Source organism: Ochrobactrum sp. MYb379, from assembly GCF_037479515.1.
In the GTDB taxonomy this organism is placed as follows: domain Bacteria; phylum Pseudomonadota; class Alphaproteobacteria; order Rhizobiales; family Rhizobiaceae; genus Brucella.
Genome location: NZ_JBBGYW010000009.1, coordinates 1 through 115,343, shown reverse-complemented (window position 1 = coordinate 115,343; position 115,343 = coordinate 1). Strand labels below are relative to the sequence as shown.

Below are 115,343 nucleotides of genomic sequence, written 5' to 3'. Positions count from 1 at the left end.
GTCACTTTCTTAGCTTTTAATTTTCCGGTCAGTTTGCTTCTCACGTCGCTCGCCATTTCTCTTGATCGCCATCCCACGCGCTAAAAACAGCATTGGGAGGCAGATAAGACTTTCGGGCACCAAGCCATCGAAAGCCATACTCTGTTAAAAAAGCTTTCCCCGAATAAGGTCAAAAGCGCAAGTAAGTCATGAGACAAAACCGCCCTCATTCCACCAAAGATTGGGTTTTAGTGGTTGCGGCAATGGCGTTTGACCATCACTTACGATTAAATGAACACAAATACGATGCGATAAGAATCGCTTTGGACCGGAGTTTTGTCGGTCAGGGATAGAGCATTATGAATGATGTGATTGTAGATAAGCCCCTCACTGAAATCACGATCAGCGGCGGTGGTCCTGCCGGAATGATGGCGGCGATCGCACTTAGCGCCAAAGGTTATCGCACAGCATTGCTCGGCCCGGAAACAGACATTCACGACCGCCGTACAACAGCGCTTATGATGCCGGCCATCCGCTTTCTCGAAGAAATCGGCGTGTGGGAAGATATTGCCCCAGTCGCTGCTCCCCTCGCATCAATGCGTATCGTTGATGCCACAAAGCGGCTTATCCGCAGCCCAACTGTGACGTTCCGTGCAGGTGAAATTGATGAAGTCGCATTCGGCTATAATATCCCCAATGCTGCCCTGAACCAGAAGCTCTCTGACGCCGTTGCGAGAAATGCGAACATCACGCGGATAACGAACACGGCGATTGAATATCGTAACAACGACGATCACATAACCATCACGCTTGCAGGTGGCGATACACTGCATACGCGTTTGGTCGTGGCCGCTGATGGACGAAATTCAGCAGCGCGGGAAGCAGCAGATATTCGCACCCGTCGCTGGAGCTATCCGCAGACAGCGGTCGTGCTTTCCTTCGCACATGAGATCGAACACGAGAATATTTCGACCGAGTTTCATACCGAAGAAGGACCATTCACACAGGTTCCGCTCAAAGGTAAACGCTCAAGTCTCGTCTGGGTCGTCAACCCTGAGCGGGCAGATTATTTGCTTGCGCTAAATGAGAGCATCCTTGCTCAACATATTGAAGACATGATGCAATTCATGCTTGGCAAGATCACAATTGATGTTCAACCGCAAGCGTGGCCGCTATCAGGTATGGTGCCTTTATCATTCGCAGCCAAGCGCACAATTCTGATCGGTGAAGCAGCCCATGTCTTTCCGCCTATCGGCGCGCAAGGACTTAATCTCGGAACGCGTGATGTAGAAATGCTCGTTAAAGCCATTGCAAGCAATCCTTCTGACCCCGGTTCAGATCGTGTGATCCGCGCTTATGATCGTGGCCGCCGCCCTGATATTCTGGCACGCACTGGTTCAGTCGATGCGCTGAACCGCTCGCTATTGTCATCAATGTTGCCAGCACAGATTGCTCGCGGTGTGGGGTTGGAGATGTTGCGTTCGTTTGCACCGCTTCGTGCGTTCTTCATGCGCGAAGGTTTACGGCCCGGTAGCGGATTTTCCAGGTTTCTACCGCAGTTTCCGAAACTATCTGATCGCGGAAGCCAAGTAAAAAAGTAGCCAATCGCGTTAAAATTCGATCCTGAAATCTCCCGCAGCTTTATTTTTGTGAGCGGTGAACTACATATGTCTTATGAGTATGGCACAGATAAAACACGCTAAGTTTCAGATCGGACAGGTCGTTAAACATCGTCTGTTTCCCTTCCGCGGGATCATTTTCGACGTTGATCCTGAATTTGCGAACACGGAAGAATGGTACGAATCCATTCCAGAAGAAACGCGTCCGCACCGCGATCAGCCATTCTATCATTTGCTGGCAGAAAACTCGGAGTCCGAGTATACGGCCTATGTTTCTGAGCAAAATCTTGTGCCAGACTTTAGTGATGAACCTCTGCGTCATCCGCAAATTGGCGAAATGTTTGATAAGCTCGAAAATGGCTCTTATCGCGTCAAGCTTCACGCAAACTGAGACATATAAAAACTGACAAACCAAAAAGGGCGCTTGAAGCGCCCTTTTTTTAATTCTCGCATATAGCGCTGCTTAGTTAGCTGCGCCTTTTGCCTTGGCCTGTTCAGCCTTCATCTTTTCTTCGAATTCCTTCTGGCGCTTTGCAACAGCGTCCTGAAGTTCCTTTTGGCGTTCTTCAAGTTCAGACTGCTTAAGGCCTGGACCAGTAAGCGCTGCCGAGAAACCGGTCAATGCAACAGGAATCGGGTTCTGCTTGTTCTGGTAGTTAACCGAAGTCAGCGTAACCTTGGTGCCCTTCTTAAGAGCATTGATCAGCTCGTCCGAAAGCGGTGCTTCGGCAATGCAGCGATCTGGGAAGCAAATGCCATATTCAAGCTTCGTTGGCTTGGCATTGTCGATCTGAAGACCAACCCCCGCAGGAATCAAGCGACCGATTGGAACGGTAACCTGAAAAATCTTGCGGTTAATCTTACCCTTAATCTCGATGAGGTTGACAGCGGTCAGCAACTGGCCGGAGTCAGCAGTGATAATGTTCTGCGTGTTGCAGATGTCATTGTCTTCCTGCTTCGAGCAAACTTTGAACCAGCCCTGTGGCGGCTGCTGCTGTGCGGCTGCAGGCATCGTCGCAGAAGCAAGCAGGGCGAACGCGCCGGCAAATGCGGATGCGGCAGCGATTGTCTTCGTGCTGGTCATGATCAACAGTTTCCTTCCAAGGCTTTGATCTTCCGGTCTCTGGTTTGAGTCAGCGATAGACCGTCACTGATTTGAAAATGCGGCAACAGCGTGACCTCTGGAATTTATCATCCCAATCCGAGGGCCGTGTTACAACGACTTCACACATGAATCCAGATGGTCGTATGCAATCAAAGAGCAAAATACGACATATTTTTTGTTTTAATCTGCACTGTCACGCGCCAGACACGCTCTTAATCCGCACAAGTTCAACGTTCATGCTAATTTCGCCATACGAATCAAATGTAAGTTCTCACGCTTATTTACAATGAACCAATTAAGTTGAACGAGGACGCGAGAAAGTTGACTGAATTGTTTGCTCTTTTCCGCACCACAGCTTTGGCAAGCCTGATCGGCATTTTTACAGCGTCGGCTCCCACGCATGCAGAAACCAATTCCGCGCCAGATTATGCACTTTCAATGCATGGTGATGTGGCCCTGCCCGCTGACTTCACTCATTTCCCATACGCCAACCCCGATGCACCAAAAGGCGGGACGCTCAGAATGGGCGTTGTTGGCACTTTCGATAGCCTCAATCCATTTGTGCTGAAAAGCATGCGCACGACAGCTCGCGGCTTGTTTGGCGATCAGGACTTTGGCAATCTTGTCTATGAAACGCTTATGCAGCGATCCCGCGATGAGCCCTTCACCCTTTATGGATTACTGGCTGAAAAAGTCGCGATTGATCCGGAGCGCAAATGGGTTGAGTTTACACTAAACCCAAAAGCAAAATGGTCTGATGGCGAGCCTGTCACTGTGGATGATGTGCTCTTCACCTATGACATTCTGACTGAAAAAGGCCGCCCGCCGTTTAACAATCGCATGAGCCGCATCGACAAGATCGAAAAGACCGGTGAACGCTCGGTGCGATTTAACTTTAACGAGCAATCTGATCGTGAATTTCCGATGCTGATTGCCGGGACAATGCCAGTTCTGCCAAAGCACGCAATTGATCCGGCTACCTTTGGCAATTCCACGCTTAAGCCACCGGTTGGCAGCGGGCCGTATATTGTATCGAGCGTACAGCCCGGCCAGCGGATTATCTACAAGCAGAACCCTGACTATTGGGCCAAAGAACTACCTGTTCGTCGGGGCTTCGATAATTTTGATACATTCAGTATCGAATATTATCGCAATGAAACTGCGTTGTTTGAGTCTTTCAAAAAGGGACTTCTTGACGTTTTCATCGAAGCAAACCCAACACGCTGGGAAAAATCCTATAATTTCCCCGCAGTGACACAGGGAAAAATCGTCAAAGAAAACTTTGAAAAAGGCACACCCGCAAACATGCTGGGATTTGTTTTCAACACGCGACGCCCAGTGTTTGAAGATCCACGTGTCAGACAGGCACTCGGACTACTGTTTGATTTCGAATGGGCTAACCGAAATCTTTTTGCCGACCAGTACAAGCGTTTGCAGAGTTTCTGGGAAGGCTCTGAACTGTCGTCCATTGGAAAACCCGCCGATGCGCGAGAGCGTGAACTGCTCGCAGCTTTTCCAAAAGCGGTGCGCCAAGACGTCATGGAAGGCGCTTGGCATCCGTCTACCACCGATGGAACAGGACATGATCGGGGGCCAGCCAAACAAGCTTATGAGCTTCTAACGGAAGCTGGCTTTTCATTCGAGCACGGCAAGGCAATCGACCCATCCGGCAAGCCTTTGCAGTTTGAAATCATGACACGTTCGCCAGATGAAGAAAAAGTAGCGCTGGCCTATAAGCGCAATCTCGCGCGTCTCGGTATTGATGTCGAGATCAGGAGCGCCGACGATGCACAATACCAGCAGCGGCTGCAAACCTTCGACTATGACATGATCCTTGGGGCCTTAACCGGCTCGCTATCTCCCGGCAATGAGCAATGGCAGCGCTGGGGCTCGGCATCGCGTGATGCACAGGGAAGCTTCAACTACCCGGGCGTTGCAGATCCAGCAGTGGATACCATGATCGAAGCCATGCTTGCAGCGCGTGAGCGGGCAGATTTTGTCAGTGCCGTACGCGCACTCGACCGTATTCTGATATCCGGAAATTATTACATTCCACTGTATTATCTGCCTTATCAGTGGGTTGCGCGTTGGGACCAGATCGGTCATCCGGAAAAGACCTCACTCTACGGTTATCAATTGCCGACATGGTGGAAACTCACTCCCTGATACCGGTTGAACGCATTATAATTCACCCTACATTTTAAAAGTAAAATCTATGCAAGCGGGAGCGCTGTAATCCCGCTTGTCGAATGGAGCACCTTATGACCGGAAGAAAAATCACCATCGACGTTGTGTCTGATGTCGTCTGCCCTTGGTGTTTCGTAGGCAAGAAACGACTTGAACAGGCACTTGAATTAGCGCCCGAAGTCGATGCTGAAGTGCGCTGGCGTCCTTATCAGCTCGACCCAGCAATCCCTGCACAAGGCAAGGATCGTCAGGCCTATATGCGCGAAAAGTTTGGTACCGGTTCTAAGATTGACGATATTCACAAGCAGCTTGTGGAGCTAGGCGAAGAAAACGACATCGTTTTTGATTTTGAAGCGATTAGTCGCGCGCCCAACACGCTTGATGCGCATCGCCTAATTCATTGGGCGGCACAGGCTGGCCCAGGATTGCAAGACAAGCTCGTGGGCAGACTGTTCTCACTCTATTTCGAGCAAGGACAGGATATAGGCGATCACGATGTTCTCGTAGATGCCGCTGCAAGCATCGGCATGGAAGCGCCAATCGTTGCTCGCCTTCTGCAAAGCGATGCCGATAAAGATGCGATCCGCGAGGAAATTGACACGGCAAACCGCATCGGCGTGCGTGGCGTACCTTGCTTCATCATCGACCAGAAATATGCAGTTATGGGCGCACAATCAGCTTCGGCATTGGCCGATGCCATCAGACAGACAGCGGAAGGCTTTGAACCTGGCATTTCCGAAGATCGCTGACACCCGAATAAGCAACTAAAAAGCCCGCGCATTCATTGGGATGCGCGGGCTTTTTTCTTTAAAAATCAAGCGAATGCTTACATACTCTCATCAGACACCCGAACCAGAGTCCAGCATGGTTGCTCGGCAAATTCAAATTCCATATATTCGCCATTGTCGGTGCCTTTGATAACGACAATCTTATTGCCGTTCTCGCCATCCTTGTACTCAGCCTGCCGTTTTCTTCCAGCCAGCGTTTCCACATCTGGCATCACCGGCCATTCGACATCCGCAAGCGGAACTTCTGTGCTCACCTTCTTTGGCTCTGGATCAGCTTCCATATCCAGGCTCTCGAAGATGACGGTCTTTGCGGTATTGGCTTCCTGAATCGAAATATCATGGCTGAAAGTTTTGACAAAATTCTCAATCGTCTCAACCTTACAATTGGGCGTCGTCAAAGCGAAAGCCGATTGAGACACAAATACGAGTGCAGCAGCGGTGCAGGAAACGCGCAAAGCATTCTTTAGCATCAAAGTTCTCTCCGTTTAAACTTCAGAGCCGGGGAATGGCTCGGAACCCTCAGTGTTTAATAGCGAACTGTTTAGCTGCCGCTAGCAATCTTTGCCAGCTGTGTCATGATGACAGCCGAGCCATTCAAACGCTTTTCAGGCGTAGCCCAATCGCGAATAAAGACGATGCTCTGATCTGGCCTGATCTTGGCCATTGAGCCGTGTTCGCCGATCATCTTCACCAGTCCAACTGGATTATTGAACGTTTTATTGCGGAACTGAATAACGACGCCCTTTGGACCAGCATCGAGCTTTTCGACATTGGCGCGGCGGCACAAGGCTTTGATATAAACGATCTTGAGTAGATGCTGTACTTCTTCCGGCATTGGACCGAAACGGTCGATCAACTCCGCGCCAAATGCATCAATTTCCTGTGGTTCGGCAAGATCGGCAAGACGACGATACAGTCCCAGACGCAATTGCAGATCCGGCACATAGGCTTCCGGAATCATCACAGCCGTACCTATGGCAATCTGTGGCGACCACTGGCTATCTTCAACTTCAAATGTACCCTTGAGCGTGGCAACGGCTTCTTCCAGCATCTGCTGATAAAGCTCAAAGCCCACTTCCTTGATATGTCCGGATTGCTCCTGCCCCAGCAGATTACCCGCGCCGCGAATGTCCATATCGTGGCTTGCAAGCTGGAAACCTGCGCCAAGCGTATCAAGCGATTGCATCACTTTCAGGCGACGTTCAGCTGTCGTGGTCAGCGTGCGTCCGGCAGGCAACGTAAACAGCGCGAATGCACGCTGTTTCGAGCGACCGACGCGACCGCGAAGCTGATAAAGCTGTGATAGGCCAAACATATCAGCGCGATGCACGATCATCGTGTTGGCCGTCGGAATATCGAGCCCGGATTCCACAATCGTCGTGGACAACAACACGTCATATTGCCCGTCATAAAACGCATTCATGATGTCATCGAGCATACCCGGCGCCATCTGACCATGCGCGACAGCGACTTTCAGCTCTGGAACGTGCTGTTTAAGGAACTCTTCGATCTCGCCCAAATCAGCAACGCGCGGGCAGACATAGAAACTCTGACCACCGCGATAGCGCTCGCGCAGCAGCGTTTCGCGGATCACGAGAGGATCAAACGGAGAAATGAACGTCCGTACAGCCATGCGATCAACCGGCGGCGTAGCAATGAGCGAAAGCTCTCGAACGCCTGTCAGAGCCAGTTGCAATGTGCGCGGTATTGGCGTGGCCGAAAGTGTGAGAACGTGAATATCCGACTTCAACTCCTTGAGCCGTTCCTTATGCTTCACACCAAAATGCTGCTCTTCATCAATGATAAGCAGACCAAGATTTTTGATCTTGATCGAACTTCCAAGCAGTGCGTGGGTTCCGATGACAATATCGACAGTACCGTCTTCCAGCCCCTTTTTGGTGGCTGCAAGCTCCTTAGTGCTAACAAGCCGCGATGCGTGCGCCACATTGACCGGCAGCCCATGGAAGCGCTTGGAAAATGTCTTGAAATGCTGGCGTGACAGCAGCGTTGTTGGGACAACGACCGCCACCTGAAAGCCACTCAAGGCTGCAACAAAAGCCGCGCGCAGTGCCACTTCCGTCTTACCGAAACCAACATCACCACAAATAAGGCGATCCATCGGCTTTCCTGCGCCTAGATCATCCATAATAGCATCGATTGCTCGCTGCTGGTCTTCGGTTTCATCATAAGGGAAACGCGCAGCAAACTCTGCGTAAACTCCTTCTGGCGGAACCATAGCAGGCGCACCACGCATCTGACGTTCGGCGGCAATCTGAATCAGATGGCCAGCAATTTCAAGCAAGCGCTTCTTAAGCTTGGCCTTGCGCATCTGCCATGCGCCGCCGCCAAGCTTGTCTAAAGTTGCTTCTGAGCCTTCCGAGCCAAAGCGAGACAGGAGCTCGATATTTTCAACGGGCAGGAAAAGCCGGTCATCGCCAGCGTAGTGAATTTCAAGACAATCATGCGGAGCACCGGCTGCTGTGATGGTCTTAAGGCCAATGAAGCGTCCGATACCGTGATCGACATGAACGACAAGATCACCAGCTGAGAGCGACGCGACTTCCGAAATGAAATCCTGATCGCGCTTGCGGCGTTTCGAGCGCCGTACAAGACGGTCGCCCAAAATATCCTGCTCGGCCACAACAACCAGATCGCCCGCATCAAAGCCACTTTCAACGGCCAGCACCGCCGCCGTGATCTTGTCACGTGACAACGCCTTGACCATTGAGAGCCGGTCAACCGTCTCGATCTTCTCAAGGCCATGCTCGTCCAGCACCTGCAAAAGACGATCAAGCGAGCCTTCCGACCACGCCGCCACAAGCACTTTTTTGCCTGACGCGCGCAGATCGGCGATGTATTTTACCGCCTGTTCAAATACGTTTACATCGGTTGCAGCGCGCTCCTCAGCAAAGCTGCGGCCTTTATGAACATCCGCGTGAACAATCGTACGACCAGATACTTCAGGCACATCAAATGGCGTCAGGTCTATACGCTGACCGCGGCTTACTGCAATCGCTTCAACATCTTTTGGTGTGAGATAAAGCGCTTCCGGTTTGACTGGCTTATAAGGCACGGCATCACTGCCCGGCTCTTTACCTTCAGCCTGTCTCAACCGAGATTCATAATGGTCGACGACCATCGTGTGACGCTCAGTAAGCGCTTCATGCACCAGATGATCGAAGACCACCGGCATGTCGCCTGCATGGTCAAACACTGTTTCGAGATTGTCGTAGAACAGCGGCAACCAATGTTCCATGCCGGCAAAGCGACGGCCTTCACTGATCGCTTGATAAAGCGCGTCATCACGTTGCGGCGCACCAAACATCGCCACATAATTTTTGCGGAAACGGCTGATCATATCCGGCGAGAGCGAAATTTCGCTCATCGGCTGTAGCACGAACTCCTTGCGTGCGCCGGTAGTGCGCTGCGATGCCGGATCAAAAGCACGGATTGTCTCTAGCGTATCACCAAAGAAATCAAGCCGCAGCGGTTCTTCGGATCCCGGTGCATAAAGATCGAGAATGCCGCCACGAACCGCATATTCACCAATGTCACGCACGGTCGAAACACGTTCGAAACCATTGCGTTCCAGCCGCGCGCTCAGATCATTCATATTGAGCTGATTGCCGGGGCGCGCAGAAATCACCTGCTCGGCGATTGCGGCCTGCGGTGGCAGTTTTTGCAGAATTGCGTTTGCCGTTGTGATGATAACGGCCGGATGCGGCGACGTTTTAAGCGAAGCCAATGCACCCAGTGCAGCTAAGCGACGCGCGCTTGTATCCGCACCCGGCGAAACACGATCATAGGGCAGACAGTCCCAGGCAGGCAGATGGAGAACCGGCAAATCCGGTGAAACGAAATTCAGAACCTGCTCGAGATCGGCAATGCGCTGACCATCACGCACAATATACAAAACAGGCCCGCGTTCACCAATCTCCTCGACCAGTCGCGCAAGACAAAAGGCTTCGAAACCATCGGCAACGCCGTCGATAACGATATTCTTGCCATTTTTAACGCCTGAGCTGGCTTTAAGACCGAGTTTGCTGAATACGGGCATGGGACTTATTCTCAGAATTCTATGCGGTCACGGAATGCGATAATGTCTCGGAACAACGGCGTATCATGCTCTTCAGGCGTAGGGCTTTCGCCTGTTACCCACTTCAAGAGATCGCGATCAAGCACTTCAAGAAGCTGTTCAAACTCTTCAAGTTCAGCATCGGTGAAAGCTGGAAGATACTGATCGGCATATTGCCCAAGGATCAAATCCATCTCGCGCATACCGCGATGCCATGCGCGAAACAGAAGCTTGCGACGCCTTACATCAAGATTTCCTGCCGCAAGTGTGCTGCCAGTCATTGTTTGAGCGCTCCATTAACAAATATGTTGCCGGTATATAGCATCTCAGGCGCAAGTGGGAACCCGTTTCCGCAATAAGAACAAAAATAGTACAAAACTATTTCAAAGGCTTGCACAGAAAAGCAAAGCAGTTAATGCTCCCGCCATGCGCCCGTCTGTCCTTGATCCGTTTTTCGCTTCCGTCCGCTCGCTTTCCGGCATTGGCCCGAAGGTGTCAGCTTTGCTTAGTAAACTTTTGGGCACAGATGTACCCGGTGCTGAGCCTAAAGTGGGCCAGCTTCTGTTTTTGCCGCCGCACAGCGTGATCGACCGACGCAATCGCCCCGGCATCGCTTTTGCACAGGAAGGTGCGATTGTTACGCTCGAAGTTAAGGTCGATCAGCATCAGCCTGCACCGCGCGGGAAAGCCAATGTTCCGCATCGTGTGATCGCGCATGATGATACCGGCGAAATCGTCCTCACCTTTTTCCATGCGCAATTGCCATGGCTTGAAAAGACGTTGCCAGAAGGTGAAACCGTCATCGTTTCAGGCAAGGTCGAATGGTTTAACGGACGCGCTTCAATGGTGCATCCCGATTATATTGCGAGCCTTGAAGATGCAGCCAATCTACCAATGGTCGAGCCGGTCTATCCACTGACGGCCGGGCTTTCTTCCAAAACACTTGGTCGCGCGATGAAAGAAGCGCTGAGCCGCGTTCCGGTTCTGCCTGAATGGATTGATGGGCCGTTGATTGCGCGGGAGCGGTTTTCGCCATTCAAAGATGCTCTCGATACGATGCATCTGCCGGAAGACCCAAGCGATATAGCGCTCGAAAGCATTACGCGCCGCAGACTGGCCTATGACGAGTTTCTGGCAGGCCAACTCGCATTAGCAATGGTGCGCTCCAAAACACGCCGACTTTCCGGCCGTCCGCTGGAAGGCAACGGGCGCATAGCGGCAGAAATTATGCGCCACCTGCCCTATAAGCTGACGAAAGGTCAGGATCAGGCGGTTCGCGAGATCATCACCGACCTCAAATCACCAGAGCGTATGTTGCGGCTTTTGCAAGGCGATGTGGGTTCCGGTAAAACGGTGGTTGGCCTTTTATCAATGGCACATGCCGCAGAGTCCGGCGGGCAATCTGCCCTGATGGCTCCCACAGAAGTTCTGGCACGACAGCATTTTGCAACGATTGCCCCGTTGGCTGAAAAGGTTGGTTTGAAAGTAGCCCTGCTTACTGGTCGCGATAAGGGCAAAGAACGCACTGCCACACTTGAAGGTCTGAAAAGCGGTGAGATAAATATTATCATCGGCACACATGCGCTTTTTCAGGAGAAAGTCGAATATCACGATCTGGTCTTCGTTATCATCGATGAGCAGCATCGCTTTGGTGTGCATCAGCGTTTGATGCTGACAGCTAAAGGCACCGCGCCTGATATGCTGGTTATGACGGCAACGCCGATCCCGCGTACACTTGTTCTGACGGCCTTTGGCGATATGGATGTATCCAAGCTTACAGAAAAGCCCGCCGGGCGTCAGCCGATCACCACCGCAATTCTGCCAATGGAGCGGATGAACGAACTGGTTGAACGTATTCGAAAAGCAATACATGAAGGGCAGAAAATCTACTGGATTTGCCCACTTGTGGAAGAATCCGAACTTGTCGAACTGACTTCTGCCGAAGAACGTTTTGAATCACTGAAGCCCGTCTTCGGTAACAAGATTGGCCTCATTCATGGCCGGATGAGTGGTGCTGAGAAAGACGAAGCTATGCGTGCTTTCAAGCAGGGCGAAACACGCCTTCTTGTTGCTACGACTGTTATTGAGGTTGGCGTCGACGTGCCCGATGCAACCATTATCGTCATCGAACATGCGGAACGCTTCGGCCTCTCGCAATTGCATCAGTTGCGCGGACGTGTCGGGCGTGGCGACAAGCCATCCACATGTCTGCTGCTTTATAAAGGCCCGCTTGGTGAAATCGGACAGGCACGTCTCAAGGTGATGCGCGAAACCGAAGATGGCTTCCGCATTGCTGAAGAAGACCTGAAACTGCGCGGCGAAGGCGAATTGCTCGGCACCCGTCAATCAGGCACTCCAGGCTTCCGGCTTGCTTCGATTGAAGCGCATGGTGACCTTCTGGAAATTTCGCGAAAAGATGCGCGTTATATTCTGGCGAGCGATCCTGATCTTGAAAGCGAACGCGGTCAGGCTTTGCGGGTGCTGCTCTATCTCTTCGGACGCGATGAGGCGATCCGTCTGCTCCGGGCAGGATAACATAATGGCCGCATCGCTGCGGCCATTTTCATTTTACTCTACAGTCACCGATTTCGCTAGATTGCGTGGCTGATCGACGTCAGTCCCCATCAACAATGCTGTGTGATAGGCCAGCATCTGGATTGGCAGAGCATAAACCAGCGGCGTTATGAATTCCGGCACATCTGGCAGAACGATTGTCGCCATCGTATCGATGCTAGCAGATGCAGCACCCTTCTTATCGGTGATGAGAATGATACGACCACCGCGTGCAGCCACTTCCTGCATATTGGAAACGGTCTTCTCATAAAGACGATCAGAAGGTGCAATGACAATAACCGGCATGGTCTCGTCAATGAGCGCAATCGGGCCGTGCTTGAGTTCACCAGCCGCATAGCCTTCAGCGTGGATATAGGAAATTTCCTTGAGCTTCAGCGCGCCTTCCATAGCCAGCGGGAAGGATGTTCCGCGACCAAGATAAAGCACATGATTAACCTTGGAAAGTTCATGGCAGACTGCTGCAATCTGGTCTTCAAGCTTAAGAACCTGATTGATGAAACGCGGAGCTTCAGAAAGCTGACGCACCAGTTCCTGCTCACGCTTGTCATCAATCGCACCGCGTGCTTTTGCAGCAGCAATAACAAGCGATGCCATCGTGGAAAGCTGGCAGGTGAATGCCTTGGTCGATGCAACACCAATTTCAGGGCCAGCAAGCGTTGGGAAAACGGCATCCGATTCACGCGCAATAGTCGAGCCCGTGACATTGACCACAGAAGCAATCTTCAGGCCCTGTGACTTACAATAACGCAGCGAAGCAAGCGTATCAGCCGTTTCACCAGACTGCGAAACGAACATTGCGAGCGAGTCTTTTGAAAGCGGCATTTCGCGATAGCGGAATTCCGAAGCGATATCGCTGTCGACTGGCAAACGTGCGATCTGCTCAAACCAGTATTTTCCAACCGAAGCTGCATAAAACGCTGTGCCGCAGGCAGAAATCGTCAAACGATCAATCTTGCTGAAATCAATACTGACTGCTTCCTGACGCACTTTGCCAGTGGTGAAGTCGAGATAATTGGCGAGCGTATGCGAAATAACTTCCGGCTGCTCGAACATCTCTTTCTGCATGAAGTGGCGATGGTTGCCCTTCGAGACCAGCATATTGGCCGTCTGCGACTTCTGGATTGCGCGCTCAACCTCCACATTGTTCTCGTCATAGACGGTCACGCCCTTGCGGGTCAGCACGGCCCAATCGCCATCTTCGAGATAGGCAATGGTGTCGGTGAACGGCGAGAGCGCGATAGCGTCAGAGCCAAGGAACATTTCGCCGTCGCCATAGCCAACGGCCAATGGTGGTCCCTGACGCGCACCAATCAGGGTTTCTTCGTCGCCTTCAAACAGGAAAGCGAGCGCAAAAGCGCCCTGTAACAAAGGCAGGCAATCGCGCACAGCTTCAACCGGCGATTTGCCCTTATTCAGTTCGCGCGTCACGAGATGCGCAACTGCCTCAGTATCGGTTTCTGTCTCGAACTTGTAACCTTCAGCAGAAAGCATAGCCCGCAGTTCAGCAAAGTTTTCAATGATACCGTTGTGCACAACGGCCAGACGTGACGTGATATGAGGATGCGCATTACGCTCAACCGGTTTACCGTGTGTGGCCCAACGCGTATGGCCGATGCCAATCACGCCAGGAAGCGGCTCACCTGCAAGGCGCTTTTCCAGATTGACCAGTTTGCCTTCCGCGCGACGGCGATCAAGCTTTCCATCCAGCAGCGTAGCAATACCAGCGGAATCATAGCCGCGATATTCAAGCCGCTTCAGCGCATCAACCAGACGCGGTGCAACTTCGTCATTGCCGATGATGCCGATAATTCCACACATAGAGTGCTCCAAATCCAAGATTCACGCATATAGCTGCGATTTAAAACTTATAAAGCAGAACGGCAACCCAAAGGATTGCCGCTATTGTCATCCAATAGTCTTTTATTTCTTCGCCGTTTTAGCCGCTTTGATGGCAGCGTACTTCTCACGCAGCAGCTTTCCACGACCTTCTTTCGTTTCCTGGCGCGCACGACCAAAAGCCAAAGCGTCGGCAGGAACGTCATCTGTGATCGTGCTACCCGAAGCAATATAAGCATTGTTGCCAATTGATACCGGCGCAACAAGCGAGCTATTTGAACCGATAAACGCGTTTTCACCGATCACGGTCTTGTATTTGTTATAGCCATCGTAATTGCAGGTAATCGTGCCTGCACCGATATTGCTCGACGCACCAACCATCGCATCACCAATATAGGTAAGATGGTTGATCTTGGCGCCCTTGCCGACTTCTGCGTTTTTCACTTCGCAGAAATTGCCGACTTTTGACTTTTCACCAAGATTTGCACCCGGACGCAAACGCGCAAACGGCCCAATCTCAGCATTCAAACCGATCTTTGCGCCTTCAATATGCGAAAAAGCATGGATCATCGCGCCCGATGCGACATGAACTTTCGGGCCGAAAAACACATTCGGTTCGATAACAACATCTGCTTCGACCAGCGTGTCATGCGAGAAAAAGACAGTTTCAGGCGCAATCAGCGTCACACCTGCCAGCATCATCTCCTGACGCTTGCGGTTCTGCCAGATGTTTTCCGCAACAGAAAGCTCTGCGCGATTGTTGATGCCAATCACATTATCGACCGGCACTTCAATCGCCACGACGTTCAAACCTTTGCCATGTGCAAGGCCAACGATGTCAGTGAGATAATATTCGCCCTTGGCGTTTTTGTTATCAACCGCATCGAGCAATGCAAGCGCATGATCGCCGCGAACGGCCATCAGTCCGCCATTGCAGAAGCCAATTTTCTTCTGCTCGTCGGTCGCTTCTTTTTCCTCGATGATTGCGGTGAGCTTGCCGCCTTCTTCGATCAAGCGACCATAGCCATGCGAGCTTTCAGGGCGGAATCCGATAACGACAACATCTGCGCCGTCCACAAGCTTATTGCGTGCGGCCTGCAAAGAATGCGCTTCAATCAGCGGCGTATCGCCAAAGACAATCAGCAAATCATCATACCCGCGTTCAATCGCTTCGCGGGCCGCCAGAACAGCGTGCGCCGTACCAAGCCGTTCTTTCTGCTCGAACGCAGAAACAGCATCGGCAACTTTTTCGACAGCTCCGCGCACTTCATCCGCTCCGCGTCCGACAACCAGCGCTACGTCGCTCTTACCGGTTCCCTGCACGGCTTTGACCACATGAGAGACCAGCGGCAGGCCTGCCACCTGATGCAGAACTTTTGGCAGGTTCGACTTCATGCGTGTGCCTTCGCCAGCGGCAAGCACGATGGAAAGGCAGGTACGGTCTGTCATGGTATCGTCCAGAATGATTGATGGCTTCTCTGCTCAATAGCATCAAAGCGTATATGGAAGCTTACAGCGCGTTATCCAAGTCTGCCCAATGCGGGGAAGGTTTCAAGCAGCCAGAACGAGAAAGACTGCATTCCGCCTGTTAAGAAAAGGACACCAGCCGCGATTAAAAGAACGCCCATCGCTTTCTCGACTTTGCCAAGATGCACACGGAAGCGCGACAAAAACCGCATGAATGCGCCAGAAAAAAGAGCGGCAATCAAAAACGGAATACCAAGGCCGAGTGAGTAGACTGCCAGCAGTGCTGCGCCCTCGCCGACGGTACTACTGCCACCTGCTAGAGTGAGGATCGGGCCTAGTACCGGACCGATGCATGGTGTCCAGCCAAAGGCAAAGGCCAGACCCATAACGTATGCGCCCAGCGGCGTTGCAGGTGCGCTGCGTGCCTGAAAGCGCGCTTCTCGCGACAGGAATGAAAAGCGAAGAACACCGAGGAAGTTAAGGCCCATCAGTATAATGACAACGCCTGCAACCATTGCGATTTCCTGCTGCCACATGCGCAGGAATGCACCAATCGATGATGCACCAGCACCAAGCGCAACAAAAACAGTGGTGAAGCCGAGAACAAAGCAAATGGCAGCAAACGCAAGCGAGCGGCGCTGGCTCGGGGCCGCGGCGGCTCGCGCTTCTTTTTCAGCGCGAAAATCTTCAACGCTCACCCCTGCCATATAACAAAGATATGGCGGAACCAGCGGCAAAACACAGGGCGAAAGAAATGACAGTGCACCTGCCCCGGCCGCCGTTAAATAAGAAACACTAAGCACTAAAACCTCTTTATATCAGACCGGATGTTTGTTATCTCAAACATACAAACAGCTCTAGTCATTTGTTTTTGAACAAAGTCCGGCAGGGTTTATAAAAATCTCTCAATTTATCTAAAAACTTTTGTACTCACGCTAATTCATTCAGCCCTATAGACCAACTTCGGCATTAGTTTGAATATTTTCAATGCGGCATCTCGTTCGAACACAAGTTCGCCCTAAATCAGGATCATTTGCCAGATTTTAGATTGCTCCAGACTGGACAACGCTCCGATGAGCTTAATTGACGATGAAGAACCTTCTTTAACACCGCCACCCGCCAAAAGATCTTTCGCGTGGCTAAGACGTTACCAACACTTTCTGTTTCCGATAGCTGGCATCGCAATCGCGCTGCTCGCAATCTATGTTCTTGGTAATCTGCTTCAGAACACGTCGCGTAAAGAAACACTTGATGCATTCCATGAAATGCCATGGACCATCATCGGCCTCGCGGTCCTGTTTACGATGCTCAGCTATGCAGCAGTCGCCCTTTACGACGTCGTTGCAGTGGACACCATTGCCCCAAATCAGATTCCGCGCCGCATTGCTGCCGTCGCGGGTGCTGCAGGCTATGCGATATCTAATGCTATCGGCTTTTCGCTGCTGACGGGCGGTGCACTTCGTTACCGTATTTATGCAGCCGAAGGTATTAGCCTTGCTGACATTGGCAAGATCGTTGGCACTTCATGGTTTGCAATCTGGTTTGCGCTCATCATCATGGTGGGCGCAGCCCTCCTGATTGATCCGCAGGATGTTCCGTGGATTTCGACCATTGATGCCCGTATTGATATCGTCGCGGGAGTTATTATTCTCGCTGGCATCGCCTGGCTGATCTACTGGCTTTCCCATGGACAACGTACGTTGCGCATCGGATCGCTTAGTCTGCGCTTGCCAAATTCAAAGGGCGCGATCACACAAATCCTTGCTGGCCTTGTCGACGTTGGTGCAGCAGCCGCAACGCTTTACGTTCTGATGCCACAGGACGCCGTGCCAAGCTTTGCAGTCTTCTCACTCGTCTATGTGATTGCGATTGTTCTTGGTATTGCGAGCCATGCTCCGGGTGGCCTTGGTGCCTTTGAAGCGACCATCATCGCCGGTTTGGGCATTGGCGATAATCCGCAGGCGATTGCCGGTTTGCTGGCCTATCGGGTCATCTACACGGTCATGCCGCTTGTGGTCTCGACAATTGGCCTGCTCATCTGGGAAGCTATGCGCCGCAGGCAAATGCTTGGGCGGCAAGCCAAGTTTGCCAAGCGCCTTGTCGAGCCGCTGATACCGGGGCTTTCCGCCAGCATCATCTTCCTTGGCGGCATTATACTGCTTGTTTCGGGCGCAACACCCGATATGCGCTATCGCGTCAAAATCTTGTCAGGCGTTGTTCCAGAGTTTTTTGTCGAGACTTCTCACCTTGCGGCAAGTCTTGTTGGCGTCGCTCTGCTCATCGTCGCGCGTGGCTTGTTCAAACGGCTGGAGCGCGCATGGATTGCGGCCATCGTCCTTCTGCTGTTTGGTGCCGTTTTCTCAATTGCAAAAGGTCTCGACTGGGAAGAAGCAAGCATTCTTTGTGTCTTCGCACTTGCTCTATGGGGGTTCCGGGATTCCTTCTATCGGCGTCCGATTTCCGGTCCCTTTGAACTGAGCTGGAGTTGGGTTGCCTCGGTCGGAACGACAGTGATCGTCTCGACATGGCTCGGCTTTTTTGTTTATCGCCATGTCGAATATTCCAACAATCTATGGTGGGATTTCGCGTGGAACGATAACGCGCCGCGCTTTTTGCGCGCAACGGTTCTGGTCTTCGCGGTTGTCGCAGCATTTGGTCTGCACTCCATCATCAACCGTCATAGCCAACGTAAGCGCAAACGCGATTATTCAATCCCCGACGCCGTTCCAACGCTCGTTGCGCAATGCCCGCACACCGATGCGGCACTCGCTATGTTGGGTGACAAGCAATTTTTGTTGGCACCAGATGACAGCGCCTTCATCATGTATGCACAATCCGGTGGAAGTCTGATTGCCTTGGGCGAACCGATAGGCACAGCGCAAAGCGGCAAAGACCTCGCATGGGCATTCCATAGTCTTGCCGACAAAATGGCGCTTCGCACAGTGTTTTACGGAGTTGGTCCGCAAAGCCTACCGCTATTTCTTGATATGGGGCTTGTCGCCCTGAAGCTTGGCGAAGTTGCACGTGTGAACCTTGCAGACTTTTCTCTGGAAGGTCCACGCAGGCAACCTTTCCGTTATGCGGATCGTAAGGTTGAAAAGGACGGCCTGACTTTTGAAGTCATCGACGTAAAAGATGTACCGCCACTTGTGCCACGCCTGCGCGAAATCTCTGACGCATGGCTGGACCATAAGTCTGGCAGCGAAAAAGGTTTCTCGCTAGGCTATTTCGACGATGATTATATGCAGCGTTTCGATGTTGCCGTTATCAAAAAAGACGGTGAAATTGTCGCCTTTGCCAATCTTTGGCGCGGAGCCGACAAATACGAAATCACCGTCGATCTCATGCGTTACATGCCGAACGTGCATAAGTTGCTGATGGACGCACTTTTTGCCAAACTGCTCATGTATAGCAAAGATCAGGGCTACAAATGGTTTAATCTGGGTGCTGCACCACTCTCGGGCCTAAACCGCAGCAGACTGGCGTCACGGTGGAACCGCTTCGGCTCGTTCATCTACCGGCGCGGCGCTGATCTTTATCACTTTGATGGCCTGAAAGCATTCAAGGAAAAATTCGATCCCGTCTGGACACCACATTATATGGTCTGTCCCGGCGGACTTGAAACACCGCGTGCGCTTATCGATGCAACAACCCTGATTAACGGCAGCCCTCTGGAGTTTATCCGCAAATGAAGAAGCGACGCATTCTTTTGACAGTCTTCGGATTGGCGCTGCTTGGTGCAGCAGGTGCTTATGCTGCGATGCATTCGGGCAAGATCGCTCGTTATTGGGCACAGTTCTTCAATGCTGACGAGCCGGTCATCCATGCCAGTGCCGAGCGGCTTTCAAACATTCCTGTCTACATGCCGAAAGGCGATCCAGTTGGGCTTTCGATTTTGCTGAGCGACGAAAACGGCATCGGTGATAATGAACGCAGCTATATGGATGCAATGCTTGCACGCAATATCATCGTGCTTCCGGTCGAACTCGGCCCGTGGCGGGCGGCACTCGATAAGGAAGACGGCGAGTGCAATTATCTCGACTCTGACTTTGAAGCCATTGCCAAAGAAGCCCTACGCGGACTGGATCTGGATGTCTATTTCCATCCAGTCGTAACCGGCATTGGACAGGGCGCTACAATCGCTTATGCCGCTGCATCCGACTCTCCAGATGCAACGATTGCTGGGGCAATTGCTCTCGACCCAACGCCAGCAAAAACCCGTCTGCCTTCTTGCACGGAAGAAGCTCATGCTGTCAAAGCACCGGGCGGTGGCTTCACTTATGAATATGATGCGAAAATGCCTGCATCCACACTTGTGATTGGTCCAGCAGGCTCGCCAGTCAACAATCCGTTGGAAGCACGACAGAAGAAAGTAGCCGTGTTGCAATCCGGGCCAGACTTCGCATCTCGTATGAAAATGGCCGTCGACAATGTGGTTGCCATGGCTGATCAGGATGCCAAAAACGAAGCTTTGCCCATTGTTGACTTGCCAGCGAAAGGCGGAAAAGCTGACATGGTTGCCGTATTTTACTCAGGCGATGGCGGCTGGCGCGATCTCGACAAATCCATTGGTGAATGGCTGCAAGCGAATGGCGTTCACGTTATCGGCGTCGATTCACTCCGCTACTTCTGGTCAGAACGAACGCCCGAAGAAATCGCGTGTGATACAACCGCAATGATCCAGAAAGCCGATCCAACAAATAAACTGCCGGTCACAGTTTTAGGTTATTCGTTTGGTGCGGATACATTCCCCTTCGCTTGGAAATATTTGGATCCAGCCATACAGGACCGCACGAAGATGATTGGCCTTTTAGGCGTCGAAACGACAACGACGTTTCAGGTTTCAATCGAAGGCTGGCTTGGAATGGATGGTGACAAAGATGTTGTACCAGCCATCTCAACCATCCCGCTTGATCGTGTCGTCTGTGTCTATGGTGAGGAAGAAGACGATACAGCTTGCACCGCACCAGAACTTAAAGGCGCAGATCTCATGAAACTCGCTGGCGGCCATCACTTCGATGAAAACTATGAACCAATTGCCGCTGCTCTTTATCAAAAAATGCGATCACATGCGGGCCTGCCACCACGTCCTGCAAGTTAAATAATGGGATCCGAGGTCTGACGATTCTTGTTGGGACTTACAGGGAAGATACTGTCGCTTCTCTAAAAGCTCGGCATCGTTTGGCTTCGGATAACCTCCATACCGTTTTATAGAACGCTATCCCGCATTTGTGCCGTTTGCTCCTGAACGCCTCGATATATTGAGGCGAGACGGACGAGCACTTATTAAAGCTAAGGAATCCATAAAATTAGAGTGAATGGAATTACCTACCTTCTCTAAAATAAAATTGCATTCTTCCTGGTTGGATGCATGATTTTAACTGTAATATTTTTGCTCAATCGAGCCTTAGTACGTGATTCAAAACCCCATTATCGGGCTTTCGCAGTTCACCCAAGAGCCTCTGACAGGCTTCCGTCAACGTGTACGTATTTAATTTTCACCTCGGGTTAGACGAAGCTTACATGCAATTTATTGGCGTATTTTAGCCACCACCACAATCAATTTTAATGTTTTTTGCAAAATTATTGCAAATGATTTGCAAAAGCGATTGAAATTAGGCTATTCGTACTTTATGCAAATGATAATTATTCGCATCTGAAACAAGGGCGCATCAAAACCACAACTCTCGCGCGCCACTTACGATCAATCATTTACAGGCTTGGCAATTTCCCCGAGGAGAAGGTAATGAACCGTCACTTAAACCGCAGCTTTCTTTCTATAATATCCATCAGCTTAGGTTTGCTTTTCACATCGGGGGCCGCGTTGGCGGCGGATAAATTCAAAGCCGTTACAACCTTCACAGTCATTGCTGATATAGCTCGGAATGTTGCTGGCGATGCCGCGACGGTTGAATCGATCACGAAGCCGGGCGCTGAAATCCACGAATATCAACCAACCCCCGGCGACCTCATCAAAGCACAAGGTGCTGACCTCATCCTTTGGAATGGGCTTAATCTCGAGCTCTGGTTTGAAAAATTCTTCTCACGCCTCAAGAAGGTTCCAAGTGTGGTGGTGAGCGACGGCGTTGTGCCGATGGGTATTACGGAAGGCCCTTACAGCGGTAAACCGAACCCACATGCGTGGATGTCTCCCACATCCGCCCTCATCTATGTTGACAATATCCGTGATGCATTCATCAAATACGACCCGGACAATGCTGAAACCTACAAAGCCAACGCCGAGAAATACAAAGCCGAAATCACTGCGACCATTGATCCAATCAAAGCCGAGTTCACAACTATTCCGGCCGACAAGCGCTGGCTTGTGACGAGTGAAGGCGCATTCTCCTACCTCGCCCGCGATTTTGATCTGAAAGAGCTTTATCTCTGGCCGATCAATGCCGACCAGCAGGGCACACCACAGCAGGTACGCAAAGTGATTGACGCCGTTCGCGCCAATAACATCACTGCCGTTTTCTCGGAAAGCACGGTTTCCGCCGCCCCTGCTGAACAGGTCGCAAGGGAAACTGGCGCGAAATATGGTGGTGTTCTCTATGTCGATTCACTTTCTGAAGCGGACGGTCCAGTTCCGACCTATATTGATCTTCTGAAAGTCACTTCGGACACGATCGCCAAAGGCCTCAAACAATGAATGTTCCAATAAATCATCACATTGAGGAACAGGCCGCGCTTAATCAAAGCGCGGCTCTGGGCTTGAGCGTAAAAAATGCGACTGTCACATATCGCAACGGTCATACAGCGCTGCGCAATGCCAGCTTTGAAATACCAACCGGGACGATCACTGCGCTTGTAGGTGTAAACGGCTCTGGAAAATCGACCATTTTTAAGGCCATTATGGGCTTTGTCCGTCTCGCGAAGGGCGACATTTCGATTCTCGGCCAGCCTGTTAAGCAGGCATTGAAAAAAAATCTGGTCGCTTATGTGCCGCAAAGCGAAGAGGTCGACTGGAATTTCCCTGTTTTGGTCGAAGATGTCGTCATGATGGGGCGTTACGGGCATATGGGCATGATGCGCATTGCACGTCGTGCCGATCACGAAGCGGTCGAAAAGGCCTTAAGCCGCGTCAACATGATTGATTTTCGCAAGCGGCAAATCGGTGAACTCTCTGGCGGGCAGAAGAAGCGCGTTTTTCTCGCTCGCGCGCTTGCTCAGGATGCGAAAGTCATCCTCCTTGATGAGCCTTTTACCGGGGTGGATGTTAAGACCGAGGAAGCAATCGTAACCCTTCTGCGCGGCCTTCGCGATGAAGGTCGGGTGATGTTGGTTTCGACGCATAATCTCGGCAGCGTACCTGAGTTCTGCGACCGCACCGTTCTCGTAAAGAATACCGTGCTTGCCTATGGCCCTACAGAAGAGATTTTCACGCAAGCGAACCTCGAAAAGGCTTTCGGAGGCGTCCTGCGCCACCTCATTCTTGATGAAAAGACCAGTCAGAATCGATCAGCTATTGGCGTGATAACAGACGATGAGCGCCCATTTGTGCTTTATGAGCATAAACAGGAAGGACAGAATTAATGTCCGTGCTGCTCGAACCGTTTTCTTATGGATATATGCTCAATGCCATGTGGGTTTCCGCCCTCGTCGGTGGAGTTTGTGCATTTCTGTCAGCCTATCTGATGCTTAAGGGTTGGTCGCTCATTGGTGACGCCCTCTCCCACTCCATCGTACCGGGAGTTGCTGGTGCTTATATGCTGGGTCTGCCATTTTCTATCGGGGCGTTCTTTTCCGGCGGACTTGCTGCAGCTGCAATGCTGTTTCTCAATCAGCGCACGAAGCTCAAAGAAGACGCGATTATCGGGCTGATCTTCACGGCCTTCTTCGGCCTTGGTCTGTTCATGATTTCGCTGCGGCCAACCTCAATCAGCATTCAGACAATCGTGCTGGGCAACATTCTGGCGATCACGCCCGGCGATATTCTGCAATTGGCCATCATTGGCTTTGTGTCGCTCGCGCTGCTTTTGCTGAAATGGAAAGACCTGATGGTGGTGTTTTTTGATGAAAGCCATGCACGGTCCATTGGGTTGAAACCAACAGCGCTGAAAATCATGTTCTTCACACTGCTTTCGGCCTCAACCGTTGCTGCAATGCAGACCGTGGGCGCATTTCTCGTCATCTGCATGGTCGTAACGCCGGGCGCGACTGCGTACTTGCTCACAGACCGCTTTTCACGGCTTTTGTGGATTGCTGTACTCATTGGCGCATCGACGAGCTTCATCGGTGCATACATCAGCTACTTCATGGACGGTGCCACAGGCGGCATCATTGTTGTGTTGCAAACGCTAGTGTTTCTTACCGTGTTTTTTCTCGCACCCAAGCATGGCATGCTCGCGGCCCGAAGACGTGCGGCCGAAGCATTGCAGGAGGTTGAGCTATGAGCTTTCCTGAAATGCTTTTGATGCCATTTCAATTTGATTTCATGGCCTATGCGCTGATTGCTTCGGTGCTTATCGCCATTCCAACCGCCCTGCTCTCCTGCTTTCTAGTGCTCAAGGGTTGGTCGCTAATGGGCGATGCCATCAGCCATGCAGTGCTGCCGGGCGTTGTGATTGCCTATATGATTGGGCTACCGTTTGGAATTGGAGCCTTTGTTGCCGGTATGGTTTGTGCACTGGCTACAGGTTTTCTCAAAGAAAACAGCCGCATCAAGCAAGATACTGTCATGGGAATCGTCTTCTCAGGCATGTTTGGGCTTGGGCTTGTGCTTTATGTTTCTGTGCGCGCAGAAGTTCATCTGGATCACATCCTGTTTGGAGACATTCTGGGCATCAACACAGGCGATCTTATCGAGACCGCAATCATCGCCGCTTTGACTGCCGGTATTTTGATAGTCAAATGGCGCGACTTTCTGCTTCATGCATTTGATCCGGCGCAAGCACGTGCAGTTGGTTTGCCGGTACGACTTCTGCATTATGGATTGCTCTGCCTGATTTCGCTCACCATTGTCGGTGTGCTGAAAGCCGTTGGAATCATCCTCGCAATCGCCATGCTGATCGCGCCGGGAGCAATTGCATTCCTGCTCACGCGCCGGTTCAGCAGCATGATGATTGTTGCTGTTATTGTTGCGGTGTTCTCGTCGTTCATGGGCGTTTATCTGTCATTCTTCATCGACAGTGCACCAGCACCAACAATCGTTCTGCTCATGACAGCGATCTTCATCGCTGCCTTTCTGTTTTCATCATGGCGCACAGCAAAAGCAGAAGCACTGCATGAGACTGAAAGTGCTTGATTAATTTACCAAGTAAGCTGTCCTTTCGTGTCGGATCAGCTTGCGTGCAGCGTGGGCAGCTTTGCAAAGCTGTCCACGTTTTTGCACAGCTGCGCAGCATCAGTCATATGGCTGTTATAAATCCTCGATAGATAACGACGTCAACAGGCAGCACATAAAAACTGCTCCCGAATTTTCAGCGCATTAAAATTGTTGCTTGTCGAGGTAAAATAAAAATGCTTCAATCCCAATTGCACGGCTGTGCAGAAAAAATAAAACCGGCCGTCGATCCTGGGGAGGATACGCAAATGCCTGCGTTTTTGGAGGTAGCGGATGCGCGCGTTCGCTATGGCAACAATGAGATTCTTAAAGGTGTAGACCTTTCGGTCAAGAAGGGTGAGTTCGTCGCACTGCTCGGATCATCGGGCTGTGGCAAGACCACTTTGCTGCGTGCAATTGCCGGCTTTAATACACCAAGCGAAGGCGCAATCCGCGTCGGCGGTAAAGATGTCACTCGCCTGCCACCTGATAAGCGCGGCATGGCCTTGGTGTTCCAGTCCTATGCGCTCTGGCCACATATGACAGTCGCGCAAAACATCGGATACGGACTGCGCATTCGCGGCACAGCGAAAGATACAATCCGCAGCAAAACTCAGGAAGTTGCTCGCCTTCTAGGGCTTGATGCACTGCTTGATCGTAAGCCAACCGCCCTGTCCGGTGGCCAGCGCCAGCGCGTCGCCCTTGGACGTGCGCTTGCAATTGAACCGGATATATTGCTGCTGGATGAACCGCTATCCAATCTTGATGCACGCATTCGCTTGTCCGTTCGTCACGAAATCAGTGCGTTGCAGCGCCGCTTGGGTATCACTGCTGTGCATGTGACCCATGACCGAGAAGAAGCCATGGTCATGGCTGATCGCATCGTGATCCTCAACAATGGTGAAGTTGCTCAGGCGGGAGCACCTGAAGAAGTCTATAATCATCCAGCATCTGATTTTGTTGCGGCATTTATGGGTGCTGAAAACAACGTTGAATTGCCAATAAGCGTCACGGCTGATCGAATTGAAATTGCAGCCGGACCGCACAACAAAGCAAGCACGATACCAGCCGGTCGTCGCAATCTTTCAGACGGTATCGCCACTGCCCGCTTTCGTAGCGAAGCTGCCAAACTGACCAATCCTGGATCACCCAATTCTGGCACGACACCTGAACTCATTCTGACAGGAACAGTCGATCAAACCAGCTATCCCGGCGGTCTTTGGCGTCACATGGTGAATGTCGGCGGCAAACATCTCTTGGTCGATACGCACGAAAGCCACCAGCCCGGATCTCAGGTTGAAATACGCATTCCAGAGCAGTCACTTTTCCTGTTCGACAAGTGATCTGACCGATAAAAATGGCCTCATATTTTGATGCACACCTGTGCATTTGAATACAAGCCATTCGTAGCTGTCATACCAGATCAACACAGAATTGCGGGCCGTAAAACGCCCGCAACCGCTCAAAAATTCCCGATCACGCATCAACTGATACACAACATTTAACCGGCGAAACCTTCCGCTAAGCGGATAAAATGCAGGATTTATTCGATGAAAACGATCCTTAAAACAGCTCTCATTCTTGGCCTCACGGCGTCACCAGCGGCAGCGCAAGAACTGACCGTTCTAACCGCTGGCGATCAAAACATGGTCGATTATGTAAACGAATATCTCGGTCCATTGTTCGAAAAAGAAAATCCGGGCACAACGGTTCGTGTTGTCGGCACAGGTCCGGGCGATGCTGGTTCACAGAAGATTCTCGAACGCTTCGAAGCACAGTCCAAAGCTGGCGTAGATAAGTGGGACGCTGACGTTGCAGTCGTTCATGAGAAATTCGCTGGCCCAATGGTCGAAAAGAAGTTTCTTGAAAACTATCGTGGCAAGATCGACAGCGGCAAGCTGGTAACCCGAGACAATGCCAAAATGGCGCTCGGCACCAATGTTGACGGCTATGTTATGCCAATGTTCAACAGCCAGACGGCACTTGCCTACAACCCGGCTCTCGTTGCCAACCCGCCAAAGAGCTATGACGAGCTGGTCACGTGGGCCAAGGAAAATCCGAAGCAGTTCGGCTATAACGGCATCAAGGGCGGCGCATCAGGTGTGAGCTTCGTTATGGGCTGGATCTATGCTTACGGCGGCGATTCCGAAAAGCTGATGAAAGGCCCGTTTGAAGAAGGTGAAGCGAAGAGTTGGGACAAGGCTTTCGCCTCGCTCAAGGATTTCACCACCAATGCAACTTTGACGCCGGGCAATGCTGGAACACTCGACATGCTAAGCCGTGGCGAAATCGCCATGGGCCCGGTCTGGGTTGATATGTTCTATTCTTGGAAGGCTAACGGCCAGCTCCCACCAGAAATGAAGCTCATTCTGCCTTCGCCGGGCATGCCTGGCCAGCCGATGCATTATGTCATTCCTGAAAAGAGCGCCAATAAGGAACTCGCTGAGAAGTTTGTAGCGCTTGCAACCAGCCCAAAAGTTCAGGCTGAAGGCATCGTAGAACGCTTCAACTGGTATCCGGGCATCGATGCCGACCACGTCAAGGCAGAACTCAATGCTGATACGTGGAACAAGCTCTTCACCGATATTTCACCAGAAGAACTAGCCAACTACGGCAAGCCTTTCCCTATCGCTCCATACAACAAGGCGATCCTGGAAGCTTACGAGCGTCAGGTCGGCAACTAACATAGGATTAAGCCGGGTGCGTCAGCGCGCACCCGGTCCCCTCACCTGAATTAAGGAATATCTATGTCGCAGAGAATGACGGGTTTTCTGCTGGTCGCACCCGCACTGGCAATCGTGTTGTTTCTGTTCATCGTGCCGCTGTTTGGCGCGATAACTGGTGCATTTCACGTTGGCGAAGATTGGGGCTTCGGCAATTTCACCAAAGCTTTCGAGCTTTATTCCAGCGACATGCTATTCACGCTTGTAATCGTCACACTTTCCTCAGCACTCATTGCGCTGTTCGCAATCGCGATCGGTGGCTATCTGACACTCGGGTCTAATCAGCGCGCAGTCACTGTGCTTCGCTGGCTTTATCGTTGGCCGCTGTTCATTCCTTTCATTGTTGTTGGCCAGATATTGCGCACTTTTCTTGCAAAAAACGGCCTTATGAATAGCCTTTTGATCGAGAGCGGTGTTCTCACACCCCTTCAAGCGATGAGCTTTCTCGACTGGCGCGGCATTGTCATTGCGTTTGTCTGGAAACAGACCCCGTTCGTTACGTTATTGCTTGCTGGCGCAATGGCATCGATTGATCGCAGCACGATTGAATCAGCACGCAATCTTGGTGCTGGGCGGCTGCGCATCCTCATTGAAATCGTGCTTCCACAAGTACGTCCGACGTTGCTTGTTGGTCTGATACTGAGCTTCGTCACAATGATGTCAGTGCTTTCTGTGCCGCTGATGATAAATGCCCAATCGCCAACCATGATCACCGCAAATATGGCGTTCCGCATCAATGCCTATGGCGATTACGGCGTTGCCAATGCGCTTGGCACGATCTCGCTCCTGATGACCAGTCTGGTTGCATGGGTTTATCTGCGCCAAACCATGAAGGAGCATGGCTAATGAGCAACATCTTTGACTGGCGCTGGATACCGCGCGGCATCGTGCTTGGTTTGCTGGCGTTTGCAATCTTTGGACCACTGGCGAACCTTCTTCTCTGGGCTGTGGCTGAACGCTGGTATTTCCCGCATACGCTGCCCATTCAATATGGTTTTTCTTTCTGGGCGAATGTATTTTCACCGCGTGGAAACGCGCTGTCTTCGCTTGCCACAAGCGTTATCATCGCAAGCCTGACGGTGGTTGTTTCGCTCGGCCTTGCCATTCCTGCTGGCTATGCACTGGCACGCCTGAAACTGCCATTTCGTGGGCTGGTGTTGCTTATCCTGCTTATCCCGCAGGCATTTCCGAACCTCCCAATCTACGTCAATATCGCGCAGATGTTCTATTCACTACGTTTGAACGGCACGATTACGGGCGTTGTTTTGGTGCATGTAACACATGGTCTGGTCTATGCAGTGTGGATCGCAACAGCCGCTTTCTCCGCGATTGATCGCGAACTGGAAGAGGCCGCACGCTCTATGGGCGCTTCTGCCATTAAGACCTTCATCCACATCACATTGCCAATCGCAGCACCGGGCCTGCTTGCAAGCGCAATCTTTGTGTTCCTTGAATCACTGGATGAATTTACCGGCACCTATTTTGTGGGCGCACCTGACATTACAACATTGCCGCTGATGCTCTATACAGCAAGCTCAGGTGGCAACTATCAGATCGCGTCGATCAGTGCATTGATCCTGCTGGTGCCGTCCATTGTGTTCATGTTTGTTGTCGAGCGCTTCTTGCGTGCAGACGTCCTCTCGAAAGTGGGTCGATAATTATGGCCGACAAAGATCGTTTTCAGGAAGAGCTTCCCGAAAACCAACCGCGCTTTATCAGTGCGCACGAAGTTGCTGTAGAGGCTGGCGTATCTCGCTCGGCGGTTTCGCGCACGTTCACTCCCGGCGCAAGCGTTTCGCCCAATACTCGCGAAAAAGTGCTGAAAGCAGCGGAAAAGCTCGGCTATCAGGTCAACGACCTTGCACGGGGATTGCTTGCCAACCGTAGCCGCATTGTCGGCATGATCGCAGCAGATCCAGCAAGCCCCTTCCGCTCGCGGCAGATCGCTGCTCTGTCTCGCCGTTTAACGGCACGTGGTAGCGTTCCCGTTCTTATCCCGACCGGACAACATGGTGAAAACCTCTCTGCTGCACACCAGACTTTGCTGCGCTATCGAGCCGAAGCAACTGTCGTTCTCTCTGGTATGCCTTCATCTTCCTTCGTTGAACTGGCACAGCGCAACGGGCAAACTCTGATCGTCGTCGGACGTAACGAAGACGGTCCAGACCACATTCGCATCAACAATAAACAGGCAGCCGAAACAGCGGTCGATGTTTTTGCCGCTCGCGGCATGAAACGGCTGGGACTTGTGACGTCGAATGTGCGCAGTCCCAATCTATTGGAACGCGAAGAGGCCTATATAGCGCGGGCCAAAAGCTTTGGCCTTGATGTCAGCGTACAACGTGGCGAACTCACGGACTATGATGGCGGCTTTGCTGCTGCTTCTCTTTTGCTGAGCGAGCGGGATCGTGTTGAAGCGGTGTTCTGCGTCAATGATCTGATGGCTTTTGGGCTGATCGATTGCGCGCGCGATGTCTTCAATCTCTCGATACCTGACGATCTGTCCGTCATCGGCTTTGATAATGTCACCGAAGCGCGCTGGGGTGCTTACCGCCTCACAACATTTGATCAGAATGCCGAGCGTCTCTCCGCGGAAATTATCCGAATGCTCGATGAGCGGCAAAGCGCGCCCAATGCACCACCGCAGATGGTGATGATCGACACGCCCTTAATTTTGCGTGGAAGCGTTCGCCCACTAAAAACTGAGAACCCAACGAACGGAAGCAAGTTCTGAATGTCCGATCATTCTATCTGGCTGCGGCCTGCTCATGACGATCTTATTTTTCTTGATAGCATCGTCAGTGATTTGGGTGGACGCTTTAATTCGCCGATATTTGAGCCGCATGCAACGCTGGTGCCAGATATGAAGCGGTCAGCAGAAGACCTTCTGCCACAAGTGTTGAGTCTCGCAATAACCCGCAAACCGCTTGAACTACTGATCGAAGACGTCACGGGAAGCGACGCTTATTTTCGCTCTCTCTATGCTGCACTTGAAAAAGCACATGCACTAATGCGCCTGAAGCAGGATTCTCTTGAAATCTCCAGCGAAGCCAGCTTGCAGAGCTTTATGCCGCATGTCTCGCTGGCTTATGGCGTTGAGGAAACAACCCTCAAACAAATGGAAATCGATCGGCTTAAAAAAGAGCTGTCCGGTCGAAAGCTTCGGTTCGACCGGCTTGTAATCGTAAGCTCCTCTAGTGATACGCCAATCGATCAATGGCATGTCAAACACGAGGTTTATCTAAAAGGCTAAGCCAGCCGCACATATAATATGCGGCTGGCTCTTAATCATCAAAGAGGGCGCGGGTAAGAGCGATAGACTTTTTCGATGTCTGCCAGAACGTCATCTGAAAGTGTTAGTTCACTCGAAGCAATGTCAATCTTGAGCTGCTCAACAGATGTTGCGCCAATAATCACGGACGCCATAAATGGCCGTGATACAGAGAAGGCAATTGCCATCTGTGCAATATCAAGACCATGCTTTTTAGCAACATCGATATAAGCGCGGATTGCCGGCTCAGAATAAGAGTTATCCCGCCACATGCCGCCATCCATCACAGATGCGCGTGAACCTTCAGGGACTTTTCCGTCAAGGTACTTGCCAGTCAGCACACCTGCTGCAAGCGTGGAATACGCAAGCAAACCAACATCTTCGAAAAGCGATACTTCTGCCATGTCGTGATCAAATTCACGCTGCAAAAGACCATACTCATTCTGGATCGATGCCATACGCGGCAGATTATGTTGTTCAGCAATCTTGAGCCACTGCATCGTGCCCCAAGCCGTTTCGTTGGAAAGGCCAACGTGACGGATTTTGCCTGCACGCACCGCATCTTCAAGACCAAGCAGAACATCATGGATTTGTTCACGTTCGGCTTTCGGATCAACATTGGATGGATTGAAATCCCAGCCCTGACCAAAGTGATAATGCGGGCGGGATGGCCAATGGATCTGATAAAGGTCGATATAGTCAGTCTGCAAACGCTTCAGGCTGTCATTAACGGCTTCAGCGACACTGGCACGGCTCGGCTTCGCGCCGCCGCGAATCCATTCCTGCCGGCCACCACCTGCAATTTTGCTGGCAAGGATAACGCGATCACGTTTGCCTGACTTTTTGAACCAGCTACCGATGTAGTTTTCCGTCTTGCCGTAGCTTTCCGGGCTCATCGGAATGGCATAGCCTTCAGCAGTATCGATAAAATTGACACCCGCATCGACAGCAAAATCAAGCTGCTCATGCGCGTCGTTTTCAGTATTCTGAACGCCCCAAGTCATGGTGCCGAGGCAGATATCAGTAACATTAAGGCCTGTGCGGCCCAAAGGTTTCATTTTCACGAGATTTTTCCGGATCGATTTGCCCGCAGAGCGCGGATGTGATGGGGGACAATTGATAACCCCGCTTTGTCACACCTGACAAGACCGCTCCTTAAAAATTGAAGATGATTATAGAAACCGATTTGCTGAATAAGGCGCTGGATCAGTAAATGTTTTCTCGCCTGTCATCATCTCAGCCAAAAGACGCCCAGTTGCCGGACCAAGCGTCAAACCATGATGCGCATGTCCAAAATCAAACCAGAGACCCTTATGGCGCGGCGCAGGACCAATCACCGGACGCATATCTGGCAGACATGGCCGCAAGCCAAGCCACGGCTTTGTTTCGACAGGCGCACCGAGCTGCGGCAGAAGGCGGCGCGCAACCTTCTCAGCACGTTTGAGTTGAATGAAATTAGCCGGAGCATCAGGCGAAGCAAATTCGATGCCTGTCGAAAGACGAACGCCCTGCACCATAGGCGCAAGCACATAGCCCGCCTCTTCATCAACCACGGTATGACCAAGCCGCTCGCCGTCCTGCATCTCAAAATGCATATGATGACCACGCTTAATACCAAGCGGAATTGCATAACCAAATTTCTGGAAAATCAGGCCCGATTGCGGACCAAGAGCTACTACCACTTCACGCGCAAAAGTGGGACCTTCCTCGGTCGTTACTTGCCACCCATTCGTGCTTTCCGAAAGTGTTGCCGCATCGCCATGAACAAACCGGCCACCATTTGATCGAAACAAATCCGCATAGGCCTGAACCAAACCGCCCGGATTGACGATGGTTTTGGGATCAAGCCAATGGATACCACCTGCAACATCACCCAACGTTGTTTCGCGCTGTTTCAGCGCCGGTGCATCAAGAACATCATAGGCCAGATTAAAGCGTTGCAACTGCGGCAAACGCTGAACTGCCGCCTGAAAAGCAATCTCACTGCGGAAAACTTCGATCCAGCCTTGCGAGCGCACGAGCCGTTCACAACCCGCCTGTGTAATCAGCGCATCATGCTCACGCACGCTCGCTTCAACCAGTGGCAACATCGCATCGGTTGCTATCTTGAGGCGCTCTGTTGATGATTCACGCCAATATTGGAACAGCCAGCGCGCAATGCGTGACACATAAAACGGATCGTAGCGCACATCGGAACGGCGGTTCATGCCATAACGCAGCAGCGTGCCAAATCCTTGCGGAAACGAATAAGGAATAACGCTGGAGCGCTCAATAAGCCCTGCATTTCCAAAGCTTGTGCCTTGTCCCGGCTCACCACGATCAATCAGCGTGACTGAACGGCCTCGCGCTTGCAAATGAAGTGCTGCCGAAACACCGACGATACCTGCGCCCAGAACGATGACATCTTGTTGCAGCATGGTATCCCCAACCCATTGCATGAAATGAAAGCGCGCACCGACTGTTTGTCAGTGCGCGCATTCATACATCAAACTAGCGTAACTTTTACAAGTCACTTATCTTCGATCAATAAATATCAAAGTCGAAATATTTCTTCACGATCGTTGCATAGGTGCCGTCGTCGCGAATTTTCTTGATGGCCACATTGAACTGCTCGCGCAGATCATTGTCACCCTGACGCACCGCAATAGCCGTGTCTGTCTGCGTACCGGGCACATCCCCAATCAGCTTGCAGCAATCCGCGCCATCAGCCTTGATCCAGTCAGAAATCGGAAACTTATCCGAAATCACTGCATCAAGGCGACCGCTTTTAAGATCGGCATTGGCTTCATCAGCAGTCGGATAGAGTTTAACGTCCGCACCAGCTTTGCCATAAACGTCTTCGGCATAAGTGCCCTGCGTGGTCGATCCCTGTGCGCCGATGCTCTTCCCCTTGAAAGCTTCTGCATCAAGCGACGTGATCGTGCTATCTTTTGGAACTGCCACGGAAAGCGGTGTGGAATAATATTTGTCGGTGAAGGAAACCTGCTTCTGGCGCTCTTCCGTCACACTCATTGATGCAATAACAGCATCAAACTTGTTGGTCTGGAGGCCCGGAATCATGCCGTCCCAGTCATTAGCGACAATCGTGCATTTCGCATCCATCGCCTTGCAAAGCGCATTGGCAATCTCAACGTCCAGCCCTTGCAATGTTCCATCAGCTGCAACGAAGTTGAATGGCGGATAAGCACCTTCCGTTGCAATCTTGATCTCCTTCCATTCCTTAGCCTGCGCTGGAAGTGCGGCTATAATGGAAGCAAAGCCTGCGAACAGGATAGATTTCAACATAATATTCCCCTTGACCGTTGTTATGGTTCTGTTTTGCAGGTTTCCCGCCCACAATATTATGGATCGAATGAAGCACTGAGCGCCGCCAGTTTCAAGTTAAACATTTGGCGACGCTCATAAATTCTATCAATAAATATCGAAGTCGAAATATTTCTGCCGGATCGTCTCGTAAGTACCGTTGTCACGGATCTTTTTAATCGCCGCATTGAACTGTTCACGCAGATCATCGTCGCCTTGACGCAGAGCGACCGAAATCTTGGTTTCCGAGCCCGGAATATCGCCAAGGAACTTGCAGCAATCAGCGCCCTGCTTTTTCAACCAATCTGCAGCCAAAAACTTATCAGCCGCAATCGCATCGACACGGCCGTTCTCAAGATCGGCATTGGCTTCGTCGGCAGTTGGGTAAAGCTTCACATCCGCGCCGGCCTTGCCATAGACATCATCGGCATAATTGCCCTGTGTCGTGCCAGCCTGAGCCCCGACTGTCTTGCCGTCAAATGCTGACGGTTCAAGCGAGGTAATGTCGGTGTCTTTCGGAACCACAACGGCCAGTGGCGTTGTGTAATAGCGTTCGGAGAAAGCAACCTGCTTTTCGCGCTCTGGCGTAATCGCCATCGAGGCAATAACGGCATCGAACTTGTTGGCCTGAAGACCCGGAATCATGCCGTCCCAATCATTGGCGACGATTTCACACTTGGCTTCCATTGCTTCGCAAAGCGCATTGGCAATATCGATGTCAAAGCCAATCAGCTTGCCGTCAGGCGACATGTAGTTGAAAGGCGGATAGGCGCCCTCACTGGCAATACGAATTTCTTTCCATTCCTTTGCCTGCACAGGCATGGCTAGAACAACGGAGGCCAGACCGGCCAGCAAAATTGTTTTAAACATCGCTTCCCTATTCCACTTTTAGTTTCGGGCCATTTGATTTCTCAGTCCGGATTGCCCGCAAAGCCGAACAAATTCAATTGCAACTTTGGTCATATTCAAACGCAAAATGACCCGCTGCGTGTAAAACGCAACGGGTCTTGATATGGCCTTAACGGTGCTTTCAGGCAACAAGACGCGTTGCGTGATCTTCCTGAGCATAGGCTTTGCCGAAGCGGTTTGCGAGGAATGCATCAAGCGTGATGTCTTCCTGACGAACAAAGCCCTTCTGCGCAATTTCACCCTTAGCAAGCATATCGAGCACAGCACAGATTGCCGAAGCAGTTGTGATCTGGATGCCAGAGCGAACGATCTTGCCAACCTGATTGGCGTAAACCTTGTTCGCATAGGTTTCCTGAACCAGACGGCCGTTCTTCATTCCCGAAACAGTAACGAAGATCACGATAACGTCCTGCAATGTGCTTGGCAGAGCATTCTCAAAAATGTCCTTGAGCACTTCACGACGATGACGCAGGCCAAGATCGTTCAGCAGCGCCTTCATAAGCGCTACGTGACCTGGGTAACGGATCGTGCGGTAGTTAAGCGTGCGGACCTTGCCTTCAAGCGTATCACAAAGCGTGCCTAGACCACCCGAAGTGTTGAAAGCCTCGTAGGTTACGCCGTCGAGCGAGAACTCTTCGCGCTCTTCAAGAGCCGGAACCTTGGTCAGCTGGCCGTTGACGATAGCTTCACATGGTTCGATATATTCGTTGATCAGGCCGTCGGTGCTCCATGTGAGATTGTAGTTAAGAGCATTCGATGGGAATTCTGGCAGAGCGCCAACGCGCATACGGACGTTTTCCAGTGTGTCAAAGCGCTTTGCGAGATCGTAAGCAACGATCGAAATAAAGCCTGGAGCCAGACCGCACTGTGGAATGAATGCAGTGTTTGCATCCTTCGCCAGTTCCATGACGCGCTTGGTGCTTGCAACGTCTTCGGTCAGATCAAGGTAATGCACGCCAGTCTTGGCTGCAGCTTCTGCGATCAGCGTGGTGAGCTGGAATGGAGCCGCGCTGAGAACTGCGAACTTACCGGCCAGAACAGCTTCAAGCGCCTTGGCGTCTGCAATGTCGAGCGCCTTCGTCTTAACTTCTGCACCAGTGTCCAGCGCATCAAGCTGTGCCTGCGAACGATCGATAACCGTTACAGCATAATCACCAGTCGAAGCCAGAAGATCGGCAATGGTCGCGCCAATTTTGCCCGCGCCTACAACAACGATCTCTTTCATGTTTATTCCCCTATAGGTCTGTTTGGGTAATGCAATTTCGATAGACAAAGAATCTCATATTTTTCGGCGAAAAGAAGCGTATAAACTGACGATTTCACGTTGTTTGTTTGTGCAATATGACGTACTTAATATGCATTATGACGACAAATGCCGACCTTGCCCTTATCGCACTGCTACGTGAAAACGCACGTGCATCCACTGCCGACCTCGCACGGAAGCTCAGTGTGTCACGCACGACCGTACAAAGCAGGCTGGAAAAGCTGGAAAAGCGGGGCGTAATTGAAGGCTATACCGTTCGAATCGCTCCAGAATTTGAGCGCGATCTGGTGCGCGCGCATGTGCTTGTAACGGCGCTACCGAAGTTTGCACCAAAGGTGGAAACGGCACTGCGCGGCATCATGGCTGTGCGTACATTGCATTCTGTCAGCGGTCATTTCGACATGATTGTGGTGGTTGAAGCGCCGTCGATTCAGGAATTGGATATTGTTCTCGACAAAATCGGTGCGCTCGAAGGCGTCGAACGCACCATGTCTTCGATCATTCTATCGACACGGATTGATCGCTAATCAGTCTTTCGAACTGCCTTCCCAACCGGCATAAAATACGCCCGGATGCCTTTCCATGAACTGCGTAACAGCATCAATTTCTTCCGGGTCAATCGACGTACTCACAAGGGTCGCGAGAATTTCGACCGTCTCAGCATTGCGATCAGAAATCTCCACATCGCCAACCGGATATTTCGCCTCTTCCAGCTTCTCAACGAGCAGCTCGCGCATTTCTTCCATCGCTTTGTGAGAAGCGATAACGCGAACTTCATAAGTTTGCTCAAGTGCCTGTTGATCGACCGGTATGCGATTGATGAGATTGACCAGCGGGCGAAGCAGCGTATTTCCCAGCAGAACAAAGACCGTCAAAAGAGCTGCTTCGGCCAGCATATCAGTGCCAGCACATGCGCCAACGGCTGCGGAACACCAGAGCGTCGCAGCCGTGTTAAGGCCGCGAACATTCATGCCCTCTTTCATGATGACACCGGCACCGAGGAACCCGACGCCCGAAACCACATAGGCGATAACCCGTAAAGCTTCCGCGTTGCCTGCAAGACGCGCTGCCAGATCAACAAAAGCAGCAGCGCCAAGTGCGACCAGCGCATTGGTTCGCAAGCCCGCCGTTCGCTGACGATACTGACGCTCAGCTCCGATCAATGTACCAAAAATGAAAGCGGCAGTGTAACTCACTGCCGTATCGAGAAACGGGAAAAAGTCGAAAGTATTCAAAAACTGCATATCAAAAACCCAATTTCTGCCAATGCGTTAGCAAATTAGATTAATGCAATTATGACGGTGAAGTCAGTCCACTCAGTTGCCAACAAATTCAAACTTATCGACATCGACCAAACCACGATCTGTGATCTTCAGATGCGGAATAACCGGCAAAGCAATGAAAGCCAATTGAAGAAACGGCTCTTCCAGCACGGATCCGAGTTCTTCCGCTGCATGACGCAGCGTGCGCAATTGTTCGCGTACTGTTTCATATGGCTCAGCACTCATCAATCCGGCTATTGGCAAAGGCATTTCGGCAAGAACTTTCCCATCGCGCACAACAACAAATCCGCCCTCGATTTCACCAAGACGATTTGCAGCAACAGCAATATCTTCGTCGGAAACGCCGACCACGCAGATGTTATGGCTATCGTGACTGACGGTTGACGCAATAGCTCCGGCTTTCAGGCCAAAACCATGCACAAAGCCCGTTGCGATATTGCCATTTTTGCCGTGGCGCTCGACGACTGCAATTTTCACGACATCGCGTTCAAGATCGGGTTCAACGCCATGCGGACCAACTTTAAGATCGAATTCTAAGCTTTCGGTGATGATCTTGCCGGGAATAATACCGATGGCACGGGTCTTGCCGCTGTTAGATTGCGACCGGAAATTCGTTGCACTGACCCTTTGCGCCTTAACGCTGTTACGACCAACTGCGGCAACCGTTTTGCGGGTTGCGAACAACTCTTCCGAAACCACCCTGCCCGCAGAAAGCACGATTTCTGCATGACAGCCTTCAAGACTATCAACGATCACGAGATCGGCGCGCTGCCCCGGCGCCACTAGGCCACGATCATGCATCCCAAACGCGCGCGCTGCCGAAACACTTGCCGCGCGATAAATCGCTAGCGGCTCAACGCCTCCAGCAATGGCTGTGCGGATCAGATAATCAAGATGGCCCTGATCTGCGATATCGAGCGGATTGCGATCATCGGTGCATAATGACAAGAATTGCGAATGTCGTTCAGTGATGATCGGCATTAGCGCATGCAGGTCTTTCGAGACCGATCCCTCACGCACGAGCACATGCATGCCTTTACGCATTTTCTCTAATGCTTCTTCGGCACTTGTCGCTTCATGCTCTGTACGAATACCCGCTGAAATATAGCCATTCAGGTCAAGCCCGCGCAGAAGAGGTGCGTGACCATCGATATGACGTCCCTGAAAGGCTTTGAGCTTCGCCATGCATGCAGGGTCTTTCGAAAGAACGCCGGGGAAATTCATAAACTCAGCGAGGCCAATTACCTTTGGATGATCGGCAAACGGCAAAAGATCGTCGATCAGAAGCTCCGCGCCCGATGTCTCCATATGCGTAGCTGGTACGCAGCTCGAAAGTTGCACACGAATATCCATGATCGTCTCAAGCGAGCTATCAAGGAAATATTTTAAACCTTCGGCGCCCAGCACATTGGCGATCTCATGCGGATCGCAAACGACAGTTGTAACACCCTGCGGGAGCACGCAACGATCAAACTCATGCGGTGTAATGTGTGATGATTCAATATGGAGATGCGTATCGATAAACCCCGGAACGACAATACGCCCGCTGATATCGATTTCCTGCTTGCCCTGATATGTACCGAACGTACCAACAATGCGATCACCGCAGATTGCAATATCGCTTTCAACCAGTTCACCAGTTACGAGATCGAAGAAGCGGCCACCTTTCAACACGATGTCTGCGGGTTCGCGACCGGCGCCCTGATCAATCATCTGTTCCAACATTGGCTCACTCCATTCAAATCATTTTCGGAATCAATTTCCCGAAAATAACACAATGAAGCAACTTCAACGCTGATATTCGATGACCCGGCTTCGGTTAAGAACCAATTCAAGCCTGTTTTCGTCCAGAAGATGCATGCAGATGCGTTTGCTCCAAGGCCCATCCTGCAGCGTAAACAAAGCCCGCCCATTACCCAAATCTTCAAGCGGCATGACCTGACGCGCCGGTCCTATACCCATAATAATGTGACCATTATCCACGGTGAGCGACGCGCCATAAAGCGATGCATTCCATTGTCCGTCAAATTCTTGACCGGCTGGTTTTGGATGTACTGGTCGGAATTCGCGCCTCACATGACCAATTTCACCTTGCAGAACATCACCACCCCACCGCAATTTCATCGGCGATGATGGAGATAAGGAAGAAGCCCAATCTTGCCCCACATCATAAAGCCTATCTTCCGCGCCAAGATAATTTGCTACGCCTTCACGCATTTCGAGCCAAAATGGTCCAGTGTCAGTGACGTACAATCCATCAGGGATGGCAGACGTCTTTTCGGGCAATGAAAGACCGTTCAGAGCCGCCATGCAATCACGTGCGATTGTATATGTATCGGCATCTTCGCGATTACAGACAACGACTATGCCGGTTTTATCAACCGGATCGAGCAAGAAATAGCTTTTATAGCCCGGATGCGAGCCGCCATGACCAATAAACCGCTTCCCGTCGATGTCATTCCAACGCAAACCAAGGCCATATCCTGTCGGACGACCGTCATTTAGAAAATGCTCAGCAGACAACGTCGAAAGCAATCCATTCAAAGCGCCATGACCGGCCAAAAGTGCCTGCGCCCATTTTGTGAGCGCCATGCCGCTACCAGCCACACTGCCAGATGCGGAAAGATGCAATCCCGCACTGCTTTGCTGCCATTTTCCGTTTGCTTTAAAGTAACCCGGAACAAGACCTTTCACAGGATCGGCCCACTCATTGGGGGCTTCCATACAGATATTAAGCGGGTGGCTTAATTCTGATCGCACAAAGTCTTTGAAAAAAATTCCCTTACGTTCGAATGCCGCTTCAATCAGTCTATAGCCTGTATTGGAATAAGATATTTCCGCACCAGCCGGAAAGTTAAGCCGCTCCAAACTGGCAAGGAACTCAATCAGGCTTGCTGCATTCGTATGCGAATATACGGATAGTCCCAACAGCGTCAGGCACTCGCGCGCATCCGGTAAACCACCCGTCATATCCAGCGCACGCGCGACGGTAACGTCAGCAAGCGGGCACTGCAATTCCGGCAAGTGGTCGCCGATCCGATCATTAAGACCAATCAAGTCGGAATGGCGCAACAGCATCGCGCAGAAAATATGCTTGGTGATCGAAGCATAGCGAACAACGGTATTCGCTGTAAAAGGAGTGCCCGTCGAAAGGCTCTCCAGCCCTCCGGCATAAGCGAATTTCACACCCTCAAGATCAAAACCAATGATGACGCCACCCGGCTCATCCTTGCTCCATGTCCTGGAATAATGCTTTGCAGACAACGAGGCTGCATTCCAGTCGGAATGGATGGGCATAAAAACTCCGTCAGGCATTCTCGGACGATGGACTGCCCGCATGTGAAAATTAGTGTTTATTTAAAGCCGCCGAGAAATGAGCCTAACATTACATTAGCAGCTTTGAAGAAAGCCACATAATTGGGATTCGACTGGTGGTGCAAGTCCATGAGTTTGCTGAATTTTTAATTGGGCTTTATAAGAGTGATAAATATTTTTGCTAAGACCTCAAAAACGGGTAGCTGATCCCAAAACCGAAATTGCAAACTCTATTGATGATCGGTTCGGACCACTATCCACATCTTCTGCACATAATTATCGTTTCTTTTTCGTTTTTTTTCCTTTCGCCAATTAACATTTTCGGTTTTATTCTATTAAGGGAGAGAAAAGTTGCCCTATAGCGAATTTGCAGTCATATAAGTGTAATAACCATAATGCAGGTATCGGAACCTTAAGAGTGGAACGAATCCGTTCTTGAAGTTCACGAAACCTCATTTCCGAGGAGGAAATATGCTTACCCGTCTGATCACAACTTCAGCGCTGACTGGCGCCCTTGCCCTAACCCTTGGTTCACAGGCTTTCGCACAGACAGAGCTAAGCTGGTGGCACGGCATGACCGGCGCAAACAACGAAATGGTCAATGAGCTTTCCAAAGAGTTCAACGAAAGCCAGAGCGAATACAAAATCGTTCCAGTCTATAAAGGCAGCTACCCAGAAACGTTGAATGCAGGCATTGCCGCGTTCCGTTCCAAGCAGCCACCGGCAATCATTCAGGTTTTTGATGCTGGTAGCGGTGTGATGATGGCTGCTGAAGGCGCCATGGTGCCGGCAGCGGAAGTGCTCGAAAAAGGTGGCTATAAGTTCGACAAGTCGCAATATCTGCCGGGCATTGTTGCATATTATTCAAAGCCAGACGGCACCATGCTGTCGTTCCCTTACAATTCCTCTTCGCCAATCCTTTATTACAACAAGGACGCTTTCAAGAAAGCTGGCCTTGACGAAAACAACCCACCAAAGACATGGCCGGAAGTTTTCGACGCTGCCAAAAAGATCAAGGCAAGCGGCGCTTCCCCTTGCGGCTTTACCTCGACATGGCTGACATGGATTCAGACTGAAAACTTCTCCGCATGGAACAATGTTTCCTACGGAACCAATGAAAATGGTCTCGGCGGCACCAATGTTGAGCTTAAAATCAACGAACCGCTTTTTGTTGAACATTTTCAGGCTATTGCTGACCTCGCTAAAGACGGTACCTTCCGTTATGGCGGTCGTACTTCGGAAGCCAAGCAGCTCTTCACCTCTGGCGAATGCGCGATCCTGACTGAATCGTCAGGCGGTCTTGGCGACATCATCAAGTCTGGCATGAATTACGGTATCGGCCAGCTTCCTTATTACGAAGGTCATGGCCCACAGAACACCATTCCAGGCGGCGCAAGCCTCTGGGTGTTTGCTGGCCTCAGCGATGACCAGTACAAGGGTATTGCACAGTTCTTCAACTTCCTTTCGCAGACCAACATCCAGCAGAAGCTGCATGAAAAGTCAGGCTATCTGCCTGTGACGATGGCTGCTTATGAAGCAACGAAGAACTCGGACTTCTATGAAAAGAACCCGGGCCGTGAAACGCCAATCCTTCAGATGATGGGCAAAGCGCCAACCGAAAACTCAAAGGGCGTTCGCCTCGTCAACCTGCCGCAAGTTCGTGATATTCTGAACGAAGAATATGAAGCGATGCTTGGCGGTAAGCAGGATGCAAAAACTGCTCTCGACAATGCTGTTAAGCGTGCAAACGACGCGATTGCAGCCGCACAATAATCTGATGAACTAGAGCGTGCCGCCTGACCTCAAAGGGTTTGGCGGCATTGCTATCCGCAAGGAAACTCCCCGTGCAAAATGTTACGTTTCCAAACAAAATCTTACCCTATTTGCTGCTGGCCCCGCAGATCATATTGACTGTGATCTTCTTTTTCTGGCCAGCAAGTCAGGCTATTTATCAGTCCTTCATGCGTGAAGACGCTTTTGGATTGAAATCGACATTTGTTGGATTAGCCAATTTTACCAATGTTCTGTCTGATCCGAATTACCTTCATTCTGTTCAGGTGACGATTGTTTTCAATCTCCTGACGGCATTTGTCGCGATGGGCGCAGCCTTGTTGCTTGCAACCGCCGCCGATAAAGTTATTCGCGGCAAGACATTTTATCGCACACTGCTAATCTGGCCTTATGCTGTAGCGCCTGCCGTCGCCGGTATGCTCTGGCTGTTCATGTTCAACCCTGCCATGGGTACACTGGCTTATATGCTGCGTAGCGCAGGTTTCGCATGGGACCCGCTGCTAAATGGCAATCAGGCAATGGCGATGATTGTGGGTGCTGCCGCATGGAAGCAGATTTCCTATAATTTCCTGTTCTTTGTTGCGGGCCTTCAGGCAATCCCAAAATCGCTGATTGAAGCTGCGGCCATTGATGGCGCACGTGGTGCACGGCGTTTCTGGTCGATTGTTTTCCCGCTTTTGGCACCGACGACCTTCTTCCTGTTGGTGGTCAACACGGTTTACGCCTTCTTCGACACATTCGGCATCATTCATGCTGTAACCGGCGGCGGCCCAGCCAAAGCCACCGAAACCCTGGTCTACAAGGTTTATAACGACGGCTTCGTCAATCTTAACCTCGGCTCCTCCTCGGCGCAGTCGGTTATTCTGATGATTATCGTAATCGCCCTGACCGCATTCCAGTTCCGCTTCATTGAGAAGCGCGTGCATTATTCGTGAGTGAGGCGAACATGATAGAAAAACGCCCAGTCTCAAATCTGTTAGGTCATCTGATCCTGATCATCGGGATCATCGTTGTCGCCTTTCCGATTTATTACACCTTCGTCGCTTCGACGCTGACTTCAGGCGACATTATTCGCCCACCAATTCAGCTTGTTCCCGGTGGGCATATGCTGGAAAACTACAATGAAGCCATTTTCGGTGGCGTCGAGCGTGTGGTTGGTGTCAGCTTAGAGCGTCTTCTCTGGAACTCATTTGTGGTGGCAATGCTCATCGCAGTTGGCAAAATCATCATCTCGTTCATGTCGGCATTCGCGATTGTATTCTTTCGCTTTCCATTCCGCATGTTTTTCTTCTGGATGATCTTCGTCACGCTGATGCTGCCAGTCGAAGTGCGTATTCTGCCGACCTATAAGGTCATTGTGGATCTTGGCATGATCGACACCTACGCGGGTCTGACACTGCCACTTATGGCGTCTGCAACGGCAACGTTCCTGTTCCGTCAATTCTTCCTCACAATTCCCGGCGAATTGGTGGAAGCCGCACGCATTGATAATGCAGGACCGTTCCGCTTTATGCGTGATATTCTGCTGCCACTGTCGAAGACAAACATTGCTGCCCTCTTCGTCATTCTCTTCATTTATGGCTGGACCCAGTATCTATGGCCCCTGCTCGTCACCAATGATGCGAAAATGAACACGATCATTATCGGCCTGCGCCGTATGGTCGATTTCGCCGATGCTTCCACGCCGTGGAATTACGTCATGGTTACGGCCATTCTGGCTATTATACCGCCGATCCTTGTTGTTGTTCTCATGCAGCGTTGGTTCGTCAAAGGTCTCGTGGAAACGGAAAAATAATGAGCAAGATCATTCTTGATAATGTCCGCAAGAGCTATGGCGGCGGTGTTGAAGTCATCAAAGGCGTTTCGCTGGATATTCAGGACGGTGAATTCGTCGTTCTCGTCGGCCCATCGGGCTGCGGTAAATCCACACTTTTGCGTATGATTGCAGGCCTTGAAGGCATCAGCGGTGGCACGATCTCCATCGGTGACCGCGTTGTCAACGATGTGGAACCAGCCGAACGCGACATCGCAATGGTGTTTCAGAACTATGCGCTTTATCCGCATATGTCCGTACGCGATAACCTCGCCTACGGCCTGAAAAATCGCAAAACACCGAAGGACGAAATCGAACGCCGCATTGCAAAGGCAGCGAAGGCGCTCGAAATTGAGCAGTTCCTTGATCGCAAGCCACGTCAGCTTTCCGGCGGTCAACGTCAGCGTGTTGCTATGGGTCGCGCGATTGTTCGTGAACCATCCGCATTCCTTTTCGATGAACCGTTATCGAACCTCGACGCAAAATTGCGCGTGCAGATGCGCGTTGAAATTAAACGCCTGCAGCGTTCGCTAGGAACAACCAGCGTTTATGTGACACACGACCAGATGGAAGCCATGACCATGGCAGATCGTCTTGTGGTGTTGAACGCCGGTAATATCGAGCAAGTCGGCACACCAATCGAGCTTTACGAAAAGCCAGCTTCGACCTTCGTTGCGACCTTCATCGGTTCACCATCGATGAACCTGCTGGAAAGCGGAGAGAACAATGTCTGGCAGCCGGGCAAGGCTGTGACGCTACCGTCAGACAAATATACCTTCGGTGTGCGTCCGGAAGACATTCGCATCATCGAGAATGGTGAAGCGGAAGCTGATGGTTTCAATACCGAAGTTCGTATTGAGGCCATCGAGCTGGTTGGTGCAGAAAGCTATATCCATAGCTCGCTCACTGATGGCAAGCCGTTGATCTTCCGCGTTCCCGGCCGCTCCGAGCATTCGGTGGATGAAGTAGTGAAAATCGGCGCATCAGCAAAAAATATACATATTTTTGGTGCTGACGGTCGCCGCGTAAGCAACTAATTTCAATGCCGGGCGTTCAGGAAACTGAGCGCCCGAAACATAATAAATCCCTTTTATTAGCCGTTTTCGTTTTGGATTTTATGCGCTACACAGCAGTAGAATATTTTTCTCTTTTTGAGGAATGCGCATAGAATGACCCACCAGCAGATACTGTCCTTCGCAGTGATTATTCTCATGATGGGGGCATTTATCTGGGGCAAGTTTCGCTACGATATTGTCGCTCTGTGTTCGCTGCTTTTGGCTGTCGCTGTCGGCGTCGTCCCATTTGATCAGGCCTTTACAGGTTTCAGCGATGATATTGTCATCATTGTCGGTAGCGCGCTAATCGTAAGCGCTGGTGTGGCGCGTTCCGGCCTAATGCAAGAGGCAGTTCAGCGTTTTCTCCCCGACCTGAACAGTGTGCGATTACAGCTTGCAGTGCTTGTGGCAATCGTCACAGTGTTATCCGCCTTTGTTAAAAATGTTGGCGCACTCGCCATCATGATCCCGGTCGCTTTTCAGTTCGCGCGGCGTTCAAATGTGTCGCCTTCTACCTTTCTGATGCCGATGGCATTTGGTGCGCTGCTTGGCGGATTAATGACGCAGGTGGGCACTTCACCCAACATCGTTGTGTCGCGCATTCGTGGCGAAATGGTTGGCGAACCTTTCACCATGTTTGACTTCACCCCGGTTGGTGCAGTTCTGGCAGTTGTGGGCCTTATTTATCTGGTCTCGTTCTATTGGCTTGTGCCGCAGCGCACGCGCGAAAGCGTATCACTGGATGATGCCATCAAGATCAAAAACTACGCCTCGGAAGCAAGCGTTGCCGCAAATTCTTCGGTCTTGGGAAAGCGCATCAGCGACCTCATAAAGCCCGCCGAAGGCGAGGCTATGGTGACGTCGATCATTCGCAAGAACAGCCGCATCACTCCGCTGCCCGATACGATGCTTGCCGAAAATGATATCGTGCTCCTAGAAGGCGATCCGAAGGCACTGGATACTGTTGTCAGCTCTGGCAAACTCACGCTGTCCAAAAACCGCAATCCATCGGACACAAGCGGTTCGACTGAGATTGAAACTGTTGAAGCCGTTATCGGAACCAATTCCCGCCTCGTTGGCCTTAATGCGCAACAGCTTGATCTTTATGCACGTTATGAAATCAACCTACTGGCTGTCAGTCGTCCCGGCCAGCGCATTTCAGAGAGGCTGAGCGAAGTGCGATTAAGCTTTGGCGATGTCGTTGTTCTGCAAGGCAGACAAGCCAATCTCTCAAACTTCCTGACCGAATATGAACTGTTGCCGCTCGCACGTCGCAAGCTCATGCTCGGCAGTGTCAGACGCGCACTTATTCCGCTTTGCATTCTGATCGCAGCAATTGGAGCGACCGCTTTCAGCCTTGTGCCGGTGGCAATAGCGTTCTTCGCGGCGGCGGTCGCCATGCTGCTATTTAAAGTTATTCCTATCAACGAGGTCTATGACGAAATCGATGGGCCAATTCTGGTCATGCTTGCAGCGCTGATACCCGTGTCAGACGCGCTGCGCACCACCGGCGGAACCGAACTCATTGCACAATGGCTTTCCAGCATCGGTCATGAATTGCCACCATATGGTGCCCTGGCGCTTATTCTCGTCACAGCCATGATGGTAACGCCATTTCTCAACAATGCTGCAACCGTGCTTGTCATGGCACCTATTGCCACAAGCTTTGCCTCCGGACTTGGCTTCAAACCGGAAGCCTTCTTGATGGCTGTCGCAATTGGTGCGGGTTGCGATTTCCTCACACCAATCGGCCATCAATGCAATACGCTTGTCATGGGGCCAGGAGGCTATAAGTTCAGCGACTATCCAAGGCTTGGGTTGCCCTTATCGATCATCATCGCACTGGTGACTGTACCAGCACTGATGTTCTTCTGGCCTCTACGATAGCTCGTCCTTTAGAGAACGAACCCAGTCGAGACTTTCCATAACGATTTTCTCGATTGGGTCAGCAACATCCACACGGAAAACCAGCGCTTCACCAACGGGGCTTTCAAGTGTCGCAAGCTGGCTTTCCAGCATTTTAACCGGCATGAAGTGGCCAGACCTTTGCCCCATATGCTGATGTAAAACGTCAAAACTACCATCAAGAAAGACAAACATCAGCGAACCGCCAGAAGCCGCACGCATTCGGTCGCGATAGCTCTTTTTCAACGATGAGCAAGATACCACAATACCGTTATGGGCAGCGGCGAGCCGATCACCAATCTGATCCAGCCAAGGCCAGCGGTCTTCATCCTGCAACGGAATTCCAGCCACCATCTTATCGACATTGGATTGTGGATGCAGGCTATCGCCCTCCAGAAAAGGCAAATTGAGCGCCTCTGCGAGTTTTTCGCCAACCGTTGACTTTCCAGAACCAGAAACACCCATCACAACAATATGCACGTTCAAGATCCTTAAAATGTTTCGAGCTGAAGATTAACGCGGTTTGCAGCTCCAACAACATGGAGGCGCATAACGTCACGCGCTTTCAGCGGATCACGCGCAGCAATCGCATCACGAATGGCAACATGCTCAGCGATGGTGATCTCGACAATTTCCTCCAGAACTGCACGCGCTCGCGCTGCGCGGATGGCCTGACTGATACGTTCCGCAATAAAGCCTAGCACCAGAGGGAAATATTCATTGTGTGTAGCGCTCGCAAGCGCACGATGGAATGTGAGGTCAGCGGCGATCCCATCATCGGACCATTTTTCACCGCCGGTCATCTCAGCTAAGGCTTCATCCAACTTGCGCAAATCGTCTGCGGTGTGATGCACCGCAGCAAGCCCCGCAGCCTCAATTTCCAGCGCCATACGCAACTGAAAGAGACTGCGGAAATGATCACGGTCGGCCAATGTTTCAGGCTCAATGCGAATAGCATGGCGGCGATCGGGCTCGGTCACGAAGGCACCGACACCCTGCCGGGTTTCAATAAGCCCTTCGTTACGCAATTGGGCAATCGCCTCCCGGATGACGGAACGACTAACACCAAAGCTTTGGGCGAGACTATGCTCCGTGGGCAATTTATGCCCCGGCAACCAACTGCCTTCACTTATCTGGCGGACAATTTCAGAAGCAATACGAGCGGGAAGCTGTTCGTTACGTCTGATTTCACCGAACATCGTATGCTGCTCCCCTGTATCCTCTGCCATTGATTTGTAGTGAGTTTTTTATCAAGTCAAGCGAAAGCTGACAGCCAGATTTTTATAACCAGGTTCTGCGCTAAATTGCGGGAACGCATCTCCAAAAATCGCCATGTTTCAAACAAGCTACGCATAAAAGTAGTTTTCAAATGCCGATTATACAGTTATCAGACAACCCAACAATATAATTTGGAGGAGTTAAATTGTGATGCCGTTTGCAGGGCCGAAAGCCCATAAGATACGAAACTTGGCGTCGTTCGACCTCCGCACCCAATTTAAATTCGCATTTTGAACTGAACACACCGGGAGGAATATCCGTGCAAGACAAGCATACTTTGAACTCGTCCATCATTCTGCCAGAAGACAGCGCTTCCGCAGTGCTTATCGGACGCGTATGGTCCAAGGCCGAAAACGGCCCCTGCCCTGTACTCGTCGCCAACGGTCATGTTCATGATCTATCCAGCATTTCGGCAACCGTTTCAGGGCTTCTGGAGCGCAAAGATCTGGTAGCCGAGTTGAAAGACGTAAGCCGCTTTGCTGATCTTGGCGCACTTGATGATTATCTTTCCGGCGAAAAAGGCGAGTTGCTTGCACCGATTGATCTCCAGTCGATCAAGGCAGCGGGCGTAACCTTTGCCGACAGTATGCTTGAACGTGTAATCGAAGAACAGGCAAAGGGAGACCCGACCCGTGCGTTGGAAGTACGCAAGCGTCTGGCGCCTGTTATCGGCGACAGTCTGCGCGGCGTCGCTGCTGGCTCTGAAAAAGCCGCACAGGTTAAAGCTCTTCTTCAGGATATGGGCCTCTGGTCGCAATATCTCGAAGTCGGCATTGGACCGGATGCGGAAATTTTCACAAAATCGCAGCCAATGTCTTCGATGGGTTGTGGTGCAACAGTCGGCATTCTGCCAATCTCGCAGTGGAACAACCCAGAGCCAGAAGTTGTGCTTGCTGTTGCCTCCGATGGCCGCATTGTCGGCGCAACGCTTGGCAATGACGTTAATCTGCGTGATGTTGAAGGTCGCTCGGCGCTTCTGCTCGGCAAAGCCAAGGACAACAATGCATCCTGCGCCATTGGCCCGTTCATCCGTCTCTTCGACGGTGAGTTCACCATGGATGTTCTGCGCAAGCTTAAGCTTTCGTTACATGTTACCGGAACTGATGGCTTTGAAATGACCGGTGAAAGCCCGATGGAAGCGATCAGCCGCGATCCGGAAAACCTTGCTGGCCAGATGATGAACCGTAATCACCAATACCCGGATGGTGCAGTTCTTTTCCTCGGCACGATGTTTGCACCAGTGAAAGACCGTCGCGGCGCAGGCCAAGGCTTCACGCACGAAATCGGCGACAAGGTTGAAATTTCAACGCCCAAGCTCGGACGTCTCGTCAACTGGGTTGATCGTACTGATAATTGTGCCGAATGGACTTTTGGCATTCGAGCGCTGATCCAAAACTTGCAAAAGCGCAATCTGCTCGACAAGATTTAAAACTGAAAGGCCGCATATTATAAGATATACGGCCTTTTATATTAATTCAGTGGAATAGCATTTCCATCTTTGGAACTCTGATAAGCATTCGACATCTTATCATATTTGGCTCGGATGGCATCAAGCCGCTTTTCGAGACGAGCCCGATCTGGCTCCGAAAGCGATGCCACCATTTTCGGAATGGAATGGCTGTGCCAAAAACTATTGTCGTGGTTGTAGCCACCCGGCTCAAGCGTGAAAACTTCCTTGAGAATCTTCAGATCATGCGGGATCGAAAACGCATCGCGTGAATCTTCATGGCTGAACAAATAATAGAAATTATCAAAACCACTCCACGTGATTGCCGAAAGGCACATTGAGCACGGCTCATGTGTGGAGAGGAAAATCATGTCCTTGGTTTCAGGACGCCCTTTTTCAGACATCTCGTAGAAACGCTTGATGGTGTGAACTTCACCATGCCAGAGCGGATTCTCTGTCTCGTTATTGGTTTCAGCAAGCACCAGCGATAAATCGGACTTGTTGAGCAAAGCCGCACCAAAAACCTTGTTGCCGTCAGCAACGCCCTGCTCAGTTAAAGGTATGATGTCGTTTTCAATGACTTCAATCAGTTTCTCAAGCAGCTTCAATTCATCCGATGACATAACTCGACTCCTTTAGTGCAAAAGAAAAACGCCGGGGTGTTGCCCCGGCGTTAAAATTTTATTCTGGGAAGAATGCGAAGCGGATCACGAAGAGCGCCGCGACGATCCATGTCGCCAAGTGAACCTCACGAACCTTACCGGTTACCGTCTTCAAAACGACATAGCTGATGAAACCAAAAGCCAGACCGTTAGCAATCGAATAGGTGAGCGGAATTGCAAGCGCTGTGAGTGCAGCAGGTGCAGCTTCGGTGATTTCGTCCCACTTGATTTCGGACAGTTCGCGCATCATCAGACACGCGACATAGACCAGCGCTGGTGCTGTTGCGACAGCAGGCACGGAGCCCGCCAAAGGCGAAATGAAGAGCGCTGCAAGAAACAGCAGAGCGACAACAAGTGCCGTCAGGCCCGTACGACCGCCAGCCTGAACGCCAGAAGCACTTTCAACATAGGCTGTTGTTGAAGACGTGCCGAGCAGCGAGCCACCAAGAATTGCGGTGCTGTCTGCAAACAAAGCTTTACCAAGACGATTTGGCTTGCCTGGTTCGATAAGACCACCACGCTTGGCAACGCCAATCAGTGTGCCAGTCGCGTCGAACACTTCAACAAGTACGAACACCAGAATGACGTGCAGAATGCCCGTATGCAGCGCACCCATGATATCGAGCTGCATAAATGTTGGCATCAAGCTTGGAGGTGCAGAAAACACACCATTAAACTGTGTGATGCCGAGCGAGATCGATGCAACGGTAACAACGAGAATACCGATAAGGATCGCACCGCGAACCTTAAGTGCATCCAGAGCCGCGATGATGAAGAAGCCAGCAATTGCCAAAAGAGGACCAGCTTCACGCAGATCACCAAGGCCGACGAGCGTTGCTGGATTATCGACAACGATTCCTGCAGTCTTGAGGCCAATAAGCGCCAAGAACATACCAATACCCGCAGCAATAGCGCTTCTAAGCGAATGCGGAATACCTTCAATCAACCAGCGCCGAATACCTGTGACAGTCAAAAACAGGAAGATAATGCCGGAGATAAACACCGCACCGAGCGCCTGCTGCCATGAAAAGCCCATAGCGCCAACAACGGTGAAGGCGAAGAAGGCGTTCAGGCCCATGCCCGGAGCCATACCAATTGGCCAATTGGCAACGAGTGCCATAACGATTGAACCGAGTGCCGCCGCAAGACAGGTTGCGACGAAAACCGCGTTTCGATCCATGCCCGTGCTGGACAGAATATCAGGATTGACGAAGATGATGTAAGACATAGTCAGGAAGGTTGTCAGACCAGCGATCACTTCCGTTCTCACCGATGTTCCGTGTTCCTGCAATTTGAACAGCTTTTCCAGCATGATCCCTCCAGGGCAAAAAGCGCGCGTTCAAAGGCACCCATAAACCGCCAAAGGCAATTGCTTGCGATTGGACGTTGAAAATCGGTGCAATCTATTGCGATTGCCGTATTTGTTAGCCGCAGCCGCTTATTAGCGAGCGGATTTGTTCCCCATACACCCAAGTCGACAAAAAACACAGTTCTGCCGCAAGAATGTCTGTTTATTAACGTGATTTAGTTTGGTCTGACTTAATCAATAACGCTAGTCAGCTATTCAGCGGTATATTTTTGAAAGTGCTTCAAAAAACGGCAATAGGCTAACTTCGGGCCTCTGCAGCTAACATAATGATTAATATACGTTTCTAATTAAAACGCCCGTACCATACAAACCGAACGCAAAAAATGTATGCGCGACAAGGTTGAGTACGCGAACGTTCGCAGCGTTCGGTAAACGCGAAGCTGCCCACCCGATTCCCAATCCAGGCTGTAACAAAAACCATCCTGCAGCCACGGTCATTATGCCAAATATCCAAGCCGGAAGAAAAATGGGATTCGCAAACCACGCCGAACCACCATAAAGCGCGAAAACCACGCCATAAAGAATGCCGACAACATAATGACCAATCCAGCCTAATACGACTTCATGTCGATAAGGTTTGGTTGCAGCAATATCCTCGTGAAATATTTGACCATGGCGCAAATGCCAGAACCAGCGCCCAACAAGGCCCCAATCCGGGCGCGACTGGCCGGGAAACTGAGCAAGAATCAATGCCCATAGGTCCATCAAGATTGTCGCGCCAACTCCAATCACGGTTCCTTTAATGACAAGCTCAAGCATTTCATGATCCCAAAAGTATTGGGTAGTCACATACCCCTGTGGCTACCCAATAAGCAAGATCTAATAGTCTATCGGGCAAATGCCCCGCAATATATTAATTGCTCGATCACTAAATATAGCATGAGAAGAACATATTTACGGAATGAAATCAGCAATCTGGCGGCGACGAAAATTGCACATCAAGTCGGATATCCGGATGACCATCTATTTGTCACGGGCACTGAAAGGTAAATAATACAAGACGGCGTAAATCTTACAACCGCGACACGTCTCAAAAATACACGCGAAATGTCTCAACACTAAGCGAAAACAATGATTACGCAATCAGCAGAAATCAATGAAAAATAATAAAACATGTTACTATCGGTATTTAAAATTAAATTTATAAAACAAAAGCGCCGGGACTGGAGCACCGACGCTTTGTTATATTACTTCTGTTTCACTTACGGGGCGATCATCTATCAGCCGCACCATCAGTGATTACTTACCGAACACTGCGCTCTGGATCTGCGAACGCGATACGCCGATATCGGCAAGAAGATGATCGTCCATTGCACCGAGTTCACGGATAGCGCGGCGACGGGAAACATACTGGTTAAATTTCTGACGAATGTTCATTTCTTTTCTCCTCGTTGGATGCCCTATATTTAATCTTTTGCACAAAATTCCACCACGGATATGATTGCAAATGAGGCATGCGTTTTCGCTAGAGCTCGCGCTCTTGAAAATGCCGCAATCGCCTACCCCATAGGGGATAGAGGAAGTTCATTTTTTTGATTTTTAGGGCATTTGCCTTTTGCCAAACGGGTCTTAATCGATTAATCCGGTCGGCGGAGGAGTTTATCTCTAGCCTTTTGCGGAAACCACTATGCTTTACGGTATTTTCCTCGCGTTTGCGTCCTATGCTGCATTCGCCATCAGCGATGCGTGCGTCAAGTTTCTTGACGGCACATTATCCCCCTATGAGATCGCATTTTTTGGTGCCGTGCTCGGTATTCTTGCCATCCCATTCACGAAGAAGCCGGAAGATCAGTGGCTCGATATGTTTCGAACCACAAATATAAAACTCTGGTTACTTCGGACACTTACCGCCGCGATGGGTGTGATTGGTAGTGTTGTCGCCTTCACGCATCTATCAATGGCTGAAGCATTTGCGCTGATATTCCTGCTTCCGGCATTTGTGACGATCCTTTCCGTGCTGTTCCTCAAAGAGCAAGTCGGCTGGCGTCGGTGGTCGGCAGTTATCATCGGCTTTATTGGCGTGCTTGTTGTGCTGCGCCCCGGCTTTCGTGAATTATCGATCGGTCACCTTGGCGCACTTGGCGGCGGCCTTGGCGGTGCATTCAGTATCGTGATCTTTCGCGCAATGGGTAAAAAAGAAAAGCGTATCTCGCTTTACACTGCGGGGCTTATTGGCCCAATCCTCATCTGCGGTGCCTTGATGATTCCGAGCTATCAGACACCTTCCGCTCTGCAATGGGGTTACCTTGCGGGTTACGGTCTGCTTGCAGCTCTTGCTAACATTCTTCTCATGCTTGCAGCGCAGCGTGCGCCCGCGAGTGCCATCGCTTCCCCACAATATAGCCAGATGATCTGGGCTATTCTGTTCGGATATTTCGTTTTCCATGATCATATTGATCTTCCGATGCTTATCGGCATCGTTCTGATCACGATTTCTGGACTATTCACTTTCGTGCGTGAGCGCCAACGCGGCGTTCCGGGACCAGCAGCTGTGGCAACATCCGATCCGTCACCGGCTTTGGCTGAAGAAAAGTAGACCAGTTCTCGCGTAAGCTTGATCACTATAAGGATATATCAAACCCGAAACTGGTTTCCAGTTTCGGGTTTGATGCTATAAAAGCCAATAATCATATCCCGCCGCAGCTCTTTCCAGCAATTCTATTTAAAACTGAAAGCGCTTCGCGCGGGGTTTGGCACGTAACGTAATTGATCAAGGATGAAGACGATGGCTGAGAAGCGAGCAACTTGGACCTATTACAAAGGCGAATGGCATCAGGGCGATGTGCGCATTCTTGGTGCAGCTTCGCACGCAACCTGGCTTGGTTCTCTCGTGTTCGACGGCGCACGTCTCTTTGAGGGTGTAACACCTGACCTTGATCGGCATTCTGCACGAGCAAACGACTCTGCACGCGCGCTTGGACTGGCGCCTATGCTGAGCGGCAACGATATTGAAACTTTGGCCCGCGAAGGTTTGAAGAAGTTCGCGCCGGGAACAGATGTTTATATTCGCCCGATGTATTGGGCCGAAGACGGCGATAGCACCACTGTTGCGGCAGCACCGGAATCAACGGACTTCGCACTTTGCCTTGAAGAAATCCCGATGGTCGAGCCAAAGGGCTTTACCGTTACGACAACATCGTTCCATCGCCCTTACCTGCAGGTCATGCCTGTTAATGCCAAGGCTGCATGTCTTTATCCAAACAATGGTCGCATGCTGCGAGAAGCCAAAGCTAAGGGCTTTCATAACGCTCTGGTGACAGACGTTCTGGGCAATGTTGCAGAAACTGCAACCTCGAATGTGTTCATGGTTCGTGGTGGCGAAGTTTATACTCCAGTTCCAAACGGTACATTCCTCAACGGCATCACACGCCAACGCGTTATCGGTCTGTTGCGCCAGGCCGGTGTCAGCGTCCATGAAACGACGCTTACGCTTCAGGATTTCCGCGAAGCAGACGAGATTTTCTCTACGGGCAATATCAGCAAGGTTGTTCCGATCATTGGCTTCGATGAGCGTACACTCGAATATGGCGCCATCACCAAGCGTGCGCGCTCGCTCTACTGGGAATGGGCGCATAGCTGAGAACTCGGCTATAAACCATTGTTTCAATGATATAACGGTTACTTTTGAATGCTTGAACATACCCCGCTGTTTATGACAGTAGCCGTTATTGCAGCCTTTTTGGTCGGCCTATCCAAAGGTGGCCTACCGTCCGTCGGAACGCTTTCAGTGCCGTTAATGGCATTGGTGATCTCCCCTGTAACGGCGGCAGCGCTACTGCTGCCGATCTATGTCGTCAGCGATATGTTTGGGCTTTACCTCTATCGCCACCACTTCTCGGCCAGAAATCTAGCAATTCTTACGCCGGCTGCCATTGTCGGGATTGGATTAGGCTGGTTTTTCAGCTCGCATCTTTCCAGCACATTCATCGGAATGATGGTCGGACTTGTGGGATTATTCTTTTGCTTCAACGTCTGGGTTGGTGCAAAATACCGCCGTGCGGCGCGCAAGGCGGATATCGCGGGCGGAACCTTTTGGGGCATTATCACCGGCCTCACCAGCTTTGTTTCACACTCCGGCGCACCACCATTCCAGATGTATGTGCTACCGCAGCATTTGGAAAAGCTCGTATTTGCAGGCACATCGACCATTCTGTTTGCAATCGTCAATGCGGTTAAGCTGATCCCTTATTGGCAATTGCAGCAGTTTTCCAACCTTGACTGGTCGCTTGGTCTTTGGCTTCTGCCTGCCGCGATCATCGGTACGTTTGTTGGTGCCAAGCTCACCCGTATCATGCCGGATGGTCCGTTCTTCCTGCTCGTTCAGCTCACGCTCTTTGGCCTGTCAATCAAACTCATAGCAGATTGGGTCATCCCGTTTTTGGCGCACTAACTTTCGAAAAACCGAGACCAATCCAAAATCAATATTTCGCAACAAGCCTAATAAACCTTCGTGATGGCCCTATATCTTTTATGAAGTCGCAGTAGGCAAGTTCTGGCAAGCCGATTTAAAGGAACCAGAGACCGCGAACTGCGTTCGTTAAACAGTGACGTTACGGAGGCAAAAGAATGGTCGAGTTGGTCAACAATATTGAAAACATCGAGTTCATCATCGCCAAGGCGCGTGAATATGATGTTCAGGTTCCCGCAGTGGACGAAGATTCCGGCTCCAATGCTTCCGATGATGGTGATGTTGACATTCTTGATGCTTCCATAACCAATCCAACACGCAAGGAACTTGTCGCTGCAATTCGCTCTCTGAACGAAGACGAGAAGATTGAATTGCTGGCCTTAGTCTGGGTCGGTCGTGGAGACTTCAGCGCGGAAGAATGGGATGACGCCCTTGCCACCGCAAGTGATCGCCACAATGGGCGTGAAGCGAAATACCTTCTCGGAATACCACTGTTGGGCGATTACATCGAAGAAGGCTTGGAAACGCTCGGCGTAGAATTCGAAGCCTACGATAACGAATAAGAAAAATTGATGTTTCCATTGATCGTTCTGTTTTGACGCCGTCACAGCTGGCGAGTAGTCTGCGCATCGACAAGGGAAACGAAAAGCAAAGCATTGGAGGATTTCATCATGCTTCAAAAAAATCTGGATCAGAAAACAGATTTCTATATCGACGGCGCATGGCACGCACCACTCGAAGCTAAGACGATTGAAGTCATCAATCCAGCCAATGAAAAGCCATATGCAGTGATTTCTGCTGGCTCGGCTGCTGATATTGATCTCGCTGTCGCTGCGGCGAAAAAGGCATTTCCCTCATGGAGCGAAACGCCTGCCGAAGAACGCATTGGCTATCTTCGTCGTATAGTTGAAATCTATGAGCGCCGTCTTGAAGAAATGGCACAGGCTATTTCGAAGGAAATGGGTGCGCCAATCAAGCTCGCGCGTGAATCTCAGGCCGCGGCTGGCATTTCGCACACCAAAGCTTTTATCGCGGCTTTCGAGAATTTCGAGTTCGATGAAATTCTTTCGCCTAAGCATTCCAATCAGGCGATTGTGCGTGAACCAATCGGTGTGTGTGGTCTCATCACACCGTGGAACTGGCCAATGAACCAGATCGCGCTCAAGGTCATCCCTGCCCTTGCTGTGGGTTGTACTGTTGTGCTCAAGCCATCCGAAATTGCTCCAATGTCGGCGATGCTGTTCGCTGAATTTGTCGATGAAGCAGGTTTGCCAAAGGGCGTATTCAACCTCGTTAACGGTGAAGGTCCAGTCGTCGGCGAAGCAATGTCGCAGCATCCTGACATCGACATGATGTCATTTACCGGGTCAACCCGCGCCGGAACTGCTGTTTCGCGTGCTGCTGCCGCGACAGTCAAACGTGTTTCGCTTGAACTTGGCGGCAAATCACCAAACATCGTGTTTGCCGACAGTGATCTCGAAAAAGCGATTGAACGTGGTGTGAACCATTGCTTTGAAAACACTGGCCAGTCGTGCAATGCCCCAACCCGTATGTTGGTTGAGCGCTCGATCTATGATCAGGCGGTTGAGTTTGCCAAGACGTCGGCATCGAAAACCACGGTCGATGATCCATCAAAAGATGGCGAACATATCGGTCCATTGTCTTCGTCGATCCAGTTCGACAAGGTGCAGACAATGATCCAGAAGGGCATCGATGAAGGTGCGCGTTTGGTTGCTGGCGGCACCGGACGTCCTGACGGTATTTCCGAGGGTGACTTTGTTAAGCCAACCATCTTTGCTGATGTGAACAACGACATGGCTATCGCACGCGAAGAAATCTTCGGCCCTGTGCTGGCAATGATCCCCTTCGATACGGAAGAAGAAGCCATCGCTATCGCCAATGATACGCCTTACGGTTTGGCCGCTTATATTCAGACTGGAAGCCCTGAACGCGCAAAGCGTGTTGCCCGAAAACTCCGCGCTGGCATGATCCAGATCAACGGAACATCACGCGCGCCGGGAAGTCCTTTTGGTGGGTACAAGCAATCCGGCAATGGCCGCGAAGGCGGCAAATGGGGCCTTGAAGACTTTATGGAAGTAAAGCTCATAAGCGGTTGATTGAAAAGCTTTAAATAAAACAGAAAACGCCGGTTATCCGGCGTTTTTTATTGCTATTTTTACCAGCTATTTTTCGTCAATTGATAGGCACATCATACTTCTGTGCCCCCGAACCTGTTCCTTGACGGAAGAAAGAAAAAGCAAACAACCGTCAAGGAATGGGTTCATTTTAATTATGGGCTGATCCCAATTTAAGGCTGGCGAATTCTGGGGAATCCAACAAATCCTGATGATGAGCACGCGCAACATCAGGATGAGAACGCAAGCGACTTTTCAGATTATTCTGTCCCACCTCGCGGAAGAGCGTATTCAATGGATCAACGCTCACACCGCGTTCCTTTGTTTTTAGCTCTTCCGGGAGATCAATCACAGGGATTGTCGCATCATACCGCGAACCAAGGAAGAACGCGACTGAGAAGCGTTCTGTGCCTGCTGGTGGAGCTACCACACCATGCACGTCAGCACGAACAAATCCATTCGTCGCCAATTCAAGCAGCTCGCCAGTATTGATTACAAATGTTCCCGGTACAGGCGGTGCGTCAATCCAGACACCATCTTCACGCTGCACACGCAAACCCGGCACAACATCCTGCAAAAGAACTGTTACAAATCCGCCGTCCTTATGTGCGCCAACACCCTGCTCACTTTCCGCAACATCTCGACCGGGATAACGAATGATCTTCAAAAGCTGCGATGGATGCGGCTCATAAATCTGCGCAAAGAAATCTTCACTCTGCCCCAGTGCTTGTGCAATTGCTTTCAATACATCAATGCCAACACGGGTAACCTCTGCCTGATAAGCGAGCAAAAGAGGCTTCAATTCAGGAAGTGCATCAGGCCACTGATTTGGGCCGATCAAGCGTTTCCATGCAGGACTATCGGGACCAATTTCAGCTGGCTCGAGTTCAGTGTTGATGTCGAGTTGCTCACGCCAATCCTGTTCGCCTCTCGTGCGCTCCAAACCGGCGCGATTATAGCCACGAAAATGCGGCGTATTAATCATCTCGATCTTGAGCTTTTCTTCGGTTGGAAGCGCAAAGAAATGCTTAGCAGTAGCAACAACATTTTCGATGAGTTTCGGATCAACACCGTGCCCAGTGAGATAGAAAAATCCATGATCATGCAGCGTATGGCGCAGCTCATCGATAAAGCTTTTTCGGTCTTCTGCTGTGCCATTGTAGCGTGAAATGTCGAGCAACGGCAGATTGAACGGGTTTGATTGGACGGTCATTAATATTTTCCTTGGAATTCCTGCACAAGCGATTGCCCGCTTATTCCCGAATGTCTGGCGAAACTTAGGGCATATGAAAGCCACAAACAAAGCAACAACTTGCTGACTCATTCGATTGACAGGAGTTAATTTCTAATAATCTGCATAAATAGAATATTTTTCTCCTATCGCTCTATGGCAATCACGAGGCTGCGTGACGTGTTCGCCAAAGCTCTTCTGCCTTTTTGTAAAACTGGCCATAGCTATCATCATCGGCGGCAAGTGCCGTCATTAATGCCATTGCTGTTGATGCAATGACTGTGAGTTCAGCGCGCTCATCGATAGCCGCACCAGACCAAACTGCGAGCCAATATTCAAACGTGCTTTGGCTGGTATGACGGTCTGTAGCGGCCTTTGATAAGGTCGGCAGATTAATGTCGGTTTTCTGCTCACCAAACCATCTGTAGACCGTATGCGCGTGATGAGGAACCAGTTCTGCAACATCTCGGCTTGTTGAAACGGCAGACACAGACTTCATATCCAACAGGGCACCTGCATCACGATGCAGTTCGCGGTAAGCAGGCTGTGTCACACCGACAAAAGATGCTGAAAGCCTCAAGGGATTAAGCAGATGGGCGAGACTATTGATTGATGAGCGCGAATTAAACAACGGATAGAGCGCCAGCAGGGAATGAACCTGCGGTGCAAATCCTGCCAGTGGCATGAAGCAAATGCCATGAGCGGTTAAAGCGCTCTTTCCAAGCGCCAGCGACGTGGCAATCGGAATATTTACGGCCTGTGCAGCAAGTTCCAGCTTTCCCGACAATTCGCCCATACCGCAGTTGCCATGTAACACCACCGGATAACCTGCGCGGGAGACGAGAATAGCTGCCAGCATAAACCAGGGCGACTGATTGGAATTGGGTGAGAGATAGGCTGGCCAGTCGAGCGCTGGCGTGCTGATATTCGTATCAAGCGCGTAATAGCGATGCGCTGCACGAGCCATCCCTGCTAACTCCGGCGCAGTTTCACCCCGATAGTGAATAAGACGCAACAAAGCACTGATTTGCATAGGGTCTGCCTCACCAGCAAAAATCGTGGTGAAAGCGTCTTCTGCCTCATGCATTTCGAGCGGACGCGTATAGCCAATCTTACGGCCAATAATCGCTATGTATTTTGCCAAGCGTAGGGACGGATCATTCTCGTCCTGAACATTGGCGAATTGCGCAGCAAGTTGTTCTGGCGTTGGGTGGTTCTCAAGCTGTATCACCTTGCGGATGCCAAGCGGTGGCGGGGCGACAATCATACTGGTTTTTTCCCAGCCCCGCTTTCTTTCGCAATGCACTTCAGCAGCATCTTTGCCGTCAAAATTCATTAGCGCTTCTGTTTCGTTTGCCAGCCTGCGAAGTCGTCCGCGCAATGCTTCCGCTTTGGGCGTCGCAAGCATGTTACGGCCTGAACGGATAAAAATCGGATCATCAAATTTTTCGCGTATCTGCCCAAGCAATCGACTCATGGCCGCCATACTCAAGCCCATTTGCCGAGCGGCCCCACCAACACTGCCTTCCACAAGAAGTGCATCGAGCGCAATCAACAAGCGAAGCTGACCCAATTTCAGGCTTTCGCCTTCAATAGCCTCCGGCTCTGTCTGTGTTTTCATGCGCTTGCCAGCCATTGCTGCGTTATCCGTTCAGTTGCGTTTTTTGGAACTTGGAATTGTTATAAAAGACGACCGTTGACGTCATCTTATTGCCATACATAAGGAGAGCCGAAAACTCAACTTAAAGGGTGAAATTTATGACCAGCTTGTTTCGGGGATCGCGCGCCACTGGCTCGCAGAACAGGCACTTGGCCAGCAAATCGCTTTTTGCAAAAGCTGTTCTTGCGGGCACATGTCTTTCCACTGCACTTATTCTGAGCGGAGCAGTTTCCTTCGCACAGACCTTAACCAAGGCAGAGGAAGAAGCTGCCAAAAAGAAACAGGCTGAAGCGCAAGCGGCTGAACAGGTGAATGCTGGGGGTGGCATTACACTTAATCAGATCGTGGTATCGGCAACTGGTTTCGAGCAAAACATCACCGATGCGCCAGCCAGTATCTCGGTCGTGCCGGGTGAAGAACTCGAAAAAGGTGCTTATCGTGATCTCGGAGATGCACTGCGTGATGTGCAAGGCGTTGCCGTAACTGGTGCCGCTGCCGAACGTGATATCTTCATCCGTGGCCTTCCCGGAACTTATACGCTCATTCTAGTTGACGGAAAGCGCCAGAGCACACGTGATGCGCGCACCAACGGTAATTCGGGCTTTGAGCAAAGCTTCCTGCCGCCAGCCAACGCTATTGAGCGCATCGAAGTCATTCGTGGTCCAATGTCGTCGCTTTATGGTTCCGACGCGATGGGCGGCGTTATAAACGTCATCACCAAAAAAGTCGCAGACAAGTGGAGCGGCTCGCTAAGCGTCGACACGACAGTCCAGCAGCATTCCAAATATGGCGATTCCTATCAGGGTTCTTACTACATAACCGGCCCGCTCGTGCCCAACCTCGTTGGCGTACAGCTTTGGGGCCGCGGTATGAAGCGTCAGGAAGACAACATTATCAGTGGTACGCCTGAGCAAAAAGACATCGACATCACAGGTCGCGTGACCATCACGCCAAATGCTGATCACGATATTGTTTTTGAAGCTGGCAAGACCCGCCTGCGCCGCGATTCAAGCGTTGGTAACACCATCAATCCAGTGGCAACCGGCAGCACAGCACCTGTTGATGCTTACAATCTGAATGACCGAAATCATTGGTCCGTCAGCCATACTGGCCGTTGGGGTCCAACGACTTCCGAATTCTCCTTCATGCAGGAAACGGCTGAAAGAACAAATTTCAGCTGGAATAATGCGCGCAGAGAATTCGTGGAAAACCTGCGTTCGCCACATATCCGCAACTCCACGCTTGATGGCAAGTTCACGACACCATTCGAGCTTTATGGCAACCATACGCTCGTAACGGGTGGCCAGTTTATTGAAGGCACGCTGACGGATCAGAATCCGGGTCGTCGCAATGGTCTTGATGAGCAGTTCACAATCAAGCAATGGGCGCTCTTTGCTGAAGACGAATGGTGGATCACACCGGACTTCGCCCTCACCGGCGGTCTGCGTATGGATCACCACGAAATCTACGGTTCACATTGGAGCCCGCGTGGATATGCCGTCTGGCATGCAACCGATCAGCTGACCATCAAGGGCGGTATTTCAACCGGCTTCCGTGCACCTGAGCTGCGCACCATCGCACCGGGCTATGCTTATACCACTGGTGGCGGCAATTGTACTTATGGTCCAACTGGAAACTGCGGCGTCATCATTGGTGACCCGGGCTTGCAGCCAGAAAAAAGCACGAGCTATGAAGCCAGTGCACTTTGGGATAATCAGCAGGGTCTGCGTCTTGGCGCAACTTACTTCTACACCGACTTCAAAGACAAGATCGCCAGCAACATTCAGTATGATCCAATCACTGGCCAACCCCTTCGCTGGGCACAGGATCCAAACTACGTTCTCTATTACAGCTATAACATTGACGATGCTGTCATTCAGGGCGTCGAGTTGACTGCAGACTGGGAAGCGACCGACACGATTAAACTTCGTGGAAGCTATACTTACACAGACTCAGAGCAGAAGACCGGCGAATATGCGGGTCTGCCTTTGGCGCGCACACCGAAGCATATGGCAAATGTCCGCGCTGACTGGGAAACACCAGTCGAAGGTTTGACCGCTTGGACTGCCGCCAATTATCATGGCGAAGAAATCAATGCCGGTCTTCGTATTGGTACTGTCGGTGAACCTTATGCCTATAACAGCCGAGGTCAGGTCATTGCCCGCAAATACAAGGGCTATGCGACAGTCGATTTCGGTGGCTCATATGAGTTCAGCGAAAACGTCACACTGAATGCGGCAGTCTACAACATCTTCGATAAGAAGGTGACCGTTGATGAAACGAACAATGTCGTCGAAGGCCGTCGTCTCTGGCTCGGTATGACTTCACGTTTCTAAGATACGCAATGACGCCAGCCGATTTTAGCTGGCGTCATTTTTATGAATTGGATGCTCTCATGAGCAAAATGAAGAACGTCATTCTAAAGGTCTGCCTCATGGTTGGAAGTATCCTTGTGAGCGCATCCGCGCATGCTGAAAAGCCACAAGTCGGTTCCTTCGACATGCAGGCAAATGGCATCGACTATCGGATTTTCGTTGCGGCTCCCGCAGAAAAAGCACCTGCTGAAGGGTTTCCTGTCGTCTATATGACGGACGGCAATCGCATGCTGCCAATCACTGCAAAGCTTATGGAAAACAACCCTAAGCTCAATGCCGTTTTTGTTGGAATCGGCTATCCAACCGAAGACCAGAACGAAATCGTGCGCCTGCGCTATTTTGATCTGACACCGCCGACGCCTGATGATCTGATCCCCGTTCAAACGAATATTCCAAAGACCGGCGGACGAGATGCTTTTTTCGCATTCCTTGATAATCAGGTAAAAGCCGAGATTGAAGGTCGTTTTCCAATCGACCCAACCAAGCAGGCATTATTCGGCCACTCGCTTGGCGGCCTCTTCACGCTTTATGCGCTGTTCAATCATAGCGATTCATTTCAAACCTATGCCTCTGCCGACCCTTCGATCTGGTGGAATGGACGCTCCATTCTCGCCGATAAGGACAAGTTCGTAGAAGCATTTAAAGCAAATCCAAAACCCATTCGCCTGTTGATTGAAAATTCTGGAAAGCGCGGCGAGCGTCCGGGTCAGACCAAAGAAGATGTCGAGCGGCTCAAAATACTACGTGGCGGACCATCGGGCGCGGACATTCAAACAGAGTTGAAGCAGCTACCCGGCTTTGATGTTGCCTATCGTCGTTTCGATGATGAAAGCCATGGATCGATGATCCCACTGACCGTGGAAGATAGTTTGAAATTCATACTGCTCAATGAAGCGCCAAATGGCCAAAACAACTGAATATTGATCTTCCCGCTTTGACGGGAAGAAAACTGGACTATAAAGTACAGGATTGACGAAAGGATCGAACGCTATGCTGAAATTCAGCCGACATTTTTCCCGTCTGTTTGGCGCGGCACTTGTTGCGACGGCACTTGCCTCCGGCGCGCACGCGGCTGATGTCGCGGTAAAACACGCGCAGGGCGAGACAAAGATTGCAACCAATCCTGAAAAAGTCGTGGTGTTTGATTTTGCGACGCTCGACAACCTTGACCGTCTTGGCGTGAAAGTTATCGGCGTCCCCGGTAGCATCGCTTACCCGGAATATCTCAAGAAATATGACGGGGCTGATTATGAAAAAGTCGGCACATTGTTTGAACCCGATTATGAAGCTGTCAATGCAGCAGAACCGGATCTCATTATTGTGGGTGGCCGTTCGGCAGCGAAATATGGCGAACTCGCAAAAATCGCACCGACTATCGATCTGACTGTTCCAGCCAAGGAATTCATTTCCGGCAGCGAAGCCAATATCGAAAAGCTTGGCCAGATTTTTGGCAAGGAAACCGAAGCGAAGGCCGAAGTTGAAAAGCTAAACAGCGAACTCGCTGCACTAAACGAAAAAACAAAGGGCAAAGGCAAGGGCCTGATGATCCTGACTTCAGGCGGCAAGATCAGCGCCTATGGTCCGGGTTCGCGTTTCGGTGTGCTGCATGACAGCTTCGGTATCGAACCAGCAGCGCCTGATCTTTCCGTCGGCAATCACGGGCAGCCAGTGAGTTCAGAATTCATTCTGGAAACCAACCCGGATTGGCTTTTCGTACTTGATCGCGATGCCGCCATTGGACGTGAAGGCACCTCTGCCAAGCAATTGCTCGACAACGAACTCGTGCGCCAAACAAATGCCTGGAAGAACAATCAGGTCGTCTATCTCAACGGCCAGAACTGGTATCTCGTGGGCGGCGGTCTTGGCGCGCTGCACAGTACCATTCAACAACTTTCAGAAGCTTTTGATAAAGCTAAGTAATATCTTCTGACCCAGTCATGTCGGGCCGCATAAGTTGTGGCCCGATTTCATGGCAAGGCAAGAGAACGGGAATTCAGCGTGAAGGCACTCGCCGCAGCTATAATTGTTGTCGTCATACTGGCTTTTATCAGCCTGTTTATCGGCGTCAGCGATGTATCGCTTAGCACGCTGTTTGGCGCAAACAGCACCGACCGCGCGACCGAAGTGCTGTTAATCAGCCGCATACCCCGCACACTTGCGATCATCCTCGCTGGCATGTCCATGGCAGTTGCCGGAATGATCATGCAGATGCTCACCCGCAATCGTTTTGTCGAGCCTTCAACCGCAGGCACTGTTGAGTCGGCAAGCCTCGGTATTCTACTGGTTATCCTATTTGCCCCCGACACTCCGGTCTTTGGCAAGATGCTTGTGGCATCCGTCACAGCCCTTGCAGGCACAGCGCTTTTTCTGCGTATCCTGCGCAGTATTCCATTGCGTTCTGTTCTGGTGGTTCCGCTCGTCGGCATAATGCTGGGCGGCGTCATTAGCGCGGTCACAACTTTCATTGCCTATCGTTATGATCTGCTGCAAGCACTCAATTCATGGACAACAGGTGACTTTTCAGGCGTGCTGCGCGGACGTTATGAGCTGCTTTGGCTCTCATTCTTCCTGACCGTTATTGCCTATATTGCAGCTGATCGTTTCACAGTTGCTGGCATGGGCGAGGACTTCACCACAAATCTCGGTCTCAACTATCGCCGCGTGGTAACGCTCGGACTTGTAATCGTTTCGATGGTCAGCGCAAGCGTGGTTGTGACGGTTGGCATGATCCCGTTTCTGGGATTGATTGTGCCGAATGTGGTCAGCATGTTCATCGGCGATAATATGCGCCGCGCTGTTCCATGGGTGGCGGTATTGGGTGCCGGACTGGTACTCGCCTGCGATATTGTCGGGCGACTGATCCGCTTCCCCTATGAAATCCCAATCGGCACAATGATGGGTGTCGTTGGCAGCGCGTTGTTCCTTTATCTGCTATTACGCAAGGGATCACGCATTGCTTAAACGTCCCGGCTTTGTCATCGCATTTCTTGCAGTCCTTACCCTTGCTTCCTGCGTTGCGTTCATGACACTAGGCGCAAAAGGCAGTTGGTCTTTCATCCTCACTTTCCGAGGCACAAAACTCGCTGCGATGATACTCGTGGCCTATTCAATCGCTGTCTCAACCGTTCTGTTTCAAACAGTCACCAACAACCGCATTCTCACGCCCTCCATCATGGGTTTTGATGCGCTTTATATTCTGATCCAGACATTCGCCGTCTTTGCCTTCGGTGCCATTCACATCAATGGAATAGGCCCAAATGCGCGTTTCTTTGCTGAAACCGCAATAATGGTGGTTTTTGCAAGTACGCTTTATGCATGGCTGTTTTCAGGTGCGGCGCGCAGCCTGCATCTTGTCATGCTCGTTGGCATTGTCTTCGGTGTTTTCTTCCGAAGCGCGTCAAACCTCATGCAGCGCATGATCGACCCGAACGAATTCGCGCTGCTACAAGATCGTTTCTTCGCAAGCTTCAATAGCGTCAACGCAGATATTCTGGTGCTGGCAGCAATCATCGTGGCGGTAGTCACGCTTTACGGCCTGCGTTTTCTCAATGTCTTCGATGTTTTATCGCTTGGACGTGATCCGGCTATCAATCTGGGTGTCGATCATAGCCGCGTTGTGCATCGCATTCTGCTGATCGTTACGATCCTTGTGTCGGTATCAACTGCGCTTGTCGGTCCCATCACTTTTTTCGGTCTGCTCGTCGCCAATCTCGCTTACATGATCGCGGGATCTTCCAAACACCGTATCGTTCTGCCCATCGCCGTTCTTTTGGCAATTTTGTGCATTGTCGGCGGACAAACTGTCCTTGAGCGTGTTTTCGCTTTCAACACCGCGCTTAGTGTCATCATCGAGTTTCTGGGCGGACTCGTCTTTATTATCCTTCTCGTCAGGGGGAACGCACGTTGATCGAAATAAGCCAAGTCAGCAAATCCTATGCAAATGCAGTCGTCGTTGATAATGTGACGCTACAATTGCCAGCACGCGGCATTACCTCAATCATTGGGCCAAATGGTGCGGGAAAATCGACGCTGCTTTCGATGGTCAGCCGTCTCTTGCCGATGGAAAAAGGCCGCGTGACTGTCGATGGGCTAGATGTTTCAACCACATCCGGCGATATTCTGGCAAAGCGCCTGTCGATCCTGCGGCAAGACAATGCGATTAATTCCCGCCTCACCGTGCGCGATCTGGTTACATTCGGCCGCTATCCGCATTCCAAAGGACGCCCAACACGCGAAGATCTCAACCATGTCGATCAGGCGATCGGCTATCTTGGTCTTGAGGAACTGGGTTCGCGCTTTCTCGATGAGCTTTCCGGTGGGCAACGCCAGCGTGCCTTTGTGGCAATGGTTCTTTGTCAGAATACGGATTATGTACTGCTGGACGAACCCCTCAACAATCTCGACATGAAACATTCAGCCTCAATGATGAAGCTGTTGCGACGCGCTGCAGATGAACTCGGCAAGACGGTCGTCCTCGTTCTGCACGACATCAATTTCGCCTCGTGCTATTCCAACCATATCGTTGCCATGCGCAAGGGTAAGGTCGTGCATCAGGGATCGCCGGAACAGCTCATTCAGCCGGACATTCTGCGCGATATTTACGAGATGGAGATTGCCGTCGAAATGATCGGCGGCAATCGTATTGGCATATATTATCTTTAATTATGCAACCGGCTCGCTCGGGAAAAGCTGCTGCAAAGCATCATAAGCCGAAAGAACAGTTTCCATCTGCGCTGTGTGGCCTTTTACAAAAGCTTCGCCGTAGATGGTTTCGTCTGGATATTCGGTAATCAATGTCAGCGGAACGGTGTGCCGATCATCAACACCAACCAGACATGGGAAGCCGTTGATAATACGGAAACCCGTTTCGCCCGCATGTTGTTCGAAAAGCTTGATCTGTGCATCGTTGTATTCAAGCAGACCATCGATCGCACCAAGATGCTTAGTCACATGATCCATAAGCTGTTCAGCTTCTTTCTCCCATGACGCGTGGTGACGTATAATCAGGAAGAAGCCCTTTGGCAGCGTCCACATCGCAAAGGAACGCGGCACATAACCCGACAGAGGGCGCGTCCATTCATGTGACGGATAACCATGCAGATTGACGTGAAGCTTCGCACTTGTAAGAGCCTCAGCCTCTACGCGGATGGCCTTTTCAAAGAGCCCTTCGCCTGTGCGATATTCCAGATCATCACCCAGAGCCGTGTAGCGAGACGCGTGATGCATATGATGTGGTTGCAAGACACACAAACGTTTGTGGATTTCATATCCGTCCGGGTTTTCCTGCGGCGAGATCGTGAAATGTCCGCCATCGCGCGCGGCAAGCCGTGTGGCTGCACGCAATGCACCAACGATACCTGTTGTTTCATTGGCGTGCTGCCCGGCGCTGATCATCATAGGCAGATCACTGCCCGAAACATAGGTCGCGCGCACGCTACGCCCCGCTCGCGTCTTGGCTTCAAAAGGCGAACCGCCAAGTTTAACAATCTCACGTCTGATCTGATCAGCGGATAGCGGAGCTTGTGCATTTTCCAGCACCTGCTCGGCAGTCAGCGCATCCGTTGTTTCAAGCGGACGCGTTTCCACTTTCACATATGGGTCGGCGTCACGGAAACGAACTTCCGGCACAATCTGCCCCGGCTGCAAACCGCGATCACCAACAGGACGACCAGACTTTTTCTGAAAGACTTCGAGCAGCGAAAAATAAATGTCTTCATGCAGAGCTTCAGTAAGGCTCAGTGCTTCTTCATCAAAAGGAAGACGACGATCTGTAATTGGCAGGCTGACCGATATGTTCAGCTCTTCAAAATAGGGCTCGCCCCTACCCCAGTCATGAGTAGCTATAGTCGAGATCGTGTCATGAAACAGCTTTTCATAAGCTGTCTCAAACCGGGCATTTTCTACTTTGTCTTTGTGCTCGACAATCAGCCAGCCGGTTGGAGAAACAAGCGTTTCGCCGATGAAATCTACATGGACGCGATTGGGTGCGAAAACCCGATGATTTTCGTTCCGACCATCGGCAAATATAAGGTCGACTTCATAGAAGAAGTCATCCTTACCCGATGCGCTAAAGCTGATTTTTGCATCAGGCAGAAGCGCAGAAAGCGGATAGGTTTCGAGCAAAAATCGGTTTTCTACGCAATTGTCATGGCGCGGATAGAGAATTGTTGCGGCTTTGAGGGCTGCACCGTCCACTTCTTCAAGGAAGAAATGCAGAAGCGGCTTATAGGCCGAACGCAGACGCGCATTAATGCCCGCCTCGCGCAATTTCGTTTCAGCCGCAAAGCGACTTGGCTGATCATCGAACAGCCATGCTTCCACTTCAGCGCCGCGCATTTCCGGCTTTGAGAAACGTTCGATCAGGACATTGATTGAACGCGGATATGTCTTTTCAAAAAGCACGCTCATCGCGATGTCCTACCGGTTGGATCGAGCGTGTCACGCAGCCAGTCACCCAGAAGATTAAGGCCAAGCACGGTGAAAAGAATAGCAAGGCCGGGGAAAAGGCTAACCCACCACGCAGTCTGGAGATATGTGCGGCCATCGGCCAGCATTCCACCCCAGCTCGGAATGGTTGAATCAATACCAAATCCAAGGAAGGTCAGGCTGGATTCAAGCAGGATATTGTTAGCGACATTCAGCGTCATCAAAACGATGACAGGACCAAGCAGATTTGGCAGCAAATGCTGCAAGATAATCCGCCAATCCTTCACGCCGATAGCACGCGCAGACAGAATAAACTCACGCTCACGCAGCGACAACACCGAGCCGCGTACCAGTCGGGCATATTGTACGCATTGCGAAACAATCAGCAGAATGATCGTATTGACCAGTCCACCGCCGAGGATGGCCATAAACGTGATCGCAAGCAAGATGAACGGCATGGCAAGCTGCACATCGACAAAGCGCATCAGCGCCATGTCCCAGAAGCCACGATAATAGCCCGCGACCAGTCCCATTGTGGTGCCGATGATGACCGAACCTACAACGGAGATGAAGCCCACAAATAGCGAAATCTTGCCGCCGATGATAACACGCGCGAGCACATCACGTCCGAGAGGATCAGTGCCAAAAATATGCGCTGGATTGACGAAAGGTGGTGTCAAACGTGCCAGTAGATCGATCTTATTTCCACCTGCTGGAAACAGGTAGCCTGAGAAAATCACCGCCAAACAAATAGTGCCAGTCAGCAGAAAGCCGACAACGAATTCCAGATTTGCAAAACGTGAAAGCGAGAGAGTTGATGTTTTAGTCGCCATTACTCTACTCCGTCCGAATGCGCGGATCGACAAGGCCATAAGCTATGTCTACCAGAAGATTGACGCCGATAATCAGCATCGACAGAATTGCGATTGTCGCCTGAAGAACAGGATAATCGCGTCCAGCAACAGCATCAAACGCCAGCGTTCCCATGCCCGGCCAGTTGAAAACGCGTTCAATTACCACAATGCCGCCGAGTAGACCACCAAACTGAAGGCCGATGAATGTAATCAGCGGAATGGCACAGTTGCGCAGTGCATGCTTGTAGAGCACTTTGTTTTCGCTCAAGCCTTTGGCGCGGGCGACCATGATATATTGCGATTGCAAGGTTTCGAGCATTGATGTGCGCACAAGACGAACATTGGTTGCCGTCAGAATGATGCCCATCGTCATGGCTGGCATAATGAAACTTGCAAAACCGCTCATGCCGCTTGGTGGTAGCCATTGCAGAGAAATACCAAACAGCAAAACAAGCATTGTGCCGAGCCAAAAGTTCGGAAAAGACAGGCCAACCAGCGAACAAATGCGAATAAGCTGATCGGCCCATTTGCCACGCGATACAGCCGCTTTAATGCCCAGCGGCACTGAAATCACGATGGATACAAACAGCGATGCAAAAGCCAGCATCAGCGTTGCAGGCAAGGCACTGCCAACCAGAACGGAAACGGGTGTCCCACCCAAAAAGCTGCGTCCAAGATTAAGCGTGAACAGGCCTTTGAGGAACTCCCAATATTGCACAAGGAAAGGCTGGTTCAGGCCCAATCCTTCGCGGATGCGCTCTAGATCGGCTTCTGTGATACTGCCCGCACCTTGCGTCAGCATCAGCGCCGGATCGCCCGTAAGCCGGATTGCATAGGATACAAGCATTGTCATGGCTATAAGCACAAACAACGCCTGCAAAATTCGTTTTATGAGAAATCCGGCCACCAGAGCGCCTCCGAAATGCGGTGGCAAGCCGATAAACGGCTTGCCACATTAGTCTTATCAATCAACAGTCACGTCGGTGAGACGCAGGCGGCTATCTGGAACCGGAACAAAGTTCTTCACGCGCTTGTTCACGCCAAAGATTGCCTTGAGGTTATAAAGCGGCATTTCCAGAGCACGGTCGGCTGCATAATGCGCGATTTCCTGAAGCAGCTTTTCGCGCTCGCTACGATCAAGAACCGAACGCTGAGCTCCGAGCATCTTGTCGAGCTTTTCGTCCTTGTCATATGGGTTCCACTTTTCGCCCGAATGATACATCGAGTAAGCCGTGTTATCGTAATCAAGCGTCCAGCCACCCCATGACTGCTGGAACATCGCGCCGGTCTTGCCCTGCGGGATGATGTCGTTGAGCAGAACATTGGTGTCATAAGGCTTGATGGTCGCATTGATGCCAACCATCTGCAGGAAGGAAGCGACAGCCTGTGCAACTTCATTGAAGGTCGCTTCATTGCCGCGAACATCGATCTGTACTTCTGCGCCCGGCTGAACGCCAGCTTCTTCAAGCAGCTTCTTCGCCTGTTCAGGATCGTAAGGCAGCGGCTTCATTTCAGGATCAAAGCCAAACGAAAGCGAACCCTGGAAGCTTGCGATCTGCTCTGCCTGACCAGCGAGGATCGACTGAATGATCGCATCACGATCAACCGCCATGATCAGTGCCTTGCGCACGCGCTCATCCTTGGTAATGCCGTCGCGCGTGTTGAAGCGAAGCGCATAAACAGTTGGACCAGCGGTCGTGACGAGTTCGAGCTTTGGATCGGCTTCAATCGTCGGGATCATGCCGATTGGAATGGTCGGCGGAATGACGAGATCAACGCGACCAGCCTGAAGTTCGGCAACGGCTGTCGAAGGTTCAGTGATAAAGCGATATTCAAGCTCTGAAAGCTTCGGTGCGCCACCCCAATGATCAGCAAAAGCTTCGAGCTTGATGTTGACCTTTGGCTCATAGGACACAAACTTGAACGGGCCAGTACCGACTGGATGCGTGTTGAAATAATCATCACCCTTTTCGGTGATGTATTTCGGCGGAACGATCATCGCGCCATAAGCGGCAAGCTTGGTGATCAGAACCGGATCAGCAGCCTTCAGATGAAAATCAACGGTCTTTTCGTCGATGATTTCAACTTTGTCGATTGCGATATAGTTCGAACGCTGCGGACCTTTTGCGCCTTCATCTCCAAGCAGACGATCAAAGGTAAACTTCACGGCTTCGGCATTAAATGGCTCGCCATCGTGGAACTTCACACCTTCACGCAGAGTGAAGCGAATGCGCTTGCCGTCATCCAGCTCTTCCCATGACGTCGCAAGGCCGGGAACGATTTTCAGATCAGGACCGCGATAAACCAGACCGTCGAAAATATTGGTGCCGACAGATGCCCAATTGACGAGGAACGTATCAATCGGATCCCAGCTTCCGGGATCCTGCGGCGACGAAACGGTAAGCTTTCCAGCGGCGAAAGCTGGAGCCGACGCAATCACAGCCGCCGACAGAGCGGAAGCCAGAAAAGCGGCTTTCAGTGCTTTCTTTATCATTATTTTCCCCTTTGGGTTCGTTGAAGCATTTCCAGCAAAAGTGTTAAGCGGTTTTGCGTTGGACCATGCGATGAAAAGATGGTGCAAGAATTCAAGCGCTTTCGGCGACGAAATGGCCTGATGAAATCTCGCGATAGTTATAGATGGTCGGCTTGTCATCGATGCGACGGGTCGTGCTTGGAATTTCGCCTTCGAGCGCTGCGCGCTCGGTACGGGCCGAAGGATCGGCGATCGGCACGGCAGACAACAGGCGCTGCGTGTAAGGATGCGATGGCGTTTCAAACACCTGCCGACGCGAGCCAAGTTCCATGATTTGGCCAAGATAAAGCACCGCAACGCGATGGCTCATCTTTTCAACCACAGCCATGTCATGGCTGATGAAGAGATAGGCTAAGCCCTGCTCCTTCTGAAGGTCCATAAACAGGTTGATCACCTGCGCCTGAATCGACACATCAAGCGCTGACAAAGCTTCATCAGCGATAATCAGTTTCGGTTTTGAAGCAAGCGCGCGTGCAATGCAGATACGCTGGCGCTGTCCACCCGAAAACTCATGCGGATAGCGCGATGCATGTTCCGGGCCAAGACCAACGCGCTCTAGCAGTTCTGCCACGCGTGCATTGATCGCCTTGTTATTGTCGAGAAGACCATGCGTGCGGATTGGCTCTGCAATGGAAAAGCCGACAGTCTTGCGCGGATCGAGTGATGCAAACGGGTCCTGGAAAATATACTGCACTTCGCGACGCATCGCGTAGCGCTCTGGAGAACTCATCTGCGAATAGGCTTTGCCATTGAAGCGAATATCGCCTGCTAATGGCGATTGAAGCTGCTGGATTGTGCGTCCAATGGTCGATTTGCCCGAACCGGATTCACCAACCAGCGCCAGCGTTTCACCCGGATAAATGTCGAAAGCGACCTTAGAGACCGCATTGCATACATGAGTGACTTTGCCAAAAATGTTCTTCTTGATCGGAAAGCGCACATACAGATCATCAACGGCAAGAAGCGGCTTTTCACCGTAACGTGCGGTATCCTGAATGCGTTCTTCACCCGTTAAAACAGGCACGCCATCGCGCATCATCATAACCGGCATCCGTTTTGGGAACGCCTCGCCCGTCATGCTGCCGAGCTTTGGAACTGCCGACAAAAGCGTTTGTGTGTAAGGGTGCTGCGGCGCTTCAAAGATACGGCCTACCGGGCCTTCTTCGACCTTTTTACCCTTCCACATCACGACAACATCGTCAGCCATTTCAGCCACCACGCCCATATCGTGCGTGATGAAAATGACCGCCATTTCAAGCTCTTTCTGCAAGTCCTTGATGATGTGCAGAATCTGTGCCTGAATTGTGACATCAAGGGCCGTTGTTGGCTCGTCAGCAATGAGTAGTTTAGGACGGCAAGCCAGTGCCATAGCAATCATCACGCGCTGGCGCATACCACCAGAAAGCTGGTGCGGATAACGCTTAAGCAGGCCTTCGGCATCCGGCAAACGCACCATTTCCAGCAGGCGTTTCCCCTCAGTCAGAGCCGCACTCTTCGACATACCTTCATGCAGCATCAGCACTTCAGAAAGCTGGTTGCCAATGGTGAAAACCGGATTGAGCGATGTCATCGGCTCCTGAAAGATCATCGCAATGTCTTTACCGCGAATACCGCGCATGGCTCTCTGATCCGCTTTCAGAAGATCGCGCTCGCCTTTAGGACCATTAAACAAAATGCGACCATTGGGGAATTTTGCGCCACTCATATCAGCAAGGCGCATAATCGAAAGCGAGGTAATCGACTTTCCTGAGCCGGATTCACCGACAACTGCCAGCGTGCGGCCAGCAGAAACAGAGAAATTCAGATCATCAACAACGCGATTGCTGCCGAATTCAACACTCAGACCCTCAACCGTCAGCAGAGGCTTGGACACAGTTCCGCTCAAACTCGTAACTCTCTTATAGTGTTATGGCAGACCGCGTGGCCTGATTGAATGCACCGGACATGAAGCGCAGCAATGCGGCAACTTCCGAAAGGGTTTCTTCTGAAGGGCGGGCATTGGCGGTCGATTCGACCAATAACCGCTCACGAATCTCGCGATAACGCGCACAAGCTTCTGCGCCCTTTTCGGTGATTTTGACCGTCTTTTCCTTGGACGCCTTACCAGTGGTCAAAAGCCCGGCTTTTTCCAACTTGCGGATGGCGTAGGTGGCGATATGCGTATCTTCGATATCAAGCACCAGACAGATATCAGCCAGCTTCTTTTCACGCCCACGATGCCGGATTGAATGAAGGATCAAAACTTCGATTGGCGAAAGCCCCGGCAAACCGGCAGCTGCCATGCAGCGAACCATCCAGCGTGAGAATGCATGGGAAGCGAGAATAAGGCCATATTCCACCTCGGAAAGACCAGGCGAACCGCCTTCTGCAAGGTGCGAAGAAGATACAATAGGGCCAAGAGATGCGACAGAACGTAAATGCTTAGGCAACGAGACTTCATCAAAGCCCAACGACTGCATATCCGCTGGCGCTTCCGCCATCAGCTCGCCATCTCTGTTATTCCCCATATAAGCTGCTCCCTTTTTCTTATTTGTTTTATGTCATCATCTTATCGACATTTTGTCAATAAAGTGGTGTCGTATTTTCTGAAATGCCGATAATTAGATAAATAGGTGATAGTTGAGAGCGCTATTCGGCCTCGATCTCAGCTGCGTCACGGCGATTTTTAGAACAGAAAATCGCAGTTTCAGGCTATTTGGATTCAGATTGCTCAAATTACAATAAAAACAAAAATATATTCCGATAAGTATCCAAAAGCGGTGATTTTCGACGCATCATTAGAAAATAATTCCTGTATTTTAATTTCATCGAATATTTTTACAGGTGACCTTACAAATGAAGTTCGCAAAAATCCTCGCTACAGTCGGCGTTCTCCAGGCAGCTCTTCTCTCGACCGCGCTTGCGGGCGATAACCTTGAAGCCATTAAATCGGCTGGCGTTCTCAAGATCGGCACTGAAGGCACCTATGCGCCATTCACCTTCCACGACAAGGACAACAAGCTCGTTGGTTTTGACGTGGAAATCGGCGAAGCCGTTGCTCAGAAGCTCGGCGTGAAGCCTGAATTCGTTGAAGGCAAGTGGGATGGTCTCATTGCTGGCCTCGATGCCAATCGTTATGATGCCGTGATCAATCAGGTCGGCATTACCGAAGAGCGCCAGAAGAAGTTCAACTTCTCAAACCCTTACATCGTTTCCAAGGTCGTTCTGATCGTCAATGACAAGAACGATACCATTAAGGACTTCGCCGACCTGAAGGGTGTAAAAGCCGCTCAGTCGCTCACCAGCAATTATGGTAAGCTTGCAACCGAAGCCGGTGCAGAACTCGTTGCAACAGACGGTTTTGATCAGTCGGTCCAGCTTGTTCTGACAGGCCGTGCTGATGCGACGCTCAATGACAGCCTTTCTTTCCTCGACTTCAAGAAACAGCAGCCGAAAGCTCCTGTAAAAGTCGTTGCAGAAAAGGAAAACGCCACGGCTTCCGGCATTATCGTGCGCAAAGGTGATGACGAGCTCGTAGCGGCTATCAACAAGGCGCTTGATGAAGTCAAAGCTGATGGAACCTATGACAAGATTTCTCAGAAATACTTCGGTCAGGACGTTTCGAAGTAAGCTCTGGATAGTGTCTTCAAAGAAAGCCGGAACCAGTTTCCGGCTTTCTTTCATTGTGTATATGTTATTTCCTGAGAATTGAGTGTTCAGGTCCTATCCCAGCTAAGGAATTTGAGACGTGCCCGATTGGCTTCAACTCATGGCGGATTCCCTGCCCACCCTACTTTGGGCCGGGCTTAAGTTCACCATCCCACTGACGATACTTTCGTTCATTTTCGGCCTATCGCTCGGATTGCTTACAGCGTTGGTGCGCTTGTTTGCGCCGGTCTGGGTATCGCTGATTGCGCGGTTCTACGTCTGGATTTTCCGCGGCACACCAATGCTGGTACAGCTGTTTGTGATCTTCTACGGTCTTCCAAGCGCAGGTATTTATCTCGACGCCTTTACGGCAGCCGTTATCGGCTTTTCGCTGAATGTTGGTGCTTATAGTTCGGAAGTTATCCGCGCCGTAATTTCTGCAGTTCCGAAAGGTCAGTGGGAAGCAGCCTATTCCATTGGCATGAGCTGGCGTCAGGCACTAACCCGCACCATCCTGCCACAGGCAACACGCACTGCCGTTCCGCCGCTGTCTAATACATTCATCTCGCTGGTGAAAGACACATCACTTGCTGCAGCAATCACCGTGCCAGAACTGTTTCAGTCGGCACAACGCATTGTTGCCACCACCTATGAACCGCTGGTGCTTTATATTGAGGCAGCGCTCATCTATCTGGCGCTCAGCACGATCCTGTCCAATCTTCAGGCACGACTGGAAAAGCGTTTCAAACGCTATGGTGGAACGCTGGAGACAAACTCATGATTGAGCTGAAAGATATCGTCAAAAGCTTCGACGAGGTTGTGATCCTCAATGGCATCAACGTGAAAATTGCCGAAGGAACAGTCACAGCACTTGTCGGCCCATCAGGCGGCGGCAAGAGTACACTGCTGCGCTGCATCAACTTGCTCGAAGTCCCAACGTCCGGCACGCTAACGCTTGGCGGTCAGAGCTTAACGTTTGATCCCGACCGCAAACCAAGCTGGCAGGCGATCCAGTCTATTCGCCGTCAAACGGGTATGGTATTTCAGAATTTTCAGCTTTTCCCGCATCAGACAGCCATTCAAAATGTTATGGAGAGTCTGATAACGGTCCTGAAATGGCCAAAGGAAAAGGCAAAAGAACGCGCCATGGAGCTGCTTGTAAAAGTAGGCATGGCACATAAGGCCGACGCCTGGCCTGCAACGCTTTCTGGCGGGCAGCAACAGCGTATTGCAATTGCACGTGCCCTAGCGCCCTCACCGCGTGTTCTGCTTTGTGATGAGCCAACATCTGCACTCGATCCAGAATTGGCATCGGAAGTTGTGGACGTGTTGAGCAAGCTTGCAAAGGAAGGTACGACGATGGTCATTGCCACGCATGACCTGCGCCTTGCTTCAAAGATTGCGCAAAATGTCGTGTTCTTGGAAGCCGGCAATATTGTCGAAACTGGCACTGCGCATGATGTGTTCGTCACGCCAGCGCGCGAACGGACCAAGCAGTTCGTGGCGACAATCAATGCCGCGCACAGCTACGACATTTGAGACCTGAAAGTCATTTCTGATTCTGATAATGGGGCTTTTGCAGACAGCAGGAGCCCCTATTCATATTAGCCCTATCAGATTCATGCGTCCTTTTATCAATTTTCCCACGACTGGTCCCTGCCTGCCCCTTGGTAAATGCCCAAAGCGCTGCTACATTAAGGGCAACGTAAAAATTGAAGCGCATTGCTTGCGTCCTTTACAGGTTCGCGCGGCGCCATAAGGATAAGAACCTTGAAAAACCCCGAGGAGCGCCCCGCAGCAACGGCGCAACAAGGGGCGTCCGGCGGACAAACGGGCAACCAACAGGCTCGGAATCCGTCCGAGAACGGCAAGCGCAAACCGCGCAAGCAAGCCGTTCCAGAAGTCGGCAAGGCAGCAAAAGCCCCCGATTCAGGACGCTCAGACACTGAAAACAAAGGCTCTCAAAGCCAGCGCAAGCGTGCGCGCCGTCGCAACCGTGGCAAATCCCCCGGTGGCTCTGACGTGCGTGGCCAAAAGCCAACAATTGCTGAAATACCGAATCCAGATACTAAATCCGCAGATGGAAAGCCCGGCGGTAAAATATCGAATCGCCGCAGGCGTGCCCGCAAAAAGAAGCAGGCTCGCCAGCAAGGAAGTGCGCCTGTAGCTTCAGACAATGTTACAAAGCTGCAAAATCCCACTGCCCGTTTGGAGCCAGCGGGCAACGCATCACCGCAGGTAAAACGCCATTCGACCAATACGCAAAGCGTTCGCAGCCATGCGCCGCATGAAGCACCGCTCTATGCAGCGCTCGATCTGGGGACCAATAATTGCCGCTTGTTGATTGCTTCACCAACACGCCCCGGGCAGTTTCGTGTTGTGGATGCTTTCTCGCGCATCGTGCGGCTTGGTGAAGGCCTAAGTTCAACCGGACGGTTGAGCGAGCACGCGATGCAGCGTGCTATTGAAGCTTTGAAGATTTGTCACGACAAGCTTGAATCTCGTAAAATCAAGCGTTCACGTTTGATTGCGACTGAGGCTTGCCGCTCTGCCGCGAATGGCGAAGAGTTTCTCGAGCGCGTTCGCACAGAAACCGGGCTCGAACTTGAAATCGTTGACCGTCAGACAGAAGCCCGCCTTGCTGTATCGGGCTGCGGAACGCTGGTTACACGGGAAACCGATGCGGTCGTGCTGTTTGATATTGGTGGCGGCTCATCAGAAATCGCGTTGATCGATGTGACGCAGCGCCGCTCACCGCGACTTGCTGAGCATATTATGGCTTGGACCTCCCTGCCCGTTGGCGTTGTCACGCTTGCCGAACGTTTCGGTGGCCGCAATGTCACGCAGGAAAGCTTCGATGCCATGGTTGGCCATGTCACAGACCTGCTTTCCGGTTTTGCAGAACGCAACTGTCTTGGAAACCTCACGGCAAGCTCGCGCTTCCATCTGTTAGGCACATCTGGAACAGTGACAACACTTGCTGGCATCCATCTTGGACTTGAACGCTATGATCGGCGGCGCGTCGATGGTATGTGGATGGGATCAGAGGACGTGACGCAGATGACGCAACGTCTGCTGTCATGGGATTTTGAGGCCCGCGTTGCCAATCCCTGCATTGGAGCCGATCGTGCTGATCTGGTGCTTGCAGGTTGTGCTATTCTTGATGCCATACGCAATGTGTGGCCGAGTGAAAAACTTCTCGTTGCCGATCGCGGATTGCGCGAAGGCATATTGACCGAACTCATGTCGCGTGATGGTGCCTGGCGCCACAACCGCGCGCCAACCGTCAAAGCTGGCGGCAAAACCGACTTAAGAAACAGGCACTAAGATGAGCAAAGCAGGCGGAAACAAGAGCGGCACCAAAACCGGCGGACGCGGCGGTGCAGGAACCAGCAATCTTCGCGTTCGCGTGAAGAAAAAAGCCGGAACGATCAAGGAATCGTCGCGCCGGTGGCTACTGCGCCACCTGAATGACCCCTATGTTCACCAATCGAAGAAGGATGGCTATCGTTCGCGTGCAGCTTATAAGCTAATCGAAATCAATGATCGCTATAACCTTCTAAAAAAGGGTCAGAAGATCATCGATCTGGGTGCTGCACCCGGCGGCTGGTCGCAAATCGCTGCTAAGATTGTTGGCTCAACAGACGAGAATCCGCAGATTGTCGGCATCGATTATCTGCATGTTGATCCGCTTCCCGGCGTTATTCTGCTGGAAATGGACTTTCTCGACGATGAAGCCCCTGCAAAACTGATGGAAGCGCTTGGCGACAAGCCTGATCTGGTGATTTCAGATATGGCAGCACCAACGACTGGCCATCGCCGCACGGACCACTTGCGCACCGTGCATCTTTGCGAAGTTGCGGCTGATTTTGCGGTATCAGTTCTCAAGCCCGGTGGCCACTTCCTGACAAAGACATTTCAGGGTGGCACTGAAAATGAACTGCTTGCGATGCTCAAACAGAAATTCAAATCTGTGCATCACATCAAGCCGCCCGCATCGCGTGCAGAATCCGTCGAGCTTTATTTGCTCGCACGTGACTTCAAAGGCTAAAAACGACCATCAAGGCGGCTTTCAAAGCCGCCTTTTTATTTGCCATTAGACAGACCTGCTTCTTCCAAAGCCGCAGCATCATTGCTCTTACGCTTAAACTTTGCAGAGCTTGAAAGCTCGTGGCCTGCATCCGGTGCCAGTCGTGCAAACCAGAAAATTGCCGTTGCCGATACTAACGCCACCACGAAGAATCCAATATGGAAATCTGCCAGCTGTAACGGTGCGCGCCGAACCGCCGTGCTCAATTCGAGAATGCCACCCGCCAGCGCCACACCAAGCGCGATTGAGACCTGTTGCGCGACCGCGGTAATTGGCGTCGCCTGACTTGTCTTGGCATCAGGAATTTCGGCAAAGGCCAGAGCATTCACTCCAGTGAAGAACAGCGAGCGGAAAAATCCACCGATCAGCAAGAAACCGATAATGACACCATAAGGTGTATCCGGAAAAAATAGCCCATTGGCTGCAATAAAACCGGCTGAGATCAGCGATCCATACATCAGTGTGCGGCGGAAACCGAACAGGTTGAACACCTGCCTCGCACCGAACTTCATGCTGATCGCACCAATTGCCGAAACGAACGTCATCATACCGGACTGGAACGGCGTCATGCCGAAGCCGAGCTGAAACATCAAAGGCAGCAGAAACGGAATTGCGCCAATACCCAACCGGAAAACACTGCCACCAAAAACAGCGGCGCGGAAAACCTGATTTTCGAATAGTTTCAGATTAAGCAGCGGATCAGTCACGCGTCGCGCATGAAGGATATAAAGAACAGCGCAAGTCAAGCCGAGAGCCACGACGACAATGCCAATGACTGGCGGCAGTGCGGGCAGACTAACAACCGACAAGCCAAACACGACGCCCGACATCGCAACACCGGACAGGACAAATCCCGGCCAATCAAGCGGCTTTAGAATACGCTCATCGGTATCCGGTAGAAAGCGGGTTGCAAACCAAATGCCAAGAAGACCAATCGGCACATTGATGAGGAATATCCAGTGCCACGAAAAGAAGGTGGTAATAAACCCACCGACCGGCGGGCCAACCAATGGCCCGACCATCGCGGGTATGGTTAGCCATGCCATCGCTGACACAAGTTCACTTCGAGGCGTCGAGCGGATCAACACCAAACGCCCGACGGGCGTCATCATCGCACCGCCCATACCCTGCAAGAAACGCGCAACAACAAAAGCAGTCAACGAGTTCGAAGCCGCACAAGCAACAGACCCCACCACAAACACAGCGATCGCTGCACGAAATACATTCTTGGCACCGAATCGGTCCGCCATCCAGCCGCTTACCGGAATAAAAACCGCAAGCGAGACGAGATATGCAGTCAGTGCGAGTTTTAAGGCAATCGGGCTGGTGCCAATGTCAGCGGCAATTGCAGGTAGCGATGTTGAGATGACATTGGAATCCATCTGCTCCATGAAAAGAGCAATGGCCAGCACGAGAGGAACGATGCGGTTCACGGTAAAAATCCGAATAAAAGCAGCAAATTACAATTAGCTTCAATGTCGTTATACGCCGCTCTCTATGTAACGCGCACGGATTATTTGCCAGCCCGTTTAACGTCACAATACGGTTACCAGTCGGAAACACGACCTCGATGGCCGGAATACAACGCATTTCTCACGCGACGTTACAATCGTTCACATTTGTGAGAAATGGGTTGCGCCACTCGTAACAGGCTGTTACATTTCGTTATGTTCTCGAGCTTTAGAATCCGATGCAACAGCGTCGAGGTTCAAGGAGGTAGAAAATGAATGACATTACTAGAACCGCACTCGTCTATGGAATGATGATCGTTTCACTGAACACGGCGCTGGCGATTGGTCTTCTTGGCTTAGACTTCCTGCGTTAAGTGCGAGACCCTAACAGTTTGATTTTGCCCTCCAGGCAAGCATGAAAAAGAGCGCTCCTATCTTATTGGGAGCGCTCTTTTCATTTTGTTTTCAACGAATACGTTCCTGGCTTTTTGGATCGAAAAACACAGCTTTGTCGAGATTGAAAGCAAGGCGTGAGCGTTGCCCAGCGACAATGCGTGCATCAGCACGCAAACGCGCGACGACCTGTTTACCGCCAATCCGTGTCACTGCGAATGTGTCGGATCCGGCAGGCTCCACCACATCAATCAGACAATCACCTTCGATAACAGATTGCGCATTACGATCCGCTCCATCGGGGTCGGTGAGAGCTTCGGGACGAATGCCAAAAGTAATATCCTGGCCGATATGGTCACTGAGTCCCTTCGGCGCATTAAGGAGCGGAAGTCTCAAAGCCTCGCCCTCCGCCTGCGCAAGAACGATAACAACATCTGCTCCATTCTTTTCAACGCCTGCGCTGAGAAGATTCATGGCTGGCGAACCCATAAAATCGGCCACAAACATATTGGCGGGATTGTTATAGATTTCCGCTGGGGTGCCAAATTGCTGCAAGATGCCATCTTTCAGAACAGCAATTTTTGTTGCCAGAGTCATTGCTTCAATCTGATCATGGGTCACATAAACGATTGTTGTCTTCATGCGATGATGCAGCCGTTTGATTTCAGTGCGCATATCCACACGCAACTTGGCATCAAGATTGGACAGCGGTTCGTCAAACAAAAACACCTGCGGATTGCGAACCAACGCGCGCCCCATCGCAACACGCTGACGCTGACCGCCCGAAAGTTGGCTCGGCTTGCGATCTAGAAGATGGCCGATCTGAAGAATATCAGCAACTTCCTGAATAGCCTTATCGCGCTCAGGCTTTGGCACTTTGCGAATTTCCATGCCGAAAGCGATATTTCCGCCAACTGTCATATTCGGATAAAGTGCATAGGACTGAAACACCATCGCAATATCGCGCTGCGAAGGATGCAGACCTGATACAGACCGCCCCTTAATCGAAATATCCCCGGATGTAATTGGCTCGAGTCCGGCAATGGTATTGAGCAATGTAGACTTCCCACACCCAGACGGCCCGACCAGCACCAGAAAGCCGCCCTCCTCAATCTCGATATTGATGTCTTTGAGGACCGGGACGCTGCCGTAGGATTTATAGAGATCTGTAATTTTGAGAAATGACATGTGAAGCTTATCCCTTAACGGCACCGGACATCAGACCGCGCACGAAGTAGCGCCCGGAAACGATGTAAACAATCAGCGTTGGCAACGCGGCCAGAATGGCAGCTGCGAAGTGAACATTATATTCCTTAACGCCTGTGGAAGAGGAAACGAGGTTGTTAAGCGCAACCGTCATCGGCGTTGAGTTTGCACCCGAGAAAGAAGCGCCGAAAAGGAAGTCGTTCCAGATATTTGTGAACTGCCAGATGACCGACACAACGATGATCGGGCCAGATGATGGAAGCAAAATACGGGTGAAAATCTGTAAAAAGCTTGCACCATCAATCTGTGCGGCGCGCACAAGTTCAGTCGGAAACGCTTCGTAATAATTTCGGAAATAAAGGGTCGTGAATCCGATACCATAGACAACATGCACAAGGATCAGCCCCCAGATTGTACCGGCAATGCCAAGCATACCAAGAACACGGGCCATTGGGATCAGCACGATCTGAAACGGGATAAAGCACGAAAGCAGCAACAGGCCAAAGAAGACATTCGATCCGCGAAAGCGCCACTTCGTCAGCACATATCCGTTCAACGCGCCGATAATTGTTGAGATGAAAACTGCTGGCACAACCATCAGGATCGAGTTGATAAAGAATGGCTTGAGGCCAGTTGGCTGCACGCCAATCTGTGCTGTGGACCATGCCGAAAGCCATGGCTCGATGGTCCATTGCTGTGGCAGACTGAGCATGCCGCCTTGGCGAATTTCATCCAATGGCTTGAATGAATTTACCAACATCACATAGAGCGGCAGCAGGTAATAGATCGCAAATAGCAGCAACGCAGAATAGATCAAAGCGCGTGTCAGCTTGCCGCTATTGATTGCATTTTCCTGGGTCTGAGCACTCATGAGCGCGACCCTCCGCGAATTTCCGAATAGAGATAGGGGATGATAATCGAGAATATCATGACAAGCATGATGATCGCGGAAGAGGCACCGATACCCATCTGATTGCGCGTGAAAGTGTAGGAATACATGAAGGTCGCAGGCAGTTCGGTCGCCTGCCCCGGCCCGCCGCCGGTCAAGGCAACTACAAGATCATAAGCCTTGATCGCGAGATGTGCCAATACCACAAAAGCCGACAAGAATACCGGACGCATCAAAGGAATAATGATGCGGCGGTAAATCGTGCTGGTGGAAGCACCATCGATTTGCGCCGCTTTGATGATTTCATTGTCTACGCCACGCAACCCCGCAAGGAACATCGCCATAACGAAACCAGACGACTGCCAAACAGCTGCAATGACAAGGCAATAAATTGCCATTGTGTTGCTCTTGATCCAGTTAAACGTAAATCCTTCCCAGCCCCAAACACGCATTGTATGTTCAAGGCCGATACCTGGATCGAGAAACCACTTCCACGCGGTCCCTGTCACGATGAACGAAAGCGCCATCGGATAAAGATAAATCGGGCGCAAAAAGCCTTCACCGCGGATTTTTTGGTCAAGCAAAATAGCCAGAAACAAGCCGATAACCGAACAGATGATAATGTAAAGCGATGCGAAAATCGCAAGATTGGTGACAGCGCGCCACCAATGCGGTAACGCCCAAAGCTTTTCATAATTCGAAAGCCCGACAAAGCCATATGACGGCAACATTCGGCTGTTTGTGACGGACAGAACGCCGGTGTAAATGATAAATCCATATACAAATACAAGGACAATCAAGAAGCTCGGTGCCAGAACCAGCTTAGGCACCAGTTCCTGTAGTCGGCTGTTACGCTTCATGTGTGCGTCACCCATTTCTGCACGCGCATCCGGCTGCCGTTCAATCGCGGCGCTCTTGATGCGGGCTATTGTTTTAACGGCATTGTTGTCTGCCGCTCACTGTACTGAAAATATTTATTGATAACGGCTGATGTGAGCGCCCGGAACCTCTTCCGGGCGCAAACACTCTACTTACTTCGCGCCCTCAACGGCGGTAACCAGTTCCTTAACCGCATCTTCTGACGAAAGCTGGCCATTGAACTGACGGGTCACAACGTCATAAATCGCGTTCTTGACGGAAGCTGGATTTGCATAACCATGCGCCATGGAGCCGAGCATGGTGCCCTTGTCCGCTGCTTCCTTCACATCGGCGATCGCCTTCTTACCGCAAGCGTCAAAAGCGGTATCTGGCACATCGGTACGTGCAGGAGCAGAGCCCTTGACTACGTTAAAGGCCGACTGGAATGCCGGGCTTTCGATAGCAGAAGCCATTTCAAGCTGTGCTGGCACCTTGTCATCAGCAACCTTGAACATCGCGAACATATCGGAGTTGAAGGTTACCGCTCCTTGGGTTTCCGGGTAGCGCATGCAAACGAAATCTTCGCCCGGCTTTTTACCAGCTTTCACGAATTCGCCCTTAGCCCAATCACCCATAAACTGAACGCCAGCCTTGCCTTCAATGACCATTGCTGAAGCGAGGTTCCAGTCACGACCAGAGAAGTTATCATCCACATAGGAACGCAGCTTGGTCATGCGGTCGAACGCCTGCTTCATCGTATCGCTGCCGAGCGCTTCCGGGTCGAGATCGATAAAGGCTTTTTTGTAGAAGTCCGGACCAAAGGAAAGGACGACCGCATCAAAAATCGTTGCGTCCTGCCATGGTTGACCGCCATGAGCGATTGGGGTGATGCCCTGTTCTTTGAAATTATCGAGAAGAGCAACCAGTTCATCCCAGTTGGTTGGCTCTTTGCCGCCAGCTTTGTCGAGAGCAGCCTTGTTGATCCACATCCAGTTGGTGGAGTGGATGTTTACAGGTGCGGCAATCCAGTGGCCATCATACTTGGCAAAATCCTGCAAAGGTGCTGGTATAACCTTATCCCAGCCTTCCTTGCCTGCAATCTCATCAAGATTACCGAGCGAACCCTGTTCAGACCAGTCGCGGATGTCGAAACCGAGCATCTGCACGGCGGTCGGAGCATTGCCAGCTGTAACGCGGGCGCGAAGAACAGTCATCGCTTCTGTTCCGCCACCGCCTGCAACTGGCATGTCTGTCCAGCTGATCCCCTTAGCTTCCAAGTCCTTCTTGAGAACATCAAGTGCTGCGGCCTCACCGCCAGCGGTCCACCAATGCAGAACCTCCACGTTCTGTTTGTCCTGCGCATTTGCAACAGGCGCCATTGTGGCAAGCATTGCACACGCAGCCGTACCCATGGCGGCCATTTTAAAATATTTATGCATATGTCTACCTCCCGTAGAACTCTACAAAATAAAATCTAGCCAGATGCGTAGGGCGATCTCACCCAAAGCATCCTTAAGAGCATTCAACCTGCTTTGAGACCTCCATCCCAATCATTCTACCGCAGCTCCACCTGCGATTGACAACGTTGTCTTTTTTAGTTGAAAGTCTTCACTTCAGACAAGATGTGCGCCTAGAATAGGCCGAGAAACCTGATCTGTGTCAATACGGTTAGCTCACGGACGCTCAAAGTCTGCCACGCTAAATCGAAAAATCCATCCAAAAAACAGAACAATTTGAGCATCTTAGTGCGCAAAAAAATATTTCTTGCAGCGATATATTACGGGGTAGCGGATATCTGAAAAATTCAACGCTCATCCAGTTCCAGATCAGTATAAATTTCCCGTGAAGTCACTAGACATCAGCCAAAGGAATGCCTAGTTTCCGTTCAATCGCACAATGGTGTGCGAGTTTGTTCTCGGGGCGGGGTGAAACTCCCCACCGGCGGTATGAAGAGCGATCTTCGAGCCCGCGAGCGCCTTAAATAAAAGGTCATTTCGACCGTTCATTTAAGGGTCAGCAGATCCGGTGAGATGCCGGAGCCGACGGTTAAAGTCCGGATGGAAGAGAGTGAAAGAACGTTCGGCTGTGCCTTAACGGGCGCTGGCTTTCGTTCCTTTGTGCGCCCTGATTCTAGTTTCTTGAGGAACCTATGAACCAGAGCTATCCGAACAAGACATCCTTCAAAATCGCCTTCATTCAGGCGCGCTGGCACGCAGATATTGTCGACGAAGCACGTAAGAGCTTCATTGCCGAACTGGCTGCCAAAACGGGCACAAACGTGGAAGTTGAAGTCTTCGACGTTCCCGGCGCTTATGAAATTCCGCTTCATGCCAAGACGCTCGCAAAGACAGGCCGTTATGCGGCGATCGTTGGCGCGGCTTTCGTTATTGACGGCGGCATTTATCGTCATGATTTCGTGGCTACTGCCGTTATTAACGGCATGATGCAGGTGCAGCTTGAAACCGAAGTTCCGGTGCTCAGCGTGTCACTCACGCCGCATCATTACCACGACAGCAAAGAGCATCATGACTTCTTCTTCAACCATTTCAAGGTGAAGGGCGTGGAAGCTGCACATGCTGCATTGCAGATTGTCAGCGAACGCGCACGCATTGAAGCACTTGTATAATCTTAATTTAGCTGGCCTTACATTTGTAGGGCCAGCTATTCTGTAATGATGCGTTCGGGGTGCGTATAGACGTCAAAATCGTCGCCGCGAACAAGCGCCACAAGTGTGAGATTGGCTTCTTCCGCAGTGCGGATTGCCAGAGCCGTTGGCGCAGAAATTGCGGCCAGCAATGGCGCACCAAGAATAACGGCTTTTTGTACCATCTCAACTGAAACACGGCTCGTGAGTACGACCAGACCACTGGCTGCGAGCCTGTTTTCATGCGCCAGTGCACCAATAAGTTTGTCGAACGCATTATGTCGACCAACATCTTCACGAACCATGACAAGCCCCTGATCTGGCACGTAAAAACCTGCACCATGCACCGCATGTGTCAGCGCATTCAAACGCTGCGCATTACCAAGCGCGTCCATAGCTGCTGTTATTGATGCTGCTTTAAACCGAATGTTACCTGGCCCTATCTGCGTGAGCGGGCGAATGGCCTGATCGATAGAATCGATCCCGCACAAACCACAGCCCACAGGCCCTGCCATAAACCTACGTCGGGCAACGAGCATATCGTTACGCTTCGTGACAAGCCGCATCTGAATATCGATGCCCCTTTCAAACACCTCAATATTCAGATCTTCGATTTCAGAGATATGGCTTATGATGCCTTCCGTAAGACTGAAACCTAAAGCAAAGTCTTGAAGATCAGCAGGTGTCGCCATCATAACGGCATGGGTCGTACCGTTATAACTCATAGCGATGGGTACTTCCTCCGGAACTTCGCGCGAACTCTCGTGATAACCATCGTAACGACGAGTAAGGCGAGGCAAGTTCTGGCTGGTCTCGTACGTAATCATTTATCCTGCAACTCACAGATGCATAACTAGGCTTAAGTCATAACACTTAACGATATGATTGGTATCCGTATCAAATTCAATGAAGCAAAAGATTGAATAAATATCTGGCACCAGTCAAAGGGCATAGCGCTTGCGATAAGCAATGCGAACAAGCTATATCTGAGCACAATTCAAGTTCGTAAAGACTTGGTGCCTATTCCAACAGATCGTCTTACAGGTGCAAAAATGGATATTCGTCAAATCGACGACAATTACTCAGTGACCGGACAAATCTCGCCAGACGACGTGCGCGATATCGCGGCTGAAGGCTTCCAGACGATCATATGCAATCGTCCCGATGGCGAAGAAGGGCCAGATCAGCCAAGTTTTGCTGAAGTCGCCAAGGTAGCCGAAAAGGCTGGCATCAAGACCTATTATATCCCGGTCATTGGTGGCCAGCTCACTCAGGAAAACGTTGATGAAATGGCCTCGGCAATTGCCGAAGCCGAAGGCCCTATTCTGGGCTATTGCCGCTCTGGCACACGCTCAACGAATATTTACGGTATCGTGCAGAGCCAAAAGCGCGGATAAAAAACGAGCGCAAGCTATTTGGACGGTGTTGCCGCAAAGGCATTTGAGAAGTCTTTGCAAACATAGCGATTACCGTCCAGAAGCACGCGGGCCTGAAAAGCGCGCATTCGAGAACTTTGACCGGCGAACATTATGCGCCGAATACTGGCGGTAGTAGCTCATGCCTGTGCGGACCGCTGTTGCGATCACGCCGCCAGCAATCATCGTCCAGCCAACGATCTGCGGCCAGTTGAAGCTTTCAATGCCGGTGCTCAGCGCTACGATAACAACACCAGCCCACAGAACAGCAGCCGTGCGGCGCCAGAAAACCGGGTTGAGTTCGTCAAAAACAGCCTTCCACAGTGAAAGCACAAGACAAGCAAAGAAAACGGCAGCTGCCAAACCAATGTTCAGCAACTCGACTGGGAGCCATTGTTGCGTGTTGAGCATAGATTCCATCATTCCATTCCTTCCGCGACCCTGACGACGACCTTCGTGGCCATTTACATGTCAGCTTGCGCGGTCTTGTTTCAATTGTGACCATTGAGCTTTCGCATTGTGGTAGAAGCATGGAATTGGGCTGATAATACAGTCACATATTATTGCGTTCACGCGAAATATCGTGTTGAAATCATTCAGTAATCTGCGTTCAACAAAAGGCTTTAAGCCTGTCAAAGCCCTTGATAGATCAGCATTTTTTGGATTTTCTGCACATTCGGCAACCATGCCGCGCATCGTGTTAAAGTCGCGAACCATAACGACATTGTAACAATTTGATATTGCAGAACTTCTGCGATCACCTGCGAGCGTTACTCAAACGGCGCCCGACCCGCGAAAGCAGAATGACCGGCAGAATGCCGACTGCCACAATTGCCAGCGCTGCAACCGATGCTTCCTCATAGGTTCCGCGTGCAGCCTCGCCATAAAGATGCGTAGCAAAGGTCTCAATATTGAGTGGGCGCAGCAAAAGCGTGGCCGGTAACTCTTTCACGCAATCGACAAAAACCAGAAGGCCAGCCGCAACAATAGCCGTTTTTGATAGCGGCAGATGTACTTGGCAGAAGGTAGTCGTCACCCCTCTCCCGAGTGTGCGCGAAGCGTGATCAAGCGATTGCGGAATCCGCTCCAGCCCCGCATCAATGCCGCCAGCCGAAATAGCCAGAAAGCGTGCGACATAGGCATAGATGATAGCGGCCCCCGAACCGATCATCAGCAAACCTGTCGACACGCCGAATAAGCTGCTGAGCACCTGACCGAAGAAGCGATCAACCGCTCCAGAGACGATCATAATGCCGATGGCAATAACAGTGCCGGGTGCCGCATAACCCATCGTTGAGAAGCGGTAGAACCAACGCGAGGCCGTGCCCGGAAAAAGGCGCATCGCATAGGCCACCATCATACCAAACAGCAGCACCAGAATGGTTGCCACAGATGCCAGCATGACGGTGTTGAAAGCTTCACCGGCAAGGCGCGGAGATATACCCGCAAAACGCATCCGCTTGACCGCCTCGATGACAAGATAAGTCGCAGGCAAGATAAAGCCGATAATGATTGGAGTGAGGCAGGCAGTGAACAGCCATATGCCTTTTAAACCGCTCACCTTCAGCGGCTCGAAACCACGTGAATGACGAATATTAGACGAAAATCGTTGTTTACGCCTCGCCCATCGCTCAATTGAAACGAGAGCAACAACCAGTAACAACAGTGCCAAGGCAAGCTGTGCCGCTCCCGGCAGGTCGAAACGCGTAACCCATGTCGTGTAAATCGAAACGGTCAGCGTCCGCACACCTAGAAATTCGGCAGCACCAACATCGTTAAGCGTTTCCATCAATGCAAGACTGACGCCAATAGCCACGGCAGGACGTGCAAGTGGCAGTGCAACGCGCCAGAATATGCCTCTGCGACTGACGCCCAATGTACGCGCAGCTTCAATCAAACTGGCCGACTGCGTGAGAAACATCGCACGTGTTGGAATATAGACATAGGGATAAAGTACAAAGCCGAGCAGAATGATGCAGCCCGTCATTGACCTTATATCTGGCAAGCGAAACTGGCGGGGAGTTTCGTAGCCCAACATGAAACGGATTGCGCTTTGTATCGGGCCAATTGGGTGCAAAATATCGAGATAAGCATAGGCAATAATATAGGTCGGCACCGCAAGCGGCAGCAAAAGTGCCCATTCCAGCACGCCACGCCCACGGAAATCATAAGCAGTCACAAGCCATGCCGCAGACGTACCTACAAACGCGGTGATAAACCCGACACCTACAAGCAGAATGATTGTATCTGTAAAAGCCGTCGCGAAAATCGTTGAAAAAAGATGGCTCCACAGCCCGGACGAGCCGCGAAACGCTTCAATGACGAGTGCAAAAACCGGCAGGCACACCAGCAGCGCAATTAATCCGGAAAGCCACAACCAGCCTCGCCCTGAGCGCGAGCGATAAGGCTTGGTCGATGATGCGGCTTGCACAGATTCCGGCATGCTTTCCTCATATCAAAACGCCGGCGCAAAGGTTTTGCACCGGCGTCATTTTCATAATGCTAATCAGCTTTTAATTATCAAAGCCAACTTTGTCGACCAATTCACTGGCCTGCTTACGATGCTTGACGATTTCCGAAAGTGGGACACTATCAATCTTGAGTTCACCGAAAGATTCGACAATCGGATCAACCGGAGCACCAGCTTTGACTGGGTATTCGTAGTTCGCCTGAGCGTAGAGCTTCTGCGCGTCGTCCGAAGCGAGATATTCAAGAAGCTTAACGGCTTCTTCCTTGTTCGGGGCGTTCTTGGCAACAGCTGCACCGCTGATGTTTACCTGCGTGCCGCCATTTGCAAAAGTCGGCAGGATGACTTTAATGCTGTCTGCCCATGCCTTCTGCTCATCGCCGCTTTTGCCTGAGCGCATCAGACCAACATAGTAGGAGTTTGCAACGGCAATATCGCAAATTCCGCCTGCAATATCTTTGGCTCCATCGCGATCACCACCGGCAGCCTTGCGTGCCAGATTAGCTTTCAGGCCAGTAAGCCATTCTTCGGTCTTTTCTGCACCATTATGTGCAATATAATCCGCAATCAGCGCCGTGTTGTAAGGATGCTGACCAGCGCGGATGCAGATCTTGCCCTTCCACTTCGGATCAGCCAATTCTTCATAGGTGATCTTGTCGAGTTCCAAATCCTTATCGGCATAGATGACGCGTGCGCGCATCGACAGGCCGAACCAGTTACCATCGGCATCGCGAAGCTGCTCAGGTATTGCATCCTTAAGAGCCTGCGAATCGACTTTCTGGGTCAGTCCCTTGTCTACGAGATCAACCAGATTGCCAGCATCTACCGTCATCAGGATATCGGCAGGAGACTTATCGCCCTCAGACGCAACACGTTCAGCGAGACCATCCTTCAGGAAAACTGTGTTGACGGTTGTACCCGTCTTTTCCTTATAGGCATCGAGCAAAGGCTGGATCAGGCCTGGCTCACGGGTTGTGTAGATATTCACCTCATTTGCATTTGCAGCACCTGAGAGAAAAGTCGCAGCCATGAGTGCAAGTCCAGCACGCGCGATCTTGGGCATATTACCTCCGAAAATATGGTTCATTTGGAACTATATGTAATGCAATCGGAATATATGAACTCGATTTTGCAGGGTCAATTGCACGGGCGGATAAATATGACCTATTTACTCACTTTTTTCCGAAAATCAGCGCTTTGCTCCAATCAACGTGGAGGAAAACAGATGACGCCTCCTCAGCCACGTGCTGGTCTGTCCGAACGCGCAAAGACTCTTCGCTGCCATTTAAGCGGATCAAGAGTTCTTCGGTTTCACCAAGATAGATGCGAGTTTGGATCTGTCCGCTCAAACCACTCGCTGGTACATTCGGCAGAATTTTAATATCGCGCGGTCTTACATAAACGAGAACTTCGCCTGTGATATCAAGACCCGTTGGCACATTGAAAGAACCCAGTTTTGTTTCAATTGTATTGCCACGAACAACACCTTCAATCGCATTGAAGTCGCAGAAAAAATCGGCTGCGTATCGGCTATTTGGATTATTATGCAGCTCGCGAGGGGAACCTTGCTGCACGATTTCTCCAGCGCGCATCAAGACAACACGGTCACCCGTTGAAAGCGCTTCTTCAGCCTCATGCGTCACGATAATGACCGGCGTACCAAGAGCACGCAGCAGAGCCATCGTCTCGCTACGCACGCGCGCACGCAATCCGCGATCCAGATTGGAGAACGGCTCATCCATCAACAACAGATCAGGCTTCGGTGCCAAAGCCCGGACGAGCGCCACGCGCTGCTGTTCACCACCCGACAACATATGCGGATAACGGTCTGCCATCGAAGAGAGGCCGACAAGTTCGAGCAATTCATCGACCCGACTTACAGCGTGTTCCTTGCGAACCTTGCGCAGACCGAACAGCACATTTTCACGCACGGTCAGATGTGGAAACAACGCGTAGTCCTGAAAGACCACACCAATATTGCGTTTTTCCGGTTCAACGAAGATCGATGGCCCGACAAGCGTGCGCCCGCCCATCGTAAGCTGACCTTCGTCGGGGGCATCAATGCCAGCTATAATCCGCAAGAGTGAAGTTTTGCCACAACCTGAATGTCCGACCAGACAGATGATCTCACCGGGCTGCACATCAAGCGATATGTTATCCAGTGCACGCACATTTCCAAACTGCCGAGCGATCCCTGTTAGGGTAAGCGCAGGCGCCGTTTCATTACCGAGCTTTGTGTCTTGTAAAGTCCGTGCGTCCATAGATGAGGCCGAATGTCCTGTTATCATCAGACTGCATATAAATGCACTTGGATGCGTTTGCCAATAAAACACGACTAAACGCGTCAAGCATTTGCAAAAACGCTCCTTAAAGCGCAATAATTTGCTGCACTATCCGGTTGAATAAGCTTGCAAATCGCGCAATGTTGCTTTCATCAGCATTTGATATTCGCATTGCAGGAGTCTGATCATGGGGCCGATCACCGACAAAGTGGCAACCGCCGAGCGTTTGCCACAGGAAACGAAGGTCGCCATCATCGGCGGTGGCGTGATCGGTGTATCAACGGCGCTTTTTCTGGCCGAGCGCGGCATTCCTGTTGCTCTTTTTGAAAAGGGCGAAATCGCGGGCGAGCAATCAAGCCGTAACTGGGGCTGGTGTCGTCAAACCGGACGCGACAGCCGTGAACTTCCGCTGATCGTCGAAAGCATGCGTCTCTGGGAGGGTATGAATGAACGTGTGGGTCGCGAAACTGGCTTTCGCACCACAGGCATCGCTTACACTGCCGAAAAAGAAGAAGAAGTCGAGCGCTATGCAGAGTGGATCAAAATTGCCAGCGAACATGGCATCCAAACGCAGTTGCTTAACGGTCAACAGGCTGCAAGCCTCGCACCGGGACTGACGCGTCCACTCAAAGGTGGCATGATCACGCCGCGCGATGGTCGTGCAGAACCGCAAAAGGCAGTACCTGCTTTTGCCGCAAAGGCTCAGGAACTCGGTGCTGTCATTCTGCAAAATTGCGCCGTGCGCGGGATCGAAACCACCAATGGACATGTGTCAGCAGTGCTAACCGAAAAAGGCCGCGTGGCTTGCGAGGCAATTGTCGTTGCTGGCGGCGCCTGGTCACGACTGATCATATCGTCGTTCGATGCCCATCTACCGCAACTCAAAGTGCGCTCGTCCGTCTTTCGTACCTCGCCTATCGAGAGTGGCGTTGAACCGGCAATCGCGTTTTCGGACTTCGCACTGCGCAAGCGGCTTGATGGCGGATATACGGTTGCGAGCCTTGGCGGTTCCATTGCCGACATAGTGCCGGACAGCTTCCGCTTCTTCCGCGACTTCCTTCCGTCGCTCTCAACCGAATGGAAATCGCTCCGTTTCCGTTTCGGTGAACGCTTTTTCGAAGAAGCTTTCCAGTGGAAGCTCCGTCCGGCAGATCAGGTCTCGGTGTTTGAAAAAATCCGTACGCTTGATCCAGAGCCGCACAGGGCAGCGAATGCAGCAGTGCTGGCAAAACTGAAGGCCGCCATTCCATCCTTTGCGTCGGCAACAATAGCGCAGGAATGGGCAGGTCTCATCGATACCATGCCAGATGTCATTCCGGTTATCTCACCCCTGCCCGGCATCGACGGGCTGATCGTCGCCACAGGCTTTTCGGGCCATGGCTTTGGCATCGGTCCCGGTGCGGGACGATTGGTCGCCGATATGGTCAGCGGCGAAACGCCGGTGGTCGATCCATCGCCGTTCCATATCTCGCGCTTCTCAGACAGATCGAAAATCCGTATCGAGAACTGGGGTTAGAAAATCTAAAGTCGATTAATCGTACCTGCCGCCGCCATAATAAGTGGTGCAAAGTGACTTGAAAACGTCTCTTTGTTCCACTCGCTTAGTGATCCGCCGACGTGAATGGCTGCAACTGGGCGCCCTTCTGGACCGCGTATTGCTGCACCAATAGCGATTTCGCCTTGAAGAACTTCTTCTGAAGCAAGCGCATAGCCGTTTTCCCGCGCTTCATGGATTTTATCCCAGATTTCTTGCGGCTCAGTAATGGTGCGCGGTGTAAATTTGCGGCGTTTAGACCGCTGAATAATCTCATCCACTTCATCATCTGGAAGCTGCGCCATAACTGCGCGTCCGCCCGAAGTGCAATAAAGCGGCACGCTATTGCCGATAAGCGTTGCAAAGAAAGCCTCACGCTTACTTTGCAAACGCAGCGCATAAACCAGACGCAGATCATCCCTGACACTGAGATCGACACGCTCACTGGCGTCCCGTCGCAGCTCAAGCAGAGATGGAAGTGCGCGCACAATAACCGAATTTAATCGAAGATAATCCAGCGTATGATCAAGAATACGAATGCCGGGTACATACCCACGATCATTTGGGTCGCGTTCAATATATCCCTGCTGGCGAAGTGTGTGAACAATGCGCTGCACAGTGCTTTTTCCCATGCCGCAGATTTTTGCAATCTCGTTGAGAGTCAATGGCTTACTGGTGCCGTGAAAGGCTGACAAAACCTGCATCGCACGTGCGATTGCAGAGACAAAAAGCGGGTCTTTTTCATCCGCATCAGACACCGGACGAACACCATATTCCACTCTCTCAACGTCGCGCATAGCCCCTCCTTTAAATCCCCTTGACACATTAGCAAAATGCCAGCTATCGTCAATAACAATACTACCGTATCGCTAGACGATACTTATGTCAATCACGGGAATGATTGGCTGGTGATCTGGAGGAGGAAATAATGCGCGGAACAAGTCTTCACTTCGACGCGAGCTATAAGGTTGGATGTCAAAGCCACCAGTCAGCATCATTGCTGCCAGAAAAAACAACGGAACATCATCTGAAAATGGGAAAAGCAATGCTTCACGAAAAGAATTCACAGCCATCGCTGAAAGCTAAGGGCCGTGCAAATCGCGGCATGAGTCGCTTGCGGTCGACCGTTGCAGGCATGGCAGCCGTTTTGCTTGCCGACTCAGCATTCTGTCTGCCAGCTCAGGCGCAAACCATCACGGCCGTCATGGAAGGACTGCGCGTCCTTGATCCGGTAATCACAACCGCACACATCACGCGCAACCATGCCTATATGATTTATGATGTGCTGGTCGCCGTTGATGACAAATTTCAGCCACAGCCACAGATGGCAAGCTGGACAGTCTCCGATGACAACAAAACTTATACATTTACGCTGCGTGACGGCCTGAAATTTCACGACGGCGCACCAGTTACAGCTGCGGATGCGGTTGCTTCACTGAAGCGTTGGGGCCAGCGCGATTCCGGCGGGCAGACAATTTTCAAGCTCACGGACAGCCTTGAAGCAAAAGACGACAAGACGATTGTGTGGACGCTAAGCAAGCCATTCCCTCCGCTTCTCGATACAATTGCAAAACAATCCGCACTACCTCCTTTCATCATGCCTGCGCGCATCGCTGCAACGCCAGCAGATACAGCAATCACAGAATATATCGGTTCTGGCCCATTCAAATTTGTTACCGAAAAATTCCAGCCGGGTGTCAGTGCCACTTATGTGAAGTTTGAAGACTATGTGCCGCGCGATGAGCCACCAAGCTGGATGGCAGGCGGCAAAAAGGTCAATGTTGACGAGGTCAACTGGCTTACAATGGCGGACTCGCAGACCGCCGTTAATGCGATCATGTCGGGCGAAGTCGATTTCATCGATCAGGTGCCTGTAGATCTGCTGCCAATCCTCGAGACCAGCGATGATGTTGCTGTCGAGCTTCGCGATGATCTCGGCTATCAGGCAATTGCGCGAATGAACTTCAAGCATCCGCCGTTTGATAACAAGAAAGTTCGTCAAGCAGCGATGAAAGCGCTCAGCCAGAAGGATTTCCTCGCAAACATCGTCGGCAACCCCGACTACTATAAGGTTTGTGGTGCGATCTTTGGTTGCGGAACACCTTTGGGCGATGAAACCGGCGGCGAAACGCTGATCAATGGCGGCGATATTGAAGGTGCTAAGAAGCTCCTTGCAGAATCTGGCTATGATGACACGCCTGTTGTTATTCTTCAGGCTACCGATGTGCGTGTAACGTCATCTCAGCCGATCGTTGCAGCTCAAGCCTTACGTGCTGCAGGCTTTAATGTTGATTTGCAGCCGATGGATTGGCAGTCAATTGTCACGCGCCGGGCCAATCCGGGCAAGCCAAGCGAAGGCGGCTGGAACATGTTCTTTACGAACTGGATCGTGCCAGAAGTCGACAATCCACTGATCAGCCCTATGCTCAATGGTCGTGGTGATCAAGCATGGTTTGGTTGGCCGAAGGATGATGAAATCGAAGCTCTGCGCGAAGAATTCATCGATGCGACAACACCTGAGCAGCGCAAAGAAATCGCCAAGAAGATCCAAATCCATGCGATGGACAATGTGAGCTATGTGCCGCTTGGTCAGTTCTTCTCGCCGCATGCCCGCCGCAAGGTGCTTGAAGATATGGTTATGTCTCCGGTGCAGGTATTCTGGAACGTTAAAAAAGTCGAATAACCCTAGCCTCAATTTTGATACAGGTTGACGGCGCAACGTTCAGCGCCGTCATCACCTCCCGAACTACTCACATGAATCTGAATGCGTTTGATCTGGAAATTCATTCTTTCCGGCTCGTTCTCTTTCGTTTGAAATTTCGACAAGGACAACCCGATGTTTGGTTTTATCCTGCGTCGCATTCTTGCCGTCATCCCTGTGATGGCAATCGTTGCGATCTTTGTTTTCCTCCTTCTGCGTCTGACCCCCGGTGATCCCGCCGCGATCATTGCCGGTGATTCAGCAACGACCGAGCAGCTTGATCGCATCAGGGAGTCGTTGGGGTTGAATCTGCCGCTTCATACTCAGTTTTTCACTTGGGTCGGCCATCTGTTTCAGGGTGATCTCGGAACGTCGCTTATTTCCGGCACGTCAGTCACCACAATGATCGGCCAGCGCATGTGGCCAACCTTGAACATCGCTTTAATGACGATCTTCTTGTCCGTTGCCATTGCAGTTCCGCTGGGAATTTTGGCTGCTTGGCGTCATCGCACATGGATCGATTACGCCGTCATGACGCTCTCGGTGTTGGGCTTCTCGATACCGGTTTTCGTTATCGGCTACCTGTTCATCCAGTTTTTTGCGATTGATCTGCGCTGGTTCCCGGTGCAGGGCTATACCGCTCCGACAGAGAACTTTGGCAAGTTCCTTTCGCGCGCAGCACTCCCCTGTTTTACGCTGGCCGTGATTTATGTGGCGCTTATTGCACGCATGACACGCGCCTCCATGCTTGAAGTGTTGGGTGAGGATTATATCCGCACCGCTCGCGCTAAGGGTGTGCGCGAAAAAGTCGTTCTTTTTCATCATGCATTGCGCAATGCTGCGGTTCCTATTCTCACTGTTATAGGCACAGGCTTTGCTCTGCTGATCGGCGGCGTGGTTGTAACCGAAAGCGTGTTCAATATCCCGGGAATTGGGCGTCTGACCGTGGATGCAGTCCTCGCACGCGACTATCCGGTTATTCAGGGAATGATCCTGCTTACCAGTGCGCTTTACGTGTTCGTCAATCTACTGATTGATCTTTCCTACACGCTCTTTGACCCAAGGATACGCTACTAATGTCAGCCACACCACAACCGGCAGCACGCCTGCAATGGCTGCTGAGCGCTCTGTCCTTCTCAAAAGCAACTCGGCTTGGCATTGGTCCGATCATTGCCGCCGCCGTGCTTATCATTCTCGTCGTGATGACTCTGATCTCACCATGGATTGTCCCGCATGATCCTATGACAATGGATGCCTTGCAGCGTCTGAAGCCACCTTCAGAAACTTATGCGCTGGGTACGGACGGCTATGGTCGTGATCTCTTGTCTCGTGTTCTGATGGGTGGGCGTGTATCGCTGCTCATCGGAATTGGCGCTGCAATTGTCAGCATCTTTCTTGGGCTGATCATTGGCCTGGTTGCGGGCTTCTCCCGCGTTGCTGATGCCATCGTTATGCGTGTTATGGATAGCCTGATGGCGATACCGTCCATCTTGCTGGCCATCGCACTGATCGCGCTAAACGGTGCAAGCATTGGCTCGGTTCTGGCGGCAATCACCATTCCAGAAATTCCGCGCGTTGTCCGTCTGGTACGTTCCATTGTGCTTTCAGCGCGCGAAGAACCCTATATTGAAGCTGCCCTCTCGCTTGGGTCTTCGATGCCAAAAATCATCTGGCAGCATTTAATGCCAAACACACTGGCACCACTGACTGTGCAGGCCACCTATGTCTGTGCATCGGCTATTCTAACCGAAGCTATTCTGTCGTTCCTGGGTGCAGGCATTTCGACCGAAATCCCGACATGGGGCAACATCATGGCTGAAGGCAGATTGTATTTTCAGCTTAAGCCATCGCTGATCTTCTGGCCGGGATTGCTGCTCTCGCTGTGCATCCTTTCCATCAACCTTCTTGGCGATACGGCGCGTGATCTGCTTGATCCACGTCTCAAGAAACGCGAGGGCTGATCATGATTTTTAAGAACCGCAATTTTGATAATGCACCCACAGTGCTCGAAATATCTGATCTGACCGTAAGGCTCGCTGGCAATGCCAATGCAAAGCCGGTTCTCAATGGCATTTCACTGAAAATCAGAAAAGGTGAGACGGTTTGTCTCGTCGGTGAAAGCGGGTCGGGCAAATCCGTCACATCGCTTTCGATCATGGGGCTTTTGCCAAAAGGTGCGCTTGAACCCGCTGGGGGGCAGATCAATATGGAAGGCAAAAATCTTCTCGATCTTGGACCACAGGCAATGCGTGCCATTCGCGCCCGAAAAATATCGATGATCTTTCAGGAGCCGATGACGGCGCTTAATCCGGTTTTGCGCGTTGGCGAACAGATTGAAGAGGTGCTGCGCACGCATTTGAACCTGTCATCCAGCGAACGCAAAGCGCGTGTTCTCAACATCATGGAGCAGGTACACCTGCCCGATATTGATCGCATTTATCGCTCCTATCCGCATCAGCTTTCCGGTGGTCAGCGCCAGCGCATTATGATCGCCATGGCGCTTGTGCTTGAACCGCAATTGCTGATTGCTGATGAGCCGACGACAGCACTTGACGTCACAACGCAAAAGCAAATCCTCAGCCTGATCGCCGAATTGCAGGAAAAGCACGGCACAGCGGTTTTGTTCATTACGCATGATATGGGCGTTGTGGCGGAAATTGCTGATACCGTCCATGTGATGAAAAACGGCAATGTCGTTGAGCATGCACCGGTCGAAAAACTGCTGCGCTCCCCACAGGAAGATTACTCGAAAAAACTGCTGCAATCTGTACCAAGCCTGACGCCACGCGCAGCACGCGCGACTGCTTCTGATGAACTTGCCCTACAGGTTGAAGATCTTCAAAAGGCATACGGAACGCACAAGGTTTTCGTTAAAGGTGAGCATACATTCGCTGCAAGCGATGTAAGTTTCACAATCAAGCGCGGTCGAACACTCGGCATCGTGGGCGAAAGCGGTTCGGGAAAATCGACCGTTGCCCGATGTGTAATGCGTCTTATCGATCCTACGGCGGGCGACATTAGAGTTTCCGATTACAACATCGCCAAGCTTTCGCAACGCCAGCTTAAACCCTATCGCAAGCATATCCAGATCATCTTTCAGGACCCGTTTCGCTCACTTAATCCGCGTTGGACGATTGGCCGAAGCCTTGTTGAAGGTCCGGTCAACATGGGCGTTGATAAACGCACGGCGACAGCGCGCGCAGCGGAACTGCTGCAACTGGTTGGATTACCGGAAGATGCAATCGATCGTTATCCGCACCAGTTCTCCGGTGGCCAACGCCAGCGTATTGCCATTGCAAGAGCCGTTGCCATGGAGCCGGATGTCCTTGTGGCTGACGAGGCGGTTTCTGCACTCGACGTTTCGGTTCAGGCACAGGTGTTACAATTGCTCGATGAATTGCAGGAAAAGCTCGGCATTTCCACCCTTTTCATCACACATGATCTGCGTGTTGCCGCGCAAATTTGTGACGATGTTCTGGTTATGCAGCATGGCCGCATCGTTGAGTATGACACCGCGATCAATGTGCTTTCAGACCCCAAACACGCCTATACGCGCAGCCTGATTGATGCAGCACCTGGCAGGCAGTGGGATTTTGCCCACTTCCGTGAGCTTGGCACAACGACAATCGAAGCACCGCTGAACTGAATTTCATTTTTCCTTAGACTGGATCGAACGTAATCATGACAAAACTTAACGCACTCAGCGCTCAGGAAATGATTAACGGCTACGAAGCCGGAACTTTTTCGCCTGTTGATGTTACCAAAGCGGTTATTGAACATATTGAGCAACACGACCCGCAACTGAATGCGATGTGGTTTGTTGATGCCGAAGGCGCTCTTGAAGCAGCACGCGCATCTGAAGCACGCTGGAAAGCAGGCGATCCAATTCGTGTAAAGGGCGTATCGCTGGATGGTGTTCCCATCACACTCAAAGAAAACATTGCGACCAAAGGCGTGCCGATGCCGCTGGGCACGGCCTCTGGCGACATGACACCGAAGAGCGCAGATTCACCACCCGCCGCCCGCCTGCGCGAGGCTGGTTCAGTGTTTCTCGGACGAACCACAATGCCGGATTTCGGGATGGCATCGTCCGGTACATCAAGCTTCCACAAACTCGCCCGCAATCCTTGGAATCTGGAAAAGAACCCCGGCGGATCGAGTGCCGGTGCTGCTGCTGCCGGTGCTGCGGGCTATGGCCCCATTCATCTGGGAACGGATATCGGCGGTTCTGTTCGGCTACCGGCTGCATGGTGTGGTCTGGTCGGGCATAAGCCAAGCTTGGGACGCATTCCTATCGAGCCACCTTTTATGGGACGTGCCGCAGGTCCGATGACGCGTCGCGTTCACGATGCAGCAATGGCCATGGCTATTCTGTCCCAACCAGACAGTCGCGATCACATGAGCCTCCCAGAAGCCGACATTGATTGGCTAAATCTTGAGCGTAGCGTTCGTGGCTTAAAGATTGGCCTTCTTCTCGACCCGGGCTGCGGAATGGCTGTCGATCCGCAAGTAACCGCTGCCGTCACGGAGGCCGCCAAATTATTCGAAAGTGCCGGTGCACATGTCGAACTTTTAAAGCCTTGGATGACGCCTGAGATGCTTCGTGGTCTGGATCATTTCTGGCGCACAAGATCCGGTTTAGATGTGCAGGCCCTTCCAGAGCAAACACGTGAGAAAATCCTTCCCATCATGCGTGAATGGGCTGAATCCGGCCTTGGAAAAACAGGGGAAGAAGTCTTCCGTAACTATTTGATGACGCTGGAGATCAGGTCAAAGACTGTCGCGGCGACTGCCGATTACGATTTTGTTTTGACGCCAATTTCACCCAATGTCAGCTTTCCAGCAGAGTGGACATATCCAAACAACAACACTGTTGAGGGTGCACAATCACACATCAATTTCACGCTGTTGTTCAATATGAGCGAACAGCCTGCCATTTCTGTTAATTGTGGATATGACAGTGCTGGCGTGCCAATCGGGTTGCAGATTGCTGGGCGTCGCTTTGACGATCTGGGCGTGTTGCAAATGGCAACAGCTTTCGAACAAATGCGTGGCCCCCAGCGCGCCTGGCCTTTCTAAACATCCAGCAATATCGGGCAGTGATCATAAGTCCCTGCCCGCCTTTAAACGCCAGCTTTGTTGCCTCTTGTCAAACATCTCAACTGATACATATCCATCCTTATCTTGTGGAATATGGAGAGTAAAATGGGTGAAGCAGGTGTAGGCTGGATCGCAGCAATCATTATCGGTGGTCTTGCAGGTTGGATTGCGTCCAATTTCATGAATAGTAACACTGGCATATTCATGAATATTATTTTGGGCATTATCGGTGCGGGCATTGCCAGCTTTTTATTCGGCCTTCTGGGCGTATCGTTCGGTGGCTGGCTTGGCTACCTGATTGCTGGCTTCATCGGTGCATGCATATTGATTTGGGTCGCGCGAGCGATAACGTAACGTCAGCGACGATCTATTAAAGCCCCGCATTTTCGGGGCTTTTTCTATTTTACAGACTGAATACCGATCAACTATTCATGATTAGCTAATTTAAACTCATTTTAAATTGAAACACCCTATTTATTGCGTCTAATAAAGATGTGCTGAATGTTGACGGAGTTGTAGGGTGATACGGATACTATTTCTTCTGCTAGGTCGCGAGATTATTCAGCGACACTGGAGAACCCTTCTGGTGGTATCCGCTTTATGGATTATCGGCGGTGCGTTAATCGTTATCGATGCACTCGACGGTAAAACTCTTATCCCAACACGTATTTTTGGGTATTTTCTGCTTCCAGAGGCAGCACTGTGCCTTTTTGCAGCGTTTGCAAGCCAAGGCACGGCACGAAGAATGCGCATCGTGCAAGGCGTTGCTCTGTCAGGCGTTAGCATATTAATCCTAACCTCTACTCCAGCGAGTAACTTCGCACTCGCGGTTTTATTCGGCCTTTGCTTCTTCATTGACGGCGTTGTGCGTATCGGCAGTGCATGGGTTGTCCGTTATCCGCGCTGGAAAGTCGGCCTCATCGGTGGCGTTGTTGAAGTTCTGATAGCAATTTTCACGCTTCAACCTTGGCCGACGTGGTACGCTGGAACTGTCGGCGTCAATGTCGGCGCTGTACTTGTTTTGACTGGCATAGGCCTGCTCAACATTGCGTTCCGAATTAAACGTCTGGAAGCCGACGCATCGCTAACAAGCATTTTGAGTAGAAATCCTTTCAATTATCGCGCCGCACAGATTTATAAAAAGCGAACAGCACGCAACCGTAAAAAGCTAATAGTTCACGTCTGGACGCCAACTGGTACGGCAATGACGTCGCTGCGACAGCGTGCAATCAATCGCTACATAGCGGCAGTTGATAATAATGGTGTGATCTCGACAGGACATTCTGCACTGGAAATGTCACCCGATGTCTATATCAGTCATTATCCGGCAGCCGAAATTGACCGCAATCCGGATGAGTTCACGCGCACATTGCGCGCGACACCAGACAATAATGTTCCGGGCCGCTTTTTGCCAAGTTACGAGTTTGAATCCAACGATTGGTGTCCATCAACCGTAAAAGTGGAAATCAACAATATCGACGCAGCACGGCTGCGCCGGTTTTGGAAACACTATCGCGAAACTGACACCTATAATCTGACAAACAGAAACTGTTCAAGCGCAGTCGCAGATGCACTCGATGCCGCTCTTGAAGGTGTCTATCGCGAACACAGATGGCCAGTATTCAAAGCGCTACAAGCCCTTGTATTTCCGGAATTATGGGCAGCTGGGCTCATGCGAAAACGCGCTGAATCCATGGCGTGGACACCCGGACTTGTCCTTGACTATGCACGTGCATTATCAGCTTTGGTCGACCATTCCGAACGCCCGTCAGCAAAACAGAGCTTCCGTCTTGTGAAAAAATATTCACCACGCAAATCGAAGGCTCGTGCCGGTTAAAACACGTGTTAATGCCACATGATTTAACTTGATTATTTTACTCATATTAAATAGATTTCTCTGATCTATCATACAATAAAATGGATCAGGCCGAAGTGCATTTTATATCAGGTACTCGCGTTTTACCTTTCGGCAGAGTCGCAAAATCTTTGCTGGTGCTCGTAATTCTTTGCATCGCACCACCGACAGCATTTGCCGAAAGCGATGAAGCAAAACGCATCGTCTCACTCGGCCCTGACGTGACCGAGATCATATTCGCGCTTGGGGCTGGCGATAAAGTTATCGCAGTCGACCGCAGCAGCAAATATCCCGCTGAAACAGCGAACAAGACAAATGTAGGCTATCGCCGCAGTCTGTCGCCGGAAGGCATTCTGGCGCTTAATACCGACCTTATCATTGCTTCCGAAGATATTGGGCCACCTGAAACAACCGATGTGCTCAATCAATCGGCGGTCGAAGTGTTTTATGTGCCCGTTGACAACAGCCGCGAGGGCCTCATCAAAAAAATCGGGCTGATCGCAAAGCGGCTTGGAGTTGAGAAGCAGGGTGAAGCTCTGACACAGACGGTTATAGATGATTTCGATGCAGCCACGGCCTATGCCAAAAAGGTTTCGGCGGACAAGCAGAAAAAAGTTGTATTTTTCCACGGCCTTGCAAAGCTGAGTGGTGCCGGAAGCGACACAGCGGCAGATGCGTTTATTCGCTATGCTGGCGGGACAAACCCTTTGTCTATTTATTCTGGATATAAGCCAGTATCGGAAGAATGGCTGGTCAAGGCGGAACCAGATGTAGTTCTGATGCTATCAGATGGTGCAGGCGGGCCAACACGCGAGGATGTTTTCTCCCATAAAGCATTACAAGAGACTCCCGCTGCACGCAGTCAGTCACTGGTTGTTCTTGAAGGGCCTTACATGCTGGGATTTGGCCCACGCACAGCCGAAGCGATCCGTAAGCTGGCGGCTGCGCTCTACGAATAACTCAACAAAGAGCCCCGGAAAACCGGGGCTTCATCACTTCCGATATTCAATGATGTTTATTAAGCACTCGCAGATGCGGCCTGAGAAACACTCAGAACGCTAAGCTCGTGTGCCTTGCCATCACGTGCAGTCCAGGACATCGACTGACCGGGCGTCAAGCCAATAAGTGCTGTACCAATCGGCGTGAGAATCGAAATCTTACCCTGCGCAATATCTGCTTCACCCGGATAGACCAGTGTTACCTTCCGTTCGTGGCCATCATTGGAGCGAAACTCCACAGTCGAGCCCATGCAAACAACATCAAGCGGCAGCTTCTTCTGCGGAACGACCTTTGCGCGATCCAATTCCTGTAACAGTTCCTCAGCAACTTCTTCCAGTTTTTCGGAGACGTTACCGGCCAGAATTGTCAGGCGTTCGTTGTCGATGTCGCTTACAACGATCTTTGGCTTCTTACGGTTCTTTACGCTCATGACGTTCGCTCACTGCTGTCTAGTGATGATTGCTCTCCGCGACGATTCTCGTCCGGAATAACTGATTATTTTTTTAAGAAAGCGCTTTTAACAATTCCGCTTGCAGCCAAGCGGCAAACCGTCCCCCGGAATCCTCTGCGCTAAGCAGGACTCGAGGGTTGCTATCCCATGATCGGTTGGAACCGATGGAGTATGGATGCGAAACGGTTGTTCATGTTGCTAAACTTGGTGATATCCTTGGCAATGTCAAGTGCACAACTGACAGTGTGACCGAGTAACGATGGTATTACTGTGGTTTAATGCTATAAATCGATGTTCCTTTTATGTTCACAAAGCAGCATCCAGCTATGATCGATTCACATGCCGCAAATAATTCGGAGCAAGGTTTCTGCCGCGATTGCCTATCGCCGCAAAAGCTTGCAACGACGCGACGTTGCAATACGTGCGGCAGTCCGCGGCTTGTACGTCATGCAGAGCTTTACAAACTCTCACTGGCCCATGTCGATTGTGATGCTTTTTATGCTTCTGTTGAAAAGCGTGACAATCCAGATATTCGCGACAAACCAGTCATTATTGGCGGCGGTACGCGCGGGGTCGTCTCCACCGCCTGTTATATAGCGCGCATTCATGGTGTGCGCTCCGCCATGCCTATGTTTAAAGCGCTGGAAGCTTGCCCAGAAGCTGTGGTTGTTAAACCCAACATGGAAAAATACGCACGTGTAGGCCGTGAAGTTCGACAACTGATGCATGAACTTACGCCGCTCGTCGAACCCATCTCTATTGATGAAGCATTCCTTGATCTCGAAGGCACCGAACGCTTGCACCGCGCACCTGCAGCTTTGGTTCTTGCTCGCTTCGCCAAACGTGTCGAAGACGAAATTGGCATTACAATTTCAGTCGGGCTTTCCTATTGCAAATACCTCGCCAAGATAGCCTCTGATCTACAAAAACCACGTGGATTTTCTGTCATCGGAGAAGCCGAAGCACTGGATTTCCTGCGTGATAAGCCGGTGAGTATGATCTGGGGAGTTGGAAAGTCGTTTAATGCGAAGCTGGAAAGCGATGGCATTCGTACAATCGGCCAATTGCAGACAATGGATGAAGGCTCGCTGATGAAGGCTTACGGCACGATGGGCCAGCGCCTTTTCAGACTGTCACGCGGACAAGACAGCCGCAAAGTCGAACCAGAACACGACATGAAAAGCGTTTCCGCAGAAACCACCTTCAACAAAGATCTCTCGCAAGAGCGCGATCTCGTACCTGTCCTACGTGCATTGTCGGAAAAGGTTTCGCATCGTCTTAAAAATGCTGACATTGCTGGGCGCACTGTCATCCTTAAACTCAAGACGCAGGATTTCAAGCTACGGACCCGCAATCGCCAGCTCGCAGACCCCACACAGCTTGCTGATCGCATTTTCCGCACAGGCCTTCAGCTTTTAGAAAAAGAACTGGATGGCACCAAATTCAGACTACTGGGTATTGGTGTAGGAGAATTGTCAACCGATGATCGCGCGGATCCGCCGGATCTGGTTGATACGGCAGCCACAAAGCGTGCGGTAGCGGAAGGCGCAATTGATAGCTTACGCAACAAGTTTGGGCGCAATGCGGTGGAAACTGGCTACACCTTTTCCAAAGGCAATCTAGCGAGAACACAAACACCGTCGGATCGAGACCCAGATGAGTAATCGCAATTAAGACATTTAATTAGAAAGCCTTGGAGAAATGTCGCACAATTGTCCGTAACGGCTTGACGAAGCGTGTCTGGATCAATATTGGAACTCATCAAGAGTGGACTGACTGATTTGACAGCGCTCTTCGGAAGGCCTCATGGCGGAGTGGTTACGCAGAGGACTGCAAATCCTTGCACCCCGGTTCGATTCCGGGTGAGGCCTCCAACATTTACCCAAAATCATTATAACTGATTGAAATCACTTTGATACTTATCAAGGTGTGGCAATCGGTTCTCAACGTGTTCCGCCACACCTAAGTCGGGTGTGGCAATCGGTTCACCTTCCACCCCTTCACGCAAAATAAATTTCATCTGTGCATGCGGCGTATTGACTCTTTCTATTAGCATGAACAAAATAAGAACATCGATGGCGGTCATGTTTAACACAGATATACGGATGGCGTGTGTATCTGCTTTTTAATGGAGCAGTACAATGAATGCGGTTACGCAAGAAAATGAATACGACAATGAAATCGAGCTCGTCCTCGCCTATCACAAGGGCGACGTGCGAGCAGCGATTGAAGCGCTTTTGAAAGACCGTGATTTCCTCGTCAAAGAAATCGAGTATGCCAGCCTTGCAATGTCGATGGGCTTCGCTCGCGGCTGGAAGCCAACTGTGTTTACAAAATGAGCAGATCACGCGTCGAGCCACCAAAGATGCTGATCAACAAGGAAGTGCCAAAAGCTTGTTTTAAATTGTGGCAGGTCAATTTCTTATAGCAGGAATAACGGCTTCCATTCTCTGAGTATAAATTTCTCCACAAAGTTTACTATGGCGTGAACATTGGCGTAAAGTTTGAATATCAAGCTTTAATGAAACTTGTTCCACCAAATATCATCAATAGGTTGCGGCCATATATTTAGCCCATTAGAAAATGATACCTATAACTGCAAAAAATGGAGAAATATATGCGCCGTCTAATTATTGCAGCAGCAATTACCGGAACAACATTGACTTCCGCATTTGCTCAACAGCCAACGCCTGAACAGATGGAAATGGCTTACAATGCCGCGCGCAATCAGCTTGGCGTGCTCTCATACTGCCAAGAAAAGGGATTTATTGACGGCAGCGCAATCGAAGTTCAGGCAAAGTTGATGACGCTAGTTCCAACTCCTGCTGACGTATCTAAGGGCGATGCAGCTGAAGCCCTCGGTAAAGAAGGGAAAGTTTCCGCTATGGGCATGGAGCAGGACATTCAAACGTCAGCAAAAGCTCAGGGCATCGATGAAGCTAAGCTTTGCGAAATGATGGCTAGCACCATTAAACAAGCAGCAGCCAACTTGCCAAAGTAAAAAACAGCCCCGCTCCTATTCAGTGCAGCGGGGCTGTTTCTTATCCTGTACCAGTACAGCAAGAGCCTGATCGAGACGGGTGTTTGTACCCCTTGACGCTTCTCTGGTCTCGTCCCTCAATTCACGCACGCTATCCCGCAACTGTTTCACATGATCGTCTAAATCAACACGTCGAACATACTCATCTCGTGTTCGGTTGATCCATTCATGTAGCTGATTACTCCCTGATTGATTTTCTCAGAGAGCGATCGGAACGCAGCAACCAACGCGATGACAAATGAAACAATCATTGACGCGGATATCTACGATATGAAGCGGTACTGCACCCGCAAAAAACAAGAACAGACGACAGCAAAGCTGCTGCCATGACACTGAAGCCAAAGAGCATATCGTTCTCCTATGTTTGGACAATAAAAAAGCCGCACTAGGCGTGGCTGAAAAGTCCGGATTATCCGGTTTATGGAACACCACCTACCTAACCAGACAAGCGGTTGATTTAGTTAAATATTTCGGCCAATTACGGGAAATTCCCATGATTTAAGCACCACCATCAATACCTGTGCTTTGTGCGGAAACCTTTCGGGCATTATTCGAGTGATCGACCTCATTTTGAAAGGATCGATCCCATGCAGCGCCCTAGCTTTTCCGATATTCTCAACCTCTTACGCCTCATCCTTGACGCCGGGAAGGTATTCGGTTGGTGGTGACCAGAACGGGTCTGGCGCTACCCAGACAGTGGGAGTAAATCGTGGTGTGCGTTGCACCAACACCTTCTATACTCAGGCTGCTTGCTCACGGTGCACCGTTATCGCATCTGACCTTGCGCTTCTGCTTTCAGCGCCGCCGTTCTGATTTGGTAAACGAATTAAGATACGATATGTAGCCCGTGTCTATACTCATCTAAGGGCTAAAATCGTGAGATATATATCAAAAATCTTTGCTTCTGTTCTGGGCCTAGTCATCTCACCAGAGCCCGCTCTAACTTCAACTATTGCCGGACGGATCGCGATACACATCAAACTTGCTGATGATAATTTTGGCGCATCAGGAGAAACATTCGAACTATACTCATTCGAAGATGAACTGGAACAAGCGATGGGGGATGCTGCAAGTCTTGAAGGGCATGAGATAGGCGGTGGATATTTTAAATCCTATTTCACTGCTTCAAATATCGATATAGCCCTTAGACAATCACATGAGATGCTCAGTTCCCATGAATTCAAGTCGACTTCCTTTATTCTAATTACCTATTCAGACAACCAAACTAAGCGAATTGAATTGCCGATAACTGAGCAATGATCTTTGCGCTAGTCGGACTCTGTTGGGCGAGGCTCTCACAACGTCTTTACGCCACCATTAACCAACCATGGCTATTTTCGCTGGCCGTCAGCTACTTGCGAGGATCGGCGCTTATACGCTTGATGTGCAAAACGCCCTCGCATTCCGTTGAGGCGTCACACCTCATTCTCGAACCATCGCCGATGCATCCGGCCCATAAACTCTGTAGTTACTGAAAATCCTGAGGCATCGCCAATTACCGCGTCAATTCCACAGCGAGGGCATATGGCTGTATCGTCATCGTCAGTCCATTCGGCAACTTCATTTGGACTGTATATTTCAAGACAATAGAAACAACCGCATTTTGCGCTAACGGTTAACTCTGACCAATTGTGAATGCATCGCTTATGAGCTTCGATAATATCCACTATTGCACCAAACTTGGCTGTAAATATCTAATAAAAAAGCGTCCCGTAGGACGATTGAAAAGCACTCGGCAACTTTACGCAAATAACCACGATATAAAATATAGCGTAATTCGCTTAAGCGGGCAACTATCCATCGCGTTTTATATCCCCAATGCACAGCCAATTCTTTAAGGCCATCTTTGATATAATCGCTAAACGTTGTCTTCTCGCGCTGTGTCTTGGCAATGTCGGCAATTTCCGTACCTGGCCCGACAACCTTGATCATAATGTTGAAAGTACGTTTGCCAAGGACATACGAGCATTCGTTCAATTGCTGCGTGGCGTCGACAACACGATCTGGAAGTGGTCTATGCCCTTTTGCCGCCATCAACCTGAACGGGCCCGTAATCGATGGCGATTGCGCCTTTCGCCCCTGATTGCTCCCAATACATGCGGAATCTGCCAGCTGCTGCCCACTGTGCATCATTAATATGGCCGCGTGCATACAGCGTATCCCAGACAGACGGCAGGAAGCCTCGCAAGCCAGAGGAATGGAAAGTTCTTTTGGTGTCTGGGCATTCCGTCGCCACGAAACAGCAGGCAGAAATTGTCCCCGGACTGGAAGGTGAATTCATCAACATTTGCGAAAGCACAGCTCGCATGTCGGTTGAGCGAGCCTGTGGCAGAACGGATACAGACATTTGCAGTCAATGAAGTTAATTCACCTAAAGCAGAAAATATGCACTTTAAGGGCTTGGGCAACATTATGAAAATCAAAACAATATTATTGGCATCGACAATCACATTTCTGAGTTTGTCGGCAGCTAATGCCGCTGATGCTATACAGTATCAAGAACCGACCCCAGCTATTGCTGCCCCGTCTTTTACATGGAATGGAGCATATATTGGCGGACAAATTGGGTACGGTTGGGGCAAGTCGCATTATACCTCATTGCTCAATAGCGGCGAATTGAAGCCAAATGGCTTCCTTGGCGGTATTTATGCTGGCTACAATTTTGCGCTTGAAAACAACTTCGTCCTTGGTGCCGATATTGACGTTACATATAACGATCTGAAAAAGCATAATGCCAACCAATCAGAAGAATTCGAAACCGAATTGCGTTGGTCAGGTGCGGCGCGAGTTCGTGCGGGCTACGCAGTTGACCGCTTTTTGCCATACATCGCGGGCGGCGTAGCTTTCGGTCAGGTACAGAACAAATATAGCATTACCGGTATCAACAGAACTTATTCTGATAAGGAGACCGTTACAGGCTGGACGCTTGGTGCAGGCGTTGACTATGCGGTAACTGATAATGTGATCGTCCGCTTTGAGTACCGCTATACAGATTTTGGTCGTAAAGACTTCGATTTCGGCGGTTCGGATGGTGTACCTAATAAATTCAAAACAAACGACATCCGTCTTGGAGTTGCTTACAAGTTCTAATTTGCTTCCTAATCAATACAACAGCCGCCCTGCTCCAGCCGGGCGGCTTTTTTCATTTCTTGTCCAGTGCCAGCACTGCAAGGACTTGATCGAGACGTTTATTCGTACCCGTTGACGCTTCTCTGGTTTTGTCCCTCACTTCGCGTAGCCACATCTAAATCCGGTGTGGCAATCTGCTCAATTTGCACCCTCTACATTCATAAATAAATTTCAGGCTGCACTGCTTCGATCCGCGGTAATATCTCAATAACAAGACACATGTTACTCGTGAACTATGGCAACGCGCGGCAAGCTCTGAAGGGGAGCTGAATAGTCACGCTGCAAGCGACGCATCCAAACCATTCAAGTACTCAATCAGTTCTTCCGCATCCCGCTTTTTAAGCGAACAACAAAATTGACCGTTCAGCGACACCGGTTGATTGGTGACTGTTTCCCTGACTTCCCATAAGCCGTTTTGTTGTTCGGAGAGGTAGTAAAAATTATCAACCGAAATTGTTTGAATAGGCATTTGCGTTCCCAAAAAGCATTCAACTTGCCGCAATAACGTGGGTAGAAATCATTGGTTCCCAACCTTTGGAATAATAAATTGAACGGTCAGCTACATAGCGCTGCAAGAAAGGCTGCGAGTGATTACTAAGAGAATAATCATCTATATCGCGGCAGTTGTCGCCCTGATCATTGCCTATCAGCAAATACCGGACATTGTCATCGGAGAGAGGGCGCAAGGGAGCTATGAAGGAGGGGCAGCCTCAGACGCTGATGTATCGAAAGCGATAAGAGACGCGCAGGAAGCCGCCGACAAAGCTGGCCGCGCCAGACTACGAGAAGGGGAAGAGTGAGAAGTCCTAAAAGCAGTAGATATTGCAGAGGGTATCGAGGGCACAACCTCCTCATTTACACCCACGAGTGCGCCCCCCCGGATTTGATTGCCTTCTAATAGTGTTTTTCTTTGTCAACTTATCCCAAAGTAGGGAATGCTAATCTTTTACCGTCTGGTAAAGAACACCTGCACTTTACAGGCGGGGCTCAGCTTGGGGTGCAGCCCCGGATTGCCCGCCAGCATCTGGGGCATCTAATTTACTTAGAGTGCTCTTAAGAACATTTTGCATATTGCGTTATCTGGCCAACACCCGTTGCCAACATTGATGGCACCACCTTCGCACCTCCAGTTCCTGCCCCTCGCCGATGAGCTAATAGTGCTCAACTACAACCGTAAGCGGTGTCTCACTCACACCGGGCCGGTATAATTCCATGGTAATAGTTGGTCGATTTGGCTCTGCTTATGGCCATTGACGATTGCGGTGAGGGTAGCGGTCAGCCACTTTTGCGGATCGACTGAATTGAGT

Annotated in this window: 104 protein-coding genes, 1 tRNA gene and 1 riboswitch (1 of these 106 running past the window's edge); of the genes, 59 read left to right on the top strand and 46 right to left on the bottom strand. The window is 51.0% G+C overall.

Annotated features, from left to right (window positions below; all coding sequences use genetic code 11):
• A protein-coding gene (pcsA, locus tag WH356_RS16770) for a phosphatidylcholine synthase (RefSeq protein WP_339512806.1) crosses the window boundary here: on the bottom strand, positions 1–56 show its 5' end (the start). 760 nt of this gene lie to the left of the window's left edge; only the first 56 of its 816 coding nucleotides appear in the window; it begins with the start codon at positions 54–56; its stop codon lies off the left edge, out of view.
• Between the two features lie 282 nt (positions 57–338).
• On the opposite strand from pcsA, the gene WH356_RS16765 reads away from it, so the two are divergent.
• Both WH356_RS16765 and hspQ read left to right on the top strand, forming a co-directional pair.
• Complete coding sequence (locus WH356_RS16765) at positions 339–1,580, top strand: UbiH/UbiF family hydroxylase (protein ID WP_339512804.1); 1,242 nt, start codon at positions 339–341, stop codon at positions 1,578–1,580.
• 73 nt (positions 1,581–1,653) lie between these two features.
• Positions 1,654–1,989: a heat shock protein HspQ gene (gene hspQ / locus WH356_RS16760; protein ID WP_339512801.1), complete on the top strand. Its 336-nt coding sequence runs from the start codon at positions 1,654–1,656 to the stop codon at positions 1,987–1,989.
• A gap of 72 nt (positions 1,990–2,061) precedes the next feature.
• Here the strand turns inward: hspQ and WH356_RS16755 are convergent, their stop codons facing one another.
• On the bottom strand, positions 2,062–2,682 hold the full coding sequence (locus WH356_RS16755; protein WP_250042387.1) for an invasion associated locus B family protein: 621 nt from the start codon (positions 2,680–2,682) through the stop codon (positions 2,062–2,064).
• Positions 2,683–3,141: 459 nt separating this feature from the next.
• On the opposite strand from WH356_RS16755, the gene WH356_RS16750 reads away from it, so the two are divergent.
• Both WH356_RS16750 and WH356_RS16745 read left to right on the top strand, forming a co-directional pair.
• Positions 3,142–4,869, top strand: a complete 1,728-nt coding sequence (locus tag WH356_RS16750; RefSeq protein ID WP_339512874.1) for an extracellular solute-binding protein — start codon at positions 3,142–3,144, stop codon at positions 4,867–4,869.
• 95 nt (positions 4,870–4,964) lie between these two features.
• The gene (locus WH356_RS16745; RefSeq protein WP_339512799.1) at positions 4,965–5,639 is read left to right on the top strand and encodes a DsbA family oxidoreductase; all 675 of its coding nucleotides are present in this window, start codon (positions 4,965–4,967) and stop codon (positions 5,637–5,639) included.
• A 77-nt stretch (positions 5,640–5,716) separates the two neighbouring features.
• Here WH356_RS16745 and WH356_RS16740 read toward each other — a convergent pair whose 3' ends face one another.
• From WH356_RS16740 to WH356_RS16730, 3 genes are all read right to left on the bottom strand, one after another.
• Positions 5,717–6,148 (bottom strand): hypothetical protein, encoded by a 432-nt coding sequence (locus WH356_RS16740; RefSeq protein WP_339512797.1) that lies wholly within the window; start codon positions 6,146–6,148, stop codon positions 5,717–5,719.
• 71 nt (positions 6,149–6,219) lie between these two features.
• On the bottom strand, positions 6,220–9,735 hold the full coding sequence (gene mfd, locus WH356_RS16735; protein WP_339512795.1) for a transcription-repair coupling factor: 3,516 nt from the start codon (positions 9,733–9,735) through the stop codon (positions 6,220–6,222).
• An 11-nt stretch (positions 9,736–9,746) separates the two neighbouring features.
• Positions 9,747–10,034: an FAD assembly factor SdhE gene (locus WH356_RS16730; RefSeq protein WP_339512793.1), complete on the bottom strand. Its 288-nt coding sequence runs from the start codon at positions 10,032–10,034 to the stop codon at positions 9,747–9,749.
• Positions 10,035–10,179: 145 nt separating this feature from the next.
• Between WH356_RS16730 and recG the strand changes: the two genes are divergently transcribed.
• On the top strand, positions 10,180–12,288 hold the full coding sequence (recG, locus tag WH356_RS16725; protein ID WP_421565961.1) for an ATP-dependent DNA helicase RecG: 2,109 nt from the start codon (positions 10,180–10,182) through the stop codon (positions 12,286–12,288).
• A 33-nt stretch (positions 12,289–12,321) separates the two neighbouring features.
• Here the strand turns inward: recG and glmS are convergent, their stop codons facing one another.
• The 3 genes from glmS to WH356_RS16710 all read right to left on the bottom strand — a co-directional run bounded on the left by glmS (position 12,322) and on the right by WH356_RS16710 (position 16,433).
• Positions 12,322–14,145, bottom strand: coding sequence for a glutamine--fructose-6-phosphate transaminase (isomerizing) (glmS, locus tag WH356_RS16720; RefSeq protein ID WP_339512789.1), 1,824 nt, complete (start codon positions 14,143–14,145; stop codon positions 12,322–12,324).
• A gap of 102 nt (positions 14,146–14,247) precedes the next feature.
• Positions 14,248–15,612, bottom strand: a complete 1,365-nt coding sequence (gene glmU, locus WH356_RS16715; RefSeq protein WP_339512787.1) for a bifunctional UDP-N-acetylglucosamine diphosphorylase/glucosamine-1-phosphate N-acetyltransferase GlmU — start codon at positions 15,610–15,612, stop codon at positions 14,248–14,250.
• A 71-nt stretch (positions 15,613–15,683) separates the two neighbouring features.
• Positions 15,684–16,433 (bottom strand): cytochrome c biogenesis CcdA family protein, encoded by a 750-nt coding sequence (locus tag WH356_RS16710; protein ID WP_339512785.1) that lies wholly within the window; start codon positions 16,431–16,433, stop codon positions 15,684–15,686.
• A gap of 270 nt (positions 16,434–16,703) precedes the next feature.
• Between WH356_RS16710 and mprF the strand changes: the two genes are divergently transcribed.
• The 12 genes from mprF (at position 16,704) to WH356_RS16650 (ending at position 30,871) form a co-directional block, all read left to right on the top strand.
• Positions 16,704–19,322 (top strand): bifunctional lysylphosphatidylglycerol flippase/synthetase MprF, encoded by a 2,619-nt coding sequence (mprF, locus tag WH356_RS16705; protein WP_339512783.1) that lies wholly within the window; start codon positions 16,704–16,706, stop codon positions 19,320–19,322.
• The gene (locus tag WH356_RS16700; protein WP_339512781.1) at positions 19,319–20,731 is read left to right on the top strand and encodes a virulence factor family protein; all 1,413 of its coding nucleotides are present in this window, start codon (positions 19,319–19,321) and stop codon (positions 20,729–20,731) included. The genes mprF and WH356_RS16700 overlap by 4 nt, the downstream gene beginning before the upstream one ends.
• 645 nt (positions 20,732–21,376) lie before the next feature.
• The gene (locus WH356_RS16695; RefSeq protein WP_339512779.1) at positions 21,377–22,282 is read left to right on the top strand and encodes a metal ABC transporter substrate-binding protein; all 906 of its coding nucleotides are present in this window, start codon (positions 21,377–21,379) and stop codon (positions 22,280–22,282) included.
• Positions 22,279–23,166 carry a manganese/iron ABC transporter ATP-binding protein gene (locus tag WH356_RS16690; RefSeq protein WP_339512777.1) on the top strand — a complete coding sequence of 296 codons (888 nt, stop codon included), beginning with the start codon at positions 22,279–22,281 and terminating at the stop codon, positions 23,164–23,166. The genes WH356_RS16695 and WH356_RS16690 overlap by 4 nt, the downstream gene beginning before the upstream one ends.
• Positions 23,166–24,026 (top strand): metal ABC transporter permease, encoded by an 861-nt coding sequence (locus WH356_RS16685; RefSeq protein ID WP_339512775.1) that lies wholly within the window; start codon positions 23,166–23,168, stop codon positions 24,024–24,026. The genes WH356_RS16690 and WH356_RS16685 overlap by 1 nt, the downstream gene beginning before the upstream one ends.
• Positions 24,023–24,877 carry a metal ABC transporter permease gene (locus WH356_RS16680; protein ID WP_339512773.1) on the top strand — a complete coding sequence of 285 codons (855 nt, stop codon included), beginning with the start codon at positions 24,023–24,025 and terminating at the stop codon, positions 24,875–24,877. The genes WH356_RS16685 and WH356_RS16680 overlap by 4 nt, the downstream gene beginning before the upstream one ends.
• A gap of 287 nt (positions 24,878–25,164) precedes the next feature.
• Positions 25,165–26,238, top strand: a complete 1,074-nt coding sequence (locus WH356_RS16675) for an ABC transporter ATP-binding protein (RefSeq protein ID WP_339512771.1) — start codon at positions 25,165–25,167, stop codon at positions 26,236–26,238.
• Positions 26,239–26,445: 207 nt separating this feature from the next.
• Entirely contained in the window at positions 26,446–27,579 is a 1,134-nt protein-coding gene (locus WH356_RS16670) for an ABC transporter substrate-binding protein (RefSeq protein ID WP_339512769.1), read from the top strand.
• A gap of 63 nt (positions 27,580–27,642) precedes the next feature.
• Positions 27,643–28,464 carry an ABC transporter permease gene (locus WH356_RS16665; protein WP_339512767.1) on the top strand — a complete coding sequence of 274 codons (822 nt, stop codon included), beginning with the start codon at positions 27,643–27,645 and terminating at the stop codon, positions 28,462–28,464.
• Positions 28,464–29,276 (top strand): ABC transporter permease, encoded by an 813-nt coding sequence (locus WH356_RS16660; protein WP_339512766.1) that lies wholly within the window; start codon positions 28,464–28,466, stop codon positions 29,274–29,276. Before WH356_RS16665 ends, WH356_RS16660 begins: the two co-directional genes overlap by 1 nt.
• Before the next feature lie 2 nt (positions 29,277–29,278).
• The gene (locus tag WH356_RS16655; RefSeq protein WP_339512765.1) at positions 29,279–30,352 is read left to right on the top strand and encodes a LacI family DNA-binding transcriptional regulator; all 1,074 of its coding nucleotides are present in this window, start codon (positions 29,279–29,281) and stop codon (positions 30,350–30,352) included.
• Complete coding sequence (locus tag WH356_RS16650; RefSeq protein ID WP_339512764.1) at positions 30,353–30,871, top strand: haloacid dehalogenase; 519 nt, start codon at positions 30,353–30,355, stop codon at positions 30,869–30,871.
• Between the two features lie 38 nt (positions 30,872–30,909).
• Here the strand turns inward: WH356_RS16650 and WH356_RS16645 are convergent, their stop codons facing one another.
• From WH356_RS16645 to WH356_RS16625, 5 genes are all read right to left on the bottom strand, one after another.
• Positions 30,910–31,947 (bottom strand): aldo/keto reductase, encoded by a 1,038-nt coding sequence (locus WH356_RS16645; protein ID WP_339512872.1) that lies wholly within the window; start codon positions 31,945–31,947, stop codon positions 30,910–30,912.
• A 114-nt stretch (positions 31,948–32,061) separates the two neighbouring features.
• Entirely contained in the window at positions 32,062–33,306 is a 1,245-nt protein-coding gene (locus WH356_RS16640; RefSeq protein ID WP_339512763.1) for an NAD(P)/FAD-dependent oxidoreductase, read from the bottom strand.
• Between the two features lie 106 nt (positions 33,307–33,412).
• Positions 33,413–34,174 (bottom strand): ABC transporter substrate-binding protein, encoded by a 762-nt coding sequence (locus WH356_RS16635; RefSeq protein ID WP_339512762.1) that lies wholly within the window; start codon positions 34,172–34,174, stop codon positions 33,413–33,415.
• A gap of 126 nt (positions 34,175–34,300) precedes the next feature.
• On the bottom strand, positions 34,301–35,062 hold the full coding sequence (locus WH356_RS16630; protein WP_339512760.1) for an ABC transporter substrate-binding protein: 762 nt from the start codon (positions 35,060–35,062) through the stop codon (positions 34,301–34,303).
• Positions 35,063–35,222: 160 nt separating this feature from the next.
• Positions 35,223–36,362, bottom strand: a complete 1,140-nt coding sequence (locus WH356_RS16625) for a saccharopine dehydrogenase family protein (RefSeq protein ID WP_339512870.1) — start codon at positions 36,360–36,362, stop codon at positions 35,223–35,225.
• A gap of 101 nt (positions 36,363–36,463) precedes the next feature.
• On the opposite strand from WH356_RS16625, the gene WH356_RS16620 reads away from it, so the two are divergent.
• Positions 36,464–36,892, top strand: a complete 429-nt coding sequence (locus WH356_RS16620) for an Lrp/AsnC family transcriptional regulator (protein ID WP_339512758.1) — start codon at positions 36,464–36,466, stop codon at positions 36,890–36,892.
• Here the strand turns inward: WH356_RS16620 and WH356_RS16615 are convergent, their stop codons facing one another.
• The 3 genes from WH356_RS16615 to WH356_RS16605 all read right to left on the bottom strand — a co-directional run bounded on the left by WH356_RS16615 (position 36,893) and on the right by WH356_RS16605 (position 40,945).
• On the bottom strand, positions 36,893–37,609 hold the full coding sequence (locus WH356_RS16615) for an MgtC/SapB family protein (protein ID WP_339512756.1): 717 nt from the start codon (positions 37,607–37,609) through the stop codon (positions 36,893–36,895).
• Between the two features lie 72 nt (positions 37,610–37,681).
• Positions 37,682–39,373, bottom strand: coding sequence for an adenine deaminase (ade, locus tag WH356_RS16610; RefSeq protein ID WP_421565970.1), 1,692 nt, complete (start codon positions 39,371–39,373; stop codon positions 37,682–37,684).
• Between the two features lie 63 nt (positions 39,374–39,436).
• Positions 39,437–40,945, bottom strand: coding sequence for a serine hydrolase domain-containing protein (locus WH356_RS16605; protein ID WP_339512754.1), 1,509 nt, complete (start codon positions 40,943–40,945; stop codon positions 39,437–39,439).
• A 489-nt stretch (positions 40,946–41,434) separates the two neighbouring features.
• Here WH356_RS16605 and ugpB point away from each other — a divergent pair, with 489 nt between their 5' ends.
• From ugpB to WH356_RS16580, 5 genes are all read left to right on the top strand, one after another.
• Positions 41,435–42,736: a sn-glycerol-3-phosphate ABC transporter substrate-binding protein UgpB gene (gene ugpB, locus WH356_RS16600; protein WP_339512752.1), complete on the top strand. Its 1,302-nt coding sequence runs from the start codon at positions 41,435–41,437 to the stop codon at positions 42,734–42,736.
• A gap of 71 nt (positions 42,737–42,807) precedes the next feature.
• Positions 42,808–43,689: a sn-glycerol-3-phosphate ABC transporter permease UgpA gene (ugpA, locus tag WH356_RS16595; RefSeq protein WP_250042341.1), complete on the top strand. Its 882-nt coding sequence runs from the start codon at positions 42,808–42,810 to the stop codon at positions 43,687–43,689.
• Between the two features lie 11 nt (positions 43,690–43,700).
• Positions 43,701–44,549, top strand: coding sequence for a sn-glycerol-3-phosphate ABC transporter permease UgpE (gene ugpE / locus WH356_RS16590; RefSeq protein ID WP_339512749.1), 849 nt, complete (start codon positions 43,701–43,703; stop codon positions 44,547–44,549).
• Positions 44,549–45,604: a sn-glycerol-3-phosphate import ATP-binding protein UgpC gene (locus WH356_RS16585; RefSeq protein WP_339512747.1), complete on the top strand. Its 1,056-nt coding sequence runs from the start codon at positions 44,549–44,551 to the stop codon at positions 45,602–45,604. Before ugpE ends, WH356_RS16585 begins: the two co-directional genes overlap by 1 nt.
• 132 nt (positions 45,605–45,736) lie before the next feature.
• On the top strand, positions 45,737–47,509 hold the full coding sequence (locus WH356_RS16580; RefSeq protein WP_339512745.1) for an SLC13 family permease: 1,773 nt from the start codon (positions 45,737–45,739) through the stop codon (positions 47,507–47,509).
• Here WH356_RS16580 and WH356_RS16575 read toward each other — a convergent pair.
• Positions 47,501–47,992 (bottom strand): gluconokinase, encoded by a 492-nt coding sequence (locus tag WH356_RS16575; protein WP_339512868.1) that lies wholly within the window; start codon positions 47,990–47,992, stop codon positions 47,501–47,503. The genes WH356_RS16580 and WH356_RS16575 overlap by 9 nt on opposite strands.
• Positions 47,993–48,018: 26 nt before the next feature.
• Positions 48,019–48,726 carry a FadR/GntR family transcriptional regulator gene (locus WH356_RS16570; RefSeq protein ID WP_339512743.1) on the bottom strand — a complete coding sequence of 236 codons (708 nt, stop codon included), beginning with the start codon at positions 48,724–48,726 and terminating at the stop codon, positions 48,019–48,021.
• A 338-nt stretch (positions 48,727–49,064) separates the two neighbouring features.
• Between WH356_RS16570 and WH356_RS16565 the strand changes: the two genes are divergently transcribed.
• Positions 49,065–50,234: a fumarylacetoacetate hydrolase family protein gene (locus WH356_RS16565; RefSeq protein WP_339512741.1), complete on the top strand. Its 1,170-nt coding sequence runs from the start codon at positions 49,065–49,067 to the stop codon at positions 50,232–50,234.
• Positions 50,235–50,275: 41 nt separating this feature from the next.
• On the opposite strand, the gene WH356_RS16560 is transcribed toward WH356_RS16565, so the two are convergent.
• The 4 genes from WH356_RS16560 to WH356_RS16545 form a co-directional block, all read right to left on the bottom strand.
• Entirely contained in the window at positions 50,276–50,875 is a 600-nt protein-coding gene (locus WH356_RS16560) for a nucleoside deaminase (RefSeq protein WP_339512739.1), read from the bottom strand.
• Positions 50,876–50,933: 58 nt separating this feature from the next.
• Complete coding sequence (locus WH356_RS16555) at positions 50,934–52,226, bottom strand: NCS2 family permease (RefSeq protein WP_339512737.1); 1,293 nt, start codon at positions 52,224–52,226, stop codon at positions 50,934–50,936.
• A gap of 327 nt (positions 52,227–52,553) precedes the next feature.
• Positions 52,554–53,042, bottom strand: coding sequence for a DUF2938 domain-containing protein (locus tag WH356_RS16550; RefSeq protein WP_339512735.1), 489 nt, complete (start codon positions 53,040–53,042; stop codon positions 52,554–52,556).
• A gap of 480 nt (positions 53,043–53,522) precedes the next feature.
• Positions 53,523–53,660 (bottom strand): DUF1127 domain-containing protein, encoded by a 138-nt coding sequence (locus tag WH356_RS16545; RefSeq protein ID WP_250042323.1) that lies wholly within the window; start codon positions 53,658–53,660, stop codon positions 53,523–53,525.
• A 250-nt stretch (positions 53,661–53,910) separates the two neighbouring features.
• Between WH356_RS16545 and WH356_RS16540 the strand changes: the two genes are divergently transcribed.
• From WH356_RS16540 to WH356_RS16520, 5 genes are all read left to right on the top strand, one after another.
• A complete protein-coding gene (locus tag WH356_RS16540) occupies positions 53,911–54,819 on the top strand; it encodes a DMT family transporter (protein ID WP_339512731.1) in 909 nt (302 codons plus the stop codon).
• 189 nt (positions 54,820–55,008) lie between these two features.
• Entirely contained in the window at positions 55,009–55,863 is an 855-nt protein-coding gene (locus tag WH356_RS16535) for a branched-chain amino acid aminotransferase (protein WP_339512729.1), read from the top strand.
• Positions 55,864–55,911: 48 nt separating this feature from the next.
• Positions 55,912–56,673: a sulfite exporter TauE/SafE family protein gene (locus WH356_RS16530; RefSeq protein WP_339512727.1), complete on the top strand. Its 762-nt coding sequence runs from the start codon at positions 55,912–55,914 to the stop codon at positions 56,671–56,673.
• 176 nt (positions 56,674–56,849) lie between these two features.
• On the top strand, positions 56,850–57,254 hold the full coding sequence (locus WH356_RS16525; RefSeq protein ID WP_339512725.1) for a DUF3775 domain-containing protein: 405 nt from the start codon (positions 56,850–56,852) through the stop codon (positions 57,252–57,254).
• A 108-nt stretch (positions 57,255–57,362) separates the two neighbouring features.
• On the top strand, positions 57,363–58,808 hold the full coding sequence (locus WH356_RS16520) for an aldehyde dehydrogenase family protein (protein WP_339512723.1): 1,446 nt from the start codon (positions 57,363–57,365) through the stop codon (positions 58,806–58,808).
• A 169-nt stretch (positions 58,809–58,977) separates the two neighbouring features.
• Here WH356_RS16520 and WH356_RS16515 read toward each other — a convergent pair whose 3' ends face one another.
• Positions 58,978–60,039 (bottom strand): isopenicillin N synthase family dioxygenase, encoded by a 1,062-nt coding sequence (locus WH356_RS16515; RefSeq protein ID WP_339512721.1) that lies wholly within the window; start codon positions 60,037–60,039, stop codon positions 58,978–58,980.
• Between the two features lie 181 nt (positions 60,040–60,220).
• Positions 60,221–61,693, bottom strand: a complete 1,473-nt coding sequence (locus tag WH356_RS16510; RefSeq protein WP_339512719.1) for a glycosyl transferase family protein — start codon at positions 61,691–61,693, stop codon at positions 60,221–60,223.
• Positions 61,694–61,815: 122 nt separating this feature from the next.
• Between WH356_RS16510 and WH356_RS16505 the strand changes: the two genes are divergently transcribed.
• The 6 genes from WH356_RS16505 (at position 61,816) to WH356_RS16480 (ending at position 68,754) form a co-directional block, all read left to right on the top strand.
• A complete protein-coding gene (locus WH356_RS16505; protein WP_339512718.1) occupies positions 61,816–64,053 on the top strand; it encodes a TonB-dependent receptor domain-containing protein in 2,238 nt (745 codons plus the stop codon).
• A gap of 59 nt (positions 64,054–64,112) precedes the next feature.
• A complete protein-coding gene (locus tag WH356_RS16500; RefSeq protein WP_339512716.1) occupies positions 64,113–65,009 on the top strand; it encodes an alpha/beta hydrolase in 897 nt (298 codons plus the stop codon).
• A 73-nt stretch (positions 65,010–65,082) separates the two neighbouring features.
• Positions 65,083–66,012, top strand: coding sequence for a siderophore ABC transporter substrate-binding protein (locus tag WH356_RS16495; RefSeq protein ID WP_339512714.1), 930 nt, complete (start codon positions 65,083–65,085; stop codon positions 66,010–66,012).
• A 78-nt stretch (positions 66,013–66,090) separates the two neighbouring features.
• Positions 66,091–67,053, top strand: coding sequence for an ABC transporter permease (locus WH356_RS16490; RefSeq protein WP_339512712.1), 963 nt, complete (start codon positions 66,091–66,093; stop codon positions 67,051–67,053).
• On the top strand, positions 67,046–67,999 hold the full coding sequence (locus WH356_RS16485) for an iron chelate uptake ABC transporter family permease subunit (RefSeq protein ID WP_339512710.1): 954 nt from the start codon (positions 67,046–67,048) through the stop codon (positions 67,997–67,999). Before WH356_RS16490 ends, WH356_RS16485 begins: the two co-directional genes overlap by 8 nt.
• Positions 67,996–68,754, top strand: a complete 759-nt coding sequence (locus WH356_RS16480) for an iron ABC transporter ATP-binding protein (protein ID WP_339512708.1) — start codon at positions 67,996–67,998, stop codon at positions 68,752–68,754. Before WH356_RS16485 ends, WH356_RS16480 begins: the two co-directional genes overlap by 4 nt.
• On the opposite strand, the gene WH356_RS16475 is transcribed toward WH356_RS16480, so the two are convergent.
• The 6 genes from WH356_RS16475 to WH356_RS16450 form a co-directional block, all read right to left on the bottom strand.
• Positions 68,755–70,500 (bottom strand): peptidase M14, encoded by a 1,746-nt coding sequence (locus WH356_RS16475; protein ID WP_339512706.1) that lies wholly within the window; start codon positions 70,498–70,500, stop codon positions 68,755–68,757.
• A complete protein-coding gene (locus WH356_RS16470) occupies positions 70,497–71,351 on the bottom strand; it encodes an ABC transporter permease (protein ID WP_339512704.1) in 855 nt (284 codons plus the stop codon). The genes WH356_RS16475 and WH356_RS16470 overlap by 4 nt, the downstream gene beginning before the upstream one ends.
• 4 nt (positions 71,352–71,355) lie before the next feature.
• Positions 71,356–72,279, bottom strand: a complete 924-nt coding sequence (locus WH356_RS16465; RefSeq protein ID WP_339512702.1) for an ABC transporter permease — start codon at positions 72,277–72,279, stop codon at positions 71,356–71,358.
• A gap of 57 nt (positions 72,280–72,336) precedes the next feature.
• The gene (locus tag WH356_RS16460; RefSeq protein ID WP_339512700.1) at positions 72,337–73,866 is read right to left on the bottom strand and encodes an ABC transporter substrate-binding protein; all 1,530 of its coding nucleotides are present in this window, start codon (positions 73,864–73,866) and stop codon (positions 72,337–72,339) included.
• A gap of 91 nt (positions 73,867–73,957) precedes the next feature.
• Positions 73,958–75,778: an ABC transporter ATP-binding protein gene (locus WH356_RS16455; RefSeq protein ID WP_339512698.1), complete on the bottom strand. Its 1,821-nt coding sequence runs from the start codon at positions 75,776–75,778 to the stop codon at positions 73,958–73,960.
• Between the two features lie 25 nt (positions 75,779–75,803).
• Positions 75,804–76,412 carry a winged helix DNA-binding protein gene (locus WH356_RS16450; protein WP_339512697.1) on the bottom strand — a complete coding sequence of 203 codons (609 nt, stop codon included), beginning with the start codon at positions 76,410–76,412 and terminating at the stop codon, positions 75,804–75,806.
• Between the two features lie 328 nt (positions 76,413–76,740).
• Between WH356_RS16450 and WH356_RS16445 the strand changes: the two genes are divergently transcribed.
• The 5 genes from WH356_RS16445 (at position 76,741) to WH356_RS16425 (ending at position 81,583) form a co-directional block, all read left to right on the top strand.
• Positions 76,741–77,514 (top strand): amino acid ABC transporter substrate-binding protein, encoded by a 774-nt coding sequence (locus WH356_RS16445; RefSeq protein WP_339512695.1) that lies wholly within the window; start codon positions 76,741–76,743, stop codon positions 77,512–77,514.
• A gap of 118 nt (positions 77,515–77,632) precedes the next feature.
• Entirely contained in the window at positions 77,633–78,313 is a 681-nt protein-coding gene (locus WH356_RS16440; protein WP_339512693.1) for an amino acid ABC transporter permease, read from the top strand.
• A complete protein-coding gene (locus WH356_RS16435; RefSeq protein ID WP_339512691.1) occupies positions 78,310–79,071 on the top strand; it encodes an amino acid ABC transporter ATP-binding protein in 762 nt (253 codons plus the stop codon). The genes WH356_RS16440 and WH356_RS16435 overlap by 4 nt, the downstream gene beginning before the upstream one ends.
• Before the next feature lie 231 nt (positions 79,072–79,302).
• Positions 79,303–80,859 (top strand): Ppx/GppA phosphatase family protein, encoded by a 1,557-nt coding sequence (locus tag WH356_RS16430; protein ID WP_339512689.1) that lies wholly within the window; start codon positions 79,303–79,305, stop codon positions 80,857–80,859.
• A 1-nt stretch (position 80,860) separates the two neighbouring features.
• Entirely contained in the window at positions 80,861–81,583 is a 723-nt protein-coding gene (locus WH356_RS16425; RefSeq protein WP_339512687.1) for an RlmE family RNA methyltransferase, read from the top strand.
• A gap of 35 nt (positions 81,584–81,618) precedes the next feature.
• On the opposite strand, the gene WH356_RS16420 is transcribed toward WH356_RS16425, so the two are convergent.
• The 5 genes from WH356_RS16420 to WH356_RS16400 form a co-directional block, all read right to left on the bottom strand.
• Positions 81,619–83,055 (bottom strand): MFS transporter, encoded by a 1,437-nt coding sequence (locus WH356_RS16420; RefSeq protein ID WP_339512685.1) that lies wholly within the window; start codon positions 83,053–83,055, stop codon positions 81,619–81,621.
• 483 nt (positions 83,056–83,538) lie between these two features.
• Positions 83,539–84,654 carry an ABC transporter ATP-binding protein gene (locus tag WH356_RS16415; protein ID WP_339512683.1) on the bottom strand — a complete coding sequence of 372 codons (1,116 nt, stop codon included), beginning with the start codon at positions 84,652–84,654 and terminating at the stop codon, positions 83,539–83,541.
• 7 nt (positions 84,655–84,661) lie between these two features.
• Positions 84,662–85,543, bottom strand: a complete 882-nt coding sequence (locus tag WH356_RS16410; RefSeq protein WP_339512681.1) for a carbohydrate ABC transporter permease — start codon at positions 85,541–85,543, stop codon at positions 84,662–84,664.
• Positions 85,540–86,421 carry a carbohydrate ABC transporter permease gene (locus WH356_RS16405; protein ID WP_339512679.1) on the bottom strand — a complete coding sequence of 294 codons (882 nt, stop codon included), beginning with the start codon at positions 86,419–86,421 and terminating at the stop codon, positions 85,540–85,542. Before WH356_RS16405 ends, WH356_RS16410 begins: the two co-directional genes overlap by 4 nt.
• A 171-nt stretch (positions 86,422–86,592) precedes the next feature.
• On the bottom strand, positions 86,593–87,858 hold the full coding sequence (locus tag WH356_RS16400; RefSeq protein WP_339512677.1) for an ABC transporter substrate-binding protein: 1,266 nt from the start codon (positions 87,856–87,858) through the stop codon (positions 86,593–86,595).
• Between the two features lie 468 nt (positions 87,859–88,326).
• Positions 88,327–88,492, top strand: a riboswitch (FMN riboswitch).
• Positions 88,493–88,568: 76 nt separating this feature from the next.
• Here WH356_RS16400 and WH356_RS16395 point away from each other — a divergent pair.
• On the top strand, positions 88,569–89,045 hold the full coding sequence (locus tag WH356_RS16395; RefSeq protein WP_134152197.1) for a 6,7-dimethyl-8-ribityllumazine synthase: 477 nt from the start codon (positions 88,569–88,571) through the stop codon (positions 89,043–89,045).
• Positions 89,046–89,080: 35 nt separating this feature from the next.
• Here the strand turns inward: WH356_RS16395 and fdhD are convergent, their stop codons facing one another.
• Complete coding sequence (gene fdhD, locus WH356_RS16390; RefSeq protein ID WP_339512673.1) at positions 89,081–89,890, bottom strand: formate dehydrogenase accessory sulfurtransferase FdhD; 810 nt, start codon at positions 89,888–89,890, stop codon at positions 89,081–89,083.
• Between the two features lie 225 nt (positions 89,891–90,115).
• Here fdhD and WH356_RS16385 point away from each other — a divergent pair, with 225 nt between their 5' ends.
• Positions 90,116–90,460: a TIGR01244 family sulfur transferase gene (locus WH356_RS16385; RefSeq protein ID WP_339512671.1), complete on the top strand. Its 345-nt coding sequence runs from the start codon at positions 90,116–90,118 to the stop codon at positions 90,458–90,460.
• A gap of 69 nt (positions 90,461–90,529) precedes the next feature.
• Here WH356_RS16385 and WH356_RS16380 read toward each other — a convergent pair whose 3' ends face one another.
• From WH356_RS16380 to WH356_RS16365, 4 genes are all read right to left on the bottom strand, one after another.
• On the bottom strand, positions 90,530–90,901 hold the full coding sequence (locus WH356_RS16380) for a hypothetical protein (protein ID WP_339512669.1): 372 nt from the start codon (positions 90,899–90,901) through the stop codon (positions 90,530–90,532).
• 334 nt (positions 90,902–91,235) lie between these two features.
• The gene (locus WH356_RS16375; RefSeq protein ID WP_339512667.1) at positions 91,236–92,921 is read right to left on the bottom strand and encodes an ABC transporter permease; all 1,686 of its coding nucleotides are present in this window, start codon (positions 92,919–92,921) and stop codon (positions 91,236–91,238) included.
• A gap of 70 nt (positions 92,922–92,991) precedes the next feature.
• Entirely contained in the window at positions 92,992–94,008 is a 1,017-nt protein-coding gene (locus WH356_RS16370; protein WP_339512665.1) for a Fe(3+) ABC transporter substrate-binding protein, read from the bottom strand.
• A gap of 109 nt (positions 94,009–94,117) precedes the next feature.
• Positions 94,118–95,206 (bottom strand): ABC transporter ATP-binding protein, encoded by a 1,089-nt coding sequence (locus WH356_RS16365; protein ID WP_339512663.1) that lies wholly within the window; start codon positions 95,204–95,206, stop codon positions 94,118–94,120.
• 208 nt (positions 95,207–95,414) lie between these two features.
• On the opposite strand from WH356_RS16365, the gene WH356_RS16360 reads away from it, so the two are divergent.
• The gene (locus WH356_RS16360) at positions 95,415–96,743 is read left to right on the top strand and encodes an NAD(P)/FAD-dependent oxidoreductase (RefSeq protein ID WP_339512661.1); all 1,329 of its coding nucleotides are present in this window, start codon (positions 95,415–95,417) and stop codon (positions 96,741–96,743) included.
• A gap of 5 nt (positions 96,744–96,748) precedes the next feature.
• Here the strand turns inward: WH356_RS16360 and WH356_RS16355 are convergent, their stop codons facing one another.
• On the bottom strand, positions 96,749–97,558 hold the full coding sequence (locus WH356_RS16355; protein ID WP_339512659.1) for an IclR family transcriptional regulator: 810 nt from the start codon (positions 97,556–97,558) through the stop codon (positions 96,749–96,751).
• Between the two features lie 308 nt (positions 97,559–97,866).
• Here WH356_RS16355 and WH356_RS16350 point away from each other — a divergent pair, with 308 nt between their 5' ends.
• The 8 genes from WH356_RS16350 (at position 97,867) to WH356_RS16315 (ending at position 107,376) form a co-directional block, all read left to right on the top strand.
• Positions 97,867–99,444, top strand: coding sequence for an ABC transporter substrate-binding protein (locus tag WH356_RS16350; protein ID WP_421566016.1), 1,578 nt, complete (start codon positions 97,867–97,869; stop codon positions 99,442–99,444).
• A gap of 153 nt (positions 99,445–99,597) precedes the next feature.
• On the top strand, positions 99,598–100,539 hold the full coding sequence (locus tag WH356_RS16345) for an ABC transporter permease (RefSeq protein ID WP_339512657.1): 942 nt from the start codon (positions 99,598–99,600) through the stop codon (positions 100,537–100,539).
• Entirely contained in the window at positions 100,539–101,423 is an 885-nt protein-coding gene (locus WH356_RS16340) for an ABC transporter permease (protein ID WP_339512655.1), read from the top strand. Before WH356_RS16345 ends, WH356_RS16340 begins: the two co-directional genes overlap by 1 nt.
• Before the next feature lie 2 nt (positions 101,424–101,425).
• Positions 101,426–103,108 carry an ABC transporter ATP-binding protein gene (locus tag WH356_RS16335; RefSeq protein WP_339512653.1) on the top strand — a complete coding sequence of 561 codons (1,683 nt, stop codon included), beginning with the start codon at positions 101,426–101,428 and terminating at the stop codon, positions 103,106–103,108.
• A 35-nt stretch (positions 103,109–103,143) separates the two neighbouring features.
• Positions 103,144–104,541, top strand: a complete 1,398-nt coding sequence (locus WH356_RS16330; protein WP_339512651.1) for an amidase — start codon at positions 103,144–103,146, stop codon at positions 104,539–104,541.
• A 126-nt stretch (positions 104,542–104,667) separates the two neighbouring features.
• Positions 104,668–104,916 (top strand): GlsB/YeaQ/YmgE family stress response membrane protein, encoded by a 249-nt coding sequence (locus tag WH356_RS16325; RefSeq protein WP_339512649.1) that lies wholly within the window; start codon positions 104,668–104,670, stop codon positions 104,914–104,916.
• Positions 104,917–105,148: 232 nt separating this feature from the next.
• Positions 105,149–106,399, top strand: coding sequence for an HdeD family acid-resistance protein (locus WH356_RS16320; protein ID WP_339512647.1), 1,251 nt, complete (start codon positions 105,149–105,151; stop codon positions 106,397–106,399).
• 155 nt (positions 106,400–106,554) lie between these two features.
• Positions 106,555–107,376, top strand: a complete 822-nt coding sequence (locus WH356_RS16315; RefSeq protein ID WP_339512864.1) for a heme/hemin ABC transporter substrate-binding protein — start codon at positions 106,555–106,557, stop codon at positions 107,374–107,376.
• Positions 107,377–107,435: 59 nt separating this feature from the next.
• Here WH356_RS16315 and rnk read toward each other — a convergent pair whose 3' ends face one another.
• A complete protein-coding gene (gene rnk / locus WH356_RS16310; protein ID WP_310012112.1) occupies positions 107,436–107,846 on the bottom strand; it encodes a nucleoside diphosphate kinase regulator in 411 nt (136 codons plus the stop codon).
• Positions 107,847–108,193: 347 nt separating this feature from the next.
• Between rnk and WH356_RS16305 the strand changes: the two genes are divergently transcribed.
• Positions 108,194–109,531 carry a DNA polymerase IV gene (locus WH356_RS16305; protein ID WP_339512644.1) on the top strand — a complete coding sequence of 446 codons (1,338 nt, stop codon included), beginning with the start codon at positions 108,194–108,196 and terminating at the stop codon, positions 109,529–109,531.
• 136 nt (positions 109,532–109,667) lie between these two features.
• Positions 109,668–109,741, top strand: a tRNA-Cys gene (locus WH356_RS16300).
• A gap of 17 nt (positions 109,742–109,758) precedes the next feature.
• On the opposite strand, the gene WH356_RS16295 is transcribed toward WH356_RS16300, so the two are convergent.
• Positions 109,759–109,953 (bottom strand): hypothetical protein, encoded by a 195-nt coding sequence (locus WH356_RS16295; protein WP_339512642.1) that lies wholly within the window; start codon positions 109,951–109,953, stop codon positions 109,759–109,761.
• A 55-nt stretch (positions 109,954–110,008) separates the two neighbouring features.
• On the opposite strand from WH356_RS16295, the gene WH356_RS16290 reads away from it, so the two are divergent.
• The 3 genes from WH356_RS16290 (at position 110,009) to WH356_RS16280 (ending at position 112,167) form a co-directional block, all read left to right on the top strand.
• On the top strand, positions 110,009–110,206 hold the full coding sequence (locus tag WH356_RS16290; RefSeq protein WP_310012123.1) for a hypothetical protein: 198 nt from the start codon (positions 110,009–110,011) through the stop codon (positions 110,204–110,206).
• Positions 110,207–110,472: 266 nt separating this feature from the next.
• On the top strand, positions 110,473–110,868 hold the full coding sequence (locus WH356_RS16285) for a pore-forming ESAT-6 family protein (RefSeq protein WP_310014484.1): 396 nt from the start codon (positions 110,473–110,475) through the stop codon (positions 110,866–110,868).
• A gap of 915 nt (positions 110,869–111,783) precedes the next feature.
• The gene (locus tag WH356_RS16280; protein ID WP_339512639.1) at positions 111,784–112,167 is read left to right on the top strand and encodes a hypothetical protein; all 384 of its coding nucleotides are present in this window, start codon (positions 111,784–111,786) and stop codon (positions 112,165–112,167) included.
• A 384-nt stretch (positions 112,168–112,551) separates the two neighbouring features.
• On the opposite strand, the gene WH356_RS16275 is transcribed toward WH356_RS16280, so the two are convergent.
• A complete protein-coding gene (locus WH356_RS16275; RefSeq protein ID WP_339512880.1) occupies positions 112,552–113,058 on the bottom strand; it encodes a hypothetical protein in 507 nt (168 codons plus the stop codon).
• Between WH356_RS16275 and WH356_RS16270 the strand changes: the two genes are divergently transcribed.
• Both WH356_RS16270 and WH356_RS16265 read left to right on the top strand, forming a co-directional pair.
• Entirely contained in the window at positions 112,965–113,267 is a 303-nt protein-coding gene (locus tag WH356_RS16270; RefSeq protein ID WP_339512637.1) for a recombination protein NinB, read from the top strand. The genes WH356_RS16275 and WH356_RS16270 overlap by 94 nt on opposite strands.
• A 52-nt stretch (positions 113,268–113,319) precedes the next feature.
• Positions 113,320–113,997, top strand: coding sequence for an outer membrane protein (locus tag WH356_RS16265; RefSeq protein WP_339512862.1), 678 nt, complete (start codon positions 113,320–113,322; stop codon positions 113,995–113,997).
• 313 nt (positions 113,998–114,310) lie between these two features.
• On the opposite strand, the gene WH356_RS16260 is transcribed toward WH356_RS16265, so the two are convergent.
• On the bottom strand, positions 114,311–114,505 hold the full coding sequence (locus WH356_RS16260; RefSeq protein ID WP_310012136.1) for a hypothetical protein: 195 nt from the start codon (positions 114,503–114,505) through the stop codon (positions 114,311–114,313).
• Positions 114,506–114,623: 118 nt separating this feature from the next.
• Here WH356_RS16260 and WH356_RS16255 point away from each other — a divergent pair, with 118 nt between their 5' ends.
• Positions 114,624–114,836, top strand: a complete 213-nt coding sequence (locus WH356_RS16255) for a hypothetical protein (RefSeq protein ID WP_339512635.1) — start codon at positions 114,624–114,626, stop codon at positions 114,834–114,836.
• Between the two features lie 389 nt (positions 114,837–115,225).
• Here WH356_RS16255 and WH356_RS16250 read toward each other — a convergent pair.
• Positions 115,226–115,343, bottom strand: a 118-nt coding sequence (locus WH356_RS16250; RefSeq protein WP_339512860.1) for a transposase domain-containing protein, incomplete at its 5' end; no start/stop codon positions are given.

Bases quoted from the DNA above. Each gene is read 5' to 3' on its own strand.
- WH356_RS16555 (WP_339512737.1), bottom strand. From the start codon at position 52,226: ATGCTGGAAAAGCTGTTCAAATTGCAGGAACACGGAACATCGGTGAGA.
- WH356_RS16375 (WP_339512667.1), bottom strand. From the start codon at position 92,921: ATGCCGGAATCTGTGCAAGCCGCATCATCGACCAAGCCTTATCGCTCG.
- WH356_RS16695 (WP_339512779.1), top strand. From the start codon at position 21,377: ATGAACCGTCACTTAAACCGCAGCTTTCTTTCTATAATATCCATCAGC.
- fdhD (WP_339512673.1), bottom strand. From the start codon at position 89,890: ATGATTACGTACGAGACCAGCCAGAACTTGCCTCGCCTTACTCGTCGT.
- ugpB (WP_339512752.1), top strand. From the start codon at position 41,435: ATGCTTACCCGTCTGATCACAACTTCAGCGCTGACTGGCGCCCTTGCC.
- WH356_RS16660 (WP_339512766.1), top strand. From the start codon at position 28,464: ATGAGCAACATCTTTGACTGGCGCTGGATACCGCGCGGCATCGTGCTT.
- WH356_RS16380 (WP_339512669.1), bottom strand. From the start codon at position 90,901: ATGATGGAATCTATGCTCAACACGCAACAATGGCTCCCAGTCGAGTTG.
- WH356_RS16290 (WP_310012123.1), top strand. From the start codon at position 110,009: ATGAATGCGGTTACGCAAGAAAATGAATACGACAATGAAATCGAGCTC.
- glmU (WP_339512787.1), bottom strand. From the start codon at position 15,612: ATGACAGACCGTACCTGCCTTTCCATCGTGCTTGCCGCTGGCGAAGGC.
- WH356_RS16460 (WP_339512700.1), bottom strand. From the start codon at position 73,866: ATGATAAAGAAAGCACTGAAAGCCGCTTTTCTGGCTTCCGCTCTGTCG.
- WH356_RS16650 (WP_339512764.1), top strand. From the start codon at position 30,353: ATGTCCGATCATTCTATCTGGCTGCGGCCTGCTCATGACGATCTTATT.
- WH356_RS16260 (WP_310012136.1), bottom strand. From the start codon at position 114,505: ATGCCTATTCAAACAATTTCGGTTGATAATTTTTACTACCTCTCCGAA.
- WH356_RS16550 (WP_339512735.1), bottom strand. From the start codon at position 53,042: ATGCTTGAGCTTGTCATTAAAGGAACCGTGATTGGAGTTGGCGCGACA.
- WH356_RS16605 (WP_339512754.1), bottom strand. From the start codon at position 40,945: ATGCCCATCCATTCCGACTGGAATGCAGCCTCGTTGTCTGCAAAGCAT.
- WH356_RS16680 (WP_339512773.1), top strand. From the start codon at position 24,023: ATGAGCTTTCCTGAAATGCTTTTGATGCCATTTCAATTTGATTTCATG.
- WH356_RS16435 (WP_339512691.1), top strand. From the start codon at position 78,310: ATGATTGAGCTGAAAGATATCGTCAAAAGCTTCGACGAGGTTGTGATC.
- WH356_RS16545 (WP_250042323.1), bottom strand. From the start codon at position 53,660: ATGAACATTCGTCAGAAATTTAACCAGTATGTTTCCCGTCGCCGCGCT.
- WH356_RS16350 (WP_421566016.1), top strand. From the start codon at position 97,867: ATGAGTCGCTTGCGGTCGACCGTTGCAGGCATGGCAGCCGTTTTGCTT.
- WH356_RS16700 (WP_339512781.1), top strand. From the start codon at position 19,319: ATGAAGAAGCGACGCATTCTTTTGACAGTCTTCGGATTGGCGCTGCTT.
- WH356_RS16620 (WP_339512758.1), top strand. From the start codon at position 36,464: ATGACGACAAATGCCGACCTTGCCCTTATCGCACTGCTACGTGAAAAC.
- WH356_RS16305 (WP_339512644.1), top strand. From the start codon at position 108,194: ATGATCGATTCACATGCCGCAAATAATTCGGAGCAAGGTTTCTGCCGC.
- WH356_RS16415 (WP_339512683.1), bottom strand. From the start codon at position 84,654: ATGTCATTTCTCAAAATTACAGATCTCTATAAATCCTACGGCAGCGTC.
- WH356_RS16665 (WP_339512767.1), top strand. From the start codon at position 27,643: ATGTCGCAGAGAATGACGGGTTTTCTGCTGGTCGCACCCGCACTGGCA.
- WH356_RS16405 (WP_339512679.1), bottom strand. From the start codon at position 86,421: ATGAAGCGTAACAGCCGACTACAGGAACTGGTGCCTAAGCTGGTTCTG.
- WH356_RS16345 (WP_339512657.1), top strand. From the start codon at position 99,598: ATGTTTGGTTTTATCCTGCGTCGCATTCTTGCCGTCATCCCTGTGATG.
- WH356_RS16400 (WP_339512677.1), bottom strand. From the start codon at position 87,858: ATGCATAAATATTTTAAAATGGCCGCCATGGGTACGGCTGCGTGTGCA.
- WH356_RS16270 (WP_339512637.1), top strand. From the start codon at position 112,965: ATGGCGATTGCGCCTTTCGCCCCTGATTGCTCCCAATACATGCGGAAT.
- WH356_RS16275 (WP_339512880.1), bottom strand. From the start codon at position 113,058: ATGCACGCGGCCATATTAATGATGCACAGTGGGCAGCAGCTGGCAGAT.
- WH356_RS16360 (WP_339512661.1), top strand. From the start codon at position 95,415: ATGGGGCCGATCACCGACAAAGTGGCAACCGCCGAGCGTTTGCCACAG.
- WH356_RS16470 (WP_339512704.1), bottom strand. From the start codon at position 71,351: ATGGCGACTAAAACATCAACTCTCTCGCTTTCACGTTTTGCAAATCTG.
- WH356_RS16580 (WP_339512745.1), top strand. From the start codon at position 45,737: ATGACCCACCAGCAGATACTGTCCTTCGCAGTGATTATTCTCATGATG.
- ugpE (WP_339512749.1), top strand. From the start codon at position 43,701: ATGATAGAAAAACGCCCAGTCTCAAATCTGTTAGGTCATCTGATCCTG.
- WH356_RS16570 (WP_339512743.1), bottom strand. From the start codon at position 48,726: ATGTTCGGTGAAATCAGACGTAACGAACAGCTTCCCGCTCGTATTGCT.
- mprF (WP_339512783.1), top strand. From the start codon at position 16,704: ATGAGCTTAATTGACGATGAAGAACCTTCTTTAACACCGCCACCCGCC.
- WH356_RS16645 (WP_339512872.1), bottom strand. From the start codon at position 31,947: ATGAAACCTTTGGGCCGCACAGGCCTTAATGTTACTGATATCTGCCTC.
- hspQ (WP_339512801.1), top strand. From the start codon at position 1,654: ATGAGTATGGCACAGATAAAACACGCTAAGTTTCAGATCGGACAGGTC.
- WH356_RS16755 (WP_250042387.1), bottom strand. From the start codon at position 2,682: ATGACCAGCACGAAGACAATCGCTGCCGCATCCGCATTTGCCGGCGCG.
- WH356_RS16425 (WP_339512687.1), top strand. From the start codon at position 80,861: ATGAGCAAAGCAGGCGGAAACAAGAGCGGCACCAAAACCGGCGGACGC.
- WH356_RS16750 (WP_339512874.1), top strand. From the start codon at position 3,142: ATGCATGGTGATGTGGCCCTGCCCGCTGACTTCACTCATTTCCCATAC.
- WH356_RS16385 (WP_339512671.1), top strand. From the start codon at position 90,116: ATGGATATTCGTCAAATCGACGACAATTACTCAGTGACCGGACAAATC.
- WH356_RS16445 (WP_339512695.1), top strand. From the start codon at position 76,741: ATGAAGTTCGCAAAAATCCTCGCTACAGTCGGCGTTCTCCAGGCAGCT.
- WH356_RS16330 (WP_339512651.1), top strand. From the start codon at position 103,144: ATGACAAAACTTAACGCACTCAGCGCTCAGGAAATGATTAACGGCTAC.
- WH356_RS16335 (WP_339512653.1), top strand. From the start codon at position 101,426: ATGATTTTTAAGAACCGCAATTTTGATAATGCACCCACAGTGCTCGAA.
- WH356_RS16500 (WP_339512716.1), top strand. From the start codon at position 64,113: ATGAGCAAAATGAAGAACGTCATTCTAAAGGTCTGCCTCATGGTTGGA.
- WH356_RS16575 (WP_339512868.1), bottom strand. From the start codon at position 47,992: ATGGGTGTTTCTGGTTCTGGAAAGTCAACGGTTGGCGAAAAACTCGCA.
- WH356_RS16495 (WP_339512714.1), top strand. From the start codon at position 65,083: ATGCTGAAATTCAGCCGACATTTTTCCCGTCTGTTTGGCGCGGCACTT.
- WH356_RS16355 (WP_339512659.1), bottom strand. From the start codon at position 97,558: ATGCGCGACGTTGAGAGAGTGGAATATGGTGTTCGTCCGGTGTCTGAT.
- WH356_RS16325 (WP_339512649.1), top strand. From the start codon at position 104,668: ATGGGTGAAGCAGGTGTAGGCTGGATCGCAGCAATCATTATCGGTGGT.
- WH356_RS16450 (WP_339512697.1), bottom strand. From the start codon at position 76,412: ATGGGGAATAACAGAGATGGCGAGCTGATGGCGGAAGCGCCAGCGGAT.
- WH356_RS16520 (WP_339512723.1), top strand. From the start codon at position 57,363: ATGCTTCAAAAAAATCTGGATCAGAAAACAGATTTCTATATCGACGGC.
- WH356_RS16630 (WP_339512760.1), bottom strand. From the start codon at position 35,062: ATGTTTAAAACAATTTTGCTGGCCGGTCTGGCCTCCGTTGTTCTAGCC.
- recG (WP_421565961.1), top strand. From the start codon at position 10,180: ATGCGCCCGTCTGTCCTTGATCCGTTTTTCGCTTCCGTCCGCTCGCTT.
- WH356_RS16730 (WP_339512793.1), bottom strand. From the start codon at position 10,034: ATGACTGGCAGCACACTTGCGGCAGGAAATCTTGATGTAAGGCGTCGC.
- WH356_RS16670 (WP_339512769.1), top strand. From the start codon at position 26,446: ATGAAAACGATCCTTAAAACAGCTCTCATTCTTGGCCTCACGGCGTCA.
- WH356_RS16475 (WP_339512706.1), bottom strand. From the start codon at position 70,500: ATGAGCGTGCTTTTTGAAAAGACATATCCGCGTTCAATCAATGTCCTG.
- WH356_RS16675 (WP_339512771.1), top strand. From the start codon at position 25,165: ATGCCTGCGTTTTTGGAGGTAGCGGATGCGCGCGTTCGCTATGGCAAC.
- WH356_RS16395 (WP_134152197.1), top strand. From the start codon at position 88,569: ATGAACCAGAGCTATCCGAACAAGACATCCTTCAAAATCGCCTTCATT.
- WH356_RS16505 (WP_339512718.1), top strand. From the start codon at position 61,816: ATGACCAGCTTGTTTCGGGGATCGCGCGCCACTGGCTCGCAGAACAGG.
- glmS (WP_339512789.1), bottom strand. From the start codon at position 14,145: ATGTGTGGAATTATCGGCATCATCGGCAATGACGAAGTTGCACCGCGT.
- WH356_RS16295 (WP_339512642.1), bottom strand. From the start codon at position 109,953: ATGACCGCCATCGATGTTCTTATTTTGTTCATGCTAATAGAAAGAGTC.
- WH356_RS16530 (WP_339512727.1), top strand. From the start codon at position 55,912: ATGCTTGAACATACCCCGCTGTTTATGACAGTAGCCGTTATTGCAGCC.
- mfd (WP_339512795.1), bottom strand. From the start codon at position 9,735: ATGCCCGTATTCAGCAAACTCGGTCTTAAAGCCAGCTCAGGCGTTAAA.
- WH356_RS16370 (WP_339512665.1), bottom strand. From the start codon at position 94,008: ATGCCCAAGATCGCGCGTGCTGGACTTGCACTCATGGCTGCGACTTTT.
- WH356_RS16340 (WP_339512655.1), top strand. From the start codon at position 100,539: ATGTCAGCCACACCACAACCGGCAGCACGCCTGCAATGGCTGCTGAGC.
- WH356_RS16640 (WP_339512763.1), bottom strand. From the start codon at position 33,306: ATGCTGCAACAAGATGTCATCGTTCTGGGCGCAGGTATCGTCGGTGTT.
- WH356_RS16285 (WP_310014484.1), top strand. From the start codon at position 110,473: ATGGAGAAATATATGCGCCGTCTAATTATTGCAGCAGCAATTACCGGA.
- WH356_RS16560 (WP_339512739.1), bottom strand. From the start codon at position 50,875: ATGTCATCGGATGAATTGAAGCTGCTTGAGAAACTGATTGAAGTCATT.
- WH356_RS16540 (WP_339512731.1), top strand. From the start codon at position 53,911: ATGCTTTACGGTATTTTCCTCGCGTTTGCGTCCTATGCTGCATTCGCC.
- WH356_RS16685 (WP_339512775.1), top strand. From the start codon at position 23,166: ATGTCCGTGCTGCTCGAACCGTTTTCTTATGGATATATGCTCAATGCC.
- WH356_RS16585 (WP_339512747.1), top strand. From the start codon at position 44,549: ATGAGCAAGATCATTCTTGATAATGTCCGCAAGAGCTATGGCGGCGGT.
- WH356_RS16525 (WP_339512725.1), top strand. From the start codon at position 56,850: ATGGTCGAGTTGGTCAACAATATTGAAAACATCGAGTTCATCATCGCC.
- WH356_RS16740 (WP_339512797.1), bottom strand. From the start codon at position 6,148: ATGCTAAAGAATGCTTTGCGCGTTTCCTGCACCGCTGCTGCACTCGTA.
- rnk (WP_310012112.1), bottom strand. From the start codon at position 107,846: ATGAGCGTAAAGAACCGTAAGAAGCCAAAGATCGTTGTAAGCGACATC.
- WH356_RS16515 (WP_339512721.1), bottom strand. From the start codon at position 60,039: ATGACCGTCCAATCAAACCCGTTCAATCTGCCGTTGCTCGACATTTCA.
- WH356_RS16535 (WP_339512729.1), top strand. From the start codon at position 55,009: ATGGCTGAGAAGCGAGCAACTTGGACCTATTACAAAGGCGAATGGCAT.
- WH356_RS16615 (WP_339512756.1), bottom strand. From the start codon at position 37,609: ATGCAGTTTTTGAATACTTTCGACTTTTTCCCGTTTCTCGATACGGCA.
- WH356_RS16765 (WP_339512804.1), top strand. From the start codon at position 339: ATGAATGATGTGATTGTAGATAAGCCCCTCACTGAAATCACGATCAGC.
- WH356_RS16655 (WP_339512765.1), top strand. From the start codon at position 29,279: ATGGCCGACAAAGATCGTTTTCAGGAAGAGCTTCCCGAAAACCAACCG.
- WH356_RS16635 (WP_339512762.1), bottom strand. From the start codon at position 34,174: ATGTTGAAATCTATCCTGTTCGCAGGCTTTGCTTCCATTATAGCCGCA.
- WH356_RS16510 (WP_339512719.1), bottom strand. From the start codon at position 61,693: ATGGCTGGCAAGCGCATGAAAACACAGACAGAGCCGGAGGCTATTGAA.
- WH356_RS16410 (WP_339512681.1), bottom strand. From the start codon at position 85,543: ATGAGTGCTCAGACCCAGGAAAATGCAATCAATAGCGGCAAGCTGACA.
- WH356_RS16745 (WP_339512799.1), top strand. From the start codon at position 4,965: ATGACCGGAAGAAAAATCACCATCGACGTTGTGTCTGATGTCGTCTGC.
- WH356_RS16690 (WP_339512777.1), top strand. From the start codon at position 22,279: ATGAATGTTCCAATAAATCATCACATTGAGGAACAGGCCGCGCTTAAT.
- WH356_RS16265 (WP_339512862.1), top strand. From the start codon at position 113,320: ATGAAAATCAAAACAATATTATTGGCATCGACAATCACATTTCTGAGT.
- ade (WP_421565970.1), bottom strand. From the start codon at position 39,373: ATGTTGGAACAGATGATTGATCAGGGCGCCGGTCGCGAACCCGCAGAC.
- WH356_RS16365 (WP_339512663.1), bottom strand. From the start codon at position 95,206: ATGGACGCACGGACTTTACAAGACACAAAGCTCGGTAATGAAACGGCG.